This is a genomic window from Virgibacillus kimchii, from assembly GCF_055379185.1.
This window is the reverse complement of sequence record NZ_AP043951.1, coordinates 2,938,787-3,054,129: the sequence shown is the minus strand read 5'-3', so window position 1 is coordinate 3,054,129 and position 115,343 is coordinate 2,938,787. Positions and strand designations below refer to the sequence as shown.

108 protein-coding genes, 1 tRNA gene and 4 pseudogenes (2 of these 113 running past the window's edge) are annotated in these 115,343 nt (G+C 38.8%); 86 read left to right on the top strand and 27 right to left on the bottom strand.

Translation table 11 applies throughout. The features are described from left to right. Positions 1-247, top strand: a pseudogene (locus ACZ42C_RS14605) (iron chaperone); its annotated part reaches 72 nt to the left of the window's first position; the annotation flags it as partial. A gap of 83 nt (positions 248-330) precedes the next feature. Here the strand turns inward: ACZ42C_RS14605 and ACZ42C_RS14600 are convergent. After that, positions 331-690, bottom strand: coding sequence for a Lin0512 family protein (locus ACZ42C_RS14600; RefSeq protein ID WP_461182664.1), 360 nt, complete (start codon positions 688-690; stop codon positions 331-333). A gap of 373 nt (positions 691-1,063) precedes the next feature. On the opposite strand from ACZ42C_RS14600, the gene dacB reads away from it, so the two are divergent. Together dacB and ACZ42C_RS14590 are read left to right on the top strand one after the other, a co-directional pair. Next, the gene (gene dacB / locus ACZ42C_RS14595) at positions 1,064-2,533 is read left to right on the top strand and encodes a D-alanyl-D-alanine carboxypeptidase/D-alanyl-D-alanine endopeptidase (protein WP_461182672.1); all 1,470 of its coding nucleotides are present in this window, start codon (positions 1,064-1,066) and stop codon (positions 2,531-2,533) included. Between the two features lie 145 nt (positions 2,534-2,678). Continuing rightward, positions 2,679-3,842 carry a dicarboxylate/amino acid:cation symporter gene (locus ACZ42C_RS14590; RefSeq protein ID WP_461182663.1) on the top strand — a complete coding sequence of 388 codons (1,164 nt, stop codon included), beginning with the start codon at positions 2,679-2,681 and terminating at the stop codon, positions 3,840-3,842. 2,100 nt (positions 3,843-5,942) lie between these two features. On the opposite strand, the gene ACZ42C_RS14585 is transcribed toward ACZ42C_RS14590, so the two are convergent. Next, positions 5,943-6,851 (bottom strand): NERD domain-containing protein, encoded by a 909-nt coding sequence (locus ACZ42C_RS14585; RefSeq protein ID WP_461182662.1) that lies wholly within the window; start codon positions 6,849-6,851, stop codon positions 5,943-5,945. Between the two features lie 99 nt (positions 6,852-6,950). On the opposite strand from ACZ42C_RS14585, the gene ACZ42C_RS14580 reads away from it, so the two are divergent. Continuing rightward, on the top strand, positions 6,951-7,499 hold the full coding sequence (locus tag ACZ42C_RS14580; protein WP_461182661.1) for a short-chain dehydrogenase: 549 nt from the start codon (positions 6,951-6,953) through the stop codon (positions 7,497-7,499). Positions 7,500-7,576: 77 nt separating this feature from the next. Here the strand turns inward: ACZ42C_RS14580 and ACZ42C_RS14575 are convergent, their stop codons facing one another. From ACZ42C_RS14575 to ACZ42C_RS14565, 3 genes are all read right to left on the bottom strand, one after another. Then, positions 7,577-7,801, bottom strand: coding sequence for a hypothetical protein (locus ACZ42C_RS14575; RefSeq protein WP_461182660.1), 225 nt, complete (start codon positions 7,799-7,801; stop codon positions 7,577-7,579). Between the two features lie 226 nt (positions 7,802-8,027). After that, positions 8,028-8,480, bottom strand: a complete 453-nt coding sequence (locus ACZ42C_RS14570; protein WP_461182659.1) for a hypothetical protein — start codon at positions 8,478-8,480, stop codon at positions 8,028-8,030. Between the two features lie 98 nt (positions 8,481-8,578). Further along, complete coding sequence (locus ACZ42C_RS14565; protein ID WP_461182658.1) at positions 8,579-8,905, bottom strand: hypothetical protein; 327 nt, start codon at positions 8,903-8,905, stop codon at positions 8,579-8,581. 289 nt (positions 8,906-9,194) lie between these two features. On the opposite strand from ACZ42C_RS14565, the gene ACZ42C_RS14560 reads away from it, so the two are divergent. The 6 genes from ACZ42C_RS14560 to ACZ42C_RS14535 are packed head-to-tail and all read left to right on the top strand — an operon-like array spanning position 9,195 to position 13,163. Continuing rightward, positions 9,195-9,896: a response regulator transcription factor gene (locus ACZ42C_RS14560; RefSeq protein ID WP_461182657.1), complete on the top strand. Its 702-nt coding sequence runs from the start codon at positions 9,195-9,197 to the stop codon at positions 9,894-9,896. After that, on the top strand, positions 9,893-11,368 hold the full coding sequence (locus tag ACZ42C_RS14555; RefSeq protein WP_461182656.1) for a sensor histidine kinase: 1,476 nt from the start codon (positions 9,893-9,895) through the stop codon (positions 11,366-11,368). Before ACZ42C_RS14560 ends, ACZ42C_RS14555 begins: the two co-directional genes overlap by 4 nt. Then, on the top strand, positions 11,361-12,446 hold the full coding sequence (locus tag ACZ42C_RS14550; RefSeq protein ID WP_461182655.1) for a LolA family protein: 1,086 nt from the start codon (positions 11,361-11,363) through the stop codon (positions 12,444-12,446). Before ACZ42C_RS14555 ends, ACZ42C_RS14550 begins: the two co-directional genes overlap by 8 nt. A gap of 27 nt (positions 12,447-12,473) precedes the next feature. Beyond that, positions 12,474-12,761 (top strand): helix-turn-helix domain-containing protein, encoded by a 288-nt coding sequence (locus ACZ42C_RS14545; protein ID WP_461182654.1) that lies wholly within the window; start codon positions 12,474-12,476, stop codon positions 12,759-12,761. Between the two features lie 10 nt (positions 12,762-12,771). Beyond that, positions 12,772-12,975 (top strand): hypothetical protein, encoded by a 204-nt coding sequence (locus ACZ42C_RS14540; RefSeq protein ID WP_461182653.1) that lies wholly within the window; start codon positions 12,772-12,774, stop codon positions 12,973-12,975. Positions 12,976-12,992: 17 nt separating this feature from the next. Continuing rightward, a complete protein-coding gene (locus ACZ42C_RS14535) occupies positions 12,993-13,163 on the top strand; it encodes a hypothetical protein (protein WP_461182652.1) in 171 nt (56 codons plus the stop codon). A 119-nt stretch (positions 13,164-13,282) separates the two neighbouring features. Here ACZ42C_RS14535 and ACZ42C_RS14530 read toward each other — a convergent pair whose 3' ends face one another. Beyond that, entirely contained in the window at positions 13,283-13,858 is a 576-nt protein-coding gene (locus ACZ42C_RS14530) for a general stress protein (protein WP_461182651.1), read from the bottom strand. 134 nt (positions 13,859-13,992) lie between these two features. Continuing rightward, the gene (locus tag ACZ42C_RS14525) at positions 13,993-14,193 is read right to left on the bottom strand and encodes an aspartyl-phosphate phosphatase Spo0E family protein (protein WP_461182650.1); all 201 of its coding nucleotides are present in this window, start codon (positions 14,191-14,193) and stop codon (positions 13,993-13,995) included. A 318-nt stretch (positions 14,194-14,511) separates the two neighbouring features. Here ACZ42C_RS14525 and ACZ42C_RS14520 point away from each other — a divergent pair, with 318 nt between their 5' ends. The 7 genes from ACZ42C_RS14520 to ACZ42C_RS14490 are packed head-to-tail and all read left to right on the top strand — an operon-like array spanning position 14,512 to position 22,169. After that, entirely contained in the window at positions 14,512-16,092 is a 1,581-nt protein-coding gene (locus ACZ42C_RS14520; protein ID WP_461182649.1) for an ABC transporter substrate-binding protein, read from the top strand. A 27-nt stretch (positions 16,093-16,119) separates the two neighbouring features. After that, positions 16,120-17,073 (top strand): ABC transporter permease, encoded by a 954-nt coding sequence (locus ACZ42C_RS14515; protein WP_461182648.1) that lies wholly within the window; start codon positions 16,120-16,122, stop codon positions 17,071-17,073. 10 nt (positions 17,074-17,083) lie between these two features. Beyond that, the gene (locus ACZ42C_RS14510) at positions 17,084-18,010 is read left to right on the top strand and encodes an ABC transporter permease (RefSeq protein WP_461182647.1); all 927 of its coding nucleotides are present in this window, start codon (positions 17,084-17,086) and stop codon (positions 18,008-18,010) included. Next, positions 18,003-19,022, top strand: a complete 1,020-nt coding sequence (locus ACZ42C_RS14505; RefSeq protein WP_461182646.1) for an ABC transporter ATP-binding protein — start codon at positions 18,003-18,005, stop codon at positions 19,020-19,022. The genes ACZ42C_RS14510 and ACZ42C_RS14505 overlap by 8 nt, the downstream gene beginning before the upstream one ends. Continuing rightward, positions 19,003-19,995 (top strand): ABC transporter ATP-binding protein, encoded by a 993-nt coding sequence (locus ACZ42C_RS14500; protein WP_461182645.1) that lies wholly within the window; start codon positions 19,003-19,005, stop codon positions 19,993-19,995. Before ACZ42C_RS14505 ends, ACZ42C_RS14500 begins: the two co-directional genes overlap by 20 nt. A 23-nt stretch (positions 19,996-20,018) precedes the next feature. Next, a complete protein-coding gene (locus ACZ42C_RS14495) occupies positions 20,019-21,161 on the top strand; it encodes a M20 family metallopeptidase (RefSeq protein ID WP_461182644.1) in 1,143 nt (380 codons plus the stop codon). 45 nt (positions 21,162-21,206) lie between these two features. Continuing rightward, the gene (locus tag ACZ42C_RS14490) at positions 21,207-22,169 is read left to right on the top strand and encodes an ATP-grasp domain-containing protein (protein WP_461182643.1); all 963 of its coding nucleotides are present in this window, start codon (positions 21,207-21,209) and stop codon (positions 22,167-22,169) included. A 272-nt stretch (positions 22,170-22,441) separates the two neighbouring features. On the opposite strand, the gene ACZ42C_RS14485 is transcribed toward ACZ42C_RS14490, so the two are convergent. From ACZ42C_RS14485 to ACZ42C_RS14475, 3 genes are read right to left on the bottom strand one after another with little or no spacing between them, the layout of a single operon-like run. After that, positions 22,442-22,927, bottom strand: a complete 486-nt coding sequence (locus tag ACZ42C_RS14485; protein WP_461182642.1) for a DUF4188 domain-containing protein — start codon at positions 22,925-22,927, stop codon at positions 22,442-22,444. A 33-nt stretch (positions 22,928-22,960) separates the two neighbouring features. Beyond that, complete coding sequence (locus ACZ42C_RS14480) at positions 22,961-23,662, bottom strand: DUF2306 domain-containing protein (RefSeq protein WP_461182641.1); 702 nt, start codon at positions 23,660-23,662, stop codon at positions 22,961-22,963. A gap of 24 nt (positions 23,663-23,686) precedes the next feature. Continuing rightward, on the bottom strand, positions 23,687-24,226 hold the full coding sequence (locus tag ACZ42C_RS14475; protein WP_461182640.1) for a PadR family transcriptional regulator: 540 nt from the start codon (positions 24,224-24,226) through the stop codon (positions 23,687-23,689). 167 nt (positions 24,227-24,393) lie between these two features. Here ACZ42C_RS14475 and ACZ42C_RS14470 point away from each other — a divergent pair, with 167 nt between their 5' ends. Together ACZ42C_RS14470 and ACZ42C_RS14465 are read left to right on the top strand one after the other, a co-directional pair. Continuing rightward, on the top strand, positions 24,394-24,564 hold the full coding sequence (locus ACZ42C_RS14470) for a hypothetical protein (RefSeq protein WP_461182639.1): 171 nt from the start codon (positions 24,394-24,396) through the stop codon (positions 24,562-24,564). Beyond that, positions 24,561-24,785 carry an alpha-hydroxy-acid oxidizing protein gene (locus tag ACZ42C_RS14465; protein ID WP_461182638.1) on the top strand — a complete coding sequence of 75 codons (225 nt, stop codon included), beginning with the start codon at positions 24,561-24,563 and terminating at the stop codon, positions 24,783-24,785. The genes ACZ42C_RS14470 and ACZ42C_RS14465 overlap by 4 nt, the downstream gene beginning before the upstream one ends. On the opposite strand, the gene ACZ42C_RS14460 is transcribed toward ACZ42C_RS14465, so the two are convergent. From ACZ42C_RS14460 to ACZ42C_RS14440, 5 genes are all read right to left on the bottom strand, one after another. Continuing rightward, on the bottom strand, positions 24,679-25,077 hold the full coding sequence (locus tag ACZ42C_RS14460) for a VOC family protein (protein ID WP_461182637.1): 399 nt from the start codon (positions 25,075-25,077) through the stop codon (positions 24,679-24,681). The two genes, ACZ42C_RS14465 and ACZ42C_RS14460, sit on opposite strands and share 107 nt — an antisense overlap. Before the next feature lie 41 nt (positions 25,078-25,118). After that, positions 25,119-25,385 (bottom strand): hypothetical protein, encoded by a 267-nt coding sequence (locus tag ACZ42C_RS14455; protein ID WP_461182636.1) that lies wholly within the window; start codon positions 25,383-25,385, stop codon positions 25,119-25,121. A 19-nt stretch (positions 25,386-25,404) separates the two neighbouring features. Then, positions 25,405-25,674, bottom strand: a complete 270-nt coding sequence (locus ACZ42C_RS14450) for a hypothetical protein (RefSeq protein ID WP_461182635.1) — start codon at positions 25,672-25,674, stop codon at positions 25,405-25,407. A gap of 103 nt (positions 25,675-25,777) precedes the next feature. Further along, positions 25,778-26,752 (bottom strand): NAD(P)H-dependent flavin oxidoreductase, encoded by a 975-nt coding sequence (locus ACZ42C_RS14445; RefSeq protein ID WP_461182634.1) that lies wholly within the window; start codon positions 26,750-26,752, stop codon positions 25,778-25,780. 408 nt (positions 26,753-27,160) lie between these two features. Continuing rightward, on the bottom strand, positions 27,161-27,604 hold the full coding sequence (locus ACZ42C_RS14440) for a hypothetical protein (protein WP_461182633.1): 444 nt from the start codon (positions 27,602-27,604) through the stop codon (positions 27,161-27,163). A gap of 300 nt (positions 27,605-27,904) precedes the next feature. Between ACZ42C_RS14440 and rlmH the strand changes: the two genes are divergently transcribed. After that, positions 27,905-28,384 (top strand): 23S rRNA (pseudouridine(1915)-N(3))-methyltransferase RlmH, encoded by a 480-nt coding sequence (gene rlmH / locus ACZ42C_RS14435; protein ID WP_461182632.1) that lies wholly within the window; start codon positions 27,905-27,907, stop codon positions 28,382-28,384. A gap of 642 nt (positions 28,385-29,026) precedes the next feature. Here rlmH and ACZ42C_RS14430 read toward each other — a convergent pair. Then, a pseudogene (locus tag ACZ42C_RS14430) lies at positions 29,027-30,028 on the bottom strand (recombinase family protein); the annotation flags it as partial. A gap of 212 nt (positions 30,029-30,240) precedes the next feature. Here ACZ42C_RS14430 and ACZ42C_RS14425 point away from each other — a divergent pair. From ACZ42C_RS14425 to ACZ42C_RS14415, 3 genes are all read left to right on the top strand, one after another. Continuing rightward, positions 30,241-30,609, top strand: a complete 369-nt coding sequence (locus tag ACZ42C_RS14425; RefSeq protein WP_040047916.1) for an ArsR/SmtB family transcription factor — start codon at positions 30,241-30,243, stop codon at positions 30,607-30,609. Beyond that, positions 30,602-32,758: a heavy metal translocating P-type ATPase gene (locus tag ACZ42C_RS14420; protein ID WP_461182631.1), complete on the top strand. Its 2,157-nt coding sequence runs from the start codon at positions 30,602-30,604 to the stop codon at positions 32,756-32,758. The genes ACZ42C_RS14425 and ACZ42C_RS14420 overlap by 8 nt, the downstream gene beginning before the upstream one ends. Positions 32,759-32,828: 70 nt before the next feature. Next, positions 32,829-33,446 carry a CadD family cadmium resistance transporter gene (locus ACZ42C_RS14415; RefSeq protein WP_461182630.1) on the top strand — a complete coding sequence of 206 codons (618 nt, stop codon included), beginning with the start codon at positions 32,829-32,831 and terminating at the stop codon, positions 33,444-33,446. Between the two features lie 389 nt (positions 33,447-33,835). On the opposite strand, the gene ACZ42C_RS14410 is transcribed toward ACZ42C_RS14415, so the two are convergent. Continuing rightward, positions 33,836-35,500: an IS1634 family transposase gene (locus tag ACZ42C_RS14410; protein ID WP_464891279.1), complete on the bottom strand. Its 1,665-nt coding sequence runs from the start codon at positions 35,498-35,500 to the stop codon at positions 33,836-33,838. A gap of 274 nt (positions 35,501-35,774) precedes the next feature. On the opposite strand from ACZ42C_RS14410, the gene ACZ42C_RS14405 reads away from it, so the two are divergent. The 4 genes and pseudogenes from ACZ42C_RS14405 (at position 35,775) to rhuM (ACZ42C_RS14390) (ending at position 39,436) form a co-directional block, all read left to right on the top strand. Further along, positions 35,775-37,004: an IS4 family transposase gene (locus tag ACZ42C_RS14405; protein ID WP_461183821.1), complete on the top strand. Its 1,230-nt coding sequence runs from the start codon at positions 35,775-35,777 to the stop codon at positions 37,002-37,004. Between the two features lie 435 nt (positions 37,005-37,439). Next, on the top strand, positions 37,440-38,108 hold the full coding sequence (locus tag ACZ42C_RS14400) for a DUF559 domain-containing protein (RefSeq protein WP_461183644.1): 669 nt from the start codon (positions 37,440-37,442) through the stop codon (positions 38,106-38,108). A gap of 26 nt (positions 38,109-38,134) precedes the next feature. Then, positions 38,135-38,830 (top strand): annotated as a pseudogene (gene rhuM / locus ACZ42C_RS14395) (RhuM family protein); the annotation flags it as partial. Positions 38,831-39,136: 306 nt separating this feature from the next. After that, positions 39,137-39,436, top strand: a complete 300-nt coding sequence (rhuM, locus tag ACZ42C_RS14390; protein ID WP_461183645.1) for a RhuM family protein — start codon at positions 39,137-39,139, stop codon at positions 39,434-39,436. A 296-nt stretch (positions 39,437-39,732) separates the two neighbouring features. Here the strand turns inward: rhuM (ACZ42C_RS14390) and ACZ42C_RS14385 are convergent, their stop codons facing one another. After that, on the bottom strand, positions 39,733-41,073 hold the full coding sequence (locus tag ACZ42C_RS14385) for an aldehyde dehydrogenase family protein (RefSeq protein ID WP_461183643.1): 1,341 nt from the start codon (positions 41,071-41,073) through the stop codon (positions 39,733-39,735). 210 nt (positions 41,074-41,283) lie between these two features. Between ACZ42C_RS14385 and ACZ42C_RS14380 the strand changes: the two genes are divergently transcribed. From ACZ42C_RS14380 to ACZ42C_RS14345, 8 genes are all read left to right on the top strand, one after another. Continuing rightward, positions 41,284-42,087, top strand: coding sequence for a helix-turn-helix domain-containing protein (locus ACZ42C_RS14380; protein ID WP_461183642.1), 804 nt, complete (start codon positions 41,284-41,286; stop codon positions 42,085-42,087). A gap of 334 nt (positions 42,088-42,421) precedes the next feature. Beyond that, the gene (locus tag ACZ42C_RS14375; RefSeq protein ID WP_464891280.1) at positions 42,422-44,986 is read left to right on the top strand and encodes an AAA family ATPase; all 2,565 of its coding nucleotides are present in this window, start codon (positions 42,422-42,424) and stop codon (positions 44,984-44,986) included. Between the two features lie 5 nt (positions 44,987-44,991). Continuing rightward, on the top strand, positions 44,992-46,017 hold the full coding sequence (locus ACZ42C_RS14370) for an McrC family protein (protein WP_461183640.1): 1,026 nt from the start codon (positions 44,992-44,994) through the stop codon (positions 46,015-46,017). A gap of 455 nt (positions 46,018-46,472) precedes the next feature. After that, positions 46,473-46,883, top strand: a complete 411-nt coding sequence (locus ACZ42C_RS14365) for an MBL fold metallo-hydrolase (RefSeq protein ID WP_461183639.1) — start codon at positions 46,473-46,475, stop codon at positions 46,881-46,883. A 46-nt stretch (positions 46,884-46,929) separates the two neighbouring features. Continuing rightward, the gene (locus ACZ42C_RS14360; RefSeq protein ID WP_461183638.1) at positions 46,930-47,241 is read left to right on the top strand and encodes a zinc ribbon domain-containing protein; all 312 of its coding nucleotides are present in this window, start codon (positions 46,930-46,932) and stop codon (positions 47,239-47,241) included. Positions 47,242-47,398: 157 nt separating this feature from the next. After that, positions 47,399-47,632, top strand: coding sequence for a hypothetical protein (locus tag ACZ42C_RS14355; RefSeq protein WP_461183637.1), 234 nt, complete (start codon positions 47,399-47,401; stop codon positions 47,630-47,632). A gap of 379 nt (positions 47,633-48,011) precedes the next feature. Beyond that, positions 48,012-48,860, top strand: a complete 849-nt coding sequence (locus ACZ42C_RS14350) for a pyridoxamine kinase (protein WP_461183636.1) — start codon at positions 48,012-48,014, stop codon at positions 48,858-48,860. Positions 48,861-49,254: 394 nt separating this feature from the next. Then, a complete protein-coding gene (locus ACZ42C_RS14345) occupies positions 49,255-49,593 on the top strand; it encodes a DEAD/DEAH box helicase (RefSeq protein ID WP_461183635.1) in 339 nt (112 codons plus the stop codon). A 21-nt stretch (positions 49,594-49,614) separates the two neighbouring features. Here the strand turns inward: ACZ42C_RS14345 and ACZ42C_RS14340 are convergent, their stop codons facing one another. Next, positions 49,615-51,279 (bottom strand): IS1634 family transposase, encoded by a 1,665-nt coding sequence (locus ACZ42C_RS14340; protein ID WP_464891279.1) that lies wholly within the window; start codon positions 51,277-51,279, stop codon positions 49,615-49,617. A gap of 138 nt (positions 51,280-51,417) precedes the next feature. Here ACZ42C_RS14340 and ACZ42C_RS14335 point away from each other — a divergent pair, with 138 nt between their 5' ends. The 14 genes from ACZ42C_RS14335 (at position 51,418) to ACZ42C_RS14270 (ending at position 73,371) form a co-directional block, all read left to right on the top strand. Beyond that, the gene (locus ACZ42C_RS14335) at positions 51,418-53,238 is read left to right on the top strand and encodes a RecQ family ATP-dependent DNA helicase (protein WP_464891367.1); all 1,821 of its coding nucleotides are present in this window, start codon (positions 51,418-51,420) and stop codon (positions 53,236-53,238) included. Between the two features lie 15 nt (positions 53,239-53,253). Beyond that, positions 53,254-54,372: a DNA-processing protein DprA gene (locus tag ACZ42C_RS14330; RefSeq protein WP_461183011.1), complete on the top strand. Its 1,119-nt coding sequence runs from the start codon at positions 53,254-53,256 to the stop codon at positions 54,370-54,372. A gap of 428 nt (positions 54,373-54,800) precedes the next feature. Then, the gene (locus ACZ42C_RS14325) at positions 54,801-55,370 is read left to right on the top strand and encodes a restriction endonuclease subunit S (protein ID WP_461183012.1); all 570 of its coding nucleotides are present in this window, start codon (positions 54,801-54,803) and stop codon (positions 55,368-55,370) included. Between the two features lie 18 nt (positions 55,371-55,388). Continuing rightward, complete coding sequence (locus tag ACZ42C_RS14320; RefSeq protein WP_461183013.1) at positions 55,389-56,981, top strand: type I restriction-modification system subunit M; 1,593 nt, start codon at positions 55,389-55,391, stop codon at positions 56,979-56,981. Then, a complete protein-coding gene (locus ACZ42C_RS14315) occupies positions 56,971-58,194 on the top strand; it encodes a restriction endonuclease subunit S (RefSeq protein WP_461183014.1) in 1,224 nt (407 codons plus the stop codon). The genes ACZ42C_RS14320 and ACZ42C_RS14315 overlap by 11 nt, the downstream gene beginning before the upstream one ends. Before the next feature lie 22 nt (positions 58,195-58,216). Continuing rightward, the gene (locus ACZ42C_RS14310; RefSeq protein WP_461183015.1) at positions 58,217-61,375 is read left to right on the top strand and encodes a type I restriction endonuclease subunit R; all 3,159 of its coding nucleotides are present in this window, start codon (positions 58,217-58,219) and stop codon (positions 61,373-61,375) included. A gap of 516 nt (positions 61,376-61,891) precedes the next feature. Next, entirely contained in the window at positions 61,892-62,296 is a 405-nt protein-coding gene (locus ACZ42C_RS14305; protein ID WP_461183016.1) for a GIY-YIG nuclease family protein, read from the top strand. Positions 62,297-62,446: 150 nt separating this feature from the next. After that, positions 62,447-66,787, top strand: coding sequence for an AAA domain-containing protein (locus tag ACZ42C_RS14300; RefSeq protein WP_461183017.1), 4,341 nt, complete (start codon positions 62,447-62,449; stop codon positions 66,785-66,787). 102 nt (positions 66,788-66,889) lie between these two features. Then, positions 66,890-68,419, top strand: a complete 1,530-nt coding sequence (locus tag ACZ42C_RS14295) for a TerB N-terminal domain-containing protein (RefSeq protein ID WP_461183018.1) — start codon at positions 66,890-66,892, stop codon at positions 68,417-68,419. Between the two features lie 117 nt (positions 68,420-68,536). Next, entirely contained in the window at positions 68,537-69,175 is a 639-nt protein-coding gene (locus tag ACZ42C_RS14290) for a hypothetical protein (protein WP_461183019.1), read from the top strand. Positions 69,176-69,408: 233 nt separating this feature from the next. After that, entirely contained in the window at positions 69,409-70,254 is an 846-nt protein-coding gene (locus ACZ42C_RS14285) for a GIY-YIG nuclease family protein (protein ID WP_461183020.1), read from the top strand. Between the two features lie 216 nt (positions 70,255-70,470). Then, positions 70,471-71,124 (top strand): hypothetical protein, encoded by a 654-nt coding sequence (locus ACZ42C_RS14280; RefSeq protein ID WP_461183021.1) that lies wholly within the window; start codon positions 70,471-70,473, stop codon positions 71,122-71,124. A gap of 15 nt (positions 71,125-71,139) precedes the next feature. Continuing rightward, positions 71,140-73,023, top strand: a complete 1,884-nt coding sequence (locus tag ACZ42C_RS14275) for a DUF6792 domain-containing protein (protein ID WP_461183022.1) — start codon at positions 71,140-71,142, stop codon at positions 73,021-73,023. A gap of 15 nt (positions 73,024-73,038) precedes the next feature. Further along, on the top strand, positions 73,039-73,371 hold the full coding sequence (locus tag ACZ42C_RS14270; RefSeq protein WP_461183023.1) for a hypothetical protein: 333 nt from the start codon (positions 73,039-73,041) through the stop codon (positions 73,369-73,371). A gap of 337 nt (positions 73,372-73,708) precedes the next feature. On the opposite strand, the gene ACZ42C_RS14265 is transcribed toward ACZ42C_RS14270, so the two are convergent. Together ACZ42C_RS14265 and ACZ42C_RS14260 are read right to left on the bottom strand one after the other, a co-directional pair. Beyond that, positions 73,709-74,014 carry an AzlD domain-containing protein gene (locus tag ACZ42C_RS14265; RefSeq protein ID WP_461183024.1) on the bottom strand — a complete coding sequence of 102 codons (306 nt, stop codon included), beginning with the start codon at positions 74,012-74,014 and terminating at the stop codon, positions 73,709-73,711. Continuing rightward, positions 74,007-74,720: an AzlC family ABC transporter permease gene (locus ACZ42C_RS14260; RefSeq protein ID WP_461183025.1), complete on the bottom strand. Its 714-nt coding sequence runs from the start codon at positions 74,718-74,720 to the stop codon at positions 74,007-74,009. The genes ACZ42C_RS14265 and ACZ42C_RS14260 overlap by 8 nt, the downstream gene beginning before the upstream one ends. A gap of 178 nt (positions 74,721-74,898) precedes the next feature. On the opposite strand from ACZ42C_RS14260, the gene ACZ42C_RS14255 reads away from it, so the two are divergent. The 4 genes from ACZ42C_RS14255 to ACZ42C_RS14240 all read left to right on the top strand — a co-directional run bounded on the left by ACZ42C_RS14255 (position 74,899) and on the right by ACZ42C_RS14240 (position 79,964). Then, positions 74,899-75,780: a LysR family transcriptional regulator gene (locus tag ACZ42C_RS14255; protein WP_461183026.1), complete on the top strand. Its 882-nt coding sequence runs from the start codon at positions 74,899-74,901 to the stop codon at positions 75,778-75,780. A 495-nt stretch (positions 75,781-76,275) separates the two neighbouring features. Further along, positions 76,276-76,686, top strand: coding sequence for a carboxymuconolactone decarboxylase family protein (locus tag ACZ42C_RS14250; protein WP_461183027.1), 411 nt, complete (start codon positions 76,276-76,278; stop codon positions 76,684-76,686). Positions 76,687-77,165: 479 nt separating this feature from the next. Next, positions 77,166-78,614, top strand: coding sequence for a multicopper oxidase family protein (locus ACZ42C_RS14245; protein WP_461183028.1), 1,449 nt, complete (start codon positions 77,166-77,168; stop codon positions 78,612-78,614). A gap of 498 nt (positions 78,615-79,112) precedes the next feature. Further along, a complete protein-coding gene (locus tag ACZ42C_RS14240) occupies positions 79,113-79,964 on the top strand; it encodes an EamA family transporter (protein ID WP_461183029.1) in 852 nt (283 codons plus the stop codon). Between the two features lie 426 nt (positions 79,965-80,390). On the opposite strand, the gene ACZ42C_RS14235 is transcribed toward ACZ42C_RS14240, so the two are convergent. Beyond that, entirely contained in the window at positions 80,391-81,089 is a 699-nt protein-coding gene (locus ACZ42C_RS14235; RefSeq protein ID WP_461183030.1) for a lysozyme inhibitor LprI family protein, read from the bottom strand. Between the two features lie 1,605 nt (positions 81,090-82,694). Between ACZ42C_RS14235 and ACZ42C_RS14230 the strand changes: the two genes are divergently transcribed. The 6 genes from ACZ42C_RS14230 to ACZ42C_RS14205 all read left to right on the top strand — a co-directional run bounded on the left by ACZ42C_RS14230 (position 82,695) and on the right by ACZ42C_RS14205 (position 89,390). Beyond that, positions 82,695-83,177 (top strand): nucleoside deaminase, encoded by a 483-nt coding sequence (locus tag ACZ42C_RS14230; RefSeq protein ID WP_461183031.1) that lies wholly within the window; start codon positions 82,695-82,697, stop codon positions 83,175-83,177. A 138-nt stretch (positions 83,178-83,315) separates the two neighbouring features. After that, entirely contained in the window at positions 83,316-84,557 is a 1,242-nt protein-coding gene (locus ACZ42C_RS14225) for an Nramp family divalent metal transporter (protein WP_461183032.1), read from the top strand. A gap of 313 nt (positions 84,558-84,870) precedes the next feature. Next, positions 84,871-85,326 (top strand): ArsR/SmtB family transcription factor, encoded by a 456-nt coding sequence (locus ACZ42C_RS14220; protein WP_461183033.1) that lies wholly within the window; start codon positions 84,871-84,873, stop codon positions 85,324-85,326. Continuing rightward, positions 85,323-86,588, top strand: coding sequence for an MFS transporter (locus ACZ42C_RS14215; protein ID WP_461183034.1), 1,266 nt, complete (start codon positions 85,323-85,325; stop codon positions 86,586-86,588). Before ACZ42C_RS14220 ends, ACZ42C_RS14215 begins: the two co-directional genes overlap by 4 nt. Positions 86,589-87,044: 456 nt before the next feature. Next, positions 87,045-87,869: an aKG-HExxH-type peptide beta-hydroxylase gene (locus ACZ42C_RS14210; RefSeq protein ID WP_461183035.1), complete on the top strand. Its 825-nt coding sequence runs from the start codon at positions 87,045-87,047 to the stop codon at positions 87,867-87,869. Between the two features lie 255 nt (positions 87,870-88,124). Then, positions 88,125-89,390 (top strand): MFS transporter, encoded by a 1,266-nt coding sequence (locus tag ACZ42C_RS14205; protein ID WP_461183036.1) that lies wholly within the window; start codon positions 88,125-88,127, stop codon positions 89,388-89,390. Positions 89,391-89,694: 304 nt separating this feature from the next. Here ACZ42C_RS14205 and ACZ42C_RS14200 read toward each other — a convergent pair whose 3' ends face one another. Then, complete coding sequence (locus ACZ42C_RS14200) at positions 89,695-90,924, bottom strand: IS4 family transposase (RefSeq protein ID WP_461183821.1); 1,230 nt, start codon at positions 90,922-90,924, stop codon at positions 89,695-89,697. 289 nt (positions 90,925-91,213) lie between these two features. Between ACZ42C_RS14200 and ACZ42C_RS14195 the strand changes: the two genes are divergently transcribed. From ACZ42C_RS14195 to ACZ42C_RS14135, 13 genes are all read left to right on the top strand, one after another. Then, positions 91,214-91,283, top strand: a tRNA-Glu gene (locus ACZ42C_RS14195). Between the two features lie 548 nt (positions 91,284-91,831). After that, the gene (locus tag ACZ42C_RS14190) at positions 91,832-91,960 is read left to right on the top strand and encodes a hypothetical protein (RefSeq protein WP_461182129.1); all 129 of its coding nucleotides are present in this window, start codon (positions 91,832-91,834) and stop codon (positions 91,958-91,960) included. Positions 91,961-92,016: 56 nt separating this feature from the next. Beyond that, the gene (locus ACZ42C_RS14185; RefSeq protein WP_461182130.1) at positions 92,017-92,145 is read left to right on the top strand and encodes a hypothetical protein; all 129 of its coding nucleotides are present in this window, start codon (positions 92,017-92,019) and stop codon (positions 92,143-92,145) included. Between the two features lie 53 nt (positions 92,146-92,198). Beyond that, complete coding sequence (locus ACZ42C_RS14180) at positions 92,199-92,327, top strand: hypothetical protein (protein ID WP_461182130.1); 129 nt, start codon at positions 92,199-92,201, stop codon at positions 92,325-92,327. 53 nt (positions 92,328-92,380) lie between these two features. Further along, the gene (locus tag ACZ42C_RS14175; RefSeq protein WP_461182131.1) at positions 92,381-92,509 is read left to right on the top strand and encodes a hypothetical protein; all 129 of its coding nucleotides are present in this window, start codon (positions 92,381-92,383) and stop codon (positions 92,507-92,509) included. A 56-nt stretch (positions 92,510-92,565) separates the two neighbouring features. Further along, the gene (locus ACZ42C_RS14170) at positions 92,566-92,694 is read left to right on the top strand and encodes a hypothetical protein (protein WP_461182130.1); all 129 of its coding nucleotides are present in this window, start codon (positions 92,566-92,568) and stop codon (positions 92,692-92,694) included. A gap of 53 nt (positions 92,695-92,747) precedes the next feature. Further along, complete coding sequence (locus tag ACZ42C_RS14165) at positions 92,748-92,876, top strand: hypothetical protein (RefSeq protein ID WP_461182130.1); 129 nt, start codon at positions 92,748-92,750, stop codon at positions 92,874-92,876. Positions 92,877-92,930: 54 nt separating this feature from the next. Further along, positions 92,931-93,059: a hypothetical protein gene (locus ACZ42C_RS14160; protein ID WP_461182130.1), complete on the top strand. Its 129-nt coding sequence runs from the start codon at positions 92,931-92,933 to the stop codon at positions 93,057-93,059. A 118-nt stretch (positions 93,060-93,177) separates the two neighbouring features. Next, entirely contained in the window at positions 93,178-96,033 is a 2,856-nt protein-coding gene (locus ACZ42C_RS14155) for a thiopeptide-type bacteriocin biosynthesis protein (protein WP_461182132.1), read from the top strand. A gap of 2 nt (positions 96,034-96,035) precedes the next feature. Then, positions 96,036-97,013 (top strand): hypothetical protein, encoded by a 978-nt coding sequence (locus tag ACZ42C_RS14150; RefSeq protein WP_461182133.1) that lies wholly within the window; start codon positions 96,036-96,038, stop codon positions 97,011-97,013. Between the two features lie 343 nt (positions 97,014-97,356). Continuing rightward, the gene (locus ACZ42C_RS14145) at positions 97,357-97,488 is read left to right on the top strand and encodes a hypothetical protein (protein WP_461182134.1); all 132 of its coding nucleotides are present in this window, start codon (positions 97,357-97,359) and stop codon (positions 97,486-97,488) included. After that, complete coding sequence (locus ACZ42C_RS14140) at positions 97,485-98,075, top strand: hypothetical protein (RefSeq protein WP_461182135.1); 591 nt, start codon at positions 97,485-97,487, stop codon at positions 98,073-98,075. The genes ACZ42C_RS14145 and ACZ42C_RS14140 overlap by 4 nt, the downstream gene beginning before the upstream one ends. After that, entirely contained in the window at positions 98,072-98,677 is a 606-nt protein-coding gene (locus ACZ42C_RS14135; RefSeq protein WP_461182136.1) for a Crp/Fnr family transcriptional regulator, read from the top strand. Before ACZ42C_RS14140 ends, ACZ42C_RS14135 begins: the two co-directional genes overlap by 4 nt. A gap of 126 nt (positions 98,678-98,803) precedes the next feature. Here the strand turns inward: ACZ42C_RS14135 and ACZ42C_RS14130 are convergent, their stop codons facing one another. Continuing rightward, on the bottom strand, positions 98,804-100,093 hold the full coding sequence (locus ACZ42C_RS14130; protein WP_461182137.1) for a helix-turn-helix domain-containing protein: 1,290 nt from the start codon (positions 100,091-100,093) through the stop codon (positions 98,804-98,806). Between the two features lie 443 nt (positions 100,094-100,536). Here ACZ42C_RS14130 and ACZ42C_RS14125 point away from each other — a divergent pair, with 443 nt between their 5' ends. Then, a complete protein-coding gene (locus ACZ42C_RS14125) occupies positions 100,537-101,283 on the top strand; it encodes a hypothetical protein (RefSeq protein WP_461182138.1) in 747 nt (248 codons plus the stop codon). A 47-nt stretch (positions 101,284-101,330) separates the two neighbouring features. Beyond that, positions 101,331-101,492, top strand: coding sequence for a hypothetical protein (locus ACZ42C_RS14120; RefSeq protein ID WP_461182139.1), 162 nt, complete (start codon positions 101,331-101,333; stop codon positions 101,490-101,492). A gap of 65 nt (positions 101,493-101,557) precedes the next feature. On the opposite strand, the gene ACZ42C_RS14115 is transcribed toward ACZ42C_RS14120, so the two are convergent. Next, positions 101,558-102,283 (bottom strand): DUF421 domain-containing protein, encoded by a 726-nt coding sequence (locus tag ACZ42C_RS14115; RefSeq protein WP_461182140.1) that lies wholly within the window; start codon positions 102,281-102,283, stop codon positions 101,558-101,560. 499 nt (positions 102,284-102,782) lie between these two features. Here ACZ42C_RS14115 and ACZ42C_RS14110 point away from each other — a divergent pair, with 499 nt between their 5' ends. The 12 genes from ACZ42C_RS14110 to arsC all read left to right on the top strand — a co-directional run bounded on the left by ACZ42C_RS14110 (position 102,783) and on the right by arsC (position 111,134). Further along, entirely contained in the window at positions 102,783-103,229 is a 447-nt protein-coding gene (locus ACZ42C_RS14110) for a DoxX family protein (protein ID WP_461182141.1), read from the top strand. A 266-nt stretch (positions 103,230-103,495) separates the two neighbouring features. Then, entirely contained in the window at positions 103,496-104,089 is a 594-nt protein-coding gene (locus ACZ42C_RS14105; RefSeq protein WP_461182142.1) for a TetR/AcrR family transcriptional regulator, read from the top strand. Between the two features lie 146 nt (positions 104,090-104,235). Then, a complete protein-coding gene (locus tag ACZ42C_RS14100; RefSeq protein ID WP_461182143.1) occupies positions 104,236-105,063 on the top strand; it encodes an alpha/beta fold hydrolase in 828 nt (275 codons plus the stop codon). 84 nt (positions 105,064-105,147) lie between these two features. After that, a complete protein-coding gene (locus ACZ42C_RS14095) occupies positions 105,148-105,654 on the top strand; it encodes a DUF3995 domain-containing protein (protein WP_461182144.1) in 507 nt (168 codons plus the stop codon). Between the two features lie 160 nt (positions 105,655-105,814). Beyond that, positions 105,815-106,351, top strand: coding sequence for a GNAT family N-acetyltransferase (locus tag ACZ42C_RS14090; RefSeq protein ID WP_461182145.1), 537 nt, complete (start codon positions 105,815-105,817; stop codon positions 106,349-106,351). A 148-nt stretch (positions 106,352-106,499) separates the two neighbouring features. Further along, entirely contained in the window at positions 106,500-107,324 is an 825-nt protein-coding gene (locus tag ACZ42C_RS14085) for a nucleotidyltransferase domain-containing protein (protein ID WP_461182146.1), read from the top strand. 156 nt (positions 107,325-107,480) lie between these two features. Beyond that, a complete protein-coding gene (locus ACZ42C_RS14080) occupies positions 107,481-107,888 on the top strand; it encodes a hypothetical protein (RefSeq protein WP_461182147.1) in 408 nt (135 codons plus the stop codon). A gap of 52 nt (positions 107,889-107,940) precedes the next feature. After that, the gene (locus ACZ42C_RS14075; RefSeq protein ID WP_461182148.1) at positions 107,941-108,204 is read left to right on the top strand and encodes a hypothetical protein; all 264 of its coding nucleotides are present in this window, start codon (positions 107,941-107,943) and stop codon (positions 108,202-108,204) included. 59 nt (positions 108,205-108,263) lie between these two features. Next, the gene (paiA, locus tag ACZ42C_RS14070) at positions 108,264-108,782 is read left to right on the top strand and encodes a spermidine/spermine N(1)-acetyltransferase (protein ID WP_461182149.1); all 519 of its coding nucleotides are present in this window, start codon (positions 108,264-108,266) and stop codon (positions 108,780-108,782) included. Positions 108,783-109,058: 276 nt separating this feature from the next. After that, a complete protein-coding gene (locus tag ACZ42C_RS14065) occupies positions 109,059-109,382 on the top strand; it encodes an ArsR/SmtB family transcription factor (protein ID WP_464891366.1) in 324 nt (107 codons plus the stop codon). Positions 109,383-109,397: 15 nt separating this feature from the next. After that, positions 109,398-110,696 carry an arsenic transporter gene (locus ACZ42C_RS14060; RefSeq protein WP_461182151.1) on the top strand — a complete coding sequence of 433 codons (1,299 nt, stop codon included), beginning with the start codon at positions 109,398-109,400 and terminating at the stop codon, positions 110,694-110,696. 18 nt (positions 110,697-110,714) lie between these two features. Continuing rightward, on the top strand, positions 110,715-111,134 hold the full coding sequence (gene arsC / locus ACZ42C_RS14055; protein WP_461182152.1) for an arsenate reductase (thioredoxin): 420 nt from the start codon (positions 110,715-110,717) through the stop codon (positions 111,132-111,134). A 940-nt stretch (positions 111,135-112,074) separates the two neighbouring features. Here arsC and ACZ42C_RS14050 read toward each other — a convergent pair. Further along, positions 112,075-114,342, bottom strand: a pseudogene (locus tag ACZ42C_RS14050) (ATP-binding cassette domain-containing protein). 156 nt (positions 114,343-114,498) lie between these two features. Next, positions 114,499-115,343, bottom strand: partial view of an NADP-dependent oxidoreductase gene (locus tag ACZ42C_RS14045; RefSeq protein ID WP_461182153.1) — the 3' portion only. The gene runs 115 nt beyond the window's last position; the window shows 845 of its 960 coding nt (coding positions 116-960); its start codon lies beyond the right edge, outside the window; the stop codon is at positions 114,499-114,501.

The following is a 115,343-nucleotide window of genomic DNA, read 5'->3' as shown; positions in this document are numbered from 1 at the left end:
ACAGCCGATGTTTACCGATCACATTACATACATTATTGGTTTTAGTGCAGCCAAGCAGCATTTGGCTGTAGCTCCTGAACGTGTGGGGATTGAACGTTTCGCAGGTGAGATTAATGAGGCAGGTTATAATCATACGAAGGAGCTGATTCGTATCAAGTGGAATAATCCGGTTGATTATACGCTGCTTGAAAAAATGATTGCATTTAACATAGAGGATAAGGCAGACTACACTACATTTTGGCGGTAAGGAAAAAACCTGTCACATCCTGAATACGGATGCGGCAGGTTTTTTTACAGCCTTCATCAGGGACTAACGTGGGCCGAATCTTTTTAATATCCCACTTCCACCGAAGCATTCACCATATACATCAAATCATTGTCATCTTCTTTATCTTCCAAAATTATCCCACTGCTTGTAGCCATGCCGCCTTCTGTGACATCAACGGAAACAGTGCCATAAGGAATGGCTTCTTTAACCTTTTCCACATCCACTTGATCGCGTTCCAGCGGCACAGCCAGCCTTACGTTGACTTTCATATTGTCTGCATTGCCGTCCGGCATCATTTTTTCAATCCCCGGCAATGAATTATACCAAATGGCATTTTCCGTAGCCCTTACTGCTGCTTTTGTTATATCCTGACCGTGCACATCCATCCCGGTTCCTGCCTGAATAAATAGTACCTGCTCCATATTGTCACTCCTTTGCTGCAAAGTGATTCATGCTGCCGCTCTTCCAATGCTATCAATCTATATAAAACCATTCCCTGCTCATTTTCAGGTAAAACATATCCCCCGCGTAACCGCTATTAATGTAAAAGTAAAACTATTATCAGCCTATAGGTATAGATTACTATACCGCTGGGCTCAGCGTCCCGGGTTTTCTGTCAATCTTATCCATAACCTGGGCAATGAGAACGATTTTTCTAAAAATCCACCATTTTCAACATAATTTTTGGTATGATAATATTCAAAATTATACTAAAAAGGATGTGTGTTTTCATTGAGAGAGAAATTTAGTCTGCAAAAGCTGTTCTTATTTTTGTTCATTGCTGTTTTAGCGATTATGCCATTTGCCGCACAACATGACGGTTTATTTGTAACCGCTACCAATGATGTGGCAGAGGAAGAACTGCTGGAAAATGCAACGATTGAGGAGAAAATGCTGGCTATATTGGACAACCCCCACTTAGACGGAACAGTAGCGGGGATAAGTGTGATGGATGCGGATACTGGCGAAACATTGTATTCCCGTGATGGGGATATCCGCTTGCATCCGGCTTCCAATATGAAGCTGTTCTCTGGAGCTGCCGCATTGGAGGTCCTTGGAGAGGATTACACATTTTCTACGGAAGTGCTGACAGATGGGGATTTGAGAGGGCCTGTCCTGCATGGTGACTTATTTTTAAAAGGTAAAGGAGATCCGACCCTATTAAAAGAAGACTTCGATCAATTTGCCATGGATTTAAAAGATCAGGGAATTGATAAAATTAAAGGAGACCTGGTTGGAGATGACACGTGGTATGATGATGTTCGCCTGTCGAGAGGTATTACCTGGCCGGACGAGCCATATTATTATGCATCACAGATTTCGGCATTAAGTCTTTCCCCAAATGAAGATTATGATGCAGGAACAGTCATTGTGGAAGTAACTCCTTCCGAAGATGACAGCGAAGCAGAAGTAACTGTTGTCCCGGAAACGGATTATGTAAATATCGTTAATAATACGGAAATGGTACCTGCGGGAGAATCACGGAGTATTTCCATCGTGCGTGACCGCGGTACAAATGATATTATCATCGAAGGAACCATGCCGGAAGATGGCTCGCTGCAGCGCTCATGGGTTACCGTCTGGGAACCGACAGGCTATGCTGTCGATGTCTTTAAAAAGTCCCTGGAAGAGCAGGGAATTGATTTTATTGGAAATTCCAAAGTGCGTCTCGATGAAACTCCAAAAGATGCAACTATACTTACATCAAGAGATTCCATGCCGCTTGAAGAGCTCATGATTCCATATATGAAATTAAGCAACAATGGTCATGGTGAAGTGTTAGTGAAAGAGATGGGCAAAGTAGTCCATGATGAAGGAAGCTGGAACAGAGGACTGGATGTAGTGAATGATACCATCGATGGTCTGGGTGTTAATGCAGATACAATATATTTTCACGATGGTTCAGGAATGTCGCACGTCAATCATATCCCGGCTAATGAAGTTGCTGAATTATTGTATCAAGTTCAGGATCAAAGCTGGTTCCCGACTTTTGAATATTCCTTGCCGGTAGCTGGTGCGGACGAACGGTTTGTAGGAGGAACATTACGTAACCGAATGACTGAAGGACCCGCTCAAGGAAATGTTACAGGGAAAACCGGATCACTCAACACTGTATCTGCTTTATCAGGATACGTGACTACCATGGATGGGGAGGATCTGATTTTTTCCGTTTTGGTTAACAACTTTATAAGCCCAAGTTCCAATATTAAGGGAATTGAAGATGAGATAGCGATCATGCTGGCAGAGCATGAATTTACAGATTAACATGTTAACCATGGAGTGCTGCGAACAGTAGTGAAGCGTTCGCGGTTCTCCATTTTACTTACATATTAAGGCAAAAGAATTCATATATTTATCATAGGAGGTGGTATTTTTATTCTGCATATTATTTTAAAAAAGGAGTGAAGTAATGAAGCTGATTTTTAAATTGGTACTTGGTATTGTAGGCGGTATCATCATTGGGCTGGTTGCTCCGGAATTTCTTATTCGGGTGATCGTAACTTTTAAAGAGATTTTCGGACAGTTTTTAGGGTTTGTCATTCCGCTTATTATTATCTTTTTTATTGTCAGCGGAATTGCCAGTTTTGGTAAGCATTCAGGCAAAATGCTCGGCACTACTGCCGCAATTGCCTACTCCTCCACTGTTCTGGCGGGCACATTAGCGTTTATTGTTGCTCTTATAGTTATCCCGATGCTCGTTGGAAATGGCGGAGGATCTGCAGAAGAAACAGCCGGATTTGAGCCATTCTTTGAGTTTGCGATTGACCCGATTACAGGTGTTGTTACCGCACTTGTTCTTGCTTTTGTTTTTGGTATTGGGATCACCCGGATGGAAAGTCCGACATTGCGCGCTTTCTTTGATGAAGGCAAAGAAATTATCGAGCGGCTCATCTGGAAAATCATTATACCAATATTGCCATTTTACATCGCAAGTATTTTTGCCGAACTTGCTGCGGATGGAGCGGTATTTGAAACATTGCAGGCATTTGGTCTTGTGCTTGTGATGGCAGTTGCCACCCATTGGGTTTGGATTATTGTACTTTACTTAACTGCTGGCGGATATACGGGAAAAAATCCATTTGCATCATTAAAAACCATGCTGCCTGCCTATTTTACGGGATTGGGGACCATGTCGAGTGCCGCTACTATTCCGGTTACAGTCCGTTCGTCGAAAAATAATAAGGTGCGTGATGGCGTGGCAGACTCGGCTGTGCCATTATGTGCGACCATTCATTTGTCCGGAAGTACCATTACACTAGTCATGTGTGCTGTAGCGGTGATGGTGCTGACTAATGATCTATCCATGCCAACCTTTGGCATGATGATGCCGTTTATCTTCATGCTGGGAATTATTATGATCGCAGCTCCGGGTGTCCCGGGTGGTGCTGTAATGGCAGCACTGGGTCTGTTGAGTACGATGCTCGGATTTAATGAAACGGCACTGGGCTTAATGATCGCCTTGTATATGGCACAGGACAGCTTTGGTACAGCAGCCAACGTAACCGGTGACGGTGCTATTGCCATGCTGGTGGATAAAATTACAGGGAAAGATGAAAAGGATGATGCTGCGTAATTGACCTGTATAGAGTTGTTGATGAGCGGAGGCTGGTGGCTTCCGCTCTATCTATTGCCTTTTGAAAAAGATATTTAATAGAATTCTATTCTTTGAAGAGACTAATGATGCTGGAAATCCAATAAGGTTATTTGCAAGGTCGAAAATCATGGAACATATGCCTGGAGAATCCGATAGAGTCGTTGTCTATGCCCTGACTCGATGGAAAAGCGCTAAATAAGTAAGATAGAGCAGTTGTCAGTGCCCTGAATGGCTGGAAAAGCGTTAGGTAAGTCCGATAGAGTTGTTGTCAGTGCCCTGAATGGCTGGAAAAGCGCTAGATAAGTCAGATAGAGCCGTTGTCAGTGCCCTGACTCGATGGAAAAGCGCCAGATAAGTCCAATAGAGCTGTTATCAACGCCCCGACTCGATGGAAAAGCGCTAGATAAGTCCGATAGAGCCGTTGTCAGTGCCCTGACTCGCCGAAAAAGCGTTAGATAAGTCAGATAGAGTTGTTGTCAGTGCCCTGAATGGCTGGAAAAGCGCTAGATAAGTCCGATAGAGCCGTTGTCAGTGCCCTGACTCGCCGAAAAAGCGTTAGATAAGTCAGATAGAGTTGTTGTCAGTGCCCTGAATGGCTGGAAAAGCGTTAGGTAAGTCCGATAGAGTTGTTGTCAGTGCCCTGAATGGCTGGAAAAGCGCTAGATAAGTAAGATAGAGCCGTTGTCAGTGCCCTGACTCGATGGAAAAGCGTTAGATAAGTCCGATAGAGCTGTTGTCTGTGCCCTGGATTGCAGAAAAAGTGCAAGATAAGTCCGATAGAGCCGTTGTCAGTGCCCTGAATGGCTGAAAAAGCGCTAGATAAGTCAGATAGAGCCGTTGTCAGTGCCCTGACTCGATGGAAAAGCGCCAGATAAGTCCAATAGAGCCGTTGTCAGTGCCCTGACTCGATGGAAAAGCGTTAGATAAGTCCGATAGAGCCGTTGTCAACGCCCTGAATGGATGGAAAAGCGCTAGATAAGTCCGATAGAGCCGTTGTCAGTGCCCTGAATGGCTGAAAAAGCGCTAGATAAGTCAGATAGAGCTGTTATCAACGCCCCGACTCGCCGAAAAAGCGCTAGGTAAGTCCAATAGAGCTGTTGTCAACGCCCCGACTCGCCGAAAAAGCGCTAGATAAGTCCAATAGAGCCGTTGTCAACGCCCCGACTCGATGGAAAAGCGCTAGATAAGTCCGATAGAGTTGTTATCAACGCCCCGACTCGATGAAAAAGCGTTAGATAAGTCCGATAAAGCTGTTGTCAACGCCCCGACTCGCCGAAAAAGCGCTAGATAAGTCCAATAGAGCTGTTGTCAACGCCCCGACTCGCCGAAAAAGCGCTAGGTAAGTCCAATAGAGCCGTTGTCAGTGCCCTGAATGGATGGAAAAGCGCTAGATAAGTCCGATAGAGCCGTTGTCAGTGCCCTGACTCGATGGAAAAGCGCCAGATAAGTCAGATAGAGCCGTTGTCAGTGCCCTGAATGGATGGAAAAGCGCTAGATAAGTCCGATAGAGCTGTTGTCTGTGCCCTGGATTGCAGAAAAAGCGCTAGATAAGTCCAATAGAACCGTTATCAACGCCCCGACTCGCCGAAAAAGCGCTAGATAAGTCCGATAGAGCCGTTGTCAGTGCCCTGACTCGATGGAAAAGCGTTAGATAAGTCCGATAGAGCTGTTATCAACGCCCCGACTCGCCGAAAAAGCGCTAGGTAAGTCCAATAGAGCAGTTGTCAACGCCCCGACTCGCAAAAAAAGCGCTAGATAAGTCCGATAGAGCTGTTGTCAGTGCCCTGAATGTCTGAAAAAGTGCAAGATAAGTCCAATAGAGCCTTAGTCAACGCCCCGACTCGCCGAAAAAGCGCTAGGTAAGTCCAATAGAGCAGTTGTCAACGCCCCGACTCGCAAAAAAAGCGCCAGATAAGTCCGATAGAGCCGTTGTCAACGCCCCGACTCGCAGAAAATATGCTTGAGAACTCCGATAGCAATGTCCTCAAAGTTTAAAAGCGTTGCAAACAACCTAAAAGTCCAGTTGCTCTCCACTCGTGGACCGAATAAGTTAATCGATTCCCTTGAAAATCTGCCCTCCTACTCATAGTACACCCATCTATTTTTATTTACGCTTTTAAAATATTGATTTAATATTCTTCTGATTTGTTTTTTTGATCCCATCCCCGCACACCAATCATGAATAATACTTGTCGTCATTTTTTCTTCCGGAAACAGAAGTTTGAAATCCTTGGCTGCCCGGACCACCGTCCTTTCCACCAATTCATTATAATTACAATTTGAACATACACTTTTCTTTCCCTCAATCATGACAGTAAGCGAACGGCACTTTCCACAGCAAAGCCCTTTACGGAGCTGGTCGAAATTATAGCGAGGAAATTTTTGTTTGTCGGGTGGATCAGTGATATGGAGGGAGACTAATTTGTCTGCCAGCATTTTATGCGTCTTATTTAATTTAGAAGGAATCGTGTTAAGGTTGTTAAAATAATTTTTCAATTGGGTTGGATAAATTATGGGCTCGTTTACAGGCGCCTGATAGAGGGTGAAATTTTCATTAACAAAGACTACATTCCCGTCTACAGGAAATTTAAATCCGTGTTTTCCAAGCAATGGACGCAGTAGTGTTTCTTTTCGGCTTAACTGGTGAAGTGGGTTAACAATTTCAGTGTGCCGCATACTGTAAAAACGATTGTCCCGATAATAATAGTCCCCTTCGAAATTTTTAATTTCATAAAGATGAATGGTATCCGTAGTAATAATTAGGGAATCAATTTGAAATGAGGTGTTGTTTGAGGTGAGCAGCAAATCATTGAGGACAAGGCAGTCGCATTGAAGCTTTTCCGAAAATGAATCAAACCGGAGTTCCCCTTCCAGCCCCTTAACCAGATTCAAATAATTTTTCTTATCATTAGGGGGAAGATGCATTCGGGTGTTCAGTGCTGCCAACACTTGCAATTCAGCAGATTTATGGCGTGGTTTATAAATCATATTCCGCTTCCTTTCCTATTTGGTTAATACATATTATACTGGATGTGAAAGAAAATTGGCAATCATACGCGTTGGTTGAAAAATTCAGGGGGGAATTCAATGAAACACGCACTTGTTGTCGGCGGGACAGGGATGTTATCAGGAGCAACGTTATGGCTTCTGGATCAGGGGTATCACGTATCGATCATTGCCAGAAATCCCGATCGAATGCATAGACTGATAGCAAAAGCGAATATCAAAAACCGGGTTACGCCCATTTTGGTGGATTATAAAAACAGTGATGAGCTGAAAGAACAGATAAATTCAGTCATAAAGCAACATGGGGATATTGATCTGGTTATGGCGTGGATTCATTCATACGCTGAGGAGGCGCTTGATGTTATAACAAAAGAGGCTTCCCGGAATAATCACCAATGGGAGTTGTTCCATGTGCTGGGGAGCAGTTCAGATATAGATCAAATGAAGAAAGAAGCTGCTGTACCGGAAAATTGTTTATATCACCAGGTTCAATTGGGATTTATATTGGAAGGAACCCACTCAAGATGGTTAACCCATCAGGAAATTTCAGCAGGTGTAGTAGAAGCGATGCAGAAGCGGGAGAAAACACACACCATTGGGCAGATCGAGCCATGGGAGCGGCGGCCTTAAATCTCGATTATCCTCAATAATCCATTCCTTCTTGTGGAGGGAAAACTATCTTGCCAGAGGCCAGGGTTCATCTCCCCTTAGCCGAATAACCAATTGTAAACAATGAAAAACCCTATTACCACAACTGCCAAAGCAGGCCCAACAATAACAATTCCTATTAACAGAGATTTTATGATGTCCGATATAATAAAACTTGGTTTATCGTCTTTGTCAGCATCTTCCAACTTGCTATTTATATGTTCTAATGATGTATTTATATGCTTTAATTCCTGTAAAATTTGCTCTTCCGTATCCTTTTCCATAATGGCAGATCCTTTCAATAATGAATTTTTTTCTTCTATCTTCACTTTTAATAGCAATACCATATTATCTTGTTTAAACATTACAATCACTGAATACTTATCTAGTAAATCACCCGTACATCTTGAGTCGCTTTCCGTTCCCTAACAACTGCAATGCAACTTCTCTCTTCTTTATGAAAAGCACCAATTACTTTAACAAGCTACTCTTCTTATTTTTCAATTATCCTTACAAATTGTTCATTCTGATTATCTCTCCAATATTGTAGCCTGCCCACGCCCCGATAAATGGAAATACACTCATAGGAAATTCCAATCTTACAGAGTTAAAATCCATAATAAATACTAATCCAGTAATAAAAACACTTATAATACTGATGATGGCAGCCTCGATTACTTTTCTTCGCTTCCAACGCTTCTGTCCCAATCGACATCTGTCAAATTCCTGCACCATTCTACTCGTCTTTGTACCAATATACCTTCCCGTCATCAGGGTGTATAACGTGATGGCAACTATGATCCATATAAGTACACTAAATCCACCTATGAAGAGGAAAGGATTTGCATTCATGGCGAAGTAACCAAACAGCACGAATAACAAAAGCATTACGAGATTGGATTGAAGTAATTGGTTCTTTTTTAAACGCTTCACTTCTTTTATATCCCAGTGTGTTTCACTCATTTTATCCTCCCTTCATATTGAACTCTACTGCTTCCACGATAAGCAATACTGTTGTTACGCTACCACAAAATAATCTAACCGTCACTACTTAATTAAATTTAAAATGGGTTTTCACCTTTTAGAAAGGGAATAAAAACTATATAGTTTGCACCAATAAACGCAAGCCAAAAAAAGACGGATTTAAGTCGTTGTTTGAAAAGAATACTGTCCTTCCATAAAAACAAAGCAGTAATCAACGTGTAAAAGACAAAAAGAATATAAGTCAGTCCAAACCAATTTACCCATACATTTCCCATAAATGTAATACCAAAGCTTTCATAAATAGGCTGTAAGACATAAATCGTAAACGCCAAACAAATTGCCAATATAGAAAAAATTTCAACAACTCTTAATACAGCTATTTTTAGTTCATTCAAAAGATTCACCTCGATTACTTTTTCTTCACCCTTACTTTTACTGGTATGTTCTTATATATTATTTGACGTTACTTTCACAAATTCACCTCGATTTGTACATCTATCTGCTATACAATATGTAAACATACACTGGCAAATGCATCCTCTATTTCACCGGGGCAATTGACCTGTCCCACTGTCCCGAGCACTCCCTCTACCCCGTGGCCCACAGGAGGGCTATAATAATTATAAAGAATTTATAAAATCTGATGTAAGCCAATTTTGCCATGCTATATTACATATACAGGAGGAATTATTCATGCAAGCGAGCATTTTACTTGTGGAAGATGATCCGGAAATTGGGAGAATTGTCCGGGATACATTTTCCAGGGAAAACTACCATGTTACCTGGGCGACGACCGGCTTGGAGGGCTGGGAGGATTTTCAGGAAATGGCGTATGATCTGGTGCTGGTGGACCTGATGCTGCCGGAAATGGACGGTTTTACGTTATGCAAAAATATCCGCTTACAAAGTGATGTGCCAATGATCATTATCAGCGCGCGCAAAGAGGATGAAGATAAAATCGAAGGACTGCATCTTGGAGCGGATGACTATGTAGCAAAACCATTTAGCCTGGCGGAATTAAAGGCAAGGGTGGAATCCCATCTGCGCAGATGGAGAAGGTATCAGGGTGTGCCGGAAGAAAAGGATGTAGCGAATTACATGCATGGCTTGACCATTGACTGGGATCGGCGTCAGGTGTTGCTGGAGGAGGAAAAAATTTCCCTCACCTCCCTGGAATTTAAGCTGCTGGCTGTGCTGGCCAAACACCCGGAGCGGACTTTCTCCAAGACAGAATTATATGAGCATGTTTGGAACCAGGTGGAAGCAGACGGAGCTCACACAGTCACCGTTCACATTAAATCACTAAGGGAAAAGTTGAAGGATCCGGTAAAAACACCGAAGTTTATTCAGACGGTATGGGGACAGGGCTACCGATTTATAGGAGAGTTAAAGTGAAAATAAAAACATGGCTATTACTATCATATTTTATCGTCATGCTTCTGCCGCTGCTTGCAGCATATCTTTTGCTTGGGTGGATCAACACCTACAACGATGAACAAAAAGTGGCTGAACATATTGAAGTCATGGCAGAGCTGGAAGAAGTGAAACAGGTACTGGACCAACCGCGACTGTATACGCCTGGCGGAAATTTTGAGAATGTCGAAAATTTAGCAGGGCAAAACTTATCGATCGCGCTGTACAATCAGGATGGTATCGTCATCTATACGTCCAATCCTTCTTTTACGTCAACCCACCATAGCCTGGGCAAACAGCAGTTGTACGAAGACCTGTATTCCCTGGAACAAGGTTACCGGGCCTATACATATAAACAGCCGGTGTTTGACAATAATGAGCTAACCGGGTTTTTTCAAGTCCAGATGGGGCGAGAGGAATGGGTAACCGGTGTGGAAAATCGGGGATATCTTGTCGGTACCATTTTCTTGCTCGTTTTCTCCCTCATTTATATCACTGTCATCCGAATGGTGAATAAAAAGCTGAACAGACCTTTGACAGGATTAATGAATAACATGACTGCTTTTGCCCAAGGGCAGCCTGTGGAAGAAAAGCCGGTAAAAAATGATGAAGTAGGCAAAGTGACGGAGCATTTCTATGACATGAGCCACCAAGTCATGGCTGCCAGAAAGGCTGTTGAACAGGAGCAGCAGGCCAAGGAATATTTGATTGCGAGTATTTCCCATGATTTGAAAACGCCGCTTACTTCCATTAAAACGTATGCCGAATCTCTGAAAGCGGAAAATGATCTAACCCCGAAGGAAAGAAGCGACTACCGGAATGTAATCATTGAAAAAGCGGATTTTATGCAGCATATGCTGGATGATTTATTAACCTATACCTTGCTTCAATCACGGGAGCATGACATGGAGCTCGTCCAGGTGGATGGAAACGAATTTTTTGACATGCTCGTGGCGGATTATGAACCTTTAGGCAAACAAAAAGAAATTGCCATTCATGCCCTTGCAGAAGTACAAGGCATGTACAACGTAAATCCAAAGCAAATGACGCGGGTTGCCGATAATTTAGTCTCCAATGCGATGGCACATACTCCGGAAAATGGGGAAATCTGGCTCGCCGCCGTATCGGATCGTAAAAAGCTCGCTGACATCCTGTTTGATTTTATACCGGAAAAAGAGATAGCAACGGAAACAGATACTGTATATTTTATTGTGCAAAATGAGGGGAAAGGCATTCCTGCGGATAAATTGGCGTATGTATTCGATCCGCTTTATCAGGCGGATGAAGCAAGAAATAAAAATGACAAGAGCAGAACAGGCCTGGGCCTGAGTATTACAAAGCAGGTAATAGAAAAGCACGGCGGAAACGTACAGATTTTTTCAAAAGAAAATGTTGGCACCTGTGTTATTTGCAGCTTGCCGGCAATTAAAAGGGAAGGGATAGCAAATGAATAAAATAAAAACAGTATTACTGCTGGCGGGAGTCTTGGTAATGGGAGTTGGTTGTTCAGAGGAATCCAGCAATTATTCACCGGAACAAATGATTAACCATGCGATAGCGGAAGAGGAGCTGCCGGCATATTATGCAGAATCCACATCGATCATAAGCACGGATGGGGCGGAGGAAGAAACGATTTTCATGAAAGAATGGCGAAGTGAAGATGGAAAAATCCGGGTGGAGGCAGAAAATGAAGCTGGAGATGACACATCGATTGCAGTAAATGATGGAAGCAACATGACGACCTACCAAGTGGAGGAAAATAAGGCAATCGTTATGGATGATGAAGAACTGTTGGAATTCAATCAGCCTTCCCCGAAGGAACAGGCAAATGTCATGCTGGATTTTATTCGTGACACTCACGACATCTCCAATGAGGGAGATGATGAAGTTGCCGGGCGTGACACATACCATCTGGTTGCTGAGCCGAATGATGAAAACAGTCTGTTTGGCAGACTGGAATTATGGATCGACAAGGAGAACTGGATGGTGCTGAAAATGATTTTCTGGACAGGAGATCAAAAGTCGGAAGTGGTCTATACCAAATTTGAAATGGGTGCAGACATTCCTGAGGATATATTTACACTGGAAATACCGGAGGATGCGGAAGTAACAAATCTGGATAATTTTATGGATACCGAAGAGATTTCCCTTGAAGATGCTTTGGAAGGGGTAGGAAAGCCGTTTTATTATCTCCCTGAAGAAGAAGGGCTTGAAATTAGCACCATAGATAAATTTGATATGGAAGGGATTGCCGAACGGACAGAAGTCAATATTGAATATACGAAAGATGGTGTGCCCTTTGCGACACTGGCTGTTTTTGATTCACCGGAGGATGTCGATGAAGACTTTGCCATGCCGGATGAACAGGAAGTCACCGTGCGCGGGATGGATGGAACCTTTACGGATACAGATGGATTTCGTTTGCTGCATTGGCAGGAAGACGGTTTGACTTATTCCATGATGATCATCGACCCGAATATAGAACTTGAAGAGCTGCAGCAATTAACAGAGCAGATGGAGCTTGTGGAATAGAAAACCAGGAGTGAAGGGGTGAAAAGTATGGAACTGGACTTTTTTTGGCTTGCCGCCGGGCTTGCTGGCTTTGGGTATTTTATCGGGGATGGGCTGAAAAACTTCAAGAACCCCAATGCATGGGATGTATTGGAATCAGATGACAGCCTGGTTTTGATCAAGGAAAAGGACATCCATCATTTTCTTGGTATTTCCAAGGAGGATACTGTTTCCTTAATAAAGGACTACCCTGATATTCCCCACATGAAAATCAATAACCATATTTATTTTCCAAAAGCAAAATTGCGTGAATGGATGAAGCGTGAGATGAAATAGGGGGTAACATATGGACTGGCTGCAGGCGAATGACTTTCTTATACCGACAAATCCTTATGCGGCTTTATTCTTTGGAATCGTGTTTACCTTGATCATTGGTGTTGTGGTTTGGAGCGAAACAAAAGAAAAGAAATTGGTACTTGTTATCCTTCTCGTTGGCTGCTCTGTGTCATTGATTGGGGTCATGCTTTTATCCTTCTTTGGATTTTATTAATGGAGAGGTGCTGCAAAGTGAATGAACTTATTTTTATTACAGTACTTATCTTTGTGCTTTCTACGTACAAACTTTATCAGGTTATAAAAATTAAAGAAGCACCAAAAGAAAACAAAGTTTTAGCCTGGACGATATATGGTGCTTCTATGCTGGCAATTATCGCCTTAAATGCTGTTTTTTATACATAAAAGCAACGTTTTACAAAGAAACAACGCCTGGACAAAGTAATGTGATCCAGGCGTTGTTGGGATGGAATATAAGAAGGTAATATGCTTGTTATCGCCCAGCATAAACAACCTGTTTCGACTTATCGATGATCGGTGCTTCTACTGCCGACAGTCATACGATCCGGATACATAGAACTGTTTTCCGTATCATGATTAAGGAAGGTCCCGTATACTTTGTTCTCATGCTCCTCATCTGCTTCGACCAATACAATGATTTTTCCATTCTTCAGAAAACCTTCATACTGTTTCGCCTGTTCCTCCGGCATGCCAAGTCCGACAAGGGCGCCGATAATGCCCCCGCCACCAGCTGCCACTGCGGCACCACTCAGTGCTGCTGCCAACGGTCCTGCTGCTGCGATCTGACCAATACCGGGGATGGTCAGCAGGCCAAGACCGACAACCAGTCCGCCAAGTCCACCGAGTATACCACCGGAAGCTGCGCCAATACCTGCACCTTTTCCGGCGTTTTTTCCACGTCCTTCGTCGTTCGTGGTTACACCGGTATTCGTCTCGTCTTCCAGCACATCTACCTTGCTTTTATCATGGGCAAAGACCGAGATATGCTCCGAATCGTAGCCATGCTCCTTCAGCTCCAGAATTACTTTTTCGGTAGTAGCTACATCAGAAAACACACCGCCGATGATCTTCTTATCCATACTAGAACCTCCTTCTGTAGAATGTTACATTGGACTATACCCGCTGTGGAAGGATATCATTCATCATGATCTTCATATACAAAAGAAAGATTTATATACCCAAAAAAACGCCTGCCCGTCCAAGGGGCAAGCGCTTACTGCATGTTTTTACGTTTTTTCATTTTCTCCAGTTTGTTCAGCAACAGATCCAAATTCTGTGAAATTCTCGTGAGTTCATCGTAATCCCTGTTTTCCTTAAAAGCCTGATACATTTTTGATCGTTGCTGTTCAATCCGGATCTCTAAATCCTCTATGGCATCCACCTGCTTCACTCCATTTTCTTTATTATACTTCATAGCCATAGCCGTTTCTTGTATACTTTAAACCTGTTGCATAGGCAATAAGATTGATTTCTATGAAAAACAGAGGCGAACTGCCTAAGAGAACCTTATTTTTATGATCTGCTTATAAAGTTAAAGTTTAACTGATTGAGGGTTGTTCCGCTGTACTTCAATTGTCTGATTAAGAATGGTCTCTTTATATAACTTAAAACCGATGGGAACTGCTCCCCAAGGAAGCCTCAAAAACAAAAGTATACTAAACAAGTTGGAATAGTTGTAATTGAATTGTGTTTCAAGTACGATGATAATATTAAAATCTTGGGGGTAAGAAGTATGAGAAAAATTTTATTAACAGTATTATTATTTCTAATATTAACTGTACTGGCCGCCTGTGGCGGAGATGAAGATACAAATACTGAAGGAGCAGAAAATGCTTCAGGTGATGCGAATACAGATGCTACTTTAAACGTCGCATATCCTACAAATCTACAAACAATGGATCCGCATATGACAACAAACCAGTCAACAAGAGATGTCTCCAGACAGGTTTATGAACAACTCTTAACGCTTAATGAGCAGTATGAAGTTGTTCCATCACTGGCGGAATCCTATGAAGTTAGTGATGATGGTTTAACGTATACATTCAATTTGCGTGAAGGTGTTCTGTTTCATAATGGAGAAGAAATGCAAGCAGAAGATGTCGTAGCTTCTATGGAGAAATGGATGGAAACATCGACACAGGGGAAGGCAAACTTGGCCGGCGCTGAATTTATAGAAGCAGATACATATACAGTGGAGATGCATATCGAGGAAGCTTCATTAATTATTCCATATGTATTGGCTGATACCGCACCTTTTCCGGCCATTGTTCCAAAGGAAAGTGTTGAATCAGCCGGTGAAACAGGTCTGGAAGAATATGTTGGTACAGGTCCCTTTCAATTAGAAGAGTGGACAGCAGATCAGCATATTCATTTAACAAGGTTTGATGACTATGAATCTACAGATGAAGCTCCAAGTGGATTAGCCGGAAAGAAAGAAGCACTGGTAAAAGACATTTATTTTAATATTGTGCCGGATGCATCTACGAGAGTAGCAGGTGTTACTACCGGTGAATATGATATAGCCTTTGATATTCCGCTTGATAATGCCGATCAGGTAGAAACTGCAGATGGTGTGGATGCTTTTTACAGTGATGGCGGTATTTCGGCGTTTGTGTACAATAATCAGTCCGGACCATTTTCTGATATTAAATTGAGAGAAGCATTCAATACAGCTTTTAATGCGGAAGAAGCAATGACGGCTGCATACACTAATGAAAACTTTTTTGAGCTTGATTCGGGGTTGGCTTTACCTGACCAGGTAAATTGGCATAGTACAGCTGGAGAGGAACTGTATAATCAGGGCGATATAGAGGCTGCAGCACAACTCGTTGAGGAATCTGACTATAACGGGGAAGAAGTTACGATTCTTTCCACGAGAGATTACCCGGATCACTATAGTTTATCGATTGTTGCACAAGAAGTACTGGAAGCGATTGGTGTAAATACAACACTTGATATTTATGACTGGCCAACCGTTCAAGAAGTACGGACAGAGCCTGAGAGCTTTGATATATTTCCGATGACATTTGCTGTTCGTCCGACATTGCATCAGTTGCCTTTTCTTGATTCAAAAGCTGCATACCCAGGCTGGACGGATAGTGAGGAAATTGATCAGCTGCTGGAAGATATTACGAGACAAAGCTCATTTGAAGAGGCATATCCATATGTGGAAGAGTTACAGCAGGAAGTATGGGATTACTTACCTGTTACGAAAATAGGTAATCAGCAAGACCTTGTTGCCGTCAGCAGCGATGTCGATGGGTACGCTGATTTAATTGGTCCGATACTATGGAATGTGTCCAAGAGTGAATGATGCATTTGGAAATAAGGATGATAGAAGTTGCTTAAATATACCATTCAGCGTTTATTACAATTAATCCCTATCTTCTTTGTCGTTGCAGTTGTTGTGTTTTTCCTTGCTCATCTGACACCGGGAGATCCAGTAACCGTATTACTGGGGGATGAAGCTTCAGAGGAAGCAAAAGCCGAGTTGCGAGAGGAACTTGGCTTTGACCTTCCTTTATATACACAGTTTGTCCAATGGATTTCTGATGTTGTCACAGGAAATTTAGGGGAATCCTTTTTCCATAATCAGCCCGTAACAGAAGTTTTTTTTAATTATTTAGGACCGACTATTTCTCTGGCTATTTATGCCCAAGTCATTGCAATTATTATTTCCCTTTTACTCGGGGTCATTGCTGCCAGAAAGAGAGGAACTGTTGCCGATCAGGCAGTGACAGGATTTTCATTACTTGGTATTTCCGTACCCAGCTTTTTATTGGGACTATTTCTGATTTTGATCTTCGCAGTACAATTACAATGGTTCCCGGTTGCAGGGTATCAGCCATTAAGTGAAGGGTTTCTTGAGCATATAAGGTATTTAACATTGCCTGCGATTGCACTTGGTATGATGCAGGCAGGTCTGATTACGAGAATGACAAGATCTTCTATGCTTGATGTCATGAAAACCAATTATATTAAAACGGCAAAGTCAAAAGGATTACGGGAGAATAAAATCACTTTTAAACATGCTTTAAGAAATGCTTTTATTCCTATTTTAACTGTTATCGGTGAATCATTTGGTACGTTAATTACGGGTGCCGCTGTAGTAGAAACTGTATTTAATATTCCGGGAATCGGGCAACTCATTGTAAATTCAATTGAAAGAAGAGATTTTACAGTGATCCAGGGAACTGTTTTATTAATCACAGTTACGTATGTATTAATCAATTTAATTGTGGATTTACTTTATGGTGCGGTGGATCCGAGAATACGTCTAAATAAGAAGAAGTGAGGCCTGTTTTATGGAATCAGAAATTAATATCAAACCGCCCAAGGCAGCGAAAAAGAAATCAAACTTCAGAAAAGCTTTACAAAATCGCATGCTGTTTTCTGGTCTGATCATTTTAGCCATAATGGCGATTGTTTCTCTGTTTGCGCCTCTCATTGCACCATATAATGCTTATGAAATTGACCCGATGAATCGTCTGCAGCCTCCTAATTTGGCACATATTTTTGGTACGGATGACGTAGGAAGGGATGTATTCAGCAGGGTGGTGTATGGCACGAGAATTTCTTTCTTTATTGGAATCGCCGTTGCTTTTGTTGCTGGAATGATAGGATTAATCATTGGTCTTTTATCTGCCTATTTCCGTACGTTAGACCATATCCTCATGCGGATCGTCGATGGTATTTATGCCTTTCCACCCATTTTATTGGCACTGGCCATTGTTGCTGTACGTGGTCCGAATATAACGAATGTGCTCATGGCATTAACGATCGTTTATATCCCATCTATTTCCCGAGTCGTCCGTTCCGCCGCGCTTGTCGTGAAGGAACAGACGTTTGTGGAAGCATTAATCGCACAGGGTGCGAATAAATGGCGGGTTTTAGTGATCCATACGATCCCTAATATCATGTCACCGCTTATTATTCAAGTTACGTTTGTTTTTGCCGTTGCGATTATAACAGAAGCTGGCCTCAGTTTCCTTGGCGCAGGTATTCCGGCTCCAGACCCGAGTCTTGGCAACATTTTATTTGATGGAAAAAATGTCATCCATAATGCGTGGTGGATGACGGTATTTCCAGGCATCACGATTATTTTACTTGTACTTGGTCTGAATACGGTTGGTGACGGATTAAGGGATACGTTAGACCCTAAAATAGTCCACGCCAAAAGAAAAGGCAAAAAAAGATTTCTGAAGCTTGGAGGAAAAAAAGAGCATGACTAGCGAGAAGAACCTAATTGATATCAAACATTTAAACATTTCCTTCTGGACGGAAAATGGTCAATTAACAGCAGTGGATGATGCTACTTTTTCTATCCAAAAAGGGGAATCAGTTGGTGTGGTTGGTGAATCAGGCTGCGGAAAAAGTGTCACAGCAGAATCCATTCTTCAATTACACGATGACCAATTAACCGATTATAGTGGAGAAATTCTCTTTAAAAATAAAAATATTTTAAGTGAATCCGAAAGTGCATTAAGAAAAATTCGCGGCAACGAGATCTCTATGATTTTTCAGGACCCGATGAGCTCGTTAAATCCGGTTTATACCATCGGTAATCAATTGATCGAGTCTCTCATGCTCCACCGCAAGGTTTCAAAAAAGAAAGCAAGAGAGCTGGCCATTGAATATTTACGCTTAACAGGAATCCCTTCTCCGGAAGTGCGGATTGATGAATATCCGCACGAGCTCTCCGGCGGCATGCGTCAACGTGTCATGATTGCACTCGCCATTTGCTGTGAACCGGAACTATTGATTGCTGATGAACCGACAACAGCACTTGATGTGACCACCCAGGCGCAAATACTTGATGTGCTTTCAGAACTGCAGGAGAAAACAGATATGGGGATTATGATGATTACCCATGATTTAGCTGTTGTTGCAGAAACCTGTGACCGTGTCGTTGTGATGTATCTCGGACAGGTGATTGAGGAAGCATCCGTGGAACAAATCTTTGAAAACCCATTACATCCATATACAATAAGCCTTTTGAAGTCCATGCCAAGTCTGGAAAGCGCCCGGGATGAGAAGTTGTTCGAAATTGAAGGGACGGTGCCTTCATTGGAAAATATTCCGGAAGGCTGCAGGTTTGCCAATCGCTGTCCGTTTGCAACAGAGCAATGTTACCTAGAAGAACCTGTATTGGAAAATGCTTCCGATTCCCGTAAAATCCGCTGCTGGAATTATAAAGAAATAAAAGAAGGGGGAGAAATCACCTATGACAGAACCTCTTCTTAAAGTAAGAAATGTAAAGAAGTCATTCTCAGAAGATACGTCAAGCTGGTTCAAAAAAAAGGAAGTAAAAGCGGTAAACGATGTGTCCTTTGACATTTATGAAGGAGAAACCTTTGGCATTGTAGGGGAATCCGGCTGTGGAAAAAGTACAACCGGCCGGACTTTGCTAAGATTAACCAAACCGACAGGCGGCAAAGTATTTTATAAGGATGAGGATATATTTTCATTGAAGGAAAAGGACTTCCGAAGTCTGCGTGAGGATTTACAGATGATATTTCAGGATCCGCTTGCTTCCCTGGACCCAAAGAAACGAATTGGCTACAGCCTGGAGGAGCCTTTTATCATTCAGGGGAAAGGGTCAAAAAAAGAGCGGAAAGAAATTGTCCTGCGGATGCTGGAACGCGTCGGATTCAATGAAACCCATTATCACCGGTTTCCACATGAATTTTCAGGAGGACAAAGGCAGCGGATAGGGATTGCGCGTGCACTCGTTTTAAATCCGAAATTTATCGTCTGTGATGAGCCTGTTTCTGCACTTGACGTTTCCATTCAATCACAGATCTTAAACCTATTAAGAGAACTGCAGGATGAGTTGAAGTTATCCTATTTATTTATTGGGCATGATTTAAGCGTGGTTCGTTATATAGCAGACCGCATTGGAGTTATGTATTTAGGTGAAATAGCAGAGCAGGCACCGACAGATGAGTTATTTAAAAACCCGCTGCACCCTTATACGCAATCTTTATTATCAGCAATCCCATCTCCTAACCCGAAAGTAAAAAGAGAACGCATTGAATTAAAGGGGGAAGTCCCATCTCCCCTTGATGCACCTGCAGGTTGTGTGTTCCATACACGTTGTCCTTTCGCAATGGATATATGTAAAGAAGTGAAGCCGCCAATATATAAAATCAATGAAAGCCATCAAGTACAGTGTCATCTGTATAATGACAATCCAGTATTTGCATGGCAGGATTAATGGTAGCGGAAAGGAAGGAAGCCATGAAAGCTTTTATAGAACAAAATGAACAGAATATGCTTAAGCTGTTAGAGCAGCTAGTGAATATCGATAGTGGAACATATGTGAAACATGGCGTGGATCAAGTAGGAAAGGTGCTGCGCGAGATTTATGAAGGGATTGGTTTTGAAGCTGTCACGCACGAACAGGAAGCCCTTGGCAATAACATCGTAATTAAGCATCCAGAAGCAAAGACACCGCATATTGTAATGATTGCACATATGGATACGGTTTTCCCTGAAGGTACGGTGAGCAAACGGCCTTTTAAAATAGATGGGGATTATGCATATGGTCCAGGCGTTATTGATATGAAAGGAAGTCATGTGACGACCTTTTATGCGCTAAAAGCACTCATGGAAAGTGGAGACGACGCGTATAAAGATATTGTATTAATCTTAAATAGTGATGAGGAAATTGGCTCTGTCGGCTCTCGGCCATTAATTGAAGATGTTGCAAAAGACAAGACATATTCCTTGATTCTAGAGCCGTCGCAAAATGGGAATCTCGTCAGCAGCAGAAAAGGCGGTGGGAAATATTTCTTAAAAGTGAGCGGTAAAGCTGCGCACGCGGGTATGTATCCGGAAAGCGGAGTCAGTGCCATTGAAGAACTCGCGGGAAAAATTCTCAAGCTTCACAAGCTGGCAAGACCGGAAGAAGGTTTATATGTGAATGTAGGGGTCATTAAAGGCGGGACTTCCATAAACACCATAGCCCCTTCTGCAGAAGCAGCCATTGATGTTAGGATTGATACGGAAAAACAGGGTATCGAAATCGATCAAGCGATTAAAAATGTAACCAGTACCTCTGATGTAGCCGGAACGCAACTAGAATTAACAGGTAAAATTACGAGACCTGCCTGGGAATTAACAGAAGAATCGGAGGCACTTATTCAGAAGATAACAGAAGAAGGAGAAAAACTGGGACTTTCTTTTAAACATGAAAAAAGTGGTGGCGGCTCAGACGGAAACCTGACTGGATTTGTTGGTATACCAACTGTCGATGGTTTGGGGCCAATGGGAGGAGACGCCCATTCCGAATCTGAATTTCTTTATATACCTTCCTTAACGGAGCGAACGCACTTATTAGCAAATGTAATAAAAAAATTAGCGGAAGAACAGGCTGAATAAGTGCTGTTTCTAATAGTCTATTAAATAAATAAAGGAGCGATAACGATGTCGAAAATTTATATATTACATGAGAATGATGAATGGACAGTTCATTTAACGAAACGTTTGGATGAATTGGAATTACCATATGAGGCCTGGCATCTGGATCAAGGCATTGTAGATTTAACAACGGAACCGCCGGAGGGGATATTTTATAATCGCATGAGTGCTTCCTCGCATACAAGAAACCATCGTTTTGCGCCGGAATTAGCCGGCGGTGTTTTATCCTGGCTGGAACTCCACGGTCGGAAGGTGTTTAATGGCTCAAGTGCATTAAGTCTGGAAATCAGTAAAATAAACCAATATACTGCTTTAGAAAAAAATGGGATTAAAACACCAAAGACAATTGGAGCGATTGGACAGGAAAACATCGTAGAAGCTGCAAAAAAATTAGGTAAAACACCATTTATTACAAAACATAATCGAGCTGGAAAAGGCTTAGGCGTTTATTTATTTCATTCGATTGAAAGTCTTGAAGAATATGTAAACGGACCGGATTTTGAAGAACCGGTCGATGGTATTACGCTTATTCAGCAGTATATCCAGGCTCCCGAACCCTTCATTACAAGAGCGGAATTCGTTGGCGGAAAGTTTGTCTATGCGGTGAAAGTAGATACCTCAGAAGGATTTGAATTATGCCCTGCAGATGCATGCCGTATAGATGATCAATTTTGCCCGGCCGGTGAAGAAGCTGAAGAAAAGCCAATGTTTGAGATTTTAAAAGACAGTGAAGTAAACCAGGAACAAATGAACCGCTATGAAGCATTTCTGAAAGACAGTGGCATCGATGTTGCCGGGATTGAGTTTATTCGTGATTTAAATGGCACAGTATACACTTATGATGTAAATACAAATACGAATTATAATTCAGATGCGGAAGCGAAAGCTAATAAATATGGAATGCTGGAGCTTGCGAAGTTTCTTGGAAGCGAATTGGAAAAGGGAAGAGAGAAGAAAATATTGACGTAAAAAGCAATACGGCATGAAGTCAGTGTCACCAACACTACTGGAGGCCACTTCTACCACTTATATAATGAGGTAAAATAAAAATACTGAGTAATAAAGCCTGATTTCTTTTCTATTTAGCTGGGAATCAGGCTTTTATAATTTTCAACAATGGTACCGTTAACGTAAACCCTGGTAAATTAATGTTGGATTACGATAAAAGCAGTTTTTGGTCTTCATGCTCAGGGAGCTCTAAAAGGTTCTTACTTCTCCCTCCCTTTTCCACTTACTTTAACTTAATTTATTTTCACATCTTGCAGCCGATCCCGGGCAGAATGGTGCTGTGGTCCTGCAGGTATATGTTTTATAGCATTTGCCAACCCGAACTGTGGCATATTTCTATAAATGGATTCATAGCTCCCTTTCCTTACTTCATAGGTTTCATGATAGAAACCGACTGCATCGTTGTCTGTTAATCTTTGATTAAAGTTTTTCCATGCGGCCAGATGCTTCTCTCCTTTTGCATATGCGAGCAGTTCATCCGTGGAGCGCCAGTATTGAACCATAAAAGTGGTGCGCAGACCAAAATAGCTTTCTGCCGAATAAAATCCCAACTCCTCCTGATTTTCATAAAGTTCTCTAATCATACCGGGCATTGCAGAAAAAACCGGTCCCCACTTTCGGATGGCCCACCGTTTATTTATGCGCATGCCAATGAGAAAAACAACGATGTCCTGATCATTTTCTACCGTGTACCTGCCGGTGTAAATTTTTTTACCCATGGATGGTTCCTCCTAATTTAGTATACCTTGGAACTATTTTACAGCCTGCTTCACTAAATTCTTTCTCTCATATCTTTTTCTCTCTTTTAACGAAAAATAGATGATCAGCGGAACAAGGACAATGGTCGGTGCGAACCATAACCACACAGAAGTTTGGTTTAAAGCAAATATGCGGGGGGCTCCGAAAACAACGAAGGCTGTCACCGTGGAAATACCACAGCTGAGCATGCCTGTAAGATGCTCTACTGCCCACTGTCTTTTAAAAACAGGCTTGCGCAACCAATAAACCATGTGGGATATAGACAGAAATACACCTAACATAGGGAACCAGGCAAGCAGTGGATCTCCATGCATAAATCCGTATGTACTCATGAAGATGGCACTTGCCAAAAGCATACCGGGAATAAGCCAGTCGATCCATTGACGATGTCTTCCTGCGTGTTTTTTAAATCTCAATACCCGTAATCCGTACATTGCTGTGGCAAAACTTAAAACCGCAATGAACATCAGAAAAAGATAAAAGGAAAATTCCGAGGCGGTCAGATTTCCTTCAAACCAGATTCTGTACAGAGCCATGTGTATGGATGTACCACTAATAGTAAACATACTGTAAGTGAATACCCAGCCCGTCAAACGATGAAAGCGGCTGCCTTTTTTAAACATGAGTGGCAGCCATAAAAAGATCAAAGCAACAAACCCCGCGACCACATGAATAAAAACAGATAAAGTAAACATTGAACCTCCGCCTTCTTCCTATACTTAAATTTTCGCAATCGTTTCCTCGCACCATTCCATGGCAGCATTCGTCACACGTTTTCCGTAATCCAGTGTAAACAGCCAATACGGTGCATCCCCTGCTTCACAGCCATGGTGAGCGATCATCTCTTCAATCTGTTCATACGTTTCATATTGCGCCTCCAGCTTTTGCTTATAATCCTTCAATAAGGCAATAGATTGCTCTTTTGTTTGATATCTGCCAAAAAATATTTTCAGCAGCACTTCATTTCGCTCTGACGGCACCTGCTTCAGCGGTTCTTCCAGCCATTCCTTTAAAGCCCCCTCCCCTTTTGACGTAAGAAAATATTCTTTCCGGCCGGGTTTTCCTTCCTGGAATGCTGTTTCCACTGTGATCAACCCTTCCTGTTCCAATCGCTTTAATGTAGGATAAATTTGCCCATAGCTGATTTTCCAGAAATGGTTGAGACTTTGATCCATAAACTGCTTAACGTCATAGCCTGATCGGTTTCCAGTCGTTAACATGCCAAGTATCGCGTAGGTGGTATCGTTATATTTTTTCACATGACATACTCCTATCTTAATGATATGTATCTTTTAGATATATAATACATTAAAGTATCCAAAACGTATAGGTGAATTTACAAAATTGATGTTATTGAGTGAAAATTTATAAAAGTGTGTGACACTCTTTAAATAGAGAGAAATTTTTTGTAAAGGGGAATTATGTAATGGATAATATCGGAAATCTTATTCAGTATCAGATTTATGTCACGATGCAGGACCCGGACCCAAACAGACTGTCGGTAATCAAGGATGAAGGGAACAGCTGGCACGCGAGAAACTGTAGGACAGACCTTATTATTATATTGCAGGGGATGCAGGTGCAGGAAAAACAATGAAGGCAAATTTAAAAGCGTTTATGGATTGGCAAATCATTCCGCGAATGCTGCGCAATGTAGACAAACGTGATCTGTCGGTGAACTTATTCGGACAAACCGGAACTGCTTATATATCTACTCAGGGGCAACGAGTTCTACCTTTATTCTGTCCGGATCTTCAAAATACACGGCATAATGATCCTCTCCGCCGGCAAAAGGATGGTCTTTCGGATAAAGAATAGGCATTCCTTTTTCTATTAATTTGTCCTTCATCTCATCTACGTGTTGCCGTGAGCTTGCATGAAACGCCAAATGATTAAGACCTGTCCGACATCTATGGTATGGAATATCCAAAAATCTGTCCTCCGTTTGCACAAAAACAATATATGTATCTTCTATTTTCCAGCTTCGGCCACGGTCCCAATCCTGAAAAAGTGTATATCCCAATTCTTCCAGAAACCAGCCCCAGAATTCTGTTGTTCGATTTATATCGGATGCATATATTTCAATATGATGAACCATACCCTTTGTCAATGAACATCCCCCCTTGTATACAAGCGACTATCCTGTTCCCTTTAAACATGCAGTCCAGCCAGCGCACCAATGGTCGTAATAATTAATATAAAAGCCACCGTCATCCATATGGTATGCTTCTCTGTCACCTTGTTATCATGTACCTTCTTTATCAGGGAAACCAAATTCAAACAAAAAATAATGCCATAAACGGGCAATAAGTAAAAACCAATAATTGCGTATAACTGCAGAAAAATAAAATCGTCTCCTTTTACATTTTTATATCCTATCGGTTCTTTGAACATCATTTCCGTGTACGTGTCCGGCATGTTATGAGCGTATTTAAACCTACATATATATTAATGGCGGCATCCCGCCTTCACCTATAAAATAAGCAAAAATGGTAAATGCCAAAATGAGCAGTGCCACGGGGATGACCACGATGGACAGTATCGGCTGCTCTTTCATGGATTTCATGCCGAAAAATAAGCTTACGAGAGCAATGATAAGACAAAGGACCGCACCGAATATATTATTCATTTTCGGCAGGATTGCCCCGAAGAATAAAATAAAGAAAATGACTTGAAGACCAATGCCAACCCGTAAGATACTTTGCATTAAAACCCTCCCCCTTTCACCTAAATGCCACAACGATACAAAAAGGTCCTACTCCCGTATGGATGATATCCCGGGAGTAGGCATGCTTTCTTCATTCAGTATTTCAAGAAAATACGTTGCTTGCCTTTAACAAGCTGTCCCTTGCCTCCATATATTCCTGATGCAGCTTATCTACATACGCTGCCGCACTTGTCACTTCATCAACCGCACCGATTCCCTGGCCACTGCCCCATATATGTTTCCAGGCTTTGACGTCCCTGTCTGAGCCAAAGCTCATTTTGGAAGGATCACTTTCCGGGAGATCATCGGGATCGAGCCCTGCTGCCCGGATGGATGGGGCAAGATAGTTACCATGAACCCCTGTAAATAAATTGCTGTACACGATATCATCCGACGTGCCTTCCACAATCATTTTTTTGTATTCCTCTTCTGCTCTTGCTTCATGGGTGGCGATAAATGGCGAACCGATATAGGCAAAGTCCGCGCCCATAGCCTGGGCAGCCAATATGGCCTTCCCATTGGCAATGGAACCCGATAGCGTCAGTGGGCCATCAAACCATGCACGAATCTCCTGCACTAATGCAAATGGGCTCTTGCTTCCGGCATGGCCACCAGCACCCGAAGCAACGGCAATAAGGCCATCAGCACCTTTTTCAATAGCTTTATTGGCAAATCTATTATTAATAACATCATGCATCACAATGCCACCATAGCTGTGGGCAGCCTGATTTACTTCTTCCCGGGCACCGAGTGAAGTGATAATAATAGGAACCTTGTACTTTTCGCACAGCTCCATATCCTGCTCCAGCCGATCATTGGACCTATGTACGATTTGGTTAATGGCAAATGGCGCTGCCGGACGCTCCGGATTTTTCTTATTGTAATCATCCAGCGTCTCCGTGATCTCCGCCAGCCATTCATCCAGCTGGGAAGCGGGCCTGGCATTTAACGCAGGCATGGAACCGACAATTCCGGCCTTGCACTGTTCAATGACGAGCTTTGGATTGCTGATAATAAACATTGGTGATCCGATAACAGGAATCCTTAAGTTGCTAAGGATGGATGGTATGTTTGACAATTTTATTTCCCCCAATTTTAAATATATGTACTGAAATGCATCATCATTATTCGGAATAAGAAAAAGACCAAGCTCCCTTTATAGAAAAGTTGGAAATCGTTTTCAATATCCCTCTATTTAGTAATACTATATTATCAGGGTAATAGTCAAACAATTTTTAGGAATGGTAAAAATGCATAAGTAAGAAACTTGCCATGTTTATAGATTTCATAGGCATTAAGATGATGAAGGATTACTAGTCATTGTTAAGTGTTTCGTTCGGGTGCAACTTCTGCAGATTTGTCCATTATATAACGTTCACTTACACCGTTATACAAGAGTAGTGACATTGTCGGATGCTCCCCAATCTAAGATTTCATTTCACTGTGCCTATGGGGAACACCCTGCTGAAAAAACAACGGTGGCAGTTTAGCTGTTCACCGGATCTTCAGCAGTTTCCGGCACACGTTGGAATTGGATATCACAACTTCCCTTTGTATGTTTCCCGGTAACCGCAAGAATATATTTGCTTCTTTCAGGCACAAAGGAGACTTTCCCTTTTTCGCTCTGCTCAAATTCTTTATCTATAATAATTTCTTTTCCCATTTTAATGGATAATACAACGGACCCCTCTGCTACTTCCACATCATAATGAAGCTCTGTCGGCTGCCCCGGTTGTACGGTAAACAAATAATTATTGCCGCCGTTATACTTTCCATAGCTGAGACGAAGTGTTCCTTTAGTGCTGCTATGATTAAATACAAATTTATTCCTGATCACCGGAAAGCGGACGTTTCGGATATAGCCTTTTTCATATAATATGTACACTACCCCAAGCACGATGATGATCCCGATCAGATTGGTGAAATCCATTGTTCTCTCCCCCTATGTTATTTATTTATGTAGTATTTTACCATAAGCAATACAGGAAAAAAGGGTTTTATAAGATGGATATGCCGTCAATGACCGGCAGATGTCAGTGAGTCTATAAGCTGACATTTGAGTTGTTACTTCCATTCTGCATGAATAGAGTAATTAAACTTTTCAGCTGTAAGGCTGCCTGGTATTTCGTGCAGTCATTAGTAAGGTCTTTTACAGTAAGAAGGATACGACTGCAAAATAAAATGTGGTAAACTAAAAATAAATTTTACAGTGAAGGTTGGACAGGAAGTCATGAAAATCACCATCGTATCTGTCGGTAAACTAAAAGAGAAGTATTTAAAGCAGGGCATTCAGGAGTACCTGAAGCGCTTGAATAACTATGCCAAGGTAGAGATCGTTGAAGTAGCAGATGAAAAGGCACCCGAAAGCATAAGTGAAGCGGAAATGGAAGCGGTGAAACAGAAGGAAGGAACCCGTATTTTAAGTCATATAAGCCAGGATACTTATGTGATTACTCTGGAAATCAACGGCAAAATGCTGAGCTCCGAACAGTTGGCAGCGAAGATGGATGAGCTTGCGACGTATGGAAAAAGCAAAGTGGTATTTGTGATTGGCGGGTCACTGGGGATCAGCAGAGAAGTGCAGGAGCGGAGTGATTTGGCATTGTCTTTTTCCAAGATGACTTTTCCTCATCAATTGATGCGGCTGGTTTTGTTGGAGCAGGTGTATCGGGGGTTTCGGATTATTAGGGGGGAACCGTACCACAAATAGAGGCAAAAATTGTTGTAGGTAAGGTGGTAATTCTTTATCGGAAGCGGGTATTGAAAATGTGTTTTCATTATCCGTTTCACGATATAACAAATGGATAAGTATAAAGGTTTTGGATATATTCATTTCAGTAAAATCAAATTCAAGTTCTATGTTTTTAATTGTTCTGGATCTATCTTTTTGTTTGATTGTAATATTATCAATTAATAACTGTAGTAATTGCTTTTGGTTTTCTCTAGATGACTTCTTATAAACCGATAGGAACTTTTCTAGTAATTTTTCAATCAAATCTGGTTGAATTACCTTTGAATCTATAGAACTTAATTGGATTGCAATCTCATTTTTCTCTGATTCTAATTCTCTTTTTTCATTGGAAACCTTTTGTAAACTTTCTTGCAGTATATCCACAGGAAGAGTGTTTTTCTCAAAGGCTTCCATATACCTTGCCTGTAATTGTTCAATTTCCTTTAACCGCTTTTCAATCTCTACTAGTTCTTTATTAAGTTGGCTTATCGAATGAGCGGAATTAGAACTAATGTCTGTGAGAATCTTATATAACCTCTTCTTATTAGAACTAAGTTGTTCAATTTTCTTGATAACCGTTTCTTCTGCTTTATATGCCTTAATGGAATTAGCTTTACAAGCAGCAGATCCTTTGTTATGAAAATCGCTACAGACGTAATAACGATGTTTTCGTTTCGTCCCATCTTTTCGTGTATGTGTTGTAATTGACGGAACCATTCCTTGACCACAATCAGGACAGCGTAAAAGGCCACTAAGTAAAAATGGTTCGTTTGATTGACGCTGCTTAAATGATTTACTTTTTCTCCTTGCTCGTACAACGCTCCATAGTTCGTCCGAAATAATAGGTTCATGTTTTCCTTCTACAAGAATAGGATTTGGATTTTTCCCTTTTCTTCGTTTGGAATCCCAATTTTCAAATTTTAGCCAACTGATTTTACCGTTATATATTACATTGTCTAGGATTTGTGCTACTCCATTGATGGAGAAATAACGATTACGCTTGGTTTTATATCCAGCTTTATTTAAGTGGTTAGAAATCGCTCTTAGCCCTTTGCCATTTGCATACATATGATAGATTAACTGTACTACTTCAGCTTCCTTTTCATTGATAACTAGCTCCTTCTTAACAGTGTCATATCCAAATACAACCCCGCCGTTCCATCTCCCTTCCAAAGCTCTCTGTTTCATCCCAAGCTTAACGTTTTCCGCTAATGTATTTCGCTCCATTTCAGCGATTGAGGCCATAATTTGAAGTACTAAACGACCTATAGGACTACTGGTATCAAAGTTTTCTGAGTAGGATATAAATTTCACGTTGTATTTTTCAAACTTATCTAGAATCATGAGTGTTTCTAGCATATTTCTTGAAAGTCGGGAAATTTTCCAAACTATTACAGCATCAAATCTCTCATTCTCTACATCTTTAATTAGTCTTTTCATTTCAGGCCGTCCTTTTACGGATTTACCACTAATTCCTTCATCGACATATTCATCAATCACCTCCCAGTTATAAATTTGAGCATATTGCCGAAGTGTTTGAAGTTGCGCGGCTATACTAAAACCTTCTTTTGCCTGTTCTTCTGTGCTTACACGAGCATAAATTGCAACTCTTGATATATCCATATCTAATCCTCCTTCATACTGATATTACAATGAAATACTAGATAAGAGAAATGGGACCTTATGTGATTGTTTGACTTAAATGGGAAATTGAAGAAGTACTTTTTAGAATTGGAAATACCCATTTCTTTTTTATTTCATTCAAGTATATGCTTGAATGTTGCGCTGGAAAAAGTTATTATATAATCAAGCAAATACTTGAATGAGGTGATGAATTGAATAAGAAAGATACTTGTGAAATTTTTTGTTATGACGAGGAAAAGGTTAATCGAATACAGGGTGATCTACAAACAGTAGATATTTCAGGTGTTTCTCAAATGTTAAAAGCAATTGCCGACGAAAATAGAGCAAAAATCACCTATGCTTTGTGTCAGGAAGATGAACTATGTGTTTGTGATATAGCTAATATCTTAGGCGTTACAGTTGCTAATGCTTCTCATCATTTACGAACACTTTATAAGCAAAGGATTGTCAACTATAGAAAAGAAGGAAAGCTTTCCTTTTACTCATTAAACGACGAACATATCAAACAAATTATGATGATTGCATTAACACATAAGAAAGAGGTGGAGGTAAATGTTTGAACAAGCTGAACGGTCTGAAGTTGACATGACTTCCTACCGAGTACAAGGCTTTTCGTGTGCCAATTGTGCGGGTAAATTCGAAAAGAATGTAAAAAAATTATCAGGGGTTCATGATGCAAAAGTAAATTTTGGTGCATCTAAAATTGAGGTATATGGGAATACAACTATCGAGGAATTAGAAAAAGCTGGTGCTTTTGAAAACCTTAAAGTCGCTCCAGATAAACCATTAAGGGAAGAGAAACAAGAGGTTAAAGAAGGGAAAGAGCCATTTTATAAAAAACACAGCACATTACTATACGCTTCTTTATTAATCGTTTTTGGTTATATCTCTCAGTTTGTTAATGGGGAAGAAAATATTATTACCTCCCTATTGTTTGCAGCAGCCATCGTTATTGGGGGATATTCACTCTTTAAAGTCGGGTTTCAAAACTTACTACATTTTGAATTTGACATGAAAACTCTTATGACAGTGGCTATTATTGGAGCAGCTATTATTGGAGAATGGGCAGAAGGTGCAATTGTTGTTATTCTCTTTGCAATTAGTGAAGCTTTAGAACGTTTCTCTATGGACCGAGCAAGACAATCAATTCGATCTTTAATGGATATTGCTCCGAAAGAGGCGCTTGTTAGAAGAAATGGGCAAGAAATGATGATTCATGTTGATGATATTGCTGTTGGCGATATTATGATTGTGAAACCCGGTCAAAAGCTTGCTATGGATGGTGTAGTAGTAAATGGCTACTCGGCTGTTAATCAAGCAACTATTACAGGCGAGTCAGTCCCAGTTGAGAAAACAGTGGATGATGAAGTTTTTGCAGGTACATTAAACGAAGAGGGAATACTTGAGGTTAAAGTAACAAAGCTTGTTGAAGATACAACAATTTCCAAAATCATTCACCTTGTTGAAGAAGCTCAAGGGGAACGCGCGCCTTCTCAAGCGTTTGTAGATAAATTTGCAAAATATTATACGCCTATTATTATGATTATCGCAGGGCTGGTAGCTGTAGTACCACCATTATTATTTGGTGGCAGCTGGGGAACTTGGGTTTATCAAGGGCTAGCAGTATTGGTCGTTGGTTGTCCCTGTGCATTAGTTATTTCAACTCCTATTTCTATTGTTTCAGCAATTGGAAATGCAGCTAAAAAAGGTGTGCTTATCAAAGGCGGAATTTATCTAGAAGAAATGGGTGCTTTAAAAGCAATAGCTTTTGATAAAACGGGTACACTTACAAAAGGAGTTCCAGTTGTAACAGATTTTAAAATGTTGAACAATCAGGTAAATGCAGAAGATATGTTGTCTATCATTACTGCATTAGAATATCGTTCCGGGCATCCTCTAGCTTCAGCTATTATGAAAAAAGCAGATGAGGAGAACATTTCCTACACTCATGTAATCGTGGATGATTTCTCTTCTATCACAGGAAAAGGAATTAAGGGGACTATCAACGGTACGACTTACTACATTGGAAATCCAAAATTATTTGAGAATCTATCAGTTGATTTTAATAACGAACAAGATCAACTAGTTACAGCCCTTCAAAATCAAGGTAGAACTGCAATGGTGGTTGGAACTGAAAAAGAAATACTTGCTGTCATTGCAGTAGCTGATGAAGTACGTGAATCAAGTAAAGAAGTTATTCAAAAGTTACATCAACTTGGAATTAAAAAAACCATTATGCTTACGGGAGACAACAAAGGAACGGCAGATGCTATTGGAGGTCATGTTGGGGTAACGGATATTCAGGCAGAACTATTGCCACAAGACAAATTAGAATTTATCAAAAAATTGAGATCTAAATACGGAAACGTAGCAATGGTTGGAGATGGTGTCAATGATGCTCCTGCATTAGCTGCTTCTACCGTTGGAATTGCGATGGGTGGGGCTGGTACAGACACAGCACTAGAAACGGCAGACGTTGCTTTAATGGGAGACGATTTAAGAAAACTTCCATTCTCCATTAAATTAAGTCGAAAAGCTCTTACCATAATTAAGCAAAACATTACCTTTGCACTCGCTATCAAATTCATTGCTTTGTTATTGGTTATCCCCGGTTGGTTAACACTTTGGATTGCCATCCTTTCTGATATGGGAGCAACTCTTTTAGTTGCGTTAAATGGTTTACGACTTATGCGAGTAAAAGAGAAATAAATATTAACATATAATCTAAGGGCTTTTCTTCTCATTGAAAAGCCCTACCCCAAAACTTGGAGATGAAAAAATGATTACAACGGCACTTACATCAGCTGCAGTTTATGTAGCAACAGGAATTGATTATCTTATTATATTGACCCTCTTGTTTTCGCAAATAAAAAAAGGTCAAGCAAAACATATATGGATAGGACAATACATAGGTACAGCAATTATTATAGCAGCAAGTCTTTTAGTCGCTCTAGGTATTACATGGTTAATTCCTCAGCAATGGGTTTTAGGTCTTCTTGGGTTTATACCGCTTTATCTGGGGATTAAGATTTGGATTAAGGGTGAGGAGGATGAAGATGGAGGCAATATTTTAACTTTATTTTCATCTAATCGTTTTAATCAATTATATTTAACGGTTATATTTATTGTGCTGTCCTCCAGTGCAGATGACTTCTCTATTTATATACCATATTTCACAGCATTAAATGCGGTTGAAATCCTTATTGCTAGTATTGTCTTTTTCATTATGGTTGGGGTTCTATGTTATGTCAGCTATCGCTTAGCTTCTTTGGATTTTGTATCAGAAAAAATTGAGAAATATGAACGTTGGATTGTCCCTATTGTATTTATAGGGCTAGGGATTTATATCATGTTTGAGAATGGTACATTCAACGCTTTATTTTCATTCCTAATTTAACAAATGGGGCAAATTTTAATCCTAGAAATCAATCATCTTAAAAATACCGAGAATGCTGCTGGCATTTTTAGTTAGCATGATAATGTTGTTCTGAATGAATTATTTCTGGATAAACAAAAATGTATTTACTTTGCATAGCGAACCGTCACCCTTATTTTGATTTAGCAGATCAAAGGGTGGCGGCTTCTTTATTATTATCTAAATGGTCAATTAGTTGTCGTCCAACTAAGGGGACATTTACCACTTAAAAGGGATTGTAAGTTACTATTAATTTTTATGATTATTTTTCAATGCTAACCCGAGTTCTACAGCCACTAGGTAAACATAAAGCCCTCAATCCCTTGACACCCAAAGGATTGAGGGCTTAAAAAGACATACTTATTGTGTTACTAGCTCTTAGGCTGAATATCCAAGATTTCTGGTGGCAAGTTCACCCCAACTTTTTGAAACACTTCCTTTTGCTTAGCTGTAGGGGTTGTTGTGCGGTAGAGATCTCCGTCGTCTGTAGTAAAATGCCCTACCTGCATCCGTTGCATCTCTCTACGTGTAGACTCCCAGCTTGCGTTCGTTTCCATTTCAATAAGCCTTACAAGTAACAGTGCCAACCAACTAATGATTACATGTGCTCGAATCCGGTCTTCCAAGCGATGATACATGGGGCGCAATTTCAGCGTGGACTTCAGTGTGCGAAAGGCATCTTCCACTTGAAGCAGCTGCTTATACCCCAAGGCAATATCTTCAATCGACAGCGTGTCATCTGATGTTCTGATTAAATATTTGCCGTCGTATTTGCTTGCATCGCGGATTGCCTGCTTATTCAATTTCAGCGTGCCGTCTTTCAATTGACGGATATATTTGCCATACACTTTATGTGCACGGAGTGCACACGCCTGTTTACGGTGGGCTTCATTGGGCAGCTGCTTTAAATTCTCCAGCTTCCGTTCAATCGTTTGGACAATCTGGTCTCTTTGATGTCTGTCACGTTCAGCTTCTTCAGGGTTAAAGGCAATCACATAACGTTTTCTGGCTTCGCCATCTCCCACAATGGATTCCTTTACCTGAAGGTTGTCACGAATCGTATGGAAACGACCACGTTTACTGAGGGCGGCTTCCACATCCTTTTTACCTGAACGCATACGTTCCCCAATAATGTAATGACCGGCACCCCGCTGAAGGATACGCAGGTTTTCTTCGGAGGAAAAACCACGATCCATCACTTGTACAATGCGTCCCAGTCTCCAGCCCATAAGATCTTTTTTCACTTCTTCGATGACATTCATATCCATCGTATTACCGGGCCAAGTCCACACTTTAATTGGAATACCTTCCCGTGTCACGGCAAGTCCAATCACCGTTTGTACAAGGTCAGATCGTTTATCCTTCGAATAGCCCTGAAGGCGGAACCGATCATCTTCAGCTGTTTCATCCGGATTGACTTCAAAGTAGCTTGATGTGGTATCAAAGTAAAGTAGATCCACTTCCAGGTTGAACAGATTGGAAACATTATCAAACACACGATCCTCAAGCTGGCTCTGTACAGCAAGAAGCTCGTCCATAGCACGGTATAGCTGATGGCTCTGAATCCGGGAAAGGCCAGGCATATAGACATCCTCTGAAATCCATTCTTCCATTCCCAATTTACTTGTAGGAGCGAGTCCGCGGTTTGCGACCATGGCGAAAATCGCACGTTCCAGATCCATCTCATGGTTGCGGTTGCGGAAAATATCTTTCAGGATCGTATCCATGCCGAGCTTTTTCCACAATTGGTCAAACAGCCAAACACCACCCAGCCGTTTGGCGGAATGAAATAAAAACTCCGCTGCATCGCTAATTTTTTGCTTCGACTTCAGCGCTTCCTCCGGAGTAAGGAATCGGCTAATACTTTGGGCCAGTCGTTCAAGTACGGCCATATCGACTTTATCTTCACGGCCGAAAGAGTATATCACCTTCGCTTTCGCATATTTGGCCTTCGAATCCCACTCATTATGAGCCAGCTGAATGTACGAAACCTTTGATCCATCTTTATTTTTACGGGTAACTCTTCTTATGTACATGCCTATATTATAGCATATTAACATTGATATATAAAGGTAAATATTGTAAATCGTGTGCCTATGAAATTTCGAAAAATTAAGAGGCGCTAATCCACAGAAAGACTGACCTTATGGGGAATCACTAGCGTTGCAGGAAAATAATATTAAAAAATCAAGTAAAATATTTTATTTGAAAGTTGGTAATATTAGATCTTTTCACTTTAAAATCCATTAAAAAAACCTTATAATTAGGGTATGGTAGTCCTGTCCAAATCCCTAACTATAAGGAGAAACCATGGACAATAATACCATAAAAACTGTATTCAAGGAATACATTCATCCATTAGATTCAAAGGTAATACAAAAAATGATTGATCATGCCGAAGTTGACAAATACGTCAAAAAGCTTGATGTACTTACGTTTACGAATGCTTTTATCTATGCCCAGTTAAAAAACTTAGATAGTCTGAAGCGGATAAGTGATACGATTAAACGAAAGAAAACGGTGCAAAGACTTGTTGGTATAGAGAGCATTAGTAAATCACAACTCTCTCGAAAAAATGGAGATATTCCACCCGAGATTTTTCAGGCGATCCTGCATCATTTAATTCAAAAGCTGCACCAAATACTTGGCCCAACAATGACAGACAAATCACTTGGAAAGCTTCATCTGATTGATTCATCGACCATTTCCATGTGTCTCAGCCAATATGAATGGGCAGATTTTCGGGAGACAAAAGCGGGAGTGAAGATGCATACTTCCATCGTCTTTTGTGATGATATCTCTTATCCAAATGATATGATACTTACCCCTGCAAGACCTGCTGATGAAACTCAGTTGGATTCATTAATTGTGCCGGATAAAGGGGTCCTTCATGTCTTCGATCGAGGTTATTTCAACTTTGCTAAGTTTGATTATTATTGTGAAAAAGGTATCCGGTTTGCCACAAGAATTAAATCGAATACTGTTGTAAATGTCATCGAGGAATTGCCGGTAGATGAGGATTCTTCAATCTCCAGGCATGCGATCGTGAAGATTGGAAACATGAAGAATCCGCTGCAGTTAATAGAAACTGTAGACAGCGAAGGGAACCAGATCCGAATTGTGTGTAACGATGCAACCGTCGGTGCACAGGAAATCAGTGATATTTACCGGCATCGCTGGCAAATTGAATTGTTTTTCAAATGGATAAAGCAACATCTGGTTATCAAAAAACTGTATGGAAAGAGTGAAAACGCTGTATACAATCAAATACTAATAGCTATGATTACTTTCTGCCTAACCCTGTTAATGAAAAACAAGTTGGGCTATGAAGGAACTTTAGTCGAAATGTTGCGTTGGACCCGTGATTTCTGGTCACAATCCATGACATTTTTTATTTCCGAATTATTCAGGAAACCAGAACGATCATCCAATGGACGACGAAGGCTGGACCACGAAAAGGTTTTTAATGAAACCTTGGCACAATACGAATCAGAGGAGGTTTTGCACTTAGATGATCTAAGCTACGATCCAGTTAACTAATAAATATATAAAATTCTAAAAATGGATGAAGGGCTACCTTTAAAGCCTATTAACTTTTTTTCTCGAATAAAACTAGGTATTTATCAGAAAATTGAACTAAATAACTGAAGCTACCAAATTTATTGATTGACATTGTTTTTACTTTTTAATGCAACGCTAGTGATGGGGAATACTGTTTATCCACAAGTGAATTTGTGCCTATTTACTGTCGAACTCGGGGTAAAGCAGAGGGTTGAAATTGATTTTAGCAAAACCGTATTAGAACAAATTAAATAATAAATTGATAGCCCCTTAAGACTTTTTAATAAGTTTTAGGGGTTTTATCTAATATAGCAGTTAATAATGAAGGGAATAAACGTTCCCTTTTCGTTCAAGAATTCTGTGATTATATGGTATAATAGTACGTAGAAGAAAATCGAAAAGGAAGGTAGAGCAATGTTAAAAAATACTAAAACTTTGATCTATCAACCAGAGGGCAGGAATACATCAGTAGAACTTAAAATGGCAGATGAAACAGTTTGGATGACACAGAAAGCAATTGCAGTACTTTGCCAAACCACTCCTCAAAACATAACAATTCACCTAAAAAATATTAGTAGAACTTTAGATTTACTTCATAATACAAGGACCTATATAGTCCAAAATAAAGAAGGAACTAGAAAAGTAAAAAGGGAAGTTTTACATTATAGTCTAGATGTTATTTTTAATATCGCTATAAGAGGCCAGTATTTTGGGGAGTTTAATAATCTTATTAATTTTACACAATCGAATGGTCTGAAAAAAGATTTCTTAATATTTTTGCCAATTAAAGAGCGCAGATTTGGAGAAATGTTAAATAATACATTAGAAGGTATTGTTGATGTTTATTATCAATATAAAGTGGACAATTACATCGTTGATTTTTATATACCAGAATTAGAGTTAGTAATTGAATACGATGAAAAACATCACGAAAAGCAAATAAAGGACGATAAGATACGCCAAGAAAACATTGAAGAAAAGTTAGGAGTTCAATTTATTAGGGTTAATGAGGAAAAGGAATTTCAAGGACTAAATCAGGTTATTAAGTTTCTGTTGAGAAGTACATTAGAATGTCAAAGTTAATTTCAGTTACGCGGAGGTGATAAAAAGTGAATAATGAAACAGATATATTAATCTATCAAACAGAAGATGGAAACACAAAAATAGACGTTAGATTAGAAAATGAAACAGTTTGGATGACACAGAAAGCAATTGCAGAATTATATCAATCGACTAAGCAGAATATAAGCCTCCATATAAAAAATATCTTTGAAGAGAAGGAATTAGATGAGGGTTCAGTTGTCAAGTTTTACTTGACAACTGCGAGAGATGGTAAAAATTATAAGACAAAACACTACAACCTTGAAATGATTCTCGCAATCGGCTACCGTGTTCGGTCCCACCGAGGTACACAATTCCGCCAATGGGCAACAGAACGGCTAAGTGAATACCTGGTCAAAGGTTTTACAATGGATGATGATCGTCTAAAAGAAATGCGTAATTTTGGAGAAGACTATTTCGATGAATTACTGGAACGGATCCGTGATATTCGTGCTTCAGAGAAAAGGTTCTATCAAAAGATTACAGATATTTACGCTACATCTGTAGATTATGACTCTAATGCAGAAGTAACCCAGAAATTCTTTAAAACAGTTCAAAATAAATTACATTTTGCAAACCATGGTATGACGGCCGCTGAATTAATATCAGATCGAGCAGATGCTGAGAAGGAAAACATGGGCCTTACTTCTTGGAAAGGGGATAAAATACGCAAAGGAGATGTGACGATTGCAAAGAATTACTTAAATTAGTAAATTTCATAATTGTTTATTTTTACTAAGTATCCGAACATTAAGTAATAGAAACACTTTATAATTTGTTAATACAGAACGCTAGCCTGTTGATTGGAGTGGAAGACGGCGACTCCAGCGGGAACTGCGATAGCCGAAGACCCCGCAGCGTAGCGAGGAGGCTGAGGCAGAGCCCGCGGCAAAGAAAACACGACGAAAACGAGTTTGAGTCGATGTTGCACTTGTGCCAGTGGTGAAAGCGTCCGTCTGGAGCGGAAATCAACTTTGTTCGGATTTCTATACTAACTTCTCTATTATGAAATTGATTCAAATGAAAAAGAAATAGGGGCACTTAATCGTATTGTTACAAGGTATTTAGACTATGCAGAAGATCAAGCAGAAAGAAAAAGACCGATGTATATGAAAGACTGGAAAAAAAGACTTGATGCTTTCTTGGAATTTGATGAACGCGAAATCCTCCAAGATGCTGGAAAGGTAGAAAAGGCTGTAGCGGATAAAATAGCTATTGAAGAGTATGAGAAATTTAACCAACGCCGCATTGTTCAAAATGCTTCTGATGATTTTGATACATTTCTTGAGATTAATAATCTGAAGAAATAGATTTGTGGTTAAAGAAAGTTATATATTCAACGCTCACGCTGAAGATTCTACGGGAGTGATGATTATTAAGTGGTGGCAATATTTATCTTACCACTAAAATAGTGAACCGTATCACAAGTAAATGCGGCAGGTAAAAAGACATTTAAAATTCTTCCCTTATTTGTTTTTTTCACAAAAAACCCCCTACTATTTAAAAGTAAGGGGAAGTGATTAATTAACGATTTTATTCTAAAGTAGAGGCAAGCAACCGCTGATGTAACTCGCAACTTGATATGGTTCCTCTATGGTGATGATTTTTAGCGCTCATAGTGTGTTGCTACACGACGGATATTGAGCAAATGTTCAACAGTAATATTATCTGTTGTACTACCACCGCCAGCTGTTCCGCAACCTAGTGTCATTGAAGGATCAAGTTGAGTAGTCATTCCAATCCCACCCAATGTTCCACCGGAATTAACAATAATTCGTGATGCATTAACCGCTATACCGAATTCCTCAATTTTTTCTTGATCTGTTGAATGCACGATAGCAGTATGACCAATTCCTGTAATATCTAGAAGTTGGCTAGCTTTTTCAACTCCTTCTGTCCAATCATTTACCGTATATAAAGTGAGTAAAGACGTTAACTTTTCACTTGCAAATGGATTTTCCTTAGAAATGTTCGTTTGTTCTGCAATAAGCAACTTTGCATCTTCAGGAACATCAATTTCCGCTAATTTTGCAAGAACGGATACAGGCTTTCCTACCACCTGAGGATTCAATATGCCTTTTTCATTTAAAAGCACTTGACTTAATTTGTCCTGTTCCGCTTCATCTATGAAATATGCTCCTTTTTCCTTCAGTTTTTGGACAAGCTCTTCTTTTACAGAAGCTTCAACGAGAATTGCTTCCTCCGATGAACAAATCATTCCATAGTCAAATGTCTTACTATCAATTATTCGCTCAACTGCTTGTCCGATGTCTGCTGTTTTTTCAATGAGCACTGGCGCATTCCCTGCACCAACACCAATGGCTGGGTTACCTGAGGAATAGGCAGCTTTAACCATTCCGCCCCCGCCAGTTGCTAAAATTAATGCTGTATCTTCATGTTGCATCATTCCCTGAGTTTCTTCCAATGTTGGTTCTTCTATTACTTGAATTAAACCTTGTGGTGCTCCTGCTTCGATTGCAGCTTTTTCTACAAGACGAACTGTTTCAATAATACTCTTTACTGCACCAGGGTGAGGGGAAAAGACAATCCCATTTCTTGATTTAAGTGCTAGTAATGCTTTGAAAATAACAGTAGAAGTCGGGTTTGTTGTTGGAATTAAAGCTGCGATGACGCCCATTGGGTCTCCTATTTCAATAATACCTTTTTCTTCATCACGGTTAATGATACCGACTGTAGGCTTATCTTTTATGGAATCATACACGATTTCACTGGAGAATAGGTTTTTCGTCTTTTTGTCTTCCGCGTTACCTAACCCAGTTTCTTCGTGGGCCATTTGAGCCAATGTTTCTGCTGCGTTTGTCAATTCCTTTGCAACTCGATCAACGACTTTGTCAACTTGTTCCTGATTATATGTTTGATACATAGCTTGAGCGGCTTTCGCTTCTTGTATTAATATTTCAACTGTTTTGCTTTTTACTTGTACCATGTTTATTCCTCCTATTTTTAATCTACTGCTAGTATAATGCGCTTTCATTTGCGGGTGTTAGGCTTTATTTGACTTAAATTGTACTTTTTTTGTAGCGCGTAGCTAGTAAGGTGACAAATTGTCATTTTCTCTATATTTCTGGTAAAATTAAAGGTAGCTAATGAACTTCGAGACAACTCGAGGGTTCTTATTAAGAAATGAGGGAACAACATGTGTAATATTCTATTAGCTACACCAGAGGCAGAAGACAGAGAGTTTTTGAAGGATATTTTCACGACTTATTTTTTTAATGTTACCTTTTTACCTGATGTTATATATAGTGATGAAGCTTATCGAATAGCAAAACAAGAAAAGATTGATATCTTAATCTTGGATTTAAGTCAATCACCAGAGTTAGCCTTTAAATATAAAACTAAAATAGTAAAAGAACAGCCGAATGTGAAAGTCATTTTGCTGGATGACGAGCAGAATACCGATCATTTACAAGTAGCGTTACGGTGTGGGGCGATTGATTATTTAGTAAAGCCTTTAATATTGGAAGAGTGTCAAACTGCTATTCATCGTGCTATCACTTCTCTTAACGAAGTCTCCTTATTTCATGCTGATCAATCTTCAACAGAAACAAAACAGGATGAAAATATTCATAACATGATTCAATATATTCACGAACATTACAATGAAGAGTTAACTTTAGAACGGTTAGCAAATCTTATGCATCTCGATCAAAGTTATGTCAGTCGTTCTTTTAAGGAAGTAGTTGGAATGACTTTTATAGAATACTTGCAATACTACCGAATTGAGCAAGCTAAAAAGAAGTTACAATCCACTTCTTTATCTATTACTGAAATTGCAGAAAATGTAGGTTATTCCAATCTTACTTATTTCAGTCGAGTATTTAAAAAAACGACAGGCTATATACCGAGTCAATATAAAAAAACCTTCAAAGGAAAGCATATCCTGCCGGACTATTACTATGTGCATCAATATTTAGAGGAGAAATTGACCGGGGTTTAGGATTTGTGCTTCACGCGTTCTTCCGTGAGAGGCAAAGAGAAGGTAAAAAAAGAACCAGCATCCATAACCTAATACGCCAGAAGCAATAACCCAACAATAAAAGAAAAAAATCTTATATAAATGGTTCCAAGCAAACTTTAGAGCTTGGAGCCATTTTTTCTGGTTATATCCCAGCCTCCGGTAATTAATTACATTTGGTTCTAAAGCAGGGGTAACCTCTGAATAATCTCACTTCCCAAGATTGAAAATTCCTCTTCAGTGGCATGTAATTGTATAACCAGGCTGTTATAATAACAGTAACTACGATCTAATAATATTGAAAGGAGTTCCCCGGATGCATCCAGATTCGATTAAAAAGCAAATATTAAAAGATCGCTACATTGATTTTGCATACGAACGTTACCAAGCATTTAAGGATTCACCAGCATATGATGAACAATATAAAATGGATATTTTAGAAGAGTTGAATACGTATTTTCGTAATCATCGAATAACTGAAGATACTGTGGTAGATTTTGCTAAGAAAATTCAAAGCAGTAATCCGAATACTGGTAGTTTTGTACATTGGAATAACACCGATACACTTGTTAAATTTGCTGCCGGCCTTCCAAAAGAAGCCGCTGCTTTGTGGAACAACCTATATGATGAAGAAATCCCTATTAAAGAGAGGATTAAGCTTTTTAGGGAGAAGGTAAAGGGCTTTGATAAAAATATGGCTCTTGGTGCCCCGTTATTTGGATATCTTCTTGCGGCTTATGATTATACAGCTTACCCACTCTATAAAGGAGATGTTTATCGAGAAGTTAATGCCACTTATGAATTAAAGCAAAAAATGGGATCGGTTGAAAATAACTATGATGTCTACTTTACCATCTGTCAGGTTATGTTGGATTATTTAAAGCAGGAAAACGCGGACTTGTCGATGTTGGACATTCAAGATTTCCTTTATTGCAGTACACGTTATGATAAAGTAAAAGTTGAAATTGCTGCTGATTATCTTTATGACTTAGCAGTGATGCTATACCGGTATAAAGCGGAGCCTTCTTTGATGCTAGATGGAATTATGTCTTTAGATGAAGAACTTCTAAAGGAGTTGCATGACATTTATCGTGATGGTGAAAAAGTAAGAAGAATTCGCTTTCTTGTCATCGATAAAATTATCCAAGAGGGTTCCATCAGTATCTCAGATCTTGACGTGATGAAAGATGAAGTCAGTAAAGCATACGATACAAATATTTTACATTCTTGGGATAATTTTAAGATTTTATTTCATCTATTATATCATGACAAGAAAGATAAAGTACGGCATGAACAAGCTAAAATCCATTATGCGATTCGTCAGTTTGATACGCTTAAAGATTTTGATTTGGTAGAGGGGAAAATACTTAATGGATTTAATTGGAACCAGCGTTTTGGGGATTCAAGGTGTTGGTTGGCTGTTTATGAAAACAAGTATCCGAACCATCGTTCTGCTCCGCAGTTTTTCTTTGCTGTCGATGAAACCGGACTCCAGTTTGGTCTCATGCATGGGGATAACCATCCGGATGTTGGGCTTGAAGAGATAGAGAGAGTTCAGTATGTTAGTCAATTCACTTACGAACAATTAGAAGAGAAAATGAGTGTAGTTGCTGAAGAAATGAAAAGGTTGGATTTAGATGCGGAAGAGACATTTGATTATTACACAGAAGATGTGTTTGATAAAGAAACATGGATCAATCTCTTAAGAAATCCATCTATTTTTAGAGAGAATGATCTTGTTTATGTAAAGAAAATGTATGAAATGGGTGGAGAAGCAACAGCAACTGAATTAGCTGCCAGCTTAGGGAAGCATTTCAGCTCATTTAACGCCCCTGTTGTATCTTTGGCAAAGCGTATCTATCAAGAGACAGGTATCGAACCATTGATTGGTGATGATAAAAATGTGTCTTATTGGCGTGTCTTGTTTAATGGAAAAAATACAGAGAAAAATCATTTTAAATGGTACATGAAAGAAAATCTGTATGAAGCGGTAGGTTATTATATAGAATCCGAAGAAGCGCAAGAAGAAAAAAATGAGTATACTAAAGCTAACTTTCTTCAACAAGTATTTATTGAAGAAGAAACGTTTGATACAATAGCTGACTTACTAAATTATAAGATGAATATTATTTTACAAGGTCCCCCGGGGGTCGGAAAAACTTTTGTTGCTAAAAAGCTTGCGTACGCTTTGATCGGACAAGAAGATAACGACCGAGTCGAAATGGTTCAATTTCATCAAAGTTATGCATATGAAGACTTTGTGATGGGTTATCGTCCGCTGGCAGATGGTAGGTTTGGTCTGGAGTATGGGGTATTTTATGATTTCTGTTCGAAAGCGATGGAAAACCCGGAAAGGGATTATTATTTCATTATTGACGAGATTAACCGAGGTAATCTTTCGAAAATATTTGGGGAGTTATTTATGCTTATCGAAGGTGATAAGCGTGATGAATATGTAACGATGGGATATTCAAAGGAAAAATTTACGGTTCCAAGCAACGTTTATATTATTGGGACCATGAATACAGCAGACAGGTCTCTCGCACAGTTGGAGATTGCACTGCGCAGGCGTTTTTCTTTTATGCAATTAAAGCCAAATTTCAATGAGAAATGGCGTGCATATTTATTGGAACAAAACGTTTCCGAGGCATTAATCGAACGCATCTTGTTTGTGATAGAGAGAATCAATGAAACCGTCCGCAATGATTTTCAGTTAGGGACAGGTTATGAAATTGGCCATTCCTTTTTCACAAACATTCCAAAGGGTATGGATGAAAACACGTGGTACCAACGGGTGATGAATTTCGAGATAAAACCATTGTTGGAAGAATACTATTTTGACCGTCCAGAGCTTGTCACTTCACTGTTGGAAGGATCTTAATTAATATGAAACATACTTTTAAAGTACCGATTCGCAATATTTTCTGCATGCTCAGTTATGTAAACGATTATCCGGAATTCGCCGATCAATTAAGTGAAGTGGATGAAGAGCTGATTACGTATGATTTTTTGGCTAGAAGATTTCTTTATGAGAGTAATCGTTTGGTAAGAAATCATATTGTAAAAGATTACATAACGCATAAAGAAGAAACGAGTTTTATTTCTGGAAAAATGCTTATGAGTGATTCCTTGCCGTTTATTGTCGAGCGAAGACCCGTCGTCGTTTGTGAAAAAGACGATTATTCTGCCAATATTTTATTTAATCAAATTATGCGAGCGACTTTAAAGAATTTGTATCAAAATCCTCATATTGAAGAGCGAACACGAAAAGAGTGTTTTATGCTTTGGGAGCAACTGGAGGAAGTAGATAACATTGTGTTAACGAGGGAGATGTTTATACGAATCTATTTCTCACGGCTTAACATCCATTATAAACCGATGATTCATCTCGCGAGGCTTTTACATGAGATCAGGCTGCTGTCACATAAAGAAGGAGATTGGAGCTTATTTTCTGTGGAACTATCGGAAACAGAAATGAACCAGTTGTTTGAGCGGTTTCTTTTTCACTTTTATCGAATAGAACAAAGAGAATATACGGTGCGTTCGGAGCGGATGACATGGGATCTAGAGGGGAATAAGGCGTTACTTCCAACCATGCTTACTGATTTAACGTTAACCAGCTACAGTGAAAATAAACGAATCGTAATTGATGCGAAGTTTTATAAAAATATGTTTCAGCGTTTTTATGCTAAGAACAGTTTTCACAGTGGTAATTTGTATCAAATATTTACGTATATGATGCATCAACCAAAGGAACTTGAAGTACGGGGAATATTAATTTATCCAGCAAATCAGGAAGAGGAATTACAGGAAACCTATGATTGGAATGAACGCCTGCGTTTAGAGATTCATAGTGTGAATTTGGAATTTCCATGGAAGAGAATTAGAGCGAGACTACTGGAGGTATTGTAATAATAGAAGGACAATGGAAGGTGCCTTGTCCGGTGGGTAATATTTCAGTCGGGCAATTTCCGGTTCCTTCGTTTCAATAAATTTCTTCCAAGCTGCAACAAGAAGTAGAATTATATGTTTCTCAATCATGAGTTTGGTTCTTTATTTTGGATTCGGACAGGATACTACCTGGCTACATCCATGATAAAGAACCTTTTTTTGCAGGAATTACCAAACTTTACTTGGATTTAACCTTTGTATTCTACAATGTCCGTAGCAATTATTTATTAACGATGTAATCAATGAAAGGAGCGTTTGTACTGAGACTGCATCTACTCACGTTTTTGCCATTGGAAGAAAACTGATGTGCTTTTTAAAATGAGGTGTAGTTTAATTAGGGATCTATTAATTCTTGAATTTCGTACTTATTATTGAGAAAGTCAGCAGTTTATACAAATAAAGGGGAGAGAAATTAAATGAAGATATTGCGTCTTGGTCATGCGATGTATATGTTTACAAGTTCAAAGGGAAAAAAGTATCTGGTTGATCCATTTATAGATTTGAACCCGGGATTTCCACAGCATTTGGATCACAAGGACTTTTATGATGAAATTGACTGTGTGTTTTTGACACACGGGCATTTTGATTATACAAGCGGGCTTTCTAAAGTAGTTGAAAACAATCCTGAGATAACCGTTGTTGCCCAATATGATTTGGCCATGATTCTTCTGCAAAAAGGCATTAAAAATGTACTTTCTATGAATCTGGGTGGTTCAATGTCCTTTGAGGATCTTACTGTCACAATGGTTCAAGCAAAACATACATCCTCATACGGGGAAACGGAAGGAACTCCAATATACGCGGGGGAGGCGGCTGGTTTTATTTAAAGGACATCTTTCATAAAGCCAGCCATTTGTCAGCATTCCGCATGCCATGTTGATCAACATGATTACATACAAGGCGGAAAAATGCGGGGTTCGTGTTATAACAACAGAAGAATCGTACACATCAAAAGCGAGTTTTATAGATGGGGATGATATTCCTGTATTTGATGAAAAGAAGGATAAACCTGTATTCACTGGAAAACGAGTGAAACGTGGGCTTTATCGTACTTGTAAAGGATTACTGTTAAATGCCGATATAAACGGAGCAGCCAACATATTAAGGAAATTTGTGAGCAAGTTACCACAAAAACAAGCGTTGACTGCAGACTCCGTGAATGTTTGGCAACCCAAGGTTATTTAAAAGAAGTACCAAAGGCGAGACCGATGGTATAGAGGGGCTGGGTGTAAATAGATCACCAATGTGACAGCTCCACTGACGTTAAGCGGCGAATATGTCGTCACGTTAGAAACCCCTACTTCAAATTTTCAATCAGAAAATTAAGTGGTGGGAGTATTCATTGGATGTTCAGTATGTTATTCCAAGCCATACATTTCCGACGAAAAAAAGTGCTGTATCCTCCGAGACGCTTGATCAACTATTGAACGCTTTTCCCATCGTGGAACATATGATAGATAAGGATAATGATTTGAAACAGTTATTACATGATTATCATCAAACAGAAGTGGTGACCATGGGGTACGGAGAGGAAACTAAGTTTGAGAAATTAGTAAGAGGTAATATCAATCAATAATGAAGCTTCGTGTGGGCTAAACTGGCTTTCTTTGGTGGAAGTCAGTTTAGCTTTTTATTTTAGCCTATTAAATAAATATGATACAACAATGGAAAATATCGAGACTATTATTCAGTACCAGATTTATGCTACGATGTATAATTCCAATCCAAACAGCCTGTAATCATGGAAGCAGGTATAGATACGTTATGATCCTATTAATTATTATTGGAGGTGGATATAAATACGGATTGTTCAGATACTCCATTGTTCATTGACATTCTATCAAGAAGAGCATCTCCATCGATGATGTTCTATTTTTTTGAAGAAAGTTTTATACTTCGCACCCAAGTTATATGATAAAATAGAAAAAGTTTTAGTTGTTCCATTGGAGGTTATCATGAAAAAAGTTGCTGTATTACAGGATTTATCATCATTTGGAAAGTGCTCACTCACGGCAGCATTACCAGTTCTATCTGTGATGGGTGTGCAGGCAAGTCCTTTACCAACTGCTATTCTTTCTGCGCAAACGGAATTCCCCAGTTATTTTTACGAAGACTTAACGTCAAAAATGAAGCATTTCACAGAGGAATGGACGAAACTCGGCGTAACGTTTGATGGCATATTTACTGGATTTGTGACCGGCGGGGAACAGATTAATAATATTTTTCATTTTTTGGACCGGTTTCATGGAAAAGAAACGACATTGCTTGTTGACCCGGTAATGGGAGATGATGGTGAGGTCTATGACAACTTTGATGAGGATTTATTGGCAGGCATGAAAGAGCTTGTAAAGCATGCTGCTGTCATCACACCTAATGTTACGGAAGCTTGTCTATTATCCGGCATGTCTTATGAGAAATTACATAGCTATTCCAATGAGCAGGACTATATGAAAGCGTTGGAAGAAGTGGGAAAGCATCTGCAGCAGGAGACGGATGCCCGGGTTATCATGACAGGTGTAATCCCTCCAACAACAGATGCTGATAAACTATATATAGGAAATATGTACGTAGATGGAAGTGAATCCTTTTATCAAGCGATGGAATACAATGGAAAAAGCTATTCCGGTACCGGTGATTTATTTGCATCGGTCATCATAGGAAGCATGATGCGCGGAGAAGATATGAAAAAATCTGTGGAGCTGGCAGTGGCATTCCTGACAGAAGCTATTCATGACTCCGTGTCTGAAGGTGTCCCTGAAATAGAAGGCGTTCATTTTGAGAAGTATTTGAGGATGTTGATTTAGGATTAATGGGGAAAAGAGTAAGGTATCTGTCCCGGACGGCTTATCTTTTGGGCAGATACTTTTTTGGACACGAGGGAGATTCTTTGTACTTACTGCTATATCTTTAATGAATGAACAAGGTGCCTGCCTTTTCTAATTATTTCTATGGATGAATCTATTATAGAAAACGGTCTCCCAAGCAAGGGCAATGGTAGAGGTATTGGTGTAGCGATTGTTTCTGATAAATTATGACCCTCAAAATAAGTTGTATAAACAGTAGATTCGTTAATTACAATGCTCAGCAGAACCACACCCCTGCTGAGCTTTTAATATTTTATATGTATCTTGCAAAAAGACTTGAAAAATAGGAAAATAGTACTAAATAATTTAAAAAAATTTAAAAGGGTGATAAATATTGTATCTAAAAGAATTACAACAGGTATTTGGTACTAATGCTACTTTCCGTGATGGTCAGGATAGAGCTATCGATCGTATTCTACAGGGGAAAAGAGTTCTTGTTGTTCAGAAGACAGGTTGGGGGAAGAGCTTGGTTTACTTTCTGGCAACAAAGATTTTGCGTGAGCGTGGGGAAGGTGTCACACTTATTATTAGTCCATTATTGTCACTTACAAGAAATCAAATGGATAGTACAGAGAAATATGGAATTGTTGCAGATTGTATTACCCGAGTTCTACAGCCACTAGGTAAACATAAAGCCCTCAATCCCTTGACACCCAAAGGATTGAGGGCTTAAAAAGACATACTTATTGTGTTACTAGCTCTTAGGCTGAATATCCAAGATTTCTGGTGGCAAGTTCACCCCAACTTTTTGAAACACTTCCTTTTGCTTAGCTGTAGGGGTTGTTGTGCGGTAGAGATCTCCGTCGTCTGTAGTAAAATGCCCTACCTGCATCCGTTGCATCTCTCTACGTGTAGACTCCCAGCTTGCGTTCGTTTCCATTTCAATAAGCCTTACAAGTAACAGTGCCAACCAACTAATGATTACATGTGCTCGAATCCGGTCTTCCAAGCGATGATACATGGGGCGCAATTTCAGCGTGGACTTCAGTGTGCGAAAGGCATCTTCCACTTGAAGCAGCTGCTTATACCCCAAGGCAATATCTTCAATCGACAGCGTGTCATCTGATGTTCTGATTAAATATTTGCCGTCGTATTTGCTTGCATCGCGGATTGCCTGCTTATTCAATTTCAGCGTGCCGTCTTTCAATTGACGGATATATTTGCCATACACTTTATGTGCACGGAGTGCACACGCCTGTTTACGGTGGGCTTCATTGGGCAGCTGCTTTAAATTCTCCAGCTTCCGTTCAATCGTTTGGACAATCTGGTCTCTTTGATGTCTGTCACGTTCAGCTTCTTCAGGGTTAAAGGCAATCACATAACGTTTTCTGGCTTCGCCATCTCCCACAATGGATTCCTTTACCTGAAGGTTGTCACGAATCGTATGGAAACGACCACGTTTACTGAGGGCGGCTTCCACATCCTTTTTACCTGAACGCATACGTTCCCCAATAATGTAATGACCGGCACCCCGCTGAAGGATACGCAGGTTTTCTTCGGAGGAAAAACCACGATCCATCACTTGTACAATGCGTCCCAGTCTCCAGCCCATAAGATCTTTTTTCACTTCTTCGATGACATTCATATCCATCGTATTACCGGGCCAAGTCCACACTTTAATTGGAATACCTTCCCGTGTCACGGCAAGTCCAATCACCGTTTGTACAAGGTCAGATCGTTTATCCTTCGAATAGCCCTGAAGGCGGAACCGATCATCTTCAGCTGTTTCATCCGGATTGACTTCAAAGTAGCTTGATGTGGTATCAAAGTAAAGTAGATCCACTTCCAGGTTGAACAGATTGGAAACATTATCAAACACACGATCCTCAAGCTGGCTCTGTACAGCAAGAAGCTCGTCCATAGCACGGTATAGCTGATGGCTCTGAATCCGGGAAAGGCCAGGCATATAGACATCCTCTGAAATCCATTCTTCCATTCCCAATTTACTTGTAGGAGCGAGTCCGCGGTTTGCGACCATGGCGAAAATCGCACGTTCCAGATCCATCTCATGGTTGCGGTTGCGGAAAATATCTTTCAGGATCGTATCCATGCCGAGCTTTTTCCACAATTGGTCAAACAGCCAAACACCACCCAGCCGTTTGGCGGAATGAAATAAAAACTCCGCTGCATCGCTAATTTTTTGCTTCGACTTCAGCGCTTCCTCCGGAGTAAGGAATCGGCTAATACTTTGGGCCAGTCGTTCAAGTACGGCCATATCGACTTTATCTTCACGGCCGAAAGAGTATATCACCTTCGCTTTCGCATATTTGGCCTTCGAATCCCACTCATTATGAGCCAGCTGAATGTACGAAACCTTTGATCCATCTTTATTTTTACGGGTAACTCTTCTTATATACATGCCTATATTATACCAATTTAACATTGGTGTGTAAAGGTAAATATTGTAAATCGTGTGCCTATTAAAGTTTAAAAAATTAAGAGGCACTAATCCACAGAAAGACTGACCTCATCGAGAATCCAGTTTATCCACAAGTGAATTTGTGCCTATCTACTGTCGAACTCGGGTATTAATGGACAATTTAACAAAACAAAAGAGGAAAAAATGAATGTTATAAAACTTTGCAATTCTAAGGAATGCGATGTACTCTTTATTACCCCCGAACAACTACAGAATGAAGGTTTTGTTCAGCTTTTATCCCAACTTGAAGTAGGATTATTTGTAGTTGATGAGGCGCACTGTATATCAGACTGGGGACATGACTTTCGTCCAGATTATAGACGTATCCATCGTCTTCTTCAAATATTACCCAAACCGATTCCAGTACTGGCAACAACAGCGACTGCAAACGATCGAGTCATTAAAGACGTTGCAACTCAACTTGGAGAGTGTGATGTTATCCGTGGTGATCTACAGCGAGAATCACTATATCTGCACAAGCTTCATTTACCAACTGCAGAAGAAAAGTATGCCTGGATTGCAAAGAATCTAAAGAAGCTAAAAGGTTCAGGTATCATTTATGCTACGACAGTTAAAGAGTGTGAACGTCTAGCAATATGGCTTCGTCAAAAAGGAATTGATGCCAATGCTTATCACAGCCATCTTAGTGAAGAAGCGAAGATCAACTTAGAGAATGGGTTAATTAATAATGAACTTAAGGTTCTAGTTTCCACGATTGCTCTGGGAATGGGATATGACAAGGAGGATATTAGCTTTGTTATTCATTACTACACACCTAAATCAGTTGTCGAACATTATCAGCAGATTGGCAGAGCTGGTCGCGGTATAAAACAAGCGGTTTGTGTACTTCTTTATGGCGGAGAAGATGAAAATAGTATAAATGAACACTTTATTTATAACTCCTTCCCTAAGGAGGAACATATTTATCAAGTACTCAATTACTTAAGCGAAAATGACGAAGTGAAAAAGTCGTCACTTGAGCATGAGATAAATATTAAGACGAAAATACTTGATCAAATTTTAAAGCTTTTATTGATTGACGGTATTATTGAAAAGGACTCGAAGTCTCGTTATTTCCGAACATTGAAACCGTATACCTCCCAACAGGGTTATTATGATTCAGTTATTGATATAAAGGTTCGTGAATATCAGGAATTATTGCAATTTCAACAAACGAAGGAATGCCAAATGGCTTTCTTAACAAAGGCGCTAGATGACCCCTATTCTAGACGTTGTGGAAAATGCAGTACATGTTTAGGAGAAGATTGGGATTTTACGGAAGATAATTTGGCTTACCTCGAAATTGAGAAGGTATCCAAGTTCTTTAGGATGAATTATATTGAAATTAAGGCTCGAAAAAAATCCTCAATCACAAACAAAAAATTAGCATTTATTCATCAGGAAGGACTTGCTTTAAGTTATTATCATGAACAATTAGGACAAGAGGCACGTCATGGTAAATACGTGGCTAATGAATATTCTGATATACTTGTAAAGGCTTCAGCCGATAAACTAAGGCGCTTCTTAGGAGAAAAAGGAATCAATATTAGAGGTTTAGTGATTGTTCCTATACCTTCTAATCGGAGACCTGATCTTGTACCGGAGTTTGCACAACGACTAGCAAAAGCATTACAATGTAATTATGAGCATATTCTAGCTAAGAAAGAGGATGAGCCTGAACAAAAAATGCTGCTAAACAGCCAACTACAAGAACAAAGTATTCGGGATCATTTATATATACAAAAAGAAGTATATTTACAAAATCAACATATCCTTTTAGTTGACGATTTTGTAGATTCAAAATGGACTTTCACAGTAGCAACTGAAATTCTTGGTGAAGAATATGATAATATTACTGTAACTCCGTTTGCTTTGGCAGATACGAGCGGAAGTGATTAAATTGAGGTGTACTTAATGGAATTTACAAATAATGAAATAGCCACTTACTTATTTTGTGCGCAACTTGCACAGACAAAAACAAAACCATTAACCATTTTAGAGTGGAATACAGTTGTAAAATCATTAAGAGAACAAAATATGGAACCAGAGACATTGCTTAAAATAACCTCAAATGATTTACTTAAAATCCTAACAAATGCAACAGAAGCACAAAAAGAAAGAGTTATTAAAAAAATTACAGCCCGACAAAAACTTGGTATGTCTATGTTGGAACTTAAGGAAATCGTTCATCAAGGCTATGGAATTATGTTTCGTTCCCAGATGCCTGTTCGATTAAAAAAGTTAACACAAAAGTTTCTCCCAGCTTTCTTTTATTATGCAGGTGATCCATCCATTTTGTTACATCGCAGTTTAGGTGTGGTTGGAGCACGGGGTGCAAACAATATTGAATTACAGCAAACAGTTGAAATTGCAAAAGAAGCGGCTTTAAATGGAGTAGTCATTATATCAGGTGGCGCAAAGGGGATCGATACGACAGCAGTCGAGGCTACCTTGAAAAATGGTGGAAAAGCAGTGGTGTTTCCTGCTGATGGGTTAGCTAAATGGATCAAAAAAAGTACAATAAGACATTATGTTCTAAATGGAAACTTACTTTTAATGTCTACGCAAAAGCTTGAGGCGCAGTTTACAGGTTGGTATGCAATGCAGAGAAATAAATATATCCATGCACCATCTGATGCTGTACTCGTTGCTTCTTCAAAAATATCAGAAAAAAGAACAAGTGGTACGTGGGAAGGTGTACTCGATAATCTTAAGTTTAAATGGTCCCCATTATACGTCATAGGTAGTAGTGAAGGGGTAGAAAAATTAAAAGCTGAGGGAAATGCAAAACAGTTTACCTCCATAGAACATATATATAAGCAACATAAGTCTAATGAAATTGATGAAGAAATCGCTTCATTAATAAAACTTGCTAAAGCAAGAGGTTTTGATAGAGAAGCACTGGACAAAAAGTTTAAAGAGATTTCGTCTTATTACTACAGGGAAGACATGATGAATGAACTAGGTAAGGAAAGAAACGCTTCGCAAAAACTTGTAGCATATGAACAGTTAAGTCTGGAAGAATATTCTTGAGTTAATTTGATAGTTAAGGATTGGTTTGAATGATAACAAGCAGGTGGGCTCTTTGTTGCTATTCATTGCGACGAAGGGCTTTTTTGTTATTTTGCAAGTGAATGAATTTTCATAATAATTAACACGTTGTGTCCTAAGATATTTAGAACAATAAGAAGGAAGCACCTACACTGTATAATTGTAGTTGACTTAAAGTCATAAGAAGATGAAATTATTGGAAATAGGCAGCTGATAAATGAAGAAAGAGTGTGATCGAAAGGAAATTGAGACTTATACCATTTGGTTATTATGAATTATACTTTATACCCGCTAATTAACAAGTAATTCTAAAAAATTACAGAAAAGCGTTGACGGGTCAGTTTATGAGTGTTATGATCCAATTACGGCTTAGTAATTTTTAAGAATTACATAAACGGGGAGGGTGGGATATGAAACTTGAAAATGTTGTAACAGTAAAAGTGGGAAGAAATCTTTCCAGGGGAAATGAGATACATAATCAATCTTTAGAAACTTATTCATACGAGGATTTAACGCATGATTTAGATGGCTTATTCCTCAACTCGAAATCCAGTAATTCCAAAGAAAACGAAAGTGAGAAAGACAGTTATTTGAGTAAAACTGGAGAAGTTGTATTCAGTTTTGTCAGTTCAAAAGCTGCGATAGTAAGCGATGTGAATGAAGGAAAGGTTATTAATCAGAACTTTGCCAAACTCCTCATTGAACACGAAAACCTAGATTGTAGCTATTTATGTTATGTGTTGAATGAATCACCATCCATGAAGAAGCAAATGGCTATTTCCATGCAAGGAAGTACCATTCGAAAATTAACACCATCTATTCTAAAAGCATTGAATATCCAACTGCCAAGCATGGAGAAGCAAGAAACGATAGGGAGAGCTTATCTGAACTTAAAGAAGCGACAAGCTTTAGCAAAGCAACAAGCAGATTTAGAAGAACAACTGTACTTAGAAGTACTGAAGCAATTAGAACAAAATTAGAGAAGTGAGGAAGATATGATGTCTGAATTAAATTCAAGATTATTTAGTGCTGCAGATAGTTTGCGTAGCAAAATGGATGCATCCGAATACAAAGATTACCTACTGGGATTAATTTTCTACAAGTACTTATCGGATAAGTTATTAGTGAAAGTTGTGGAATTAGCTGATGAATCACCGGAAGAGTATAACATACAAGAAAAACAAACCACATTATATCGAGAATTATTAGCAGATGAAGATGTAAAAGATGACCTGGTTGAAACGTTAATCGATACGTTAGGACATCATATTCAACCGGATTACTTATTTAATGTATTAGCTGATCAAGCAAAACAAAATACATTTCAATTAAACGATTTAAACAAAGCGTTTGTTGATTTGTCTACAAGTTACGATCAATTTAGTGGGTTGTTTGATGATGTAGATTTAACTTCTAAAAAACTAGGGTCAGACGATCAACAACGAAATATTACCATTTCAGACGTTTTGAAGAAATTAAGTGAGATTGATGTCATGGGACATAATGGGGATGTCATCGGGGATGCGTATGAGTTCTTGATAGGCGAATTTGCTTCCGAGGCCGGAAAGAAGGCCGGCGAATTCTATACACCAAGTAAAGTATCGGACATGATGGCGCAGATTGTCGCAATCGGTCAAGAGGATAGAAAGTTATTTAGTGTTTATGACCCAACGATGGGATCGGGTTCGTTGATGCTGAATGTACGTAACTATATTAATCATCCAGAAAGTGTAAAGTACCACGGGCAGGAACTAAACACAACAACTTACAACCTGGCGAAGATGAACTTAATCTTGCATGGTGTTCGAAAAGAGGATATACGACTGCGTAATGGCGATACATTAAATAAAGATTGGCCGACAGATGAGCCTTACCTGTTTGATTCTGTTTTAATGAATCCACCGTACTCAGCAAAGTGGTCATCAGATCAAACATTTTTAGATGATTCCCGCTTTAATCGTTACGGCAAATTAGCACCTAAATCAAAAGCAGATTTTGCCTTTCTTTTACATGGATACTACCATTTGAAAGATTCGGGAACAATGGCGATTGTTTTACCACACGGTGTATTGTTCCGAGGGGCTGCAGAAGGTGTGATCCGTAAAAAATTACTGGAAGATGGTAGTATTGATGCTGTTATTGGGATGCCAGCAAACTTATTCTTTGGTACGTCCATTCCAACAACCGTGATCATTTTAAAGAAAAATCGTACAACTCGTGATGTATTATTTATTGATGCAAGTAAAGAGTTTGAAAAAGGAAAGAACCAAAATAAACTTACCAAAGAAAATATTGATAAGATTGTCGAAACGTTTAAGAACCGGGAAGATGTGGAGAAATATGCTCACTTAGCTTCATTTGAGGAAATCAAAGAGAATGATTACAATTTGAATATTCCACGCTATGTTGATACGTTTGAAGAAGAAGAACCAGTGGATATGGCTACGCTAGGGTCGTCCATTAAAAACATTCGAAAAGAAAAAGAAGAATTAGAATCTAGCTTGTATGAAACCATTTCTTCACTACAATTTGATAAAGAAAACGAAGAATGGATTAAAGGTGCGTTAGGGGTGTTTAATCGTGGAAAATAAGCGTATACCAGAGATAAGGTTATCTGGGTTTAGTGGAGATTGGGAAGAGCGTAAGTTAGGGGAGATTTCTGAAAAAGTTACTGAGAAGAATAAAGATAATAATTATTCTGAAACACTTACAAATTCAGCGGAGTTTGGAATTATCACCCAACGTGATTTTTTTGAAAAGGATATTTCCAACAAAAAGAACTTAAGTGGTTACTATATTGTTCATCCAGATTATTTTGTTTATAACCCAAGGATTTCTAATTTTGCTCCAGTAGGTCCAATTAAGAGAAATAAGTTAGGAAGAACGGGCGTAATGTCACCACTGTATTATGTGTTCCATACGCATGACGTAGATAAAACATATTTAGAATACTACTTCTCAGGTAACAATTGGTATAAATTCATGAAATTAAATGGAGATTCTGGTGCTAGGTCAGATAGATTTGCTATCAAAGATTCTGTATTTCGTGAAATGCCTATTCCTATCCCTTCAGGAGAGGAACAAGCCAAAGTCGGAACCTTTTTTAAACAACTGGACGCTACTATTGACCTTCATCAGCAAGAATTAACCACCCTCAAACAAACAAAACAGGGATTCTTGCAAAAAATGTTTCCAAAAGAAGGAGAGTTTGTTCCGGAACTTCGTTTTCCGGGATTTACGGGAGATTGGAAAGAGTGTAAGTTGGGAGAAGTGTTTGAACAAACTACAAATTACGTCAATCCGAAAGAAGAGAATCTTGAATTATGGAGTCTAACTGTTGAAAAGGGCCTAACACCAAAAACAGAGCGCTATAATCGAGAGTTTTTGGTTAAAAAGGAAGACCAATTCAAAGTTGTCTCAAATAACGAATTTATTTATAATCCGATGAACATGACTTTAGGTGCGGTTGATTTAAATTTAACTGGCAAAAAGGTTGCAGTATCAGGTTATTACATCACAATGAAGACAATTGATAACTATGACAGCAAGTACTTTGGTGTCTGGCTAAAAACACCCTTAGCGATCAAGAGTTATAAGCTATATGCAACAGGTTCTCTAATTGAAAGACAGAGAGTACAGTTTCCAACGCTATCACAGATAAAGACTTTAGTTCCTTCAAAAGATGAACAAACAAAAATCGGCGACTTTTTCAAACAATTCGACGACACCATCGCCCTTCATCAACGAGAATTAGATACCTTAAAAGAAACGAAAAAAGCATTCCTACAAAAAATGTTTGTCTAATCGAATAGAGAGGAGGGAGAACATGGCTAATTTAAACCACAACGATGAAGCCGAAGTGGAAAGTCGGCTAATCGAAGTGTTAGGGGAAGGATATAATCAATGGAATTATCGACCTGATTTAAAGTCGGAAGAAGACCTTTGGAATAATTTACGCAAAATAATCACACAAAACAATTTATCTGAAATTGGAGAACATCCAATTACGGATAAAGAATTTGACACAATTAAAACAGAGCTATTATTGAAAACAAAAACCCCCTTTGATGCTGCTAGATGGCTCAAAGGGGAGAATGGAATTGCCCGTATTACCATTGAACGTGAAAATGCTTCTTTAGGTACGATGCCGTTGGTATTGTATTCGAATCATGATATAGGCGGAGGAATCTCTACATACGAAGTTGTTCACCAAATTGCAAAACAAAAAGCAAATGTTGAGGATCGTGATCGTCGCTTTGATGTAACGCTCTTAATCAACGGCTTACCCATCGTGCAAATTGAATTAAAGCAAGCGAGTGCCAAAGATGGTGTGTTCCAAGCGTTTAATCAAATTAAGAAATATGCAGAAGAAGGGATGTTTCGAGGGAATATCTTTTCCACAATGCAACTATTTGTGGTTTCCAATGAACAAACAACTCGATATTTTGCGAATGCGATGCCAAAAAATATGCACAAGAAGTTTCTGTTTAGTTGGCGAACCACCGACAACCAAAAAGTAGAAAATCTCTATGAGTTTGTAAAACAGGTTTTAAATATACCAGATGCACACCGGTTAATTGCAGAGTATACAATTGTCAGTGAAGACCAGGACAATAAAACATTAATGGTATTACAACCGTACCAAATTCATGCCATCCAGGCTTTATATAAATCTACAATGCAGCATAAGTCCGGGTTTGTTTGGCATGCAACAGGTTCTGGAAAAACATTAACCAGTTTTGTGTCCACCAAATTATTGGCTCAAAAGCCAGGTATCGATCGTACCATTATGCTTATAGACCGCAAAGATTTGGATAACCAAACGACATCAGAGTTCACGAAGTTTGCTTCGGAATATAATACAGGTATTTCTTCTGGTAATGCGAGGTCGAATAGTTTAATTGTCGGAACTGGCAGCGCAAAAGAATTAAGCAGTACATTGCTTTCAGATGCTAATACGAATACAGTCATCATTACAACGCGTCAAAAGTTAGAGTCTGCTTTACGTCACGCACAAAAAGTAGAAGAAAGGAAAGGTACACAGCGATTTAAAAAACTACTAGTGCAACATATCGTTTTTATTGTAGATGAATGTCACCGTGCGTTAAGTGCAGAAGGAATGGAAAAAATGAAAGGATTCTTTCCAAATTCCACTTGGTTTGGTTTTACAGGAACGCCGATTTTTAATGTCAATAAAAAGCAGGCGAAAGGACAATTAGCACGCACCACGCGTGATCAGTACGGAGATGTTTTGCATACCTATACGATTAAAAATGCTTTAGAAGATAGTGCTGTATTAGGATTCCAAGTTGAGCATGAAGATACGATTGAACCAACGTCATTAAATAACTATATTTACGATCAACTCCGCCAAAGTGAGAAGTATGCCGGAGCAACCGATACGAAAATAAATAATGTGATTGATCAGATGGATGACATCGAGAAAGAAGATTATATTGCACCTTCTTTTTTCGAGAGGGACGAGCATATCCAAAAGGTGATACGAAAGATTTTCCGTCCGGATAACGCTTATATGAAATTCGATTTTGAAAATGGCCGCCCGCAGAAATCTGCCATTCTTACAACCAGTTCCATCAAGATGGCGAAGCGTTATTATCATGCCATTAAAGAAATGACGAAAGATCCGGATTGGCTAAGGAAAGAATTTGCTGATCATCCGATAAGAAAAGGGCGTACCATAGAAGATCCGGACTTTCCACGGATTGCTATTACGTATTCTTTAGAAGAAAACGAAGAGCATGCATCAGAAAATCAAGATGAAATGAAACAAATTATGAAAGACTATAACGATTATTACGATACAGCATGGTCCCTGGAAAGTGTTGAACGATATAATGGCGATATTAATAACCGACTAGCTCGGAAGAAAGCAGAGTTTAAAGAGTTCGGGAAACAAATAGACCTTGTCATTGTTGTCGAACGCTTATTAACAGGCTTTGATGCACCAACTGTTCAAACGCTTTTTGTTGATCGAAATTTAAGTTATGCGAATTTAATTCAAGCTTTTTCTCGAACAAATCGAACATATCCAGAAAAGACAAAAGGGTTAATCGTAACCTTCAGAAAGCCTTATACGATGGAGAAAAATGTACAAGAAGCAATAAAGCTCTATTCCGATGAGCAAGAAGAGTCTACATTGATTTATCCGACGTATGAAGAGTCAAAGAAACGATTTAAAAAGGCGCATAAAACATTACGGAAGATTGCGCCTAATATAGAGGACATAGATGAACACACCCATATGGAAACGCGAGTTGAATTTGTGAAGGCATTTCAAGAATTAAATAATTCTTATGAAGCGTTAGTCACCTATAACGAATATAACGATGATATGGAGTATTCCAATACACTTCAAGATCAAGTCATGACGATAGAAGAATCTGTAGGCATATATAACACCGTTAAAGGATCTTTGATGGAAGAAGAGGAATCTGGTGAACCAGAAGCTGATTTCTCTGATATCGAATTCTACGGGGAAAATGCAGCTAAGATTTATGATATCGATGCAAGCTATATTGATAAATTATTAGAAACATACTCCGCCAACAATAAAAATATCCGTGATGATATTGAAAATGCGCTCCAAAAACTAGAGAAAGCAGAGAATGTTAAAAATGTGTACCGATCCATTTTAAATGCGATTGATAATAAAGAAGTAGATGTAGATGAAGACATTTTTATCGTTAAAAGAGCATTCTTTACGGAAGAAAAAAATAAAGCGGTTGCAGACTTCGCAAATACATGGTTTGTGGAAAAAGATGCACTGCATTTATCCGCGATTCAGTATGTGATCGGAATGGATCCCATTCCGAATATTAGTGACATCTTAAACAGCAGGGATTTTGATAAGTATAAGGCGATAAATCCTGATGCAAAACCATTGAAATATGGACCGGAGATGAAGCGTGAGTGGAGAAAGGTATTGGATGGACAAGTTGTGCCATTGAGGGATGAGTTGAGGTAGAGGTGGTAATTGTTATATCTATAGATTGCTATAAATAAGTTAATAATATAGGTTTAACCAATAAAGAAATAGGGCGATTAACAGTATGTATCATAAGCAAGTACATTGCTTGATAAAAGAATTAGAAGCTGATGATCTAATGCTTGTAGGAAAAGTGGCAGCTACTAAATATATTTATGCTCCATCAAGTATGGTAGTGTCTCTTTTCCTAATTAATACCAGGTAAAACGTGAATAGAGTTCCGTAGTTAGGTGAAATGGCTAAAATTGAAATAAAATATAAGAAGGGGGAGTATTTATAATTAGACATTTTGGGATAAATATACGTAAAAAGTCAGATGGCTTAAAACTAACAAGAGATAATTACATAAAAGTAAGTAATAAAAGTTCGTTACGTAAAGGATATGTGTACTCTGATTCATTCATAAATAAACATATAGAAAATTGTTTATACAATTATGATTTGAATATAGAGTATTTTCGTTCATTATCTAAACAGGAATTTAATAAGGAACTTATGGAATTTGTAAGTAAAACTAAACTGTTTAAAGAAATTACTGATCTTGCTCCTTTTGATCGTATCTCCGGATATTACATTATGGTACTAGATGAATACACCCAAGCTTATATTGGTAGAAGTACTAATATTAAAAATCGTATTATGTCTCATTGGAGTAAACAAAAAGAATTTGATCGATTGGTATTTGGAGGAAAAGAAAAATCTATCTTATCGATAGACAGCTTTAGAGCTTATGATACAACGAGAATATTTGTTTACCCAACTGATAATCAAAAGCAAGAAGATTATTTCATTAACTTATTCAATAAGAAATATCTTTTAAATAGAACTAAAGGTGGAAGTTTGACTGGGTTAGGAGAAGCTATAGCTAATGGAAAAACTAGAGAACTGGATTTAAACTAAAAAAATCTTGGGAAGCAAGGGGACGGTTATATAATAATAGAAGACTATTCACTCCCCTTACTTTATAGCCTATAAAGCATAACTTTATGGTAAAATAGAACTAAATATAACATAGAAAAAATGCAATTCAATACAGGAAGAAGGGATGACATGACGACAGCCACTCAATCCAAAGTCTCCAGGATATTTGAATACCTCCTAGCGGTAAAGAATATGAATGAACGAACCATTTATAATATAGGTGACTATGAAAAACACTGGTGGCAGACGGAACTTCCGGATACGGAAGGCTGTTTCCTTGGGGGAACAGGTGAAGTGGAAGAAGCGTGGTTAGAAGTACATAAGCAAAGAATCATGGAGGCTCCAGCCCCGCCTAAAAGCCTGCATCACTGGATAAGTGATTGGAAAAACCCAGTTCTCCATCCAGAAAAAGTCGTATCCAGGTCTCGCGGGATCGATAGGGAAAATGACCAGGAAATTTTTGAGAAATTTGAGGATGACGAAAAGCGGGTAGCCGATTACGAGGAATGGTACGAAGAAAGGTGGCTTCCATGGGCAAGAGAGACAGCGCCAAAAAATGAAATACAAAAAATATATGATTATCTCTTTACGTTACATCAGCAGCTTCAACGTGAAGGAGAGGATTTAGAAATAGCTTGGGGACACGGTCTTTTCAACTGGGAAATCAATGGTCTTAAAATCCGCAGACATTTACTCGTGACAGCGTTAGAGCTACAATTTAATGCGAAAAAAGGAATGTTTACTTTAAGCCCAACCAGTAAAGGTACTGAGCTGGAAACAGATATGCTGCCGGCCGAAGAAGTTCCGAATATGGCACGTATCAATGAAATGGAGCAGCAAGTCAAAGAGTCGGATATTCACGTATGGAATGAAGAGTCGATTCGACCATTCTTAAGAGAAGTCGTTCACACAATTAGTTCCAAAGGCTATTACAGTATGGAAAATGAAGTGCCGGAACAATTAAAAGATCCAGTAATTACATATACCCCAGCATTATTTCTCCGAAAAAGTAGCGGTCGAATTTGGCAAAAGGAATTAGAAACAGCGATTGAAAAAATCAATAATGGTTATTCAGTTCCTACTCCAATTAAGCAACTAGCGATCAGTTCAGATAACGAAGCATTTTCTGAAGGAAGGGAAGAAATCTCTGCAGAACAATGGCCTGCTGTTGGAGAACAACTATTATTTCCGCTTGCAACGAACAATGAGCAGAAACTGATTGCTAAGAAGCTTGCTTATCATGATGGGGTACTTGTTCAAGGGCCTCCTGGGACCGGCAAAAGCCATACGATCGCTAACCTGATCAGTCATTTGCTCGCTCATGGAAAGAGAGTATTGGTAACAAGTGAAAAAGGAAGGGCATTGGAAGTACTCAGGGACAAAATCCCGGAAGAAATCCGTTCACTGTGTGTAAGTGTTCTGGGTGGTGACTCCCGCTCTGTAAAAGAAATCGAAGACTCGATTAAATTCATTGCGGAGAGTCTGGATAGCCAACAACCGGAAACGTTGCAACAAGAAATAGAACGTTTAAAAACAGAGTTAGATCAAACGAAGCGGAATATTGCTAAGATCAATTATCAAATAAATCAGACCGCTGAAAGAGAACATACACCAATTAAATTAGGCGGCGAAGAATTTACACCTCTTACGGCATCTAAATGGTTGGCCGATTATCGTACATTCAATTTCATACCGGATAATATTAGCTTGGAAGCCGAATTTCCTTTCAATGAAGAAGAATGGAAAGAGTTCTTTAATTTACATGGAAGGATCAACCGGAAAGACAGAAAAATGTTAGAAAAGAACATTTTAATTACGGATGAAATCATGCAGCCAGAAGACTTCACAGCAAATGTGACCGAATTCCAATCGCTGAAAGCAGAGCTGGCAGAATATGAATCAATCGTTTTCAATTGGAATAAGGAAGCTGAGTTTAAATTCTCCGTGCAGGAGAAGGCAATGGAATTTGAAAAAGTTACCGGACAACTGCAAGAGATAAAAGAAGACAAGTGGCGAAATTTGTTATTGAAAGAAATGCTCCAATATGAATCAAGAAAAGAACGATGGCAAGGATTTTATGAGCAAATGTATCAGGAAGTTACATTAATTGATGAGCTTCGCCAAAAGCTGATTGTAGACGATATTAAGCTTCCGGATGAAAACTTGACTGTATTACGTGAAGATCTGGAAGTGATCAAAGGACGGCTGGAAAATAACAAGTCGATTGGTTGGATGTTCAAAAATATACTTGGCAGGAAATACACCTATATTTTTGAAGGATGTAAAATCAACGGTCTAGAAATTCGCAATAAAGAAGATGTGGATAAAGTACTTGCTTATATTAAATTGAAAACAACAACTCAACAACTTGTACTTCGTTGGAATCGGATGTTAGAGGAATATGAAGGCCCGCAGTTGGATGAATATCAGCGTCGTTTAACGACTACCCTTAAGAGATTATTAGACCAAATCGAACAAATCATACAGTGGGAAGACAAAGTAACACATGCTTATGCTCCGATTAAGAAAGCTGTATTTATTCCAAGGAAAGCTGTGTGGGACCAACTCGAGTGGTTTAACTACCTTACAAGCGGTCTAACTGCTCTTCATCACCAAGAGCAGTTAGACAGGATTCAAGCTGCATTTGATGAGAATGAAGCACTTATTAAAGAAACGATTGCAAAAGCCGGGAACCTCGATCTTATTGACAAACTCTGGAAGGCCTGCCAGGAGAAAGATGCTGCTTTATGGAAGAAAGCTTGGAATGAATTGAAACGATTAGAGAAACTCAACGAGACGTATCTTCACTATAATAAATTACGAGAAAAGTTAGCGAGAGTCACTCCACTTTGGCTTAATGAGCTGGATCAGTCGGGTGGTGAAGGCAATCCGTTGGTTCCTCCGGAGAATACAAAAGAAGCTTGGAAGTGGAGCCAGTTGAATTACTGGTTAAAGAAAATGAAGCAAGAAACAACGATGGATCAACTAAATGAGGAATTACAACTAGAGTTCAAAAACGAGTCCAAACTTATTAAACAGTTAGTCACTGCATCGACCTGGAAGTCACAAATTGAACGTACGACAAGGGAACAGAAGAGAAGTTTATTCGCTTGGTTAAATAATATAAAGCGTATAGGAAAAGGTACAGGGAAATATGCGAGTGCCTATAGAAAAGAAGCGAGTAAAGAAATGTCAACGGCACGGGGAGCTATACCAGTTTGGATTATGCCGATTAGAAGTGTTATCGAGAATTTCGATCTAAATACTGAGCAATTTGATGTGGTGATTGTCGACGAAAGCTCTCAGAGTGATTTATTTTCATTGAGCGCTTTACTACGGGGTAAAAAAGCTGTAGTGGTCGGGGATGATCAGCAAATTAGTCCAGAAAGTGTCGGAACGGACATTAGCAAGGTACATGGTTTGATTGAACGTTATCTAAATGATATTCCAAACCGTCTTCAATTTGAAATGAAAACAAGTCTGTATGATACAGCGAGCAGGATTTTCGATAGCAAGATTATTCTTCGTGAGCATTTTCGCTCTGTACCGGAAATCATTCAATTTTCCAACGATCTTATGTATGGCGGGATGATTGATCCTCTCCGTCTACCGATAGGAAAAGCTGTTTTAGATCCCCCTGTTAAGGCAGTCCGGGTACCGGATGGATATCGGAAAGAAGACACGAGAAAGGCGATTAATGAACCGGAAGCAGAAGCAATCGTAGAGAAAATCAAACGTATGGTGGAAGATGATAAATATAAAGATAAATCGATTGGAGTCATTTCCCTCCAGGGTCACGATCAAGCAAGACTAATTGAGAATCTGCTTCGAGAAGTAATTGGAGAAGAGGAAATGATAAAAAGACAGATTATTAGCGGTGACTCATATTCTTTCCAAGGGGACGAGCGAGATGTTATTCTCATGTCGATGGTGGTAGCACCTAACCTTCGTATTGGTACAATGACAAGAGATTCGGACTTTCAACGTTTTAATGTAGCAGCAAGCCGGGCACGCGATCAGATGATTCTCTTTCACTCTGTAGAACTCGGCGACTTGAATCCACAGTGTACGCGATATCGTTTGCTTGAATACTGCAAAAACCCTCAACGCGTACAATTGGAAGTTGATGAAGTCAAAGAAGAATTTGATTCACAATTTGAAGAAGAGGTTTTCCGCCTGATCAAAGCACGAGGATATCGCGTAGTACCGCAAGTTCAAGTTGGAACACTTGGTAAGAAAATCGATCTTGTCGTCGAAGGGATGAGAAATCGACTTGCCATCGAATGCGATGGTGACCGCTGGCATGGCTTGGATAAATGGGAAGAAGATATGGAACGCCAACGGATCTTAGAAAGAGTTGGATGGACCTTCTGGAGGATACGGGGTAGTGAGTTTTATCTGAACAGAGAAAGAGCATTAGATCCGCTTTGGAGGAAGCTGGAGGAGATGGAGATAGAGCCAGTCGGGTGAGATAGAGACAGAGGCCGAGCCCCTCTGTCTCTAAATGTGCATTTTCAGAAGCGACTATAATATTAACTAAGAAATTGTTGTAAATTATGGGGAGGGTTCTAAATGGGGCTTTTGGATTTTTTTAAAAAGAAAAAGAAATCTACTAAACAATTAAACCAGAACGGCATTGTATCTTCTAAAAGTAATATGTCAAATGATTTTGTTAAATATTTCCAGGTCCATCCTGACATAAAAGAATTGATCTGGATAGAAAATGGGCCTAAGAAAAATTTCTTTCCACCTAAAAATACAGAAGATGTATTTCAAATAGGTGATTTTACTATTACTTTTACGATGACAGGTAGGGAAGAACCCAGTCTTATAGATATGAACCTGGAAGTGACCCAACTTGGAAAAAGGCAACAAGTAAACTCATTACCATACTATCCAACCTATAAGGAACTTACTCCACAACAAAAGTATACTTATTGGGACTTTCTTTCTAACCCTTACCAGCCTGTAGAGGATATTGGTTATGTTTTTATTTTATACTATGGCCTCGAACGGCACTTACTTATAGATAAATATGAGAAGGCAATAAATGCAATTATTAAATTGAGGGAAGTTCATAAAAATAGATCTTTTCAATTTTACTCAGGAAATGCGATTGTATTATCTTGTATGCTGCATCAAAGGGCAGATATAATGCAAGTTTTCTTGGAATCTTTAGACCAAGACTATAAAAAAGGTTTTTCCGAAAAGCTATATCTACTTAGTTTCTACAGTTTTATGGAACCTATGGAAGCCGAAGATGTTATGCGACTTTCGAAGGTATTTGGTTTTTCGAAAACAAATTATATTAAAGGGTATCCTGAATTATTCAGCAAAACACTCCAAAGCAGGATAATAGAGAAGTTTGGTACAAGCGAGGTCCCATTAAATCAAATTCTTTCTAACCTTAATCGTTTACCTGCAGAACAAATGAGATTATTTGCAAATACTTCGTTGATGGATGAAACAATAAATTTCCCGGATATAACTGCTTCAGATGGAGTGCAGAAAGTAATGTTTAATTTGCTAAATGAAACGCATGAGCGTGTAAAAAAACAGTTAGCTGAAATGCGAAAAAACAATGTGGCTCCTAAAAGAGAAGAACAACCTAAAAAGCTGAAAAAACCACTAAAATTTGATTACGTTAAAGAAGCTCATTTACTGGATGAGTTGAAAAAGAATAAAAATAACCCAGTTGACAAACATTTTGTTTATAACCAGCTTCAGGACTTCTACTATAAATACAGGGAGCTAGATCCTGTGTATGTGGAAGAGTGTATTAAATATTGTGAAGCTGATATACAGTTATTAGATCAGTTAAATGAACGGTACGTCAAGGAAAGTATAGCGAACTTAAGCTATATGGAAAGGACACATTCTAAAGAAGAATATAAGAATGAAGTTCAAAAAGTGAAGAAACAAAAATTCCAAGGAAGAATACCTGCTTTTAGTCGATTAGCGATTATATATGAAAAAAGAAAAGACTATGACTCCGCCATAAAAATATCAAACAATGCCATCGAATACTACAGTGATCAAGGCATGAACACGTCAGAATTTGAAAAGAGACTTAATAGATTGAGGCAGAAAGTGAAGGTTTAGAGTTAAGCTGGAAAAATTGCAGCACATTACTTTTAGAGACAATTCTAATGCTGTTTTCTTCAAGCAAGTGCTATGATAGAAGTAATAGATAAACATTTTCATAGAGGATGTGATGCATTGCGTGAGTTGCATCGAAATATAAAAGTACGTGTCAAATTAAAGACTCAGCCCCCTTTAAGACATCAAGTTTATATTGAAAGCGTACCCATGAAAATATTGGATTTAGTGGATGGCTATTATACTCTTCATTTACAGAGAAGAAGTACACATCAACAATTAGAAATACGTATGCTCATTGACAAAAACATTGTTATGAATAAGGAAAGTATAAAGCGGGATATCACCACGATTAACTTTAACAAAGAAACTTTTGATATTGTCATTAACAGAGATTATTCTATTCCAAATATAAAAAAAGAAGAAAATATGTATGTGATCAGATATAAATCAAATCAATTTCAGTTAAAAGTAGAAGTTATTAATCGGTTAACCCCAAATTATTATGAAAAATTAGTGCAAACTTACATAAAGAAAAAATCTAAAAATAAAAAAGGGACAATCAGGAAGCGTCCAAAGAATATCCACAAGAAACAGAGAAGACAAATCACAAAAGAAGAATTATTACGTAGAGATTTTTATGAAGCTGATCAATATCGATATACTTATTCACCAAACAGTGATGGCGAGCGTTCGAGCAGGGAAGTTTTTGGTGGGAATGTAGGGAACTTTTCTCGAGGAAGAAGGAAAAGGAAATAGCGAATGATGAATATCTAATTTGCCTTTGTACGTTCCTGCTTTTGGAAATAAGATAAAGAGCAGTTGGCGCCTAATAATTGTTCAAAAACAGGTTATGTATAAAAATTTGCTGTGAAACATGTATGTTGGATTTGTATAGATTTTCTAGAGTTAAGAATACAAAATATCTAAATCTTTGATAGGCAAAACTTTTTATTTAAAATTTCCAATAAATTAATTGGGGAGTGTGTTAATTGGGACAAACAATTCAAATATACATGCCTGATGGATCACCAACCAGCATAAAAATTGCTGAGATTACTACACGTGTTATTCAATTGATTTTAATTCCAAGAAACAAACTTGGTGATATGGAGAATCGATTAGAAGCAAAAAATGTTGGTATCTATTTTTTGTTTGGAAAATCTGATGAAGACGGGAAGTCAAAAGTATACATAGGTGAAGCAGAGAATTGTTATGAAAGTCTAAAACAGCATAACCGGGACCCCAAAAAAGACTTTTGGAATGTTGCAGTTATAGCTGTATCAAAAACAGGCAGTTTTACAAAATCCCATGCTAAGTTTTTAGAAAACCACAGTTATTCCGAGGCTGAAAAAATTGGCAGATACCAAATAGAAAATGGCAATATTCCAACAAGGTCAACACTACCTGAACCAATGGTTGCCGATTTGATGGACAACTTTGAAACAATAAAAACACTTCTGGGTGCCTTGAGTTATCCGATATTCCAGAAGGTAGTCAGCGATGATGTGAGGGAGATATATTATTGTAAGGGAAAAGATGCATTTGCAAAAGGAGAATACACGGATGAAGGTTTTGTTGTATTGAAAGATTCGGTTTCTAATATAACCGAGTCTGCATCAGCCGGAGAACGGTTGAAAAACCTAAGAAAAGACCTTGTCGACCGTGGAATTTTGGTGCAGGAGGGTAACGTATTTCGGTTTGTGGAAAACTATGTATTTAATTCTCCGAGTGCCGCAGCAGGTGCTGTCCTTGCCAGAAGAGCAAATGGTTGGAGAGAGTGGAAGAGCGAGGATGGGGCTACGCTTGATGAATTGAAAAGACAGATTGATGAATAAGGAACTGTGAGGTAGATAGACAAGAGTCATAAAGCAATTATTCTTTAGGTCATTCCATCTCAACAAAAAATAATTCTTGATAAATAATGCCATTCCTTGTTAAAAACAGTACAAAAGAACCATTTTATTGTTTTTACAGTTAATTCATTATTCTCACACCTAAAATATGGTACGATAATGAAAAGTTTACCAATTATGGAGAGGAGTTTCTCCTTGTTGAAATCTAAAATTGTACTCAGCTTACTCATACTGTTTTTATTAGGAGGTTGTAACGTATTGGGCCAAAAAGATATTTCCGAAATGGATCCTGCTGATTTGCCGGATGTGTTCGCTTTTCAGGATGATTTTACTCGTGAATTCATAAGTTCTCTAGATGAGGTGGAAGATGGTTATTTTTTATTTGAGTCCAAGACGGGTGGATATACGATGAAGTATCCAGAGAATGCAAGGATGGATAAGGGTTATTATGAAAGGTCAGGGGATTATTTTGAGGATATCCAATTTGGAGAAAGTGAGGAAACAAATGAACATGAATATGGGGTAAGAGCAACATATAATGAAGGAGATAGTGCAAGTGAGTTCAAGCGTTTAAAAGGCGTTTTTGAAGCCCGTACTAGTTACGAAGGGGATTATGAATCAATAGAATATGATAACAAAACAATTCACTTTGCTACTTCTGAGTATTTCAATCAAGATGGAGAAATTATTTCTTATAATTTTCTTGGGATTATTATGTCAAACTATAGTGATCAATCTGTATCTATGGCGTATATGACTGATAAGGATAGTGTTGGTGATATAGATTTAGAGGTTATTCAGGAAAAAGCAATGAAAATCATGGAATCTATTGAATTTAATTCGGATGAATAAAGGTAGGTGGTAGAATTGAAAAAGGGGGAAGTATTAGGTACTGATCTACTCCGAAATCGAATTATGGAACTGGAGTACAATGAAATTACAGAAGAACGTATAAGGGAAATTTTTATTGAAGAGACTGGAAAAGAACCACCTTCAACAATAGATATTTACTACTCCAATGATTTTATTGAGGAATCAAAAGCAAATGGATTTAACGGTACTATCGTTCATTTTTATGACGAAAAAGGAATTAATCAGGCATATACCATAACCAGAGGTAGTGAAAACACTGAGCAAGATACTTGGCGTCCTGAAGATTGGTTATATAATGTAATGGGTTTATTTGTTGGAACAAATAGAACTCAATATCAAAGCGCTCTCGAATTTGATGATAAAGTTACTGAATTAATCTTAAATAAAACAAAAACGTCAAATAGCGAATTAACAAAAATCGGTCTCGGCCATTCACTTGGAGGTAATCTAAACACAATAATTCAATTGATAACAGAACGGTATGATTCTGTTTATACTACAAACCATGCAAACCCTACATTTTATCAATTATTTACAATAGATAATGATTTTGCTGAAAATGTAAGGAGAGAATTTAACATTCCCCGGTATAATTCATTAGCTGTCTATGATGTAGATCCATCAAAAATTAAAGAATTCACCGAAGATTACTATAAAGATAATGCTGAAAACATCCACCACACCATCACAGAACAGGATTTACTTCATGCCGTTACCAGCAATGTCCGGGGATTTATCAATGTGGGTGAAACGACTAAAATAGATGCTTTCCCCAACAAAGAAGTAGAAAGCATCAATCAATTAATCGCAGCACTCCCGGATGAAATTGTAAAGGACATTCAAGTTTATTTAGCTAAAAATTACTCCGGCGTATACAATGAAGAAGGATTTGACGGGTTTATTCGAGAGCTTACAGGGATTGATGGTGCCTTCATTGATGACATGATCGAATATGAAGGCTGGGATTATGTGCAAAACCTGCCGGGGCTTGTAACGGATTTTGCAGTTATGGCCAGGGATATAAGAGATAAGCTGCCACAGGTCATTAATTATGTGCAAATGCTTTATACACAGCTGCCGGCTATTTTAGATACGCTGCATGATTTGGACTATATAACTGTCGAGGAGAAGAATTTGATAACAACAGAACTGGAAGGTTTGGAGCAGGATTTGCAATCTATTTTTGACACAGCTGACTCTTTTCTGTCTCTCCCGACTGCCGTTCAGATATTTCAAATCAGAAGTGTTATTACAGATATAAAAGGAGACTTTAGCAGTTTTAGAAGTAGAATAGATGTAATCCTTGGTGAAACTAGTGAATTACAAAGCATTTTCAACAGTGCAATCGATGCACATGGTCTTGGATCCGTAATCGGGGCGCTTGGTATGATGGAAAATAAGAGATATACTGCAGCCGGTGATCTTATTCTTTCCGCTACAGTAGACGGGGAAGAGATCGACGTCAATGTATCCTCTGCTACACGAATTTATACAAAAGGTAAGTCTTTAATAGAAGAAAAGCAAACCATACTAAATCAGTTGAAACAGCATTATGAAATGGAATACCTGCAGGATTTCGAGCTTAGGAAGAAGAATTTGATGGAGCAAATCGATGATATGGAAACAAGACCCTATGCTTACCAGCATCTCCTTGGAAATTTCACCTACGATACAAAGCAATTTTATCACCTTAGAAAAATTTATGTCCATGATTACATAGTGCCACTCCCCAATAACGGATTCCGTGCCCCTTTTGAAAATATGTTTACATATATAGAAAGTGATATAGAAAAAACAACGAATATCCTTACTGCGATAAGAAATACGATTGAGCAGTTATTTGAAGAGGAAGAGAATATCGCAAATACGATTTTTTGAATGGAGGGAGTTTAGATGGAAACCGGGCAGCAGACGTTGATATACAATTTCGAAACAGAAGTTGATCTAACTTATAAGGCAGATGCATTTACTTCCAGGCTGGAAAAGTTGGATCATATGGCAATGAGTCTTAACCAGATAGTGAAGAATGAGTTTCAGAACAGCGAAGGGAAAATAATAAAAGAAGCTATCAAAGCCATGGAAAAACAAACCGAAGAAAACCGGCTGTACTACAACGCCTCCAACACCTCCATGAAAAATATGGCTGCCCGCTACACCGACATTGTCAATGATATGAACAGGCAAAAGCTGACACTTTATTATGATATTATTGAAATGGAAAGATGAGAGCGGAATAAGTCATGACCACGAATGAATAAGGTTTTGCAGATACAATTGTTTTAAATGTTTTATCAATACAGAAGCGGAAAGTGAAAAACCAAAGGAAATAATTGTAATACTGTAATAAAAAAGGTTAACAATGTTGGTGAACTAGCTACATATATTTGTCCTGACGACGCTGTATGAGTAATTGGTCACCTGAATACTGAAAAAACAAGTATAACAAATATAGTTGAACCAATGACACGCCAGATGATGTGAAAAATGTAAAGGACAAAGGGACAGGTGGTGTCCGCAATGAATTGGTAATTACCGGACGCTGCACCTTTCCCTTTTTTCTTATTCAATACAAAAACAGCTCCACGACAAATACTGAAAAACAGGAAAGCAGGGCAACACTAACCAGGCTTGCCCCCCGGTAAGCAAAAAGAATGGCAGCAACAAAGCCAACCAGCGCAGAAATTGGCGATGCAGTAGCGTCTAAAATTGCTGGAAAAACCATTACTGCCAATGTCACATAGGGAACGTAGTATAAAAACGATCGGATATAGACATTTTTGATTTCTTTTCTGATTAGTGTAAGCGGCAGAACCCTAATGAGATACGTTACCACTGCCATCACTAAGATGTAAAAAATAGCGTTATTCATGCTTATACTCCTTTACTGGAAAGATGAATGCCGCGATACCGGCTATTAAAAAGGTTAAAATAATAATTTTTACACCGGATGACATGGACGCCAAGGTGGGAAGCTCTGCAAATACAAAGCTCAGTACCATTGAAATGATAATCAGTCCGGAAAGGGTTTTATTTCCTTTCGCCGGCGGGATAATGACAGCGATCAGCATTCCGAACAGGGCAATACTTAATGCACTCATCAATCTTGGCGGAAGAATATTTCCGGAAACAACCCCAAACAGTGTACCCAGCACCCATCCCGGCACAGCGGCACTCATCACGCCATAAGCATAATAAGGGCTCAACTTACCTGGAGCCGCAATGGACACGCCGAATATTTCATCCGTAATCCCATATGCCATTGTTAATCGATGGAAAAAGGACGTGTTTGGATCAATCTTTTGTGATAAAGCAAACGACATGAGAAAATATCGGGAATTAATAATCAGCTGTGTGACAGCAATTTCAATAATAGTTGCGGCACTGGCAATAAGCGTAATCCCGGCAAACTGTCCAGCCGATGTTAAATTAGTCACGGACATCAACACCGCTTCAAACCAATTTAGTCCAGCTTGCTTGGCAAGAATGCCAAAGGTGAACGAAACCGCAAAATAACCCATTGCAATGGGAATTCCGTTCTTGAGCCCGCTTTTCCATGCCTCTATGTTTGTTTTCAATTTACTACCTCCAATGATGCTGTGATGAAAGGGTAATTTTATCGGAAACATTTCTATGTTAATTGTTTCATTAGATACATATTAATATTAAAGTGATTCTAGCATAGGCATTTGCATTAGTAAAATTAATAATTATAATTAATATATAAGTAACTCTAATGAAAGTAGGAGAACGCCATTGAATCGCTATGATGTCTTTTTGAAGGTGATTGAAAAAGGAAGTTTTACGAAAGCAGCGCAAGCCTTGGGTTACACACAATCGGCGGTTAGCCAGAAGATCCATGTACTGGAAGAGGAGTTGGCCACTACGTTGATTTCCCGCTCACGTAAAGGAATCACGCTGACTCCGGATGGGGAGGAATTTCTGCCATTTATTAAAAAAGTGAATAATTCTTATCGGGAGCTCATGGAAAAAAGCCGGGAAATGCAAGGGTTGGAAAGGAGTAACATTCGGATTGGCACGTTCACCAGTGTTTCCAGTCATTGGCTTCCCAGTTTAATGAAGGAATTTAAGCAGCTTTATCCGTCAGTCCATTTCCATCTTCAACAAGGGGAGTATACAAGTATCGTCAAGTCCATTAACGAAGGCAGTGTGGATTTTGGCTTTGTCAATCCTGATGCGGCAGATGGTCTGGAGACGGTTACCCTAAAGCAGGATTACATGCTGGCAGTTCTTCCGGAAGATCACGTGCTTCGAACACACCCAAATGTAACATTGGAGGAGTTGTCCAATGATCCCTTTATTCTGCTGGACGAAGGGACTTTAAGCGAGCCATTGGAAAAATTCAAAGCAAATGGCCTGCATCCCAATATCGAGTATCGTGTTATTGATGATTACACGATTATGTCGATGGTGGAAAGTGGACTGGGTATCTCCATACTATCTGAGCTGGTTATGAAAAATGTCAGCTACCGAATTGTGAAAAAAGAAATCACGCCACCTATCACCCGCATGATCGGCATTGCGTATAAAAACATGCATACATTACCCATCGCAAGCCGGTATTTTATTGATTTTATCATCCAAAAGTTTAAACATGAACGGCAGCTTTATGAATAGAGGGATTATTTCCAGGGACAGATGAATGCACTATTCTAGTAATCAGTGAATATTAAATGTGGGCACGCTGTCTCCGGATATATGGGATAGATATATCTTCATGCTTTGTGAACCCGCAAGTACCATTGTTTTGAATTGTTTTATAATACAGTTAGCAAAGCTGAGTAAAATAACAATGAATAGAAAGGTTCCTTTAAAAAGGGAGTAAGCAGGGGGTAAGGATGGCAAACGAGAATGATCGCTGCAATAGAAAAAAATCATCATAACGTTGGGTAGATTTTAAATGCATGCTAACAAAGTTCTCCTGTCGTATACTGGACATAGGAGTTTTCCCCCTCGAATTTTTTGTTTGGTTACTTACTAAATTCGACAATAGGGGTGGTGCTCCTTTTCTCGTGTTTGGACCCCTTTGATCACAAGGTGTAGACTCATGAAATTATAAGAAAACAAGAGCATTTTAAAGTTATTTTAATTATATAGAGGGAGGATTTAACAATGGCTCAGGATCGTTATCAACAAGGTATAGAGAAAATAAAGGAACTTACATCATCAAATGATGAAAACCCTACTGGGTTCATGGACATCGGGGAAGGGTTTGAAGATATTGCCCCTGACTTAAGCAAATATGTTGTTGAATTTGCTTTTGGAGACATTTATTCACGTCCGGGAATTTCTAACAAGCAAAAAGTTCTTACCACCATTACAGCCCTTGTTGCTCAAGGAAAACCGCAAATAGAAATGCATATCAAAACGGGGCTTAGTGTTGGTTTAAAACCAGAAGAAATTGTAGGATGCATCATGCACCTCATCCCGTATACAGGGTTCCCGAGTGTTTTGAATGCTTTAAAAGTTGCTCAAAAAGTGTTTGCAGAACAAGGTGTAAAAGTTACAACATCCAATGATTGAATTACAACAGAAACTAGCGAATTACGCGGTTGGGACTGTTCTGAACTAAAGGGATTCTAATCAGTGATTTTGTTTTAGTTTATTGAAAGATACTTGGGTTGTAGTAACAGGTGCTATAGGTAGGATTTATTTTCTCGGAGAATCGGTACCTGGCACCCATTCCCTGTATATTAAAAAGGAAGGGCTTAGAGAACCAGCTAAGTCCTTCCTTTTTTGCCTCTTAAATTGCCACATGAGCCACCATACCACAAATAGTGATAAAACCAGGGGTGGAATTTGAGATTAAATGGTAAAACACCGTGCAGAAAGTGAATTCAACAACAAATAATTATATCTGCTTAACTTACCTATTACCTGAAGCGATATTTTCAATAATCTTTCACACAAAAACCGCTATGAACTGAATGAATAAGTTAAAATAGTGGAAGAGGAATTTTAGAAAGCTATTAAAAAGGTGAGAAAGGAAGTTAAGGAGAATATTGAAGTTACATCATAGATTTATACTTAATTTATTACTTATATTCATATTGGCTGGGTGTGGCGGCAGTGACGATATAGTAACAAATGTTGGCGAGTTGGAGTTTGAAAACCCATTAAATATACCGGAACTTCTGGAGCCGACGATTGCATCCGACGGTACGAAGCATTTTGACTTAACGATGGAGCAGGGAACTACAGAATTTCTTCCTGGGGTAAAGACAGATACTTGGGGGATGAATGGTTCTTATTTAGGTCCTACTATTCGCGTTTCACGTGGTGATCAAGTCTCCTTTGATGTCGAAAATCAGTTGGGAGAAAAATCAACGATGCATTGGCATGGAATGATGCTGCCTCCAGAGATGGATGGCGGTCCGCATCAGATCATTGAACTAGGTGAGACATGGTCACCTCATTGGACGATTGATCAGCCGGCTGCGACAAATTGGTATCATCCGCATCTGCATGGTAAAACGGGGCCACATGTGTATCGGGGACTGGCAGGCATGTTCATTATCAATGACGAGGATTCCGAGAAGCTGCCTTCGGATTACGGGGTGGATGACATCCCGCTCATTGTACAAGATAAATTGTTTACGAATGACGGACAGTTATCAGAGGATGACGAAGGAACGCATGGATTACTTGGTGATGAAATATTAATGAATGGCACACATGACCCGTTTCTTAAAGTTACAACAACAAAGGTTCGTTTCCGGCTGCTTAATGGTTCCAATACGAGAGCCTACAATTTTGGCTTTACGGATGATCGGTCTTTCCAGCTCGTAGCAAATGACGCTGGGCTGCTGAATGAGCCTGTTGAATTAGAACGCTTTATGTTAAGCCCGGGGGAACGTGCAGAGATTGTTGTGCAATTTGAGTCGGGGGATGAAACAATTCTGCGCAGTTATAGCGGTGGTGCCGGGATTCAAAGTGGTGAATTTGATTTGTTAAAAATCACAGCTGCTTCAGAATTAATAGAGTCATCACCCATCAGCAGTGACCTCTCCAGTGTTCCGCCGATTGAAGTTCCAGAGGATGCAACGATACGTGAATTCACTCTATCCGCAGAAAATGATATTAACGGCAAAAAGATGGATATGAATCGAATTGATGAGGTAGTCCCGGCCGGCACGACGGAAATATGGGAAATTTATAATGTTGGCCCGGAGCATAACTTTCATATTCATGCTGCAGCTTTTCGCGTATTGGACGTAAATGGGAGTGAGCCAAAAGAGTATGAGAGGGGAAGGAAAGATACCGTGTTTGTCCCCCGCAATGCAAGTGTCAGAATCGTAGTGGAATTTGCGGAGCACGCTGACACTGAATATCCGCTTATGTACCACTGTCATTTATTAAAGCATGAAGATGAAGGAATGATGGGGCAATTTCTGCTTGTAGAACCTGGCACAGAAGAAGAAGTATCGACTGAACTGCGAGAAGATATTTGAAGAACGTTGTCACTCACTGGATTTTGTTTGAATTTGCGCAAGTTGTTTTAAGGAAAGCGATACGTTTCCATAATACCCCTCCTGTTTTCAGAGATTTGAACAAAAATCAGCTACGCATTCCCCTTCAAAATCTATGATTTTGGGGGGATAAGTCGCTAAGGTTTTCACTCTCCCTGCTGTTCAATAAAGATTTTTCACCGTAACGATTGGGTGTGGATAGAAATAGCGCATGATTTATACAAACGTGGTGTATTTGGGATTGGAAAGTATGTAATTCTAAGCTTGTTAAAATTGGCAAAAAATATTTTCTGCATATCACGTATACTCATGTATTACCAATGACTTTGGAAAAAACGTATTACGAGTTAATGAGTTTTTGAGTTATTTTTTACAATGAATGCCTACCGGATAGCATACGCATAAAATTAAGTTATTAACCATCTGCTTGGAGGTATAGTTATCTTTACAAATGGGAAATGGCTATGTGGAGGTAAAACTATGCGTGGGTTGGGATTAGTAATATTAGCAGCAATATTATGGGGCATTTCCGGAGGGCTGGGCGGATTTTTAATGGATAAAGGCTGGGATCCCCTGGTTACCTCTTTTTATAGGGGAACGGTGGGTTTGGTATGCATTTTTATTTGGTTCTTGTTACAACCGACCCGGTGGAATAAGCGGCTGTTGTTCTGGTCTATTGTTGCAGGTATTGGAGTAGCAGGAAATTTTATTTTTTACTTTGTCAGTATCTCAGAGGCTGGTGTTGCTGTAGCAGCAACCTTGATGTATACTGCGCCCATTTTTGTTCTTTTCATATCTTTTATATTCCGTCTTGAACATGCCTCGGTATTTAAATGGCTGGCTATTGGTTTTGTGATGGTTGGAGTCGTATTGCTGACAGGGGTATACAGCATCAGCTCTGGCAGTATTACGATGCTTGGACTTGTTACAGGTTTAGGTGCGGGGTTATCATATGCACTGTTTATTTTCGGTTTTAAATATGCATCCCGCCACGGACAACCGCAAGGAATTTTATTGATTGCCTTCCTTGCCTTTACTATCATAACCTTGCTTTTCACTGATCAAAATGAAGCAGCTGCCGTTCTCAACTCACCTGATTTACTATGGATGATTACTTTAGGGATATTTGGAGCAGGCTTGTCATTTTTCTTGTATGTAACTGGTTTGAAAGGAACATCACCGACTTCAGCGTCGATTGTTGCAATGGTTGAACCGGTTACTGCATCCCTTTTTGGAATAATAGTTTTGAGTGAACTGCTCACAGTATTCCAGCTTGGAGGTATGGCAATCATCTTGGGGACAGTGACCATTTTAAGTTTGAAGCAGAGTTGAAAAAAGCACCTTTGGGCTTCAAAAATATAGTTCTTTAAGTCGGCAGAAAAAATAGTTGCTGTTGTTTTTAATTGGATCAATAGTAGACGATAGAGTACGAGAGAACTAATAACGAGGTTAAGTAGGGGGAAAGATTGAGATGTTTTCCCCGACCTATGGATGGTAGGCAAGCAGATAAATCGTGTAATGAATTGGACATACAGTCTTTTAGTAAACCAGTAAATGATTTTAATTTAAATGTTTAATTGCAAGGAGACCACCCTTTATTTAGACGGCCCCCTTTTGATTTTTTCATTCAGTGAAAACTTTTTTGTGTATGTAATCAAGAGAATCCATTCAAAATATGCCATAGCACTTGCTTTAAATTGAAGGCCTTGAAAGTCTGATCCACCAATGGCTTTAAGATCTTAATTTGTGTTCTGTCACCTAATCTGTCATATATTTGTTTACCAATTCATAACATCTTTCTTTTGTAGATTCGTATAAGGAAATATAATATGCCACATTTTCAAAAGTTCCTCCATTATATTCTTGTCTTGCTTCGTTTGCTAATTTCTCTTTCTCTTCAATCCATTGTATTTGTTTTGTTTTTAATTCCTTCATCGTTTCAGGAGCTAACTCTTTTTGTAAAAGAGCATAAATTTCATTTAATTCTTCGTCATACATTTCATAGGAACGCCCATAGTAACTTTTCATCGCATTTGTTACACCTTTATCAGCATCCTTTTTTTCTGGTAAGGCATCCAATTCTTTTTGGATGTTTTCCAATCTTTCCAAGAACTCTGCTCTTCTTCCCTCTACTTTTGATACAGTGTCTGTTGTCTCACCTTCTTGCACTTCAATTTCTTTTGAACCAATGGAGGTATCTGTTGAATCCTGGCGGTCTGTACTACCAGTTTGCCCGTGAGTATCCTCAGCTTGCCCATTGTTATTTTCAGTAGTTATCCCGTCCGATTGATTCGTATCTTTTGATTGAGATGAACCATCTTTTATTTGTAATGATTTTTCAGACTCTGCTTGATTGCTGCTTGATGATATTGCTTCATCAGATGTATTACTGCAAGCATACAATCCGAGTAACATAACGAGTAAGGTTGCTGCAACTAAGGATATTTTTTGCTTCATATTTACATCTCCAATCTATGTTAAAAATACAGTTCTTCAACCATCTTAACACACCAGGGAGTGCTTTGATTTAAATGAAAGAAGTCCGTCCGTTTATTTTGACGAGGCGCAGCATACATTGATGAATTAAGTACAAGTTGAAGAAAACCAAAAGGAGAAGGACTTGACTCTGGAGCAGTCCAATAGAGTCCGAGTCAACGCCCTTATGCCCATGAAAAGATGCTGGAAAGTCCGATAGATCCCGTCTCAGTGCCCTATGACCCCGAAACGCAGTTGGAGAAGTCCAATAGATTGCGAGTCAACGCCCTTATGCCCATGAAAAAGTGCTGGAAGGTCCGAGAGAGCCTATCTATGTGCCCTCTTGCTTTGAAACGCAGCAGGAAAAGTCCGATAGAGTCCGTCTCGATGCCCTTTTGCCCATGAAAAGGTGTTGGAAAGTCCAATAGAGCCCATCTCAGTGCCCTCTTGCCCCGAAATGCAGCTGAAGCAGTCCAATAGAGTCCGAGTCAACGCCCTTATGCCCATGAAAAAGTGCTGGAAGGTCCGATAGAGCCCATCTCAGTGCCCTCTTGCCCCGAAATGCAGCTGAAGCAGTCCAATAGAGTCCGAGTCAACGCCCTTATGCCCATGAAAAAGTGCTGGAAAGTCCGATAGAGCCCATCTATGTGCCCTCTTGCCCCGAAATGCAGCTGGAGAAGTCCAATAGATTGCGTGTCAACGCCCTTATGCCCATGAAAAAGTGCTGGAAAGTCCGATAGAGCCCATCTATGTGCCCTTTTGCCCCGAAATGCAGCTGGAGAAGTCTAATAGATTGCGTATCAACGCCCTTATGCCCATGAAAAAGTGCTGTAAAGTCCGATAGAACCCATCTATGTGCCCTCTTGCCTTGAAATTCAGCTGGAGAAGTCCAATAGATTGCGTGTCAACGCCCTTATGCCCATGAAAAGGAATTGGAAAGTCCGATAGAGCCCATCTATGTGCCCTCTTGCCCTGAAATACAGCTGGAGAAGTCCAATAGATTGCGTGTCAACGCCCTTATGCCCATGAAAAGGAATTGGAAAGTCCAATAGAGCCCATCTATGTGCCCTCTTGCCCCGAAATGCAGCTGGAGAAGTCTAATAGATGGCGTGTCAACGCCCTTATGCCCATGAAAAAGTGCTGGAAAGTCCGATAGAGCCCATCTATGTGCCCTCTTGCCCCGAAATGCAGCTGGAGAAGTCCAATAGATTGCGTGTCAACGCCCTCTTGCCCATGAAAAAGTGCTGTAAAGTCCGATAGAGCCCATCTATGTGCCCTTACGTCAGTGAAAAGGTGTTGTGAAGTCCAATAGAATCCGTCTCAGTGCCCTATGAACCCGAAATGCAGCTGGAGAAGTCCGATAGACCCGTCCTCAGCACCCCTTTTATCAAGAAACAAAGTTAAATAGTCCAATAGCACCTCCCTTGAGCTCCAAATAAAAAAATATTGCTGCAGCCAGCCCAGGGCCAAATTCCATATCATGCCTGCTGTAAAGTGGTATATGATATAGTAAATATACATTTGATAGCCCCTTAATCAGGTTGGTTATCGACAAGGCACTTTCATGTAAAAAAGGAGGATGCAATCATGATAAATGATACGGATATGAAGCACCTGCGACGTTGTGTTGCTTTGGCAAAAACGGCCCTGGAGAAGGGGGACGAGCCATTTGGTTCCGTCCTTGTTTCAGCTGATGGAGAAGTACTGTTTGAAGATCATAACCACGTGGCAGGCGGTGACCATACGCAACACCCGGAATTTGCCATAGCGCGCTGGGCGGCGAACAATTTGACACCTGAAGAAAGAAGCCAGGCGACAGTATATACTTCCGGGGAACATTGTCCCATGTGTGCTGCGGCTCATGGTTGGGTTGGTTTAGGGCGGATTGCTTATGCCAGTTCGTCTGAACAGTTGGCAGATTGGCTCAGCGAAATTGGGGTACCCCCATCCCGAGTCAGAAATCTTCCCATACAGGATGTCATTCTTGATACCAAAGTAGATGGACCGGTTCCTGAACTGGCCGAAGAAGTTCGAAAGCTTCATCATAAGCTTCATGCAGGCAATATATGAATGAAATATTTTTAAGCAGATTTATTAAAGTACTCATGATGGAAGGCCTCCATTCGCCAACAGTTTAAAAAATCTCCTCCAGGGAATGTTCAACTATATTAGTTATTTACCAAAGAACTTTGATCTGGAGGTATTTCGTTGGCCGATTCTACACAAGATGCAGCAAAGACAAAAACATGGATCGATAAACTGAAGGTGGTTGGTCCGGGGGCAATTATTTCAGCTTCTTTTGTAGGACCTGGAACCATCACGACAGCAACAGAGGCTGGCGCTTCGTTCGGTTATGCGCTTTTATGGGCACTTGTATTTTCTGTCATTACCACCATGGTGTTACAGGTAATGGTGGCAAGGCTGGGTATCATTGGTCGAAAGGGGCTGGGTGCAGCCGTCCGTGACCAATTTGCAAACCCTCTTTTGAAGAATACGGTGTCGGTATTTGTGATAGCTTCCATCTTTATTGGTTGTGCTGCGTATATGAGTGGCGATATGAACGGAACGTCCCTCGGTATCAGCACATTAACAGGATGGTCTATTGATGTGGTTGGCCCCTTTGTTGGTGTTGTTGTTCTGCTGCTTGGTTTGAGCGGCAGCTATAAATTAATCGAAAAACTGATGATTGTCCTTGTGATTGTAATGAGTATAGTGTTCATTACCACGATGATCGTGGCAAGGCCTGATCTTGCAGGTATATTCTCAGGTGCACTTGCCCCTTCTATTCCCGCCGGTTCCATCATGACGATTATTGCATTGATCGGTACAACGGTGGTGCCCTATAACTTATTTATTCATTCGGGAACGGTGCAGGAAAGATGGAGTCAGCCATCCCATTTAAAGGAATCTCGTCGTGATATATTCGTTTCGATTGGCATGGGTGGATTGATTTCAGCATCGATCCTGATTACATCCGGTACATTAATGAGAGGCGTCGAAGTGGAGACAGTTGCGGACCTGGCACTGCAGCTGGAGCCATTATTGGGTAGCTGGGCGGAAAACTTCCTGGCGATTGGTATTTTTTCCGCCGGTTTCTCTTCCATGACAGCTTCCGCACTTGGTGCTGCTATTACGACAAGCAGTGTGCTGAAATGGGAAAATGGCATGGCGAACTGGCGCTTTAAATTGGTGTTCAGTGCCGTAATCCTTATTGGCATCGTATCCTTTGTTTTTAATTTTGAGCCCCTGGAAATACTGCTGTTCGCACAGGCATTAAACGGACTACTTTTACCGGGGATCGCCTTGATCCTTATGGTAATTATGAATAATAAAAAACTGCTCGGAAACTACGTGAATTCAGTAAAGATGAATGTGATCGGCTCCCTGATCGTTATTGTCTGTTTTGCTCTGGGCTTGTACAGTATAATATCAGCGATTAATTCTTTTTAAGTTTATGTATTTTTTCCTGTAAAAAGGGACATAAAGAAACGAGGTAGAACCATGTACACATACCGTGGTTCTGCCTCGTTTTTACGTGAAACTAAATTGACTGACCAGTAAACGGGCTGTTTCAAAGTTTCTTCGACATTTACTCCCATTTATTCAATGCAACATTTCTTGTCCTGTTTAAAGTAAATACGTTAATTTTAAAAATTAGTTAAAAACCCATTGACATTTATAATCCCAAATTGTATAGTTAATTTAAATCGATTTAGAAATCCAAATCAATTTACAAGTATAAAATAAAAAAGAGGTGACCATAATGGAAATTAATTGGGAGCAGCAAAAAGCCATCTCCAACCCATTACGTTCAAGGATAATTGCATTACTTTATGAAAAGCCCATGACACCTAAACAAACTGCTGATCTATTGGGGAAAAACCCAGGAACTGTGTACTATCACATTCAACAGCTTGTTAAACACGATATTCTGGAGGTTGACAGTGTAAATACAGAGAAAGGAATTATAGAAAAGTATTACAGATCCAAAGCTATATCCTTTAGGAATCCGGCGCAGGAATCACCGGCGGGACAGGTGGATGGCAGATCAGCAAAAATTTATCTGTCCGAAAAACTTGTTAAACAGTTAAGTAAAGATTTGGAAGATCTCTTCTATAAATATGGACACTTATCCTATAAAGAAAAGGATAGTGAAGAACAATTACCTTATTCTGTAGAATTTCTAATCAGAAAACAAAATGAGGAGGAAGAAAAATGAAGAAAAAACTAAAACCTTTTATGAAGGAAAGAAATTTTCTAATTTTAATGTCAGGTGTATTTATCAATGGAATTGGAAATGGCATTTATTCTGTGGCAGGGATGCTGCTTGTGTTAAGTCTAAGTGGAAGCGTTCTCTATTCCGGGTTTGCGTTCTTTGCCATTTCCTTTGCTGGAACGTTGTCTTTTTTAATTGCGCCACTCGCAAATTATGCCAAATATAAAAATGGTCTGGTGTACAGTAACCTGATCAAAGCGATTATTTTATTTACAATTCCGATATTGCACTACTCGATTGGATTAGATGTCTGGTATGTCATTAGTTTGTTGTTTATCACCGCATTGTTTACGCAATTTACGTACCCCATTGAATCCACCATTCTGCCGATAATTGTCGGAGAAGAAAATGTGATTGAAGCAAATTCCTATTTACAAACAATTCGTGAAGCGATGGATATCGTATTTATTGCAGCTGCAGGTATTATCATTACATTCATTGGAACGATTCCGGCTCTTACCATTACTGCAATCTGTATATTATTAGTATCGATTTCCTATGCATTCTTCAATTTTGACCAACCGGATGTGAACAAGGATAAATCGGAGTCTGTTAAGGGAGCTTCCCATGTTTATTTTCAGGATCTAAAGGCAGGTTTTCAGTATATAAAAGGTTCATTAATTCCTAAAATGATCTTTTCCATTATCTTTATTAATATTGCGATGGTGATCATGACCACCAATTTACCTGCATTTTCACTCATAAAAGGAAATGGAGTTGAGGCTGCATACGGTTTTTACCTGGCTTCCATCTCGGTAGGAATAATGATTGGAACTATTATTACTCCAAGAATAAAACAAATAGATTTTGGCAAATTAATTATCTTCGCGTTCTTTGGTACGGGTATGATGTGGATGGGGACCGCTATGTTACCACTGATCCCGTCCATTATATTATTCAGTATCGGTGCCATTTCGATTGGGATATTGAATCTGCTGGTGTTTTCATCCATCCAGAAACAAGTGGAAACAGCGTTTATAGGCAGAGTAGTCACCTTGTTAACAAGTGCGTCAGCTCTGGGAATGCCCCTGGGTGCCCTGATTGGTGGCTTTTTAGGTGAAACATTTACACCGGTGCTCGCTGTTATGATCTGCAGTGTTTCCATGATGATCTTCAGCATGTATTGGTTAAGCAGTACTGTTTTACGTAAGTTGCCTGATATTGAAAATGTGAAACTGTTTAACAAACAAAAAGCGGAGGCGTAATGGTAAGTTGGACATAAAGCTGGGATATTATTATAGAGATATAAATATACCAAAAGGCTTAAAAAGGGCTTCGATTATTGGTTTTACATCGAGTCCTTTTTTTGTGTCCAAAGTATTCACACATTCTATAGAGTTTATCTCTTCCCCCTTCTGGGTTGGGATTGAAATAGGTACATAAACAAAAATTCTGTTTAATGTATTTTAAAATACAACATAAAAAATGAAAAGATCATATCCTTAAGATAATAAATAAAGAAATTAGGAAGGAGATAATAATTATGAAGAAAACTAATAGCAATATTGATTCATTTTTTAACGTAAACAAGATGGATCCATTTATCGGAATTAGACCAACCGGAAACAAAGAAAAATAAAGCAAATATAGATTTGCACATGATGGTTCAAAGTCGGGAGTTAACTACTCCCGCCTATTCTATTTATAAGGAGATGATTTCAATGGAGATGACTAAAGTAAAATATAATTTGTCTGTACTTAACAAAAAGAATATTGAATCCAATATAGATGAATTTTTAGCACATTTTTATAAAACCAGGATTTTAGACCCCGAGGTTAAACGAGAAAACTATCTGGCCGCATTAAATAATCTTCAAAAAAACTCTATACCAACCTCAAAAGAAAATATAACTATAGAGGAAAGTTCAAATCATGAAATTTTAAATTACTTAACAACTGAAAAAAACAATGATTTATATTCTTATAATGAAAATGTGGAAATTAAAGAAAAGATTAATAAAGGTTTGGATTTACTAAGACATGTAAACCCAAACCTTTATACACTAATTTATAAATTAGTTGGGACTATTATTTTTTCTAAATCCGGTAATTTTTCAAGTGCTACAACGCCAACACATTTAGGTATTATATTCTTAAACCCGAATGAATCCTGGGAGATTGTTGATTATGCTGAATCTATATACCATGAATTTATTCATCTTAGTATTTTTTTGGAAGATATGATTCACAACCTCTTTAAATCTAATGAAGTACAAGTGAAGTCGGTTATTCGAGGGGTTCATAGACCATTAGATAAATCATTTCATGCTGCAATTGTCTCGATTGGTATTATGCACTTGTACTATATGATGGGTGATGAAAAAAAGCAATGCCAATATATGAGTGAATTAAGTGAAGCTGTAAATGAATTAGCACAAGTGGAAACATATTTAGATAACAAAGGAAAAGAGCTATTGCAGAATATGAAGCTATTTTTAGTTACTAAAGACTTCGAAGACATTAATCATTCTCTTGGAAATGAATGACTGATCATGTATTTGCATGCCTTGAGAAAGTTATAGGTAACCATAGCCTCCAATTCAACTGTGGGTTTATCCGTAGTATTCATTTCGGTTTATGGGCTGGATCTTCGCATTTTTTTATTTGTCTCACACAAGAATTATAAAAAATTATTTCCTGTATTTTAGAATACATCAAGAATACCGAAAAGATTATATACTGCTGTCATCTTTAATCTTAGGAATTCAGTTCCGAAATTAAAAATTAAGGGAGGAAGAAAAATGAAGGATAAACTAAAACCGTTTATGAAAGAGAGAAATTTTTTAATATTAATGATAGGTGTTTTTATTAATGCCATTGGGAGTGGGATTTATTTAGTTGCAGGGATGCTGCTTGTTTTAAATTTGAGTGGAAGCGTTCTCTATTCCGGGTTTGCATTCTTTGCGATATCCTTGGCTGGTACATTGTCTTTCTTAATTGCTCCACTCGCAAATTATGCCAAATATAAAAATGGTCTGGTATACAGCAACCTGATCAAAGCGATTATTTTATTCACGATCCCAGTAATGCACTACACGATTGGATTAGATGTATGGTATGTCATTAGTTTGTTATTTGTCACCGCTTTGTTTACGCAATATACGTACCCAATTGAATCCACCATCCTGCCGGTTATTGTAGGAGAAGAAAATGTAATTGAAGCAAACTCCTATTTGCAGACAATTCGTGAAGCGATGGATATTGTATTTATTGCAGCTGCCGGTATTATCATCACATTTATTGGTACGATTCCGGCTATTTCCATTACTGCATTTTGTATATTGTTGGTAACAATTTCTTACGCATTCTTTAATTTTGACCAACCAGATGTGAATAAGGATAAATTGGAATCTGTTAAGGGAGCTTCCCGTGTTTATTTTCTGGACCTTAAAGCAGGTTTTCACTATATAAAAGGTTCATTGATTCCTAAAATGATCTTTTCTATCGTCTTTATTAATATTGCAATGGTGATCATGACCACCAATTTACCTGCATTTTCGCTTATCAAAGGGAATGGCGTTGAGGCTGCATACGGCTTTTATCTTGCGGCCATGTCGGTGGGAACCATGATCGGAACGATTCTTTCTCCAAGGTTAAAGCAGATAAACTTTGGAAAATTAATTATTATCGCGTTCATTGGTTCCGGTATTATGTGGATGGGCACCGCGATGTTACCATTAATCCCGTCCATTATACTATTCAGTATCGGCGCCATCTCGATTGGAATACTAAACCTGTTGGTGTTTTCATCCATCCAGAAACAGGTGGAAACAGCGTATATAGGCAGGGTAGTCACCTTGTTAACAAGTTCGGCAGCATTGGGAATGCCCCTGGGCTCTCTGATTGGCGGTTTCCTGGGCGAAACATTTACACCGATACTCGCTGTAATGATCTGCAGTGTTTCGTTGATGGTCTTCAGCATGTATTGGCTAAGCAGTTCTGTGTTACGAAAATTGCCCGGTATTGATCATGTAAATCTGTTTAATAAACGCAGGGTGGAGGCGTAAGGGGAGAAGCTTGAGTGTGTGTTGGCTAAAATTTTTACTATAATAAAAGTCAGGACAAGAGACTCAAGAAGGGTTCCGATTATTGGCTTTAGATGATCGGAACCCGTTTTTTTATCCACACTCTATAGAGTTTACCTCGGATCACTAGCGTTGCATTAAAAAGTAAAAACAATGTCAATCAATAAATCTGGTAGCTTCAGTTATTTAGTTCAATTTTCTGATAAATACCTAGTTTTATTCGAGAAAAAAAGTTAATATGCTTTAAAGGTAGCCCTTCATCCATTTTTAGAATTTTATATATTTATTAGTTAACTGGATCGTAGCTTAGATCATCTAAGTGCAAAACCTCCTCTGATTCGTATTGTGCCAAGGTTTCATTAAAAACCTTTTCGTGGTCCAGCCTTCGTCGTCCATTGGATGATCGTTCTGGTTTCCTGAATAATTCGGAAATAAAAAATGTCATGGATTGTGACCAGAAATCACGGGTCCAACGCAACATTTCGACTAAAGTTCCTTCATAGCCCAACTTGTTTTTCATTAACAGGGTTAGGCAGAAAGTAATCATAGCTATTAGTATTTGATTGTATACAGCGTTTTCACTCTTTCCATACAGTTTTTTGATAACCAGATGTTGCTTTATCCATTTGAAAAACAATTCAATTTGCCAGCGATGCCGGTAAATATCACTGATTTCCTGTGCACCGACGGTTGCATCGTTACACACAATTCGGATCTGGTTCCCTTCGCTGTCTACAGTTTCTATTAACTGCAGCGGATTCTTCATGTTTCCAATCTTCACGATCGCATGCCTGGAGATTGAAGAATCCTCATCTACCGGCAATTCCTCGATGACATTTACAACAGTATTCGATTTAATTCTTGTGGCAAACCGGATACCTTTTTCACAATAATAATCAAACTTAGCAAAGTTGAAATAACCTCGATCGAAGACATGAAGGACCCCTTTATCCGGCACAATTAATGAATCCAACTGAGTTTCATCAGCAGGTCTTGCAGGGGTAAGTATCATATCATTTGGATAAGAGATATCATCACAAAAGACGATGGAAGTATGCATCTTCACTCCCGCTTTTGTCTCCCGAAAATCTGCCCATTCATATTGGCTGAGACACATGGAAATGGTCGATGAATCAATCAGATGAAGCTTTCCAAGTGATTTGTCTGTCATTGTTGGGCCAAGTATTTGGTGCAGCTTTTGAATTAAATGATGCAGGATCGCCTGAAAAATCTCGGGTGGAATATCTCCATTTTTTCGAGAGAGTTGTGATTTACTAATGCTCTCTATACCAACAAGTCTTTGCACCGTTTTCTTTCGTTTAATCGTATCACTTATCCGCTTCAGACTATCTAAGTTTTTTAACTGGGCATAGATAAAAGCATTCGTAAACGTAAGTACATCAAGCTTTTTGACGTATTTGTCAACTTCGGCATGATCAATCATTTTTTGTATTACCTTTGAATCTAATGGATGAATGTATTCCTTGAATACAGTTTTTATGGTATTATTGTCCATGGTTTCTCCTTATAGTTAGGGATTTGGACAGGACTACCATACCCTAATTATAAGGTTTTTTTAATGGATTTTAAAGTGAAAAGATCTAATATTACCAACTTTCAAATAAAATATTTTACTTGATTTTTTAATATTATTTTCCTGCAACGCTAGTGACCTCGGATGTTAGTCTATTTATGACGGCCCATTAAAAAAACACACATAAATTGATCCAAATTTAAAGCAAAAATCAGTAAGTTTTCAATAATTAAACTTGTAAATTAATATATTTTCTGTTAACATAACTAATAACCCGTTGGTCAAGTGGCTTAAGACGTCGCCCTTTCTAGGCGAAGACATAGGTTCAAATCCTATACGGGTCATTATATTTAACACTAAATAAAAACTTTGGAGCAAACCACAATTTCAGGAGGGTTCCGATCATCAGTTTTAGATGATCGGAACCCTTTTTTTGTAAGGATTTTAAATTCCTTCCGTTTAACTTGGCTGCTAACTATTCTTTGATTCAATTTATGGATTGGATCAATCTCTTTATTCTTCTATTATTTTTCTGTTTATCCTGCGCTGGACCCAAATCTTCATTAAAAGAAAATTTCGTTTAATGTATTTTACAATACATCAGAAAAAACCAAAACAATATATTCTTAAAATAACAAAACTCAAATAGGTAGAGGGGAGGTACTTCATGGAAAACGCAATTATATCAAATGACGTCAGAATGGATCTGCAGGATTACAACGTAGAAGAATCACTGGTATCATCAGCCATTGTTGATCGTGGATTTGGATAATCTTTCTTATTGTTATCAAAAGTTTTGGCTTAATGTATTTTACAATACATCAGAAAAAACCAAAACATTATATTCTTAAAATAACAAAACTCAAAGAGTTAGAGAGGAGGTATACACATGGAAAAAGTTGTTACATCCAATGATGTGAAGGTGGATCTGGAAGATTACAACGTAGAAGCATCTACTGGTATGCAAGAGATGGAAGCATCAGCAATCGCTTCAATCGTTGTTGTCACACGCCCATAAAAGGCGCAAAGAATGCTTATATGTAAACTCAAAGAATTGGAAAGGAGGTATACATCATGGAAAAAGTCGTTACATCCAATGACGTCAAGGTGGATCTGGAAGATTACAACGTAGAAGCATCTACTGGTATGCAGGAAATGGAAGCATCCGGCGTAGCATCAATCATAGTTATCACTCGTCCGTAAGCTGCAAAGAATGTTTATATGCAAACTCAAAGAATTGGAAAGGAGGTATACACATGGAAAAAGTTGTTACATCCAATGATGTGAAGGTGGACCTGGAAGATTACAACGTAGAAGCATCTACTGGTATGCAGGAAATGGAAGCATCCGGCGTAGCATCAATTATAGTTATCACTCGTCCGTAAGCTGCAAAGAATGTATATATTTAGACTCAAAGAATTGGAAAGGAGGTATACACATGGGAAAAGTTGTTACATCCAATGATGTGAAGGTGGACCTGGAAGATTACAACGTAGAAGCATCTACTGGTATGCAGGAGATGGAAGCATCAGCAATCGCTTCAATCGTTGTTGTTACACGCCCATAAAAGGCTCAAAGCATGCTTATATTCAAACTCAAAGAATTAGAGAGGAGGTATACACCATGGAAAAAGTCGTTACATCCAATGATGTGAAGGTGGACCTGGAAGATTACAACGTAGAAGCATCTACTGGTATGCAGGAAATGGAAGCATCCGGCGTAGCATCAATTATAGTTATCACTCGTCCGTAAGCTGCAAAGAATGTATATATTTAGACTCAAAGAATTGGAAAGGAGGTATACACATGGAAAAAGTTGTTACATCCAATGATGTGAAGGTGGACCTGGAAGATTACAACGTAGAAGCATCTACTGGTATGCAGGAAATGGAGGCATCCGGCGTAGCATCAATCATAGTTATCACTCGTCCGTAAGCTGCAAAGAATGTTTATATTTCAACTCAAAGAATTGGAAAGGAGGTATACACCATGGAAAAAGTCGTTACATCCAATGACGTCAAGGTGGACCTGGAAGATTACAACGTAGAAGCATCTACTGGTATGCAGGAAATGGAAGCATCCGGCGTAGCATCAATCATAGTAATCACTCGGCCGTAAATGCCTTTATTAATCTTATAACGATCAATTACATACATGCTGGTTTTGAGGTATAAATTATCTAAAACCAGCATGTGTAAATGATCAATTGAATTTATATTGATTAGGAGGAGGAAAGATGATTAAACGCAAAACAGCCATAGAATTTGATGTAATTAAGCAGTTATTTACTGAAGATGAAGAACCTTATTTAAATGAAATTATTCGCGATTCAAAATTTCAGGAAAGAATATTACTAAATAGCAAATCTTTGTATAATAAATTAAAAAAAATAGTAGATCATGATAAAAAAATTGATAAGAAAACTAAAAAAGCGCTGGTAAAGTATTTATTAAGGATGGCAGCAAGGCCTCAACCTAACCGTTTAAACTCTGGTATTACACTAAACCAGGCTAATAATGAAATAAAAGAAATGAAAAAAGTGGAAATTTCTTTAGAATGGGAACAAGAATTCATTAAAAAAGTAGAAAACTCCATATTGAAATCCTCATCTGATGTGAAATTAGTGTTAAACCCAAAATTGTATAAAAAAGATCAACAATATGTATTAGAGAAATACATGTCTAAAAATACGTCTTTTATTTACATTGAAGATTCTAATTTTGTGAACATACTGTTTGAAACTTTAAAGAAGCCCGTTTGCCTAAAAGAAATTCTAAAAGAATTTGGTGAAAATCATGATAAGCAATTAATTACCGATGTTATACAAAAACTTATTACAGCAGATATAATAAAAACTGAGTTATCAAGCTCTTCAATTAATCGAGATTCCGATGATTTTTTTGAAAGGTTAAAGCGAATTTTCAGAGATAACCAAGATCTAATATCAGCTCTGGAAGACATACAATACTCTTTAGAAAGGTACAGAAACGCTAATATTGGAGAAGGTGTCGAACTGTATAAAGATTTAATTAATAAAATGTCATCACTGTGCAAGAGTTCTTCATATGTCATTGTGGATTTATATATATATGATGAGGTTGATGAGAATAAAAACATTATAGATCAAGTTAATGTCGATGATTCATTAGAAATTATGAACTATTTTGATAAACTTCAAGTATATGATTGGGATAGATATTACAATTCTTTTGTCGGAAAGTATGGGTTTTATACGAAGGTACCTTTACTACAAATGATTGACGGAGATGAAGGTATTGGTCTGCCTCAATATTTGCAATCAGATCATAAGAGTAAAGAAGTAGAAAAATATATTTTAAATAGAATGATGCAAAGCAGCTTAGAAAAAAATGAAGGAGTTCTTACACTAACATCGACTGACTATAAAAATATGAAAGATATTTATGGGGATGAGGGAGAACGTAGAATTCCCATTTCATATGATTGTAAAATGGTGCCGTATAAAGAGCAGTTTATCTTACCCCCTAATGCTTTTTCACATCCTCGTAACTCGTTTACAGGCCGGTTTTCTTTGCCGGAAAGAGAAAAGGAAGCAATAAATAAATCTAAATACTCAGAAATTAATTATATTAGTAATTATTTTAAGGACGTTGGATTAACGCATAAAAGTGAGTCGGATATATTTATTGATTGCATGGGTCAAACTGATCATTCAATGGAGAGAGTTCCTTTAAACGAGATTGATATAATAGCACATGGCAACCGACTTCATATGATTTATAAAGATGAAGTTATATATCCAGTAGCTACCCATTTATTGAGTTATAGGAATTTTAATGAACATCCTGCTATAGTTTTTTTAAATGAATTTTATATGTATTGTTTTGAATATCCTAGTAACTTTCCTGTTGAAAAGTTTTTATACTTAGAATTTATACCCCGAATAGAATATAAAGACTTTATTCTATCTCCGGCGAGAATAAATATAAAGTTTCAAAAGGAAAGTACTGAAGAAGAAAGAGTCCATAAAATAAATGAATTGATCCAAAAATATAACTTGGATAGATATAAATATATATATTTTTTGGAAGGGGATAGGAGCTTGCCCATTCCAACGAACAATAATATGGCAATTAGCTTTCTCGAGACCTGCAAACGAAATACAGGAGATGAATACACATTAACTTTGATGGAAGCACCGGAACTTGAAAACGTGGAAAATGAAGTAAGTGATTGGATTTATTCTTCCGGACATAAAGCATTTGAAGGTGAAAAGCATGGATATAATCAGGTGAAAAAAACCCTGGAGGTATCAAAAGACTTTTCAGATGAACTTGATCTAAATGTTAGTTCTTACTGTTTGTATTACCGAAATGGTAAAAGAGAAAAAGTCGAAAAAGCTATTTTAAAATTAAGCAAGGATCTCTTTTTAGAAGATATGTTTTTAGTAAATTTTATTGATGAAAGTAACAGAGAACATATTCGTTTGCGATATGTAAAAGACAACAAAAAAGATCTTGAGTTAGAGGAAAAGTTATCTTCCATGCTTGTTTCCGGAGACTTATACGACTTCAAAAAAACGTTATTTTATCCCGAGATTAACAGGTATGGAGGTAAAGAAATTTATAAATCAGTATATAAATTATTTGCTGCGGAGACAAGTTTAATGGAGACCTTTAAAGGACTTTACGCAGATTATAATGAGACCGGAAGAGGATTATACCTCTCTAGTTATATTTTGCTGGGATTACTGGGTAATGATCTTGATCTGCTTTACGATTACCTGGAGAAAATTGAAAAGGACTCAACTTACGTTAAGCCATTTGCAAAACGCCGTAATGAGTATCGTGACATAGCATTACAATCGTTGCAGGATTATAAAGGGAATTCCAATTTATTATTTTCACAACATAATCGTTTATCTAATAAAGTTTATAATTTAATGAAACAAGAAGACTTAAGCAAAGAAGAGCTTTATTATTTAGTTCGAAGTATCATTCACATGGCCATGAATAGACACTTTCCATTTAAAAGAGAGTTAGAACAAGAAGTTAACCAGTTTATGCGATTCGTTTTCTCAAATATTAATTATAATCTAAGGAGGATGGGTTAATTATGAATAATTATAATATTAAATGCTTTGTAGTAGAGCCTTCAGAAAAACTGAAAAATACAATTGTAAAGCTTGTTTCTGATTATACATTTATGGTTGATAAGGGGTGGGAAAATGGGTATCATCTGCAGCTCAGGGGGGCATTAGATGATGAGACTTTACCGATAGTAGTTAATGAGTTAGAGGAAGGTGTCTCCGATTCAGTCATAAATTACGATGAAAATGAATTCACACAAAAGTATAAATCAACGGCAAAAATTTTGAGGAGATCTGATCCGTTCAATCCAATTTATAAAGGGAAAGTGACAGTAAATGTTGAAGAATCTATTTTCGAAAAAAATATAGAGGATGAGTTATTTAGGGAAACAAATCATATATTTGATTCATACTATTGTAGGTCATATTTTAACAAAAATTCTTTATATCCAGTTATTGAAGAAGTCATGAGATTTCATAAGATGCTTGAGGTATATGAATCACCTGAATCTACAGAGGAAAGTGCTTATAACTGTCACCTTTCCCATTATATTGCTTTTATTCATCGTTTGAATAAACAGGATAAGGAAAGTATTGAAAAACAATTTCAACTTAAATATGAGAGTGATTTAAATAATGGCTTATTAGATTTCAACTTATCACCAACTGATTTAACCGAGAAATTGATTAACTTTTTCCATAAAATAAGACCTCTTGTGAAGAATAAGGAGTTGAACTTTTATATGCCTTTTAAGCGCAAACATATTGATGAAAAAATGAAACATGCCTCAAAAAGGCATAAAGTTACATTCACGGAAGAAAACATGAATCGCTATTTTCTTTATGATGAGGTGTTAATTGCAAACAGATGGATAATGAATGCATTATATAAAAAGCTGTTACTTTTGGGGTTAAGCAATACAGATAGGTTTTACATGAATTATGTCGTCTCCAGGTTAACTTATCCAGAATATGCCTTACATGATTACGCAGTGAAGTTATGATCCCCTCCCTTGCATCTATTTATGGGAACGGAAAAAGATCCATATAAAAGGATGAGTTCTGCTTATGAATGGTTGTTGCAGCTATCGTGTCAGCCTGCGAATACTCGACTGTAAGATAAGAAGACAATGAATGGTGAGCCATTAATTTAGTTATTGGTTCGCCATTTCTATTTGTACAGTTGTTTTTTAAATTGCATTAGCTTTTCGGCAATAGCAGAATCAGTTAAATTTTTGGTTTATTTATTGTTTTAATTGCTTTTAATATCGCAAAATTTAACCTCTTCTATTTAACCATTGCTCACGGATACAATTAAATTAACAACAAATCAAAGGAGAGGTAAAAATGAAAAAAGTTGCTTTAATTGTATTGCTTTGCGGGTTGTGTTTTGGAGGAGGGACAGGAATAGAAATTGCATCTGATGAATTACAGCCGGGTCCATTTGATGAAAATCCTGCTGATGAAGTGATTTTATGAGAAACTCAAATTATCAATCGATACTAAATCGGCTAACTGAGAATGCATCTAATAAATACCCTGTTTCCATTCCCTGTTTGCTTTTTAAAGATATTGATCATCATTCCGTTGATCTGCAAAACAACTTTCCAATTATTGATAAAGATGTTTTGGGTCAAATAATGTATGAGTTATTGAGGAGTACTGCTTTAGATAGCTGCATACCCATTATTATTTCACTTGGAGATAATACGATTAACCGAATGGAAAGTAAAGGGGTATACGTTTTAGACAGTGTCAACAACCGGTTTATTTACTTGTTCGGAGCAGAAGATCATATAAATTTTTTTAACAAAATAGATAAAGCCAGAAATGAAGCAAAAGTCAGCACTACTTTAATTATCGGTTATTTACATCATTCCGAGAATCATATAATGGACCGGAAACATGCAGATACATTGAATCATTTACTGGATTTGCACGGAGACATTCACGGAAAATATACGCTGCTTGACTATACAGAAGAGATTAACTTCCCTTTATTAAATGAGAATTTCAAGCTTAGCTTACTCAGCTGGGTAATAAGAGATGCAGGGGTGAAGTTATGATAAGCGAGTATAAGGAAATGAAACTGTCAGACGGCCAAATAATTAATATAGAGACAGAATATGTTTATTATTTAAGTGAAGGGACAGCTCAGCTATGGGAATTACATAGCGATGGAGAAGAAATATTGATAAATGTATTGAAACCTGATGACGCTATACGGTCGCCAAATGTAAATTTTGAAAGTGTGTACGAATTGAGAACGAACAGGAAAGAGACACATTTTTTCATTTACAAATGGAGCCCGGTTAAAAGTATTGAAGAAAAATACTTCTTATTGAACAAAGTAACAACGACCTTAATGAGAGGAGAGACATTAAATCTTATTAAACGGCAAAAGTTTGTGAGGGACAGATTAATATCGTTATTCTACTTTTTAGTTCAGGAATATGGTGAAAGTCATGATAATGACAATTTTATTATTAAAGAGTTATTTACGCATGAGCAATTGGCCAGCCTGGTTCTTTCCACCCGCACTACTGTAACCAGGATTTTAAATGACCTGAAGAAAGAAAATATATTAACCTACCTTAACGGCCATATTTGTTTAAACAAAAACGTTACTGAAAATACTGACGCTGCTTCGATACTTGAAGTAGGTTAAAAAATATTTGTCTAAGGTGAGTGAACTTAAGGATGAAAAGAATTAACAATAGGGGAGGCATAGCCCGCTTTCTTGAATAGAGTCTGAACATCTGATTAAGTCTTTGTTTAAGATTATAGAAGTAATTCAAGAATTACTCAGGGCAAGAAAGTAATACTCCGAGGATTTTTTATAAAGTCTTAATTCAAAGTAGTAATCGGCTAATTCCTCAGCCATCTCTTTGATCAAAGGAGTATAACCCTCTGATACAGCACATTCTATAGCATACTTAATCGTTTTTTCATAGTTGAAATGGTCTCCCCTATTTTTAAAAACCTTAGCTTTGATGGAATGTAATTCAATTTCCATATGGGTTAATTTGTTTTTATTAACTAAGGTAAAGGTCTCGTCTAGTAGTTTCTTAACGGTTGGCCATTCTTTTTTCTTTAATCTGATTTCTAACAAACCTTTTAAAATATAGCACTTCTGAACATCACTTTCGGAGCAGGCAAGGCTTTTATTATAATATGATATTGCTTCCTCATATTTTTCCAGCTTTTGATAAACCCTGCCCATGTTATATGTTATCATTGGCAAAAATACCTGTCTGCTTTTTGATTGAAATTCTACTAAATGGTTTTGAGCCTCTTTAAGAGACTTAAGTGAAAAATCGTATTTTGAAAGTAAATGGTATTGTACTCCCATCGTTATCAATACTCTAACCAGGTTATCCAAATCATTTTCTCTTCGAAAGATCTCATAAGACTTTTTGGCATAGAAAAGAGCCAGTGTTTTATCTTCTAAAATCCGCTGTTTAACTAAGCTTATATTGTAATATAATTTAGCACTCTCGATATCTTTACTGTCACTGATTAACGTTTCGGAAATGGAATAGTGGTAGTCGGATTGATTGAAATTCTGCTGAACATAAAAATACTTACCCAATGCATTATGAAGCTCCAGATAATTTTTTTGTTCGGACTGACTCTCAACTTCCAGATCTTCCGTTTCATTTATCAATTTCTTATAGTAGGAATCATAAAGCTCATTTGCTTCAGTCATTGATTTTTTTTCTACAAGTTCTTTAAACAGCGTAGTAAAAACTCTTACTAATAACTGGGTTGGAATGAACTCCAGCAAAGCCATTTTAAGTAAAGATTCCTCCTCTTCGGAAAGAGACTTATTTTGTTCCTCCATTTTAAATAATATGGTTTTTATCTCTTCCTGAAAACCATCATCGTTCTGGTTTTTTAGCATTTCAAATCCGATATTCAGCTTAACGGAAATTTTTTTAAGAAATTGAGTAGATGGTTTGGCCTTTCCGTTTTCTATTTTGCTTAAATAAGCAACGGAACATATCCCCTCCACTAACTCAGATTGCGACATTTTCCTGTATATTCTTAAGTGTCTTATCCTTTCCCCTATACTAATACTCATTTTGATCCCCCTTTTCCCCCTCATGAAAATCAACCCAGTGACGTGACTGCAATTTGTTTTTGGATATTAGCACAAAATTTAGTTTATTTCTATTAGAAAAATTATAACACATTCCATCATATTTATTTAAAAATTTGCCAAATTATTCATAGTTAAATGAATATATATAATTAAAGCATACTTGATTCTATTATTATAAGTAAAAATATTAATTTTGCCTTATCTACTGAATAAAGATTCCAGAAGAGAAGGCTGTGTCGTGCATGGCTGTTTAAAAAGTTTACTTTACAGTCTTTTCCGATTCATTTAAATGGAATCTGCTGATAGGCAGGAAAACAGTTGTGAATGTCGAATGGTTAAGTTAAGAGGCTAAATAAATATTCGATACAAATGAAAGTGCTATGGGTACTTTATTACGCCGCCTCCAGGAAGGATATCGAGACATGAAACCAACTAAATTAACACCCTTGAACAAAGCAGTGGAAGTAAAATATACACAGCAATCTGTTCCATTATCTTTAGATCGAAAGCGGGAAGTGGAAAAGTTTTGGGCGGAAGTTAACGAAGGTGGCTCATTTTACCGTGGTGAAGCTTTCCATGTGGATGCTGTCATGGAGAATGAACATGCGTTTAGAATTATGCTGAAACAGACGGATTATGCACACTATTTACATACGGTCAGAAATCATATTACAGATGAAGAAGGGTGCAGGATTGTTTTTGGAGCAGGTCTGGCAGAAACAAAGGATAAAAAGTTTGTGTTCGGTGAAATGGCTGAGCATACTGCATATCCAGGCAGACTCCAATGTGCCGGCGGCGGTTTAAGCTGGGAGGACGTGAAAGGAAATGACTTTGATATGAAGCATAGTGTACTGCGCGAGCTTCAGGAAGAAATGGGGATTGTGGAACAAACCCATGTGGAAACATGCACCCCGGTCTATTTAAAAAGCGGTGGCACGCATGATTTCTTTGTAATTCTGTACCATATTAAATTACAATTAACGGAAAAAGAAGTAATAAATATGTATGGTGATTTTGCAGATTCATTAAGCGCTGCAGGGGAGCAGCCGGAATTTCAACAGTTAATTTTCCTTGAAAATAACAAAGAAACAATTACCCATTTTTTTGAAACAGATGAGCGGCAGTGCGTGGATTATTTAAAGCCGTTTTTGAAGCAGATGGCGCATTGAAAAGAGTTCTGCATTTTCATAAACAAAAAGATCCAAGGAGGTTTATAATGGAGTTAATTTTCATGCTGGCAGTCGGGGTGGTCGTGGTTATTTTAGCTGTTTTTGGGATTGTCGGAGGTTTAATACAAAGAAAAAAGGGATCAAGAAATAAATTGAAAAAACAGGTTTCCGAACTGGAAAGAAGGGTCGATCAGTTGGAAAATAGTTAAACCAGGGAGTATAAAGTGGTATCTCGGGGCGCGTACCCTTATGCTCCCTGGCTGTTATACTTTTATCAGTGCTTAACAGGCGGTATGGTTATATTACTTTCATCTTTTTTAGACACATGCAATACAAGATCACGGTTTAACGTGGCTAAAAAAACCTGCTCTGTATCGGTGATTCCCTGTTCGGATAATTGCTGATCCAGCCAGGATTGATTTACTTTCATTTCCTTTAAAACATCCGAATCAACCTCACCTTCCAGAATGACAGGAAGAGAGATTGCGGCATTCGTTCTTGTAATATTCATATCTTCTGCTGTCACTGTATGCTTTTCCGGTTTTTTTAATACACTTAACGTTCCGCTTGGTTCAACCAGTGCTGTTTCCACTTCCTGAATATCAAATATATCTTTTTCTCTAAGCATCTGCAGGATATTATCAATGGAATACCGGATTTTCTTCAAATTCGCATCAAGTAACTTCCCGTTATGAATAACTACCGTTGGTTCAAATGTAAGTAATCTTCCTATTTTCCGGTTGGATATTTTCCAATTTGCTACAATGCGTTGAAAAATGGCGATGGCGATAATCGCGATCGCGGTAGGCAAATGTTTAACTTCAGGATCGGCGATGTCCGCCCCAACGAGTGCACCTAATATAACGATGATTAAAAAGTCAAAAACCGGCATCTCGCCAATGGCGCGTTTTCCCATAAATAAGGTCATGAATAACAGCAAAGGTATAATTGTTGCAATTCTGCCCAAAATCATCAGCATTTCTTTTAAAAATTCCAGCATCTTGGCACCACTTTTTTGAGTTTTTCTGTTTAAAAGATTACTTCACTATCATTTTTTCCAATTCAGGTGTTAAATATTACTTTAACTTCACCATGAAAGGTGATGTTACTTTTTTGTTGCTTGTTGCCAACGCATTTACCAATGGAAGATATTTAAAAAAACGAATTATAAAAAAGCCTAATTCCTCGTCTATAAGAAGAGGGGATCAGGCTTTTTGTCTTCAAATAAACACGCCAGTTTATTAAACCCTGTTAACTAATGTCCCTATCCTGATGAATTATATAAAATTCTTTCGCCATTGCGAAGAAAATTACTTACACCAGGTACTTCCATTGACTGTCCGGAATCAATGGATAAGCCCTATTTTCTGTTTTAAGAATGCGAGTAAGTAAATTCCCCTTTACAAACCGGCGGTCGGTATGTAATATAAAAGAGCGAGTTGATACTGGTGATGATTTATTAAGAACGGATTATATAAATACAAGGGGGGGTTAAGGCTATGGCAACAGTGGTTTTATTATCCAGTTTTATTGTTTTATCTGTTTTAAGACTATTTAAAGTACCGCTTTCTTATCAAAAAATGGGACGCATTTCCATGAGTGCAATGCTTTTTTTCATAGGCCTCAGTCATTTTTTCATACCGGAAAACTTAATGGAAATGATTCCTCCAGTATTTCCATTTGCGCTTTCCATTGTTTATATGACGGGTGTATTGGAACTTTTATTCGGTGTGCTGTTATTGTTTGACAAGACTTTTAAAATAACAGGCAAAATTCTTATGTTATATTTCATTTTAATATGGCCAGCAAACATATTTCATGCAATGAATGCAGGAGATATTCCTGGTGGTGTGGAACAGTATGTCCCATATTATCATTGGGTTCGGGTAATCATCATACAGCCTTTCTTTCTGATTTGGACATGGCTATCAATCACTAAAAAGTAAGAAGGTACTTTTACGTCAAGTTTAATTTTTCTTTTTTGCAGTAATTAGTATTCGGAGAAGCAGTTTACGGAAACATGAGTGATTAAAACCATGTCAAACTAAATGTAAAAGGAGATGAGCCTGTTGGTGACAAACCTGGCCAACAATATTGTATTTATTGCTTTAGCTAGCGTTTTATACCCTAAGTATATAATATCTTTTTAATTGAAAAACCGCTGGTCGGTATGTAATAATAGCTTTATTAAAAAACTAAAGGGTGAAATGTATTGGAACGTAAAACGCAGCGTAGAATGACAAAACAGCTCATATTGGAGGAAACAAAGGCGTTAGTCCGGGAAAAAGGGTGTACACATATGACCGTAAGCGATATTATCGAACGTACCCAGCTTTCCAAAGGTGCAATATACCATTACGTAAAAAGTAAGGATGAACTGCTGGCATTGGTTTTAGAGGAATGGATGGAAGAAATCAATGAGCGTTTTTTGACTGAAATCAGCCAGGGGAAAAAGGAATTTGAAGGACCATTGAAGGAAATCGTTAAGAAATTGCCGTCACTGCAGGATCCTCGTGAGGCAACAAATCAAATTTTTCTTTATTTGTTATCGAAGAACGATCATCCGGATATTAGCGAAATCGTCAACAAAGTTTATGATCAGGCATTGCAATTGGCCAAAAATTGGATTAGCGCAGGCCAGGATGCGGGGGTCATTCCCTTATCTGTTCAGACAGATAAAGCAGCAGAGTTATTCATGCTGATTTCCTACGGGTTTCGTATGCGCAGTGCCATTTCCGATCATTCCCATGCTTTCAGTGCAGCCGATTTTTCAATGCTTATGGAAAATCTGCTGCAATCAGAATAGTAATTAAAGTAAGCATATGGATCCTCGGGATGTTTGGCGTTTTTGCATCGCTCGCTATTTTTCTTTCATATACCAAATAAGAAAATAAATATTGATTACAAGATCAATCAGCTTACCTATAAAATATAGAAACCGGAGGATATATTATGGAACAATTTAAACTAACAAAGGATTTTGCCTCTGCGTATGGACGGATAAGTTACGATATTAAAGGAAAAGGGCCGCCTCTTATCCTTGTACATGGAACGCCGTGGTCATCATTTAACTGGAGACATTTCATCCCAGCGCTTAGTCAATGGTTTACCGTGTACTACTATGATCTTTTGGGTTATGGACAGTCTGAAAAATCAGCGGAAGATGTTTCACTTGGTGTACAAAACAAGATTTTGTCAGAGCTTATTGATTATTGGGGACTTAATAATCCTATTGTGATCGGACATGATTTCGGCGGAACAACCATTTTAAGAACGCATCTTCTAGAAAAACAGGATTTTAATAAAATGATACTTATAGACCCGGTTGCTATTGCGCCGTGGGGATCTGCTTTTTTCTCACACGTAAAGGAACATGAAACAGTTTTTCAAGAAATTCCACCGTACATACATAAGGCAATCATTTCAGCTTATGTCCGGGGAGCAAAATATAAGTTTATGGATGAAGAAACACTGGAGGGAATCATTAATCCTTGGCTTGGTACAACGGGGCAAAGTGCATTTTATCGTCAAATCGCTCAGGCCAGCCAGAAATATACGGATGTTATAGAGCCTTTATATGAAGAAATAAGTAACCCAGTATTAATTATCTGGGGAGAACAGGATACCTGGATCCCGATGGAAAAAGGAAATGAATTACATAACCTAATGAAATATTCTGACTTTGTAACTATTCGTAATGCCGGACATTTAGTAATGGAAGACCAACCTGCTGAACTCCTGTCACGTATATTAAGGTTCCTTGGCGTTAATGTGGAGTAATGAGTTAGTTATTACTTTTTATCTTATGGCTGTCAGAGTAATTTAATCTGGTGAAGTGTTTTTATTAAAGGGGAGAACTTTCTGATGAAGAGAAATCACTTTATCATTACTTTGGGCGTTATTTGGACTGTTATTTTTGCAGGGATGAGTTTTTATTGGGCGATGGGAGGACTGGTTGGTGTCAGGTCTCTTGGAGGATCGATTTACGAAATGTCCCTGAATCCTTCTCCCTCTTTTGTTACCGTCGTGTGGCTTTCAGGTGTAATTAAATTACTTGGCATCGTATTATTTTGGATGCTTTATAGAAAATGGAACAAACCGCTCATAACCAGGATGCTGTATTACATCATGAAAATTGCGGGGATTTTCCTGTTTTTATATGGGTTGTTAAATTTTATTACGATTTCATTAAGCGCATTTAATGTATTGGACTTTGACTTGGATTCCTATGCTACGTTTTGGAGATTGGTTTTCTGGGAGCCATTCTGGATGATTGGCGGTATTTTTTATTTTTATTCTGTTAAAAGGATAAAGGGGACGGATTGGCAGAGACAAGGGGGGAATGCAAAGGCGGAAATACCATTGCGTTAAAGATACCTAATATCCAGCACAACGAGACGCTGTATTTATAAAAAAATAAGGGAGGTGGTTTGATTGAAGGTAAGTCACATCACTTCTTCCCGCATTGCTGATGGTTACACGGAATTTGATTGACTTTTCATTGTGCAAATTTGTTTAAGGAGTTGAATTTATGAGAATTGAAACAGATCGGCTACTGATTAAACCTTTTGAAAGGAAACACCTAAATGATGTTTTTGACATTTATAATGATGATTCCACATGCCAATACCTTTTGCATGATAAATGGACACAGGAAGATAAGGAAAGTAATTTTGAAAAGAAATTAAATAATAATAGATTAACCAAGGAAACTGGCTTGAACTTAGCTGTTCTATTAAATGCGAAAGTAATTGGCGATGTAGCTGTTTGGTACACAGATATGAAAGATACCGTTGAAATGGGTTATACATTTTCAAAATCAGCGTCTGGAAAAGGGTATGCAACTGAGGCTGTTATTGCATTAATAAATTATTTATTTGAAGTTGAAAAAGTACATCGTATTCAAGCAAATCTGGATGCACGAAATATAGCATCCTACAGATTATGTGAAAGGGTGGGGATGAGAAAAGAAGCTCACTTTATACAAGATTTTTGGAGTAAAGGTGAATGGACCGATAGTATTGTATTCGGGATGCTGAGGGCTGACTATAATAAACCCTCATTGTAAATATAAAGAAAGTATGTAAAAGTATTTTGATAATGGCAGGATCTATAGTACCTCTAAACTTTTCCGTAAAGTGGAAGAAAAATAAACAAAAGCAAAAAAAATCAAGAGCAGACGAACTATTGGAGGTTTAAATTTTGGAGGTGATGAAGTGGCAATTCTAAAAGCTGGATATGGTCTGGACCCTGACGGCTTTATTGTCAGTGATGTAAGTATAGACAAAATCGATCCTGTTTATATGCCTTGTATCCAGGAATCTGTGAAGGCACTGAAAGATTTATTTCCTCAGCAGTTGCACAGTGTTTATGTCTACGGCAGCGTCGCCAGAGGGGAGGCTGTTATGCTGAAATCAGACCTGGACCTGATCGCTATGTTTGACCGTAACCCCAGTTCCGTTGAGCGGAAGAAATTAAGGGAGCTTGCCGTTGAACTTTCTCAGAAATATTGTTCTCTGGTTCGTGATGTCGGTATCGTTGTTGCGGATTATGAATATACGATGGACCCCTCCCATTATCATGAAAACGCATTTCTGCGGGAGCTCTGTGTTTGTGTCTATGGAGAAGATGCAGTAAAATCGTTTGGTCCGTACAAACTTACACCGGAAATTGCCATTCGCTTTAATGGAGATATTGGGGAGGTGCTTGACCGAACGATTAAGAGGTTGAAAACAGCTCCTGATAAAGATTTTAAAATAATTTCACAGAACTTCGCCCGAAAAATCATTCGAACCTGCTATGCCATGGTAATGGTGCGTGCTCAGATTTGGACGACACGCCTGCACGAGCAGGCGGAAGTCTTTATCCGTTACTTTCCGGATAAAGAATCTGTCATTTGTACCCTGTTAAATTGGGTGGATGAAGAACCACCAAGGAACCGTGAGACTGTATTTGAGCTGTTTCAGCGTGAGGGAGAATGGGCAAGTGCGAGATTTAAGCGGGAGGCGAATATTCTCAGTGAATCTAAAAGGCTTCGTTGACGGAAGATAGCTGCATATGAAAGAGACGGTTGAAAAAACTTATTTAACATTCAGGAGTTGTAAACTTTAGTGATATTTTGCTACGCACTTTATTTTTAATATCCCATAATATTCCTTGGGAACTAGTAAAAAAACTCTAAAAAAGAGGTGAAAAGGATGAAGAAAGTCCATTCCGAAGAACAGGGAGTAAAAATTATAAGCCCATCAGATTGTGGAAATGCACCGAAAAAGAAGGTTCTAAGGGATTTTCTCGTGGCTTTTGCAGTAAAAGATATTTCTTTTATCAATGAATACACGAGGGTGGATATTTATTGGGAGATCGTCAATGACATGGTGATCCAGGGCCGGGAAGAAATGGTGAAACTACTGGATAAGCGGATGGTTTCACCCACATTGGAATTGGAGATCCACACTGTAATTACGCATGGTAAAACAGCATCCGCAAACGGAACATTGAAATTGGAAAACAACCGTGTTTATGCGTTTAGTAATGTATTCAATTTTGTCAGCGCTGGGAAAAATACTATTAAGGACATCACTTCCTACGTTATCAGGATGGACTAAAACGTATGGTGGAACAGGATGGTTTACTATTTAGGTAATTGGAGGTTTTGATTTGAAGAGATACTTAATCTTTGCCTTAAGTTTTCTATTATTGTTGTTGTCATTCCAAATATTCAGTGGAATGTTACTTACTTATTTTTATACGCCTGATATACAGGATGCGTGGCAAATGAGCGGGAACATGGGGCAGGAAATAGTGGTACAAAGGAATGATTCATCACTTCCCCTGACATTCGTTAATGCTTTCCTTGCTGCTTCCGTTGCATACTTTATTTCAAATAAATTTTTGGGACCGGCAGCACAGGCAAGTGAATGAGTGAAGTATATATTTTGAATACTTACGGATGAAGAGCATATAGAAGGAGTGACATGGGAATGGACACGACCATCAGGAGATGCAGCATTGATGACCTGCAAGAGCTTCAGGACATCAGCTATGAAACTTTTAATGAAACGTTTAAGGACCAAAATAAACCTGAAAATATGAAAACGTACCTGGATCAGGCATTTAATGAAACGCAATTGAACAAGGAATTATCCAATCCTTTTTCCCAATTTTTTTTTATTTATAGTGAAAATAAGCTTGCGGGCTATTTGAAGATTAATACCGGTGAAGCGCAGTCTGAAGCTATGGACGACGATGCACTGGAAATCGAGAGAATCTACATAAAACAAGCCTTCCAGCAAAAGGGCCTTGGTAAGGCTTTGCTGAATAAAGCGATGGCGTTGGCAAAGGAACTGCAAAAGAAAAAGATTTGGCTGGGTGTATGGGAAAAAAATGAACATGCCATTGTATTTTACAAAAGGCTGGGTTTTGTGCATGCGGGAGCTCATGCTTTCTATATGGGGGATGAGGAACAGGTTGACTTGATTATGGTTAAAAGGCTTGTTTAACCCATTTTGACTGGGACATTATAAGCGGATTTCATTGCAGCATTTCTGGGTATTTCCATAAAATTGTCAATGGAACGCATGAATGAGGTTCGGGATGAAATACGGGTGGTGTGTAATAATAACAGCACCTATCCATTCCGCCTCAGAATGAATTTTTTTAAAATGTTTTCCTGTACATAGATGAGTCGGTTGTATATATAAGCATATAGTTATATACTAATATTGCAATTGAAAGAAGAAGGAGGGGGGATGCAAGTGCAGCAAACTTTGGTGGAAATGGATAAAGCCGCAGTCATTTTAAAGCTGCTGGGAGATCGAACACGCTTGACCATGATGAAATTAATGGATGAGCAGGCCTGCTGTGTGTGTGAATTGGTGGAGATATTTCAGATGAGCCAGCCATCGATTAGCCAGCATGTACGTAAACTGAAGGATCTGGGTTTAGTGACGGAAGAAAGAAGGGGCCAATGGATATTTTATTCCGTAAATAAAAGCAGCGAGTATTATGCATTTATTCAGCCCATTCTGGAACAGCTTCCGAGTCAGGATACAAAATTAAAAGAACTGGAGGAAAAAGGCATTCGCATTTCCTGTTGTTAAATTGGAGGAATTTTTTTGTCAACCACGCTTATACTTGCCATATTAATTTTTATTGCAACACTCGTCCTTGTGATCTGGCAGCCAAAAGGGTTAAATATCGGCTGGTCTGCCATTGGCGGGGCTGTAGTAGCACTTATCGTTGGAGTTGTGGAATTCAGCGACGTCATTGAAGTAACAGAAATTGTCTGGAACGCCACATTGGCCTTTGTTGCTATTATACTTATTTCTTTAATACTCGATGAAATTGGATTATTTGAATGGGCGGCTTTACATATGGCCCGAATTGCCAAGGGCAACGGCATAAAAATGTTTGTCTATATCAGTTTACTTGGTGCTGTCGTTGCAGCCTTATTCGCCAATGACGGTGCAGCTTTAATTTTAACACCAATCGTACTGGCCATGGTGCGGAACTTGAATTTTAAAGAAAAAATGATCTTTCCATTCATTATGGCAAGCGGTTTTATTGCGGATACTACTTCTTTGCCGTTCATTGTCAGTAACCTTGTAAACATTGTATCGGCAGACTTTTTCGGCATCGGATTTGTGGAATATGCAGCACGAATGGTGATTCCGAATTTATTTTCCCTGGCTGCGACGATTACCGTGCTGTTGATTTATTTTAGAAAAAATATCCCGCAAACGTATGATGTATCGAAATTAAGTGAACCAAAAGATGCGATCAGGGATCATAAAATGTTCCGTATGTCATGGTATGTCCTTGGTTTATTGGTGATAGGCTATTTTACGAGTGAATTTATTAACTTGCCGGTTTCCATTATTGCGGGTACCATCGCCATCTTTTTTGTACTGATGGGCAGACAAAGTAGCGCTGTAAATACAAGAATGGTGATTAAAGGAGCGCCCTGGGATATTGTGTTTTTCTCCCTCGGAATGTATGTAGTCGTTTATGGACTGGGCAATGCCGGACTCACTTCTGCGCTGGCAGGTGTGATCCAAACAATTGCCGATGAAGGGTTATTTGCAGCTACCATGGGGATGGGGTTCATTGCTGCGTTCCTGTCATCCATCATGAATAATATGCCAACCGTCATGATTGACGCCTTGGCAATTGCAGAAACAAATACCTCGGGAGTACTGCGGGAAGCACTTGTCTATGCGAATATTGTCGGGTCTGACTTAGGGCCAAAAATTACCCCAATCGGATCCCTGGCCACATTGGTATGGCTTCATGTCCTGTCCAAAAAAGGGGTAAAAATCTCATGGGGAACCTACTTCAGGATAGGGATTGTATTAACCGTCCCAATTCTGTTTGTCACCCTGGTAGGTCTATATATAACGTTATTGATATTTTAAAAACAAAGGAGCTGGATTATGGCTGAAAAAACATTGTATTTCCTATGTACAGGCAATTCCTGCCGGAGCCAGATGGCAGAAGGCTGGGCAAAACAACTACTCGGGGAGGAATGGGAAGTCAGAAGTGCCGGCATTGAGGCGCATGGCTTAAACCCGAATGCAGTTAAAGCAATGAATGAAGTCGGGGTTAATATTTCCAATCAGGAATCAGAACTCATTGATACGGAATACCTCAACAATGCCACATTGGCAGTCACGCTTTGCGGGGATGCCGCCGACCGCTGCCCGATGACACCCCCGCATGTCAGACGGGAACATTGGGGGTTTGACGACCCGGCCAAAGCCGAAGGAACCGAAGAAGAGAAATGGGCAGTTTTCCAGCGTGTCCGTGATGAGATTGGCGAGCGGATTAAACGGTTTGCCGAGACAGGGGAATAATGGGAACGGATTGTTTATTAGTGGCCGGTTTGATCGGACATGGGGTGGATAGGGTCCTGGATAGGAGTTCTATTGGACATTTGGGAGTGAAATTTTCAGAAGGTGTCTTTGAGATGAGCTCTCGTGGACATTCGGTAAGTGAAGATGTCAGCAAATGTCCTCGAGAAAAGCTCTCATGGACATTTCAGAGAGGAATCGTCATTAAATGTCTTTGATAAGAGCTCTCACGGACATTCTGTAAGTGAAAATGTCAGGAAATGTCCCCGAGAAAAGCTCTCATGGACATTTCAGAGAGGAATCGTCATTAAATGTCTTTGATAGGAGCTCTCGCGGACATTAGTTAAGTGAAAATGTCAGGAAATGTCCTCGAGAAAAGCTCTCGTGGACATTTCAGAGAGGAATCGTCATTAAATGTCTTTGATAAGAGCTCTCACGGACATTCTGTAAGTGAAAATGTCAGGAAATGTCCCCGAGAAAAGCTCTCATGGACATTTCAGAGAGGAATCGTCATTAAATGTCTTTGATAAGAGCTCTCGCGGACATTAGTTAAGTGAAAATGTCAGCAAATGTCCTCGAGAAAAGCTCTCACGGACATTTCAGAGAGAAATCAACAGCAAATGTCTTTGATAAGAGTTCTATGGGCCAAGTGTCAAGAAAATTCAGCTGTAAAGGGACTTGAGAGATCTTCATTCACCTTTTTTGCTTGGAATCCAACTGCGAAGGCCCCCCTTGGGAATTTCACTATAGATTTTATAACCAATAATCGGTAATTATCAGGGGGCAGGCAGCCGGATCTAATTTATATAGTGAAAAACGAGCTTGATAACGTTGGCTTTTGATTAAGATTTCACATCCCTATACGCGGAATAAGAAACCAAAGCATTGATTTCCTCAGCTAAATGCCCTCCCCATCACACGGACATCAGCAAAATTCCCCGGGTTATTCAAAACCATTCCTTATCCATTTAGCAGTGGCTGTATTTGCCTGGAGCATGTCTTCCGGTCTGCCTTCAAAAATAATATGTCCGCCTTGCTGGCCTCCGCCTGGTCCCAATTCGATGACCCAGTCGCTGGCAGCGATAAAGTCCAGGTTATGCTCGATGATCATCACAGAGTTTCCTCGTTCAACCAGGTTTTGAAACACCTCCAAAAGTGCTTGATTATCCTTGGCATGCAGGCCTAAAGAGGGCTCGTCCAGCAAGTAGATTTGTCCTTCCTTTTTTAAATGGTTTGCCAGTTTAAGCCGTTGGACTTCCCCTCCGCTCAGGGAACTTGTTGTCTGTCCCAGGGTCAGATAACCTAACCCAACGTCTTTCAATGTATTGACTCTCCTGATAATTTTAGTTGTTCTAAAATAATGCATGGCCTCGTCAACCGTTATATCCAACATTTCCACAATATTTTTGCCCCTATACCGATAGGACAGTGCTTCCCCGGAATATCTTTCACCACCGCAAGCTTCACAATTTGTTGTCACCGGTTCGGCAAAAGCCACATCCGGGGTGATCACGCCTTTTCCTTTGCAGACAGGGCATGCGCCTGTGGAATTAAAGCTGAACAAACCTGGCGGCTGTCCGGTTTCTTTGGAAAATATCGCTCGAATCTCGTCCATGATTCCCATGTAGGTGGCGAGAGTGGAGCGGTTGGAAATACCAATGCTTCCCTGAGCTGCCATAATCGTTTCCGGATAGCGTTCCGGAAAGGCCTCCAGCATGAGTGAACTTTTCCCTGACCCGGATACACCGCAGACTGACACCAGCACATTTTCAGGAATTTGTACGCTGATATCTTTCAGGTTGTTGTTCCTTGCCCGGCTGATGGTAAAATAACTTTTTATTTCTCTGGGATTTTTATTCAGGTGCAGCCTGCGGTTAAGAACGGTGGCGGAATTGGAACTGTTTAATCCTTCCAGTTTTCCCTGATAGATCACTTCGCCTCCATGTACTCCTGCCCCCGGCCCCATCTCGATGACTTCATCCGCAGCTTTTATTACGGACAGGTCGTGTTCGATGACGATGACGGTATTATGCTGTGCTTTCAGGTTTTTTAGCATCTGTATCAGCATATCTACTTCCTCCGGGTGGAGGCCAGCCGTTGGTTCGTCAAAAATGTAAGTGATATTGTTCAGGCTGCTCCCTAAATGCCGGGCAATCTTTACCCTTTGCGCTTCACCGCCGGATAAGGTGTCCATTTTCCTGGAAAGACTTAAATAGCCCAGTCCCATTTTAATCAGTTGCCGGATTGGCGGGATAGCCTGATTGACAATGGATGCTCCCATCGAATCTGTTATATTTTGAAGTTCCTCCAATAACACTGTAAGTTCCATCCGGTCATAAGCCGCAATATTATGGCCGTTTATTTTACAGGCCAGCACCTTAGGATTCAGACCAGAGCCCTCGCAGGTTGGACATGGAGAGTGGGTGGAAACGGCCAGGACGTCATCCTCGGTCACTTCTTTCAGCTTCGAGATATCTCTATGGATATAAAGCCGGGTAAACCTGGGTAAAAGTCTGTCCCATTCATGATCCTGCGGGCCGTTTTTCGTATGAAACGGAGCATAGACTTTCTTTCCGTCTTCGGGTCCATACAAAAACAGACGGAGTTCTTTTTCCGGGTAATCTTTAATCGGCAAATCCGGATCAAATAAACCACCGGTCATCATCCATCTGCCCTGCCAGCCTGTTGGCGATAGAGGTTTGAATTTTACAGCATATTCGCGAAGTGACTAATTAAAATCAATGAGCTTGTTCAGATCAGGGGTTATGACCTTCCCGTAGCCGCTGCATTCCGGACATCTGCCAAAAGCACTCTGACTGGAAAAATCAGTGGCATCCCCGATGGATGGCTTTCCAATTCGCGAGAACAGAAGCCTGATCAATGGATGGATATCCATATAGGTGCCTACAGTAGAGCGGGAATTGCCGCCTGCAGGTCTTTGCTCCACAACGACGACCGGGCTGAGATTCTGCATAAGACTTGCACTTGGCCTTTCATACCGGGGCATCTGGTTTCTGACATAGAGCGGATAGTTCAGCGTCATTTGTCTTTTGCTTTCTGTAGCCAACGTGTCAAACACGACGGAACTTTTTCCCGAACCGGAAAGCCCGGTAAATACGATGATTTTCTCTTTTGGAATGGTAAGATCAATATTTTTCAGGTTATTTTCTTTCAGCCCTTTGAGTATGATTTCATCTTTGTTTTCTGACATGTTATCATCCTTTTAAAAAAGAAACGTCTAATTGTTCCTGCTGCTTATTCAAATCCATGGCTCGTGAATCAAAAAAGCAGAAGCATCCGGTTCACATCCTGTGTTTCTTTTATATCTTGAAAAATCCCCCAAAAAAGGGGGATTTACAAAAGAAATTTAGATAGACGTATCTACTTCAATCAATACTTTTCCGCGGGTTTTACCAGCGAGATCATGGACTGTTTTCAGTTCTGACAACGGAAAACGCTCGCTGATGAATGGAGATACAACACCCTCGTCCACCAATTGGGTAATTTGCTTTAATTCCTCGGCATTGCTTCGAACACCCATTCTTTTCGCTGTGACACCCAATTCCTCCGCAAGCTCCTGGTCAGCTGGAGAAGTAGCAGAAACGAGCATACCTCCTTGATTTAACAGAGTAAGCCATGAATTCACTTCCTCAGTATCAGCAGGGGAAAGGTTGAAAATCAAGTCCACCTTTTCATCCAGCGCATCTGGAATGGCCGTCTTTTTATAATCAATGATCTGGTCAATGCCCAGCTCTTTCAGTTTCGGAAAACTTTGCTCGGAGGCACTACCGATGACATGGGCACCCTTCCACTTTGCAAATTGAACGGCAAATGAACCAACCCCCCCAGCAGCTGCTGTAATCAGTACCTTTTGCCCTTGTTCCAGCTTTCCAAGACCAAATAAGGCCTGCCAGGCTGTTAAGGCTGCGAGCGGTATAGCACCAGCATCCTGTAGCGGGATTTTTGTTGGTGCGAAAGCAAGGTGTTTTGCCTTCGTAACGACAGATTCCGCAGCTGCACCATTCTTTGCGATGTTCAGGAAGGTATAGACTTTCTGGCCTTCTTTAAATGTTCCCACCGATTCGCCCACTTTTTCTATAACTCCAGCCACATCGCTATGGGGAATAAAAGGAAATTCCGGTGAAATCACTTTCTGAAAATCTCCACGTCGAATGACAGCATCCAAAGGGTTATAAGATGTTGCAGCAACTT

Bases quoted from the DNA above. Each gene is read 5' to 3' on its own strand.
- ACZ42C_RS14115 (WP_461182140.1), bottom strand. From the start codon at position 102,283: ATGCTGGAATTTTTAAAAGAAATGCTGATGATTTTGGGCAGAATTGCA.
- ACZ42C_RS14170 (WP_461182130.1), top strand. From the start codon at position 92,566: ATGGAAAAAGTCGTTACATCCAATGATGTGAAGGTGGACCTGGAAGAT.
- ACZ42C_RS14320 (WP_461183013.1), top strand. From the start codon at position 55,389: ATGTCTGAATTAAATTCAAGATTATTTAGTGCTGCAGATAGTTTGCGT.
- rlmH (WP_461182632.1), top strand. From the start codon at position 27,905: ATGAAAATCACCATCGTATCTGTCGGTAAACTAAAAGAGAAGTATTTA.
- ACZ42C_RS14600 (WP_461182664.1), bottom strand. From the start codon at position 690: ATGGAGCAGGTACTATTTATTCAGGCAGGAACCGGGATGGATGTGCAC.
- ACZ42C_RS14455 (WP_461182636.1), bottom strand. From the start codon at position 25,385: ATGCCGGACACGTACACGGAAATGATGTTCAAAGAACCGATAGGATAT.
- ACZ42C_RS14485 (WP_461182642.1), bottom strand. From the start codon at position 22,927: ATGGGTAAAAAAATTTACACCGGCAGGTACACGGTAGAAAATGATCAG.
- ACZ42C_RS14120 (WP_461182139.1), top strand. From the start codon at position 101,331: ATGGAGTTAATTTTCATGCTGGCAGTCGGGGTGGTCGTGGTTATTTTA.
- ACZ42C_RS14240 (WP_461183029.1), top strand. From the start codon at position 79,113: ATGCGTGGGTTGGGATTAGTAATATTAGCAGCAATATTATGGGGCATT.
- ACZ42C_RS14450 (WP_461182635.1), bottom strand. From the start codon at position 25,674: ATGCAAAGTATCTTACGGGTTGGCATTGGTCTTCAAGTCATTTTCTTT.
- ACZ42C_RS14065 (WP_464891366.1), top strand. From the start codon at position 109,059: ATGGATAAAGCCGCAGTCATTTTAAAGCTGCTGGGAGATCGAACACGC.
- ACZ42C_RS14210 (WP_461183035.1), top strand. From the start codon at position 87,045: ATGGAGATGACTAAAGTAAAATATAATTTGTCTGTACTTAACAAAAAG.
- ACZ42C_RS14360 (WP_461183638.1), top strand. From the start codon at position 46,930: ATGTTGATCAACATGATTACATACAAGGCGGAAAAATGCGGGGTTCGT.
- ACZ42C_RS14530 (WP_461182651.1), bottom strand. From the start codon at position 13,858: ATGGATAAGAAGATCATCGGCGGTGTGTTTTCTGATGTAGCTACTACC.
- ACZ42C_RS14090 (WP_461182145.1), top strand. From the start codon at position 105,815: ATGAGAATTGAAACAGATCGGCTACTGATTAAACCTTTTGAAAGGAAA.
- ACZ42C_RS14150 (WP_461182133.1), top strand. From the start codon at position 96,036: ATGAATAATTATAATATTAAATGCTTTGTAGTAGAGCCTTCAGAAAAA.
- ACZ42C_RS14235 (WP_461183030.1), bottom strand. From the start codon at position 81,089: ATGAAGCAAAAAATATCCTTAGTTGCAGCAACCTTACTCGTTATGTTA.
- ACZ42C_RS14130 (WP_461182137.1), bottom strand. From the start codon at position 100,093: ATGAGTATTAGTATAGGGGAAAGGATAAGACACTTAAGAATATACAGG.
- ACZ42C_RS14410 (WP_464891279.1), bottom strand. From the start codon at position 35,500: ATGTACATAAGAAGAGTTACCCGTAAAAATAAAGATGGATCAAAGGTT.
- ACZ42C_RS14080 (WP_461182147.1), top strand. From the start codon at position 107,481: ATGAAGAAAGTCCATTCCGAAGAACAGGGAGTAAAAATTATAAGCCCA.
- ACZ42C_RS14495 (WP_461182644.1), top strand. From the start codon at position 20,019: ATGAAAGCTTTTATAGAACAAAATGAACAGAATATGCTTAAGCTGTTA.
- ACZ42C_RS14570 (WP_461182659.1), bottom strand. From the start codon at position 8,480: ATGAGTGAAACACACTGGGATATAAAAGAAGTGAAGCGTTTAAAAAAG.
- paiA (WP_461182149.1), top strand. From the start codon at position 108,264: ATGGACACGACCATCAGGAGATGCAGCATTGATGACCTGCAAGAGCTT.
- ACZ42C_RS14135 (WP_461182136.1), top strand. From the start codon at position 98,072: ATGATAAGCGAGTATAAGGAAATGAAACTGTCAGACGGCCAAATAATT.
- arsC (WP_461182152.1), top strand. From the start codon at position 110,715: ATGGCTGAAAAAACATTGTATTTCCTATGTACAGGCAATTCCTGCCGG.
- ACZ42C_RS14265 (WP_461183024.1), bottom strand. From the start codon at position 74,014: ATGAATAACGCTATTTTTTACATCTTAGTGATGGCAGTGGTAACGTAT.
- ACZ42C_RS14205 (WP_461183036.1), top strand. From the start codon at position 88,125: ATGAAGGATAAACTAAAACCGTTTATGAAAGAGAGAAATTTTTTAATA.
- ACZ42C_RS14215 (WP_461183034.1), top strand. From the start codon at position 85,323: ATGAAGAAAAAACTAAAACCTTTTATGAAGGAAAGAAATTTTCTAATT.
- ACZ42C_RS14540 (WP_461182653.1), top strand. From the start codon at position 12,772: ATGGACTGGCTGCAGGCGAATGACTTTCTTATACCGACAAATCCTTAT.
- ACZ42C_RS14420 (WP_461182631.1), top strand. From the start codon at position 30,602: ATGTTTGAACAAGCTGAACGGTCTGAAGTTGACATGACTTCCTACCGA.
- ACZ42C_RS14295 (WP_461183018.1), top strand. From the start codon at position 66,890: ATGGGGCTTTTGGATTTTTTTAAAAAGAAAAAGAAATCTACTAAACAA.
- ACZ42C_RS14340 (WP_464891279.1), bottom strand. From the start codon at position 51,279: ATGTATATAAGAAGAGTTACCCGTAAAAATAAAGATGGATCAAAGGTT.
- ACZ42C_RS14305 (WP_461183016.1), top strand. From the start codon at position 61,892: ATGGAATTTGTAAGTAAAACTAAACTGTTTAAAGAAATTACTGATCTT.
- ACZ42C_RS14325 (WP_461183012.1), top strand. From the start codon at position 54,801: ATGAAACTTGAAAATGTTGTAACAGTAAAAGTGGGAAGAAATCTTTCC.
- ACZ42C_RS14250 (WP_461183027.1), top strand. From the start codon at position 76,276: ATGGCTCAGGATCGTTATCAACAAGGTATAGAGAAAATAAAGGAACTT.
- ACZ42C_RS14405 (WP_461183821.1), top strand. From the start codon at position 35,775: ATGGACAATAATACCATAAAAACTGTATTCAAGGAATACATTCATCCA.
- ACZ42C_RS14140 (WP_461182135.1), top strand. From the start codon at position 97,485: ATGAGAAACTCAAATTATCAATCGATACTAAATCGGCTAACTGAGAAT.
- ACZ42C_RS14110 (WP_461182141.1), top strand. From the start codon at position 102,783: ATGGCAACAGTGGTTTTATTATCCAGTTTTATTGTTTTATCTGTTTTA.
- ACZ42C_RS14160 (WP_461182130.1), top strand. From the start codon at position 92,931: ATGGAAAAAGTCGTTACATCCAATGACGTCAAGGTGGACCTGGAAGAT.
- ACZ42C_RS14270 (WP_461183023.1), top strand. From the start codon at position 73,039: ATGGAAACCGGGCAGCAGACGTTGATATACAATTTCGAAACAGAAGTT.
- ACZ42C_RS14465 (WP_461182638.1), top strand. From the start codon at position 24,561: ATGAAGGCAAATTTAAAAGCGTTTATGGATTGGCAAATCATTCCGCGA.
- ACZ42C_RS14470 (WP_461182639.1), top strand. From the start codon at position 24,394: ATGGATAATATCGGAAATCTTATTCAGTATCAGATTTATGTCACGATG.
- ACZ42C_RS14560 (WP_461182657.1), top strand. From the start codon at position 9,195: ATGCAAGCGAGCATTTTACTTGTGGAAGATGATCCGGAAATTGGGAGA.
- ACZ42C_RS14510 (WP_461182647.1), top strand. From the start codon at position 17,084: ATGGAATCAGAAATTAATATCAAACCGCCCAAGGCAGCGAAAAAGAAA.
- ACZ42C_RS14190 (WP_461182129.1), top strand. From the start codon at position 91,832: ATGGAAAAAGTTGTTACATCCAATGATGTGAAGGTGGATCTGGAAGAT.
- ACZ42C_RS14365 (WP_461183639.1), top strand. From the start codon at position 46,473: ATGAAGATATTGCGTCTTGGTCATGCGATGTATATGTTTACAAGTTCA.
- ACZ42C_RS14350 (WP_461183636.1), top strand. From the start codon at position 48,012: ATGAAAAAAGTTGCTGTATTACAGGATTTATCATCATTTGGAAAGTGC.
- ACZ42C_RS14145 (WP_461182134.1), top strand. From the start codon at position 97,357: ATGAAAAAAGTTGCTTTAATTGTATTGCTTTGCGGGTTGTGTTTTGGA.
- ACZ42C_RS14505 (WP_461182646.1), top strand. From the start codon at position 18,003: ATGACTAGCGAGAAGAACCTAATTGATATCAAACATTTAAACATTTCC.
- ACZ42C_RS14525 (WP_461182650.1), bottom strand. From the start codon at position 14,193: ATGAAGTATAATAAAGAAAATGGAGTGAAGCAGGTGGATGCCATAGAG.
- ACZ42C_RS14500 (WP_461182645.1), top strand. From the start codon at position 19,003: ATGACAGAACCTCTTCTTAAAGTAAGAAATGTAAAGAAGTCATTCTCA.
- ACZ42C_RS14330 (WP_461183011.1), top strand. From the start codon at position 53,254: ATGGAATTTACAAATAATGAAATAGCCACTTACTTATTTTGTGCGCAA.
- ACZ42C_RS14440 (WP_461182633.1), bottom strand. From the start codon at position 27,604: ATGGATTTCACCAATCTGATCGGGATCATCATCGTGCTTGGGGTAGTG.
- ACZ42C_RS14155 (WP_461182132.1), top strand. From the start codon at position 93,178: ATGATTAAACGCAAAACAGCCATAGAATTTGATGTAATTAAGCAGTTA.
- ACZ42C_RS14550 (WP_461182655.1), top strand. From the start codon at position 11,361: ATGAATAAAATAAAAACAGTATTACTGCTGGCGGGAGTCTTGGTAATG.
- ACZ42C_RS14220 (WP_461183033.1), top strand. From the start codon at position 84,871: ATGGAAATTAATTGGGAGCAGCAAAAAGCCATCTCCAACCCATTACGT.
- ACZ42C_RS14100 (WP_461182143.1), top strand. From the start codon at position 104,236: ATGGAACAATTTAAACTAACAAAGGATTTTGCCTCTGCGTATGGACGG.
- ACZ42C_RS14375 (WP_464891280.1), top strand. From the start codon at position 42,422: ATGCATCCAGATTCGATTAAAAAGCAAATATTAAAAGATCGCTACATT.
- ACZ42C_RS14520 (WP_461182649.1), top strand. From the start codon at position 14,512: ATGAGAAAAATTTTATTAACAGTATTATTATTTCTAATATTAACTGTA.
- ACZ42C_RS14575 (WP_461182660.1), bottom strand. From the start codon at position 7,801: ATGGAAAAGGATACGGAAGAGCAAATTTTACAGGAATTAAAGCATATA.
- dacB (WP_461182672.1), top strand. From the start codon at position 1,064: ATGCCATTTGCCGCACAACATGACGGTTTATTTGTAACCGCTACCAAT.
- ACZ42C_RS14385 (WP_461183643.1), bottom strand. From the start codon at position 41,073: ATGGTACAAGTAAAAAGCAAAACAGTTGAAATATTAATACAAGAAGCG.
- ACZ42C_RS14300 (WP_461183017.1), top strand. From the start codon at position 62,447: ATGACGACAGCCACTCAATCCAAAGTCTCCAGGATATTTGAATACCTC.
- ACZ42C_RS14400 (WP_461183644.1), top strand. From the start codon at position 37,440: ATGTTAAAAAATACTAAAACTTTGATCTATCAACCAGAGGGCAGGAAT.
- ACZ42C_RS14310 (WP_461183015.1), top strand. From the start codon at position 58,217: ATGGCTAATTTAAACCACAACGATGAAGCCGAAGTGGAAAGTCGGCTA.
- ACZ42C_RS14125 (WP_461182138.1), top strand. From the start codon at position 100,537: ATGAAACCAACTAAATTAACACCCTTGAACAAAGCAGTGGAAGTAAAA.
- ACZ42C_RS14175 (WP_461182131.1), top strand. From the start codon at position 92,381: ATGGGAAAAGTTGTTACATCCAATGATGTGAAGGTGGACCTGGAAGAT.
- ACZ42C_RS14165 (WP_461182130.1), top strand. From the start codon at position 92,748: ATGGAAAAAGTTGTTACATCCAATGATGTGAAGGTGGACCTGGAAGAT.
- ACZ42C_RS14200 (WP_461183821.1), bottom strand. From the start codon at position 90,924: ATGGACAATAATACCATAAAAACTGTATTCAAGGAATACATTCATCCA.
- ACZ42C_RS14180 (WP_461182130.1), top strand. From the start codon at position 92,199: ATGGAAAAAGTTGTTACATCCAATGATGTGAAGGTGGACCTGGAAGAT.
- ACZ42C_RS14490 (WP_461182643.1), top strand. From the start codon at position 21,207: ATGTCGAAAATTTATATATTACATGAGAATGATGAATGGACAGTTCAT.
- ACZ42C_RS14230 (WP_461183031.1), top strand. From the start codon at position 82,695: ATGATAAATGATACGGATATGAAGCACCTGCGACGTTGTGTTGCTTTG.
- ACZ42C_RS14185 (WP_461182130.1), top strand. From the start codon at position 92,017: ATGGAAAAAGTCGTTACATCCAATGACGTCAAGGTGGATCTGGAAGAT.
- ACZ42C_RS14370 (WP_461183640.1), top strand. From the start codon at position 44,992: ATGAAACATACTTTTAAAGTACCGATTCGCAATATTTTCTGCATGCTC.
- ACZ42C_RS14380 (WP_461183642.1), top strand. From the start codon at position 41,284: ATGTGTAATATTCTATTAGCTACACCAGAGGCAGAAGACAGAGAGTTT.
- ACZ42C_RS14585 (WP_461182662.1), bottom strand. From the start codon at position 6,851: ATGATTTATAAACCACGCCATAAATCTGCTGAATTGCAAGTGTTGGCA.
- ACZ42C_RS14545 (WP_461182654.1), top strand. From the start codon at position 12,474: ATGGAACTGGACTTTTTTTGGCTTGCCGCCGGGCTTGCTGGCTTTGGG.
- ACZ42C_RS14590 (WP_461182663.1), top strand. From the start codon at position 2,679: ATGAAGCTGATTTTTAAATTGGTACTTGGTATTGTAGGCGGTATCATC.
- ACZ42C_RS14580 (WP_461182661.1), top strand. From the start codon at position 6,951: ATGAAACACGCACTTGTTGTCGGCGGGACAGGGATGTTATCAGGAGCA.
- ACZ42C_RS14480 (WP_461182641.1), bottom strand. From the start codon at position 23,662: ATGTTTACTTTATCTGTTTTTATTCATGTGGTCGCGGGGTTTGTTGCT.
- ACZ42C_RS14095 (WP_461182144.1), top strand. From the start codon at position 105,148: ATGAAGAGAAATCACTTTATCATTACTTTGGGCGTTATTTGGACTGTT.
- ACZ42C_RS14415 (WP_461182630.1), top strand. From the start codon at position 32,829: ATGATTACAACGGCACTTACATCAGCTGCAGTTTATGTAGCAACAGGA.